We start from the raw sequence: 115343 nt of genomic DNA, 5'->3' as shown, positions 1-115343 counted from the left end.
GCGCGTTGTGTATAAAAACCAAATCTAAATCCGATCCATACCCCAACTCATAGCCGCCCAATTTACCGTAACCGATAACGGCAAAGCCTTTGTCATTACCCTCAAGATGCGAAGGAACGCCAAAGCGCTGTCGCATTTGCATCCATGCTGCATGTAAAACGTGTTCTAAAATAACTTCCGCTAATACGGTAAGTTTATCGCTTACGTTATTAATAGGCAGGGATTCACTGATGTCACTGGCCGCGATACGAAGCTGCTGGCAAAGCTTGAACTGCCTCAGTCCATCCATCAACATTTCAACGTCATCTTGCTCAATACGCAGCATAGTCTCGCGCAGCTCGAGCTGATATTCCTGCTTACTGGTTTGAATGTCAGTGTTTTGCTGCCCTAGATAGAGTGGGGTGAGTAGCTCATCCAGTAAGAGAGGAAATCGTCTAATTTCTTGGGCAATCCAGTCACTTCTCTCGCAAAGTCTTACCAGCTGTTTGAGTACATCTGGGTTTTCTAACAATAAATCCAAATAGGTTGTGCGCCCCGTAATGGCTTCGATCACGCCGAGCAAACGGCTTAATACTTGCGCCGTGTGATTGGGGTTCTGATTAATTAGCACATACAAAATTTCAGGCAGCAACTTATTCAGCGTGTCCTCGCCTTTTTGACCTATACGATAATTTCGTTGTTTTTCTTTGAAAGCTACAAGGATTGAGAAGATGTCATTAATGTCCTTGGATGATAGGTAAGCGCTGAAGGTTTCAGTAAATTCATCTTCTTGCAGCGAAAGACGCCATGCATCCTGACAAGCAATAAACAACTGATCTTCTTCCGAGTGGGTGTCATGAGACTCTTCAACTAGCTCATTAAAGTGACTGTGAATACGCGCCATTATGCCGTCTAAATGGGTTAAAAAGTCGCTATAGCTAGCAAAACCCATCACATCAATCAGCGCATTTTGTTGCCACGGCTCGTCGGGCAGTGTTTGAGTTTGGCGGTCTTGGCTTTGTTGTAACGTGTGCTCTACTTTTCGCAAGAACAAATAGTCTTGCTTAAGCTGCTTTGTTACGTCGCTTTCTACAATATCCAATTCGCTCAAAGCATCTAAAGTGCGAAGTAAAGACTTACTTTGTAATGCGGGCTCACGACCGCCGTGGATTAGTTGAAAACTCTGGGCAAAAAACTCGACTTCTCGAATACCGCCAGCACCCAGTTTGATATTGTTGCTTAAGCGTCGCCTGCGAATTTCGGTAGCTATGAGCTTTTTCATATTGCGCAGCGCATCAAGAGTAGTGAAATCTAGGTAACGTCTAAACGTGAATGGCTGCAAAATACTGTTCAGCCATTTTACATCGTCTGATTGGTCATCATTGATAACCCGCGCTTTGATCATGGCAAAGCGTTCCCAGTGCCTGCCTTGGTCTTGGTAATAGTCCTCTAAGGCTGCGAAATGCATTACAAGGGGGCCGGAATCTCCAAACGGACGTAAGCGCATATCAACGCGATATACTTGCCCATCGTTAGTAACTTTATTTAGTGCTTGAATAAGCTTTTGAGCCAGTTTGGTAAAAAACTGTTGATGCTCCAAGGCCTTCTTGCCGCCGCTAGTTTCGCCTTTTTCTGGGTAAGCGAATATCAAGTCAATGTCTGACGAAAAGTTGAGTTCTCGCCCACCCAGCTTGCCCATACCAAGAATGTACATGTGCATATCTTGGCTGTTGCTTTTTGGCGTTCCATATCGGTGAGCTAAGTGCTGATAAATCCAATGGTAAGCGCTAGTTATCAGCGCATCCGCCAATGCCGAGACTTGTGCAAGCGAAGTTTCTATATTCCGTTTGTTGAGCACATCTAAGAAGGTAATACGCGCCATTTCTTGATTGCGGTATTCGCGAAGTTCCTTCAATAACTCGTCTTCGCTTTTTAGTGATTCGAGCTTTGCTTTTAAAGCAGTGCTGAAGTGAGTAACAGCTGAGTCAGAATCAGTTAAATTAAACAAAGGCTCAACAACTCTGGAGATAAACGCAGGCTTTTGTACCAGTGTTTCAGCGAGGAAAGCGGAGCGAGCAAAAGCGCCTAAAAGCACTTCGCGATGGTTCTCTGCAATGACTTGATCGGTTTCGGTTAGCGCCGGTGAATCTAGCAACTGCTGCCATAATTTTTCGGCTTGCTCTAGGTTTGTCATGCTATTTTCGTTGTCTATTGGCATAATGCTCGCGTCTTAAGAGAAATCGATCGTGTAAAATAATGAATACTCTCATTTTTATTAAGGGTATTCATAGCCTGCTGAGTTTCATCGTTTTGGACAACGACGGTGACTGCTTCGGGCATTTATTAAAATAAATCTGAACAAGTTCGCTGTCATCCTTGTAACAATTTAGCAAGGATGGATGCTGCTGCCCTAATTGTTATTACTACGACAACAATGATTACAGAAGGGCAATCAGCAAGGAACTTTGTATGTTCAAGGAGCAAAGATAACGTGGAAGCCTTATTAAAACTAGTACCTCTAACGCAGGAACTATTGATTTACCTTGCCATGGATGTGGCAATAGCGTTAGCGCTACTGATGATTATGAAATGGCTGACTGGCGCATTTAGAAAGTACTCAGTAACTGAAGAACTTGGTGTTAAAGATAACTTTGCGTTTGGGATTAGCATTGCTGGAGGCATGTTGTCTCTGTGTATTGTATTAAGTTCAGTCGTTGGCCGGCATATAGGCGTAGGCTACCAAGAAGCAGCCATTGGTATGGTTACCTTTGGCATAGTGGGTATTATTTTAGTGAAATTTGGGCGCTTTGCTCACGACAAGCTAGTGCTTAATAAACTAGACACCCACACAATGATAGCCGAACGAAGTGTGAGTGTGGCACTTGTTGATGCTGCGAGCTTGGTCGCTAGTGCAATAGTGCTGCGCAATATTATGATATGGGTTGATGGTAGCGACATGAATGCGCTTATTGCCATAGTCACGGGCTTTACCGTAGTTCTGACTATGCTACTAGTGATGACACGAATTTTAGAGTTTAGGTATGCGCGTGATAATCAAAATGACTCATTTCAAGGAGCGCTTGAGAAAGGGCAGTTAGCGCTCGCTATCGAGCATAGTGGCAACCTGCTTGGTACTGCTATGATTGTTTCAGCGGCAAAGAACTTACTTATCTACAATCCATCCGGCTATGTGAGTAACGTAACGGGGTGGTTGATTGTGAGTGTGTGTTTGGCTATCGCCCTTCATTTATTGGTTCTAGCGAATAAAAAAATCATTCTTTTTGGTATGAATTTTCGACAAGAAGTGGACCATCAACACAATGTAGGTGTAGCTGCTTTAGGTTTTACGTTAAGCATCGGTAATGCGATGATCATTAATGGAGTTCTAGGTGGCTAATTAAGCAACTTGTGTGTTTTTCACAAACCTGGCTTTCACAATGTTAAATCTCTAGCGCTCTAATTAGATGGAGTTTGGCGACAATTCTGTAGCCAAACTCTCATTCTTCAAACGCTGATTTAATACACAACAAATCATTGAGCTGCTTTTGTTGAATGATGCCGTTTTTTTGAGGGCGGCTCATTTGTTTAACCGCATGTTCGAGTTTTGCTGCCTGAGCTTTGTCGGCAACTTCAAATACAGCCCTTAAGATTAACGGAGACTTACCTTTAAGCGCCTTTGCGCCGCCTTTTAGTAGCCCCCTGTGCTGAGCTATTCGACGTTTAGGGTCGGTAGTAATACCCGTATAAATCTGTCCGAGTTTGTTCTCCACCATATAAAGATACCAAGGGGGATTTACGTTTGGTTGGTGGGTATTGCCTGTCTTGGCTGTTATACTCTGTGCCAATGTACTCAATGTCTAAAAAGTTACTCTTAGCATGATATTACCAGATTTTAGTAAAGCAAAAGTGCTTATTGTTGGCGACCTAATGTTAGACCGTTATTGGAGCGGTGGTACAGGGCGTATATCACCCGAGGCGCCCGTGCCAGTGGTGAACGTTAATAGTTCTGAAGACCGAGCTGGTGGCGCCGCCAACGTTGCTGTAAACGTAGCAACTCTCGGGGCTGAGGTAACTTTGCTGGGAATGTGCGGTAAAGACGAAAATGCCAACATATTAAAAGAGCGATTGGAAACTCACGGCATTCGCTGTGAGTTCTTTGAAGTGGATGGCTTCGATACTATTACAAAGCTTCGAGTAATGAGCAGAAATCAGCAGCTTCTGCGCTTAGATTTTGAAAAGAGTTTTGAGGAGGCAGACAAATCGGCATTGGAATTAGCTTTCGATAGAGCGCTAGACAATGCTGACGTTGTTATTCTAAGCGACTACGCAAAAGGTTGTTTAAGCAACCCACAAGCTCTTATAGAAAAAGCACGCAGCAAGAATAAGCGTGTGGTAGTAGATCCCAAGGGCAGTGATTTTGGTAAATACGCTGGTGCCACATTAGTTACACCTAATATGGATGAGCTTCGCGGTATTGTGGGCGAGATAGATAGTGAACAAGTGCTGGTAGAAAAAGCGCTGTCATTAAAAGCATCGCTGAATCTAAGTGCTCTTCTTGTTACGCGTTCAGAAGACGGCATGACATTGTTTGACGGCGACAACACCGAATTTCATTTGCCAGCAAAAGCGAAAGAGGTGTATGACGTAACCGGGGCAGGGGATACGGTAGTATCAACTTTAGCGGTTTCTGTAGCCTGTAACTTGCCACTTCAAGCTGCTTGCGTGCTTGCAAATTTAGCGGCCAGCGTTGTTGTAGGTAAATTAGGTACGTCTACGGTAACCAACACCGAGCTTGCATTGGCGTTAGGTGAACAGTCTGTTCATCTTGATGGCGGCGTCATGACGGAAGACCAGCTAGAAATAGCGCTTCAAGCTGCCAAAGCCCGAGGAGAGCGGATAGTTATGACCAATGGTTGTTTTGATATTTTGCACTCTGGTCACGTTGCTTATCTCGAAGAAGCGGCACAGCTGGGTGACCGTCTAATTGTTGCTGTTAACACAGATGCGTCTGTGACCAAACTAAAAGGACCAGGTCGCCCGGTAAACAACGTGAGCAGACGTATGGCGGTGCTGGCAGGCTTGAGCGCAGTTGATTGGGTTGTACCCTTTGAAGAAGATACGCCTCAGCGAGTTATTGCTCGGTTATTGCCAGATGTATTGGTAAAAGGCGGCGACTACAAAATTGAAGAGATTGCAGGTGGCACTGAAGTGCAGGCAAATGGTGGTGAGGTAAAAGTACTAACGTTTGAAGATGGTGTATCGACTACGGGTATCATTGAGCGCATTACTGAAAACAAACGGCGATAAGCCTTTAGTGGAAGCTATAAAGATAATACTTCGATAACGGCGCGTTGTTGGTTACCATATGGATTAAAAGCATAGGTAAAGCATAACGCGCTAGCCTTGACCAACTTTAAGCCTTGGTTTTGAACACACACTTCTAATGGAATAACGGCAAATAGTATGTACGAAAGTTACTATGGACTTAACTCGAAACCGTTTCAGTTAACCCCAGACCCTGAATTTTTCTTTGCAAGTAAATGGCACAAGCGCGCCATGTCGTATCTGCAATATGGCCTGTCTCAGGCCGAGGGGTTTATTGTTATTACCGGTGGAATTGGGACGGGTAAAACCACCGTAGCAAACAGTCTGCTGGAAGAAATTGAAGATGATATTGCGGCAGCGCAAATAGTTACGCCAAAGCTTTCGCCAGACGAACTAGTAAAAATGGTCGCGTCAAAATTTGATATCCCTACTGAGGGGCGTTCAAAAGCGGACATTCTTAAAGCGCTAGAAATTTTCTTGTACGACTTAAATAAAGCGGGGCGCCGTGCTTTATTACTTGTAGATGAAGCCCAAAATCTGCCGCTTGAGACTATAGAAGAGCTTAGAATGCTGAGCAATTTTCAGCTAAACGGCAAGCCGCTTATCCAAAGCTTTTTACTTGGTCAGGAAGAACTACAGCCTATCTTGCGTGCGCCTAATATGGAGCAGTTTAGGCAGCGTATTGTGGCGTCGTGTCATCTTGCACCACTTTCTTTAGAAGAGTGTAAAGAATATATTGAATACCGTTTGCATCACGCTGGTTGGAACGGGTCTGCACTATTTAGTGATGAAGCGTTAGAGCGAATTCATATGTTCTCTCGTGGCATACCTCGTAAAATTAATACCCTGATGGACAGGGTTATGCTTTATGGCTTTTTAGAAGAACTAGAGAGCTTCGATGCTGGTGCGGTAAACGAGGTTATTGAAGAAGTAAAAGCCGAAATGTTCGAGCCAGATAAAACGGGCGCGGAAGTGACTGAACATATGGGCTTTGCCGACCACCCCGAAAGCCAAACGATTATGACGCCGAAAGGCAATGTTATTCGCGACACCAAATATTATTTGGATATGCTGGCTGAATTAGTCGATGCCTTAGATGACGCCATTTCACAAAAAGTGAAAATGACGCAGTATGTCGATAAGCTTATGAAGAAGAAGTTTAAGACGTATGTGCGGCTTAAGAGTGATGATAAGAAAGAGTGATGTTTGTTGTAACAACCATCATTTGATAAACAAAAAAACGCCGATTTTACTAACGTAAAATCGGCGTTTTTTTAGAGCTTAGATTATTAGTACTGCCTGTAAACTGCGGCCAGTAGATTGCAAATATGCAGTGAATTATTCATAGGTGTAGGTAATAGAGGCGCTTAAGCGTCTGTCGGTATAGTTGTTACCAAACTGTCCTCCAGCGTTTAAATCTCCCTCTTGCTTAAGGTACCTTGCATTAATGCGTGCTTTTAACCAGCGACCGAACTCTCTTTCTAAACCAATGGAAGCATTCCAGTTGTCGCTTTCGCCTCTGAATACTCCTTCTGCACCCTGACCTGTAATGTTGGCGTAAGTTATACTGCTTGTTAGGTTTGTATAACTTCCAATTTTATAGGCTAGGTTGGTACCGAAAGAGTAAGTGCGTCTTAGTCTGTCTTCATCTAAATAATCATCTTCAGAATAACGCCAAGAAAAAGCGAGGGTAACGCGCGAAAAGTCGTAACCCGCCTGGAAGTTAGAGCTTTTTCTTAAAATGATATTGTCATCGAACTCTAAGTTTTGGGACGTAAGTTGAACTAGTTGCTCACCTGCATTGGGTGTATAGCTTAAACTGTTAGGTTGGAAGCAATCGGCGATGGATGTTATGGCCGTAGGGCAAACGAATACGCCTAAGTTCTCTGGGTTGGCAAGTAGTCGAGAGGTGTTTGTTACGTCCTCTGAATAGCCAAATGATGTTCGTAAATATTTTGAGTTGTAGCTGATATTTGCTGATGCCGATTCACCATAGAAACGACGTCCGTATGTGGCAGCTATACGAGTGCGTGTGCTTAATGCCCATTGCATGTCCAAGCCGATGAAGGTCTCGTTATCATCTTCCTCTAAGTCAGAATCACTGGTATTGGCCGTGACGGAAATGTAGCGGTTTTCAGCTTGGCGGTAAGTTAAACCTACTCCATAAGAATTAAACTCTCTCACCAAACTGTTCGTGTCATCTCTGTCTGAGATTTGGTTAGCTTCGTGCCTTGCTGTTAGACGAAATGCCCAGTCGCCATAAATTCGAGTATCTAGATAACCGTCACCAGTTCTCGATTCAAAGTCACCATTGTTTGCTGGACCTCGCTCAGTGTTCTGATAAGTCCCCGTAACTGACCAAATGAAGTATTTTGCTTCATCACCGTTGAGTAACGTACCTGAGAGTTGATAACTGTCATTATCAAGCGCATTACTGTTAGTTAATGAGCGCTCCGATGCTGTATCTGAGTATGAGGCTGTGCCTTGCCCCCTTATCCAGTCGCCTTGATCTAGTGTAAGCGTAGACGATAGTCGATTCGAGCGAGTTTTCGCCAAACTGTCAGAGTTTGCAATAAAGTCACTTACTAAAAAGTTTGCTGAGTTGGTGTTTTGGTAATTTAATGCCCCAGCCGCTTGAAAAGACAGTAGATTTTCAAAAGGTACCCACTGCGCTGAATAGCTGTACTCTGCGTAATCTTGTCGCTGGCTTGTATCGTCGTTATCGCGTTCAAGATGGGTATAGGTTCCAGACCATAGCCCTTGAAATGTTCTAGTTTGATAAGTTGCGTTTACTTGTGGAGTTATACTTAAAGTTGTAAGTGAACGATTGCCATTTTCCTCGGTAGCTACATTTTGGTAAATGGTATCAGCCGTGGCTAGAGCACTCACCTCAAGCTTTGCAAAAGCAGGTAGACTTGTTGCGACGGCTGCGGCAACAAGTGTCGGCTTTATTATTCTTTTTTTAGGCATTGTTTCGCGCCTACTCGCTGCGCTCTGAGTAATAATACCCATAATATCCGCTTCCATCGGTGTCGTTATGTACAGACTTGTTCACTACAAATCCTATGGCCATTTCTGGGTTCAGTCGCTCCACAGACATTTTAATATCGCCTATTTTTGCTTTGCCCTCTTCAACGACAACAACCGCTTGTCCTGCAAAATTAGCAAGAATAGCACTCTCATTTATACCAATGAGAGGAGGCGTATCAAAAATAACTATTCGATCTGGGTATCTGTTAGCAAATTCGTTAACAGTATCATGCATTTTTTGGCTTGCTAGCAGTTCGGTGGATAGATGGTGCGATTTTCCTGCTGGAATTATTTTCAGCTTATCAATATTAGTGGGGTATAAAACATCGGAAATATCGTCAACATCCCCCGTTAAGTATTCCATTAGTCCTTTTCGACGTTCTAAACCTAAGGTGTTTAGTACATTAGGCTTAAGTACGTCAGCATCCACAAGCAGCACAGTTTTATCCTGTTCAGACGCGATACTCATTGCCAAATTCGTCGCCGTAAAAGTTTTGCCTTCTGAAGGGCGGCTACTGGAAACCATAATTATATTTGGGTTGTGAAGCGTCTTTGCTAAAGACCCAAAAGCATTGGCCAAAAGTTTACGCTTTATTTCGCGGTACTCTTCGTTAATTTGCTTTCTTTCACCGTTGAGTGAGATATGCCCATTCTTATCAAGGCGTGCGAAATCGATAACAAATTCGTCTAGAGGAGATTTTGTATTGGTAAGTTCTTTTTCCTCAGCAACAATTGTTTCAGCAGGCGGCTCAAGTTCAGAAGGCGAAGGTTTCTCAATTGTGACCTTAGAGTCTTCAGATACATTCGACTGTACAGTGTCTTCCAATTTTTCTTCAACTATTTCACTTTGCTTTGTTGCTTTCGCTTCTTTTTGTTTTTGAAGTGCTTTCTCAATAGTATTTTTCATTAAAGAAGCCCCCCAAATAAATCTATATTCATAATTTCAGCCGCAACTAACGCGCCATACATTGCCAAAATAGTGCCGCTCGAGAGTAAAAACACGATAAGTCGAGTTCTATTAGTTTTGTTAATTTGCTCAATGTTTAAATGGGTAACTGTGCCCCAAATTGGATAATCTGACACATTGAGTAACTGCTTAGGTCGTATTAAAATTGGATTAAGTTGACTAATTAGAAATGCGATAGCAATTCCAGAGCCAAATCCTATTACTAGCACCGCGGTATAAAAAATAAGGCGATTAGGGCCTGATGGGCGTTTAGGCAATAACGGAGGCTCTATTATTCTAAATTGAAGGTCTTCTGCTGATACATCTGCTCTTCGAGATAAATCAGCTGATTCACGGCGAGAAAGCAACTCTTCGTATTTCTGTTTGGTAACACCGTATTCTCGGTTTAAAGAAGATGACTCTGCTTCAATTTGAGGAATTAAGTCTACCTTGCTTTCTAGTTCAGCAATCTTGCGCAATAAATCTGATTCTTTAACTTGAAACGAAGCTATTTGGCTCTCTAAGCGATTAGCTTCAAGTTTTATTTCACGATTTAACTCTGAAAGCGGTTGATTTTGATCCCCATCATCAGCACTAAGAAAGGCTGCAATTTCTTTATCTCTAGATTCTTCCAAGCTCTTTAACAGTGCTTTCGTTTCAACAACGTCTGGGTGCAGATCAGTAAATCGAAGGGTAAGTCTGTCGAGTTCTTCCTCTAGAGCACGAATCCGGTCATCGTAGCGAGTACGAAGCACCGGTTCGTCTTGGTTGGTTACGCCGAAGCTATCGTTGCGTTTTACGCCGCTAATTTGTTTGTTAAGCGTTTCTGCCTGCTGTTGCGTTTGCTTTATTTGAAGGCGTGTAGCTTCCAACTCATCATTTAAGCTTTGCAGGCTTGAATAATACGAACCCGCAAGTGGCAATATGTCATTGTATTGACGTTTAAAATTAGCTAAACGCTGTTCTGCTTCAGTAAGGCGAGATTCGTACTCTGCAATTTGCTCGTCTAAAAAGCGACCTGCGGTATCGGTATCTTTACGGTTATTACCCAAAGCACCCTCAACGAATAAGTCTAATGTTTCTTGAACGACTCTTTGCGCTACAGTGGGCTCTTTATTCGAAAACGAGATGTTATAGATATTATCCCGACCAGTTGAAGAGAGTCTTATTTCTTGCGTAAGCGATGTTACTAGAGATTCAAATTCATTTTCTGTTGTTGTAGTAATATCAAGGTCACTTTCCCTGGCTATTTTTTCGACGTTACTTCTACTTAGTAACGTTTTAGCCATCATCTGAATTTCTTGGTCGGGATTCGTTTGTATGGCAAGGCCTCGAAGCAGGGGCTGTAAGACCGAGCGAGTATCGACAAATACTTGTGCTTTAGATGAATAGACATCGGGAAGGCTGGCAACATACAAAAAGCCAACAGGGCAAATGAGCCATGAAAAAATAATCACGTAACGTTTTTTTATCCATACCCCTTTAACATAATCAAGGATTTGGATTAACGTTTGTTGTAAGTCCTGCATTTTATTATTTGTTCCGTTTACTACTTTACAACTAGAACCAAGCTTCTGGGATGATTACGATATCACCAGGCAACATATCGACATTTTTTGAGATATCGCCATCTCTAATCAAATCGTCAATATTTATTTCGAAGGTTTTTTGTTTCCCATTAACAACTCTGACTAATTTCGCATTATTTCCATCTGCGAATTCAGTAAGCCCGCCTACTGCTATCATCAAGTCAAGGAGTGTCATGTGCTCCGAATAACTCACTGCACTGGGATTTGTGGCTTCACCAATCACGCGAACTTGTTCGCTAAGAGGACCACTAAAGTTGTTTACACTTACCGTAACTCTAGGGTTATTTATATATGTGGAAAGTTGCTCTTCAATCTCTCTAGCAAGCATTGTTGGTGTTCTGCCTGCAACGTCGATATCTTCAACTAGTGATGTAGTAACTTTACCATCGGGACGAACGATAAAGTTACCTGAGACTTCAGGGTTACGCCAAACAAAGATTGTCAACGAATCGCCAGGACCGATAAGGTATTGGTAATCGTTCACATCGGTAGTTAGAGAAGGTCGAGTAGTTGCTTCAGGTAAAACCCCAGTGTTACTACAACCGTTGATACCTATGAATAAAAGTGGTGCACAGCATGTTAGTAGCGTTCTAAAGCGGTACATAAGAGATCATCCTACACTCATTATGGTTAATAGTTGGCTTTTGTCGTTTACCCTACGGGAAATGTCACTATAATGCCAATATCAATTCTAGTCTATTGGAATAAATCCCTTTATGATGGGAAAAACGCCGTAGTTTTAGGGGGCCAGGGGTGGCAGTAAACAAGCGCAATCAAAATAAACGCTCAAATATACTAGTAATAACAGAAGCGTTGCTAATTGCTTACATGGGCTATATTTCTCATTTTATCCTTACACAGATTGGCATGTCACCAAATGTAGCGGTGGAAAAGCTGATTATAAATGTGGGGATGCTTACCGTTTCAATTTTACTATGCTCGCTATCAGTTGGCTTATATGAAGCGAAATTACGAGAAACCTTTCGGGGTATAATCCGTCGTATATTTGTAAGTGTTGGCCTGAGCTATTTTTTAGTCGAAGTGTTAAGTCGTGCATTTTTTGACGACTTGGTCATGGATTCTTACTTTCTGCCAGCATCTGTTAGCTCAATAATAATTACCTTAGTTGTTTTCAGGTATTTTACAAACCGCCTGGGATTATTAGGTTTAGGGAAAGTGCGTATATTGGTTTTAGGAGCCGGAGAGAGAGCTTCAATTATTGAAAAGCGTATGCGTAGAGATGTTGACCGAATAGGGTTTGAATTAGTTGGTTTTATTCCTATTCCGGGTGACAACCGCGAAGACGGTATAAAGAAAGAAAAGATAATCCACTTAAAAGTGGATGAGAGCTTTCAGCAGTTTATTGCAGACAATGAAATTGAAGAGATAGTTATTGCCTGCGACCAACGTCGAGGAACACTTCCGGTAGAAGTGCTTTTCGACTGTAGGCTTAGAGGTATTGAAGTTACTGAACTTTTGGATTTCATGGAAAGGGAAACAGGGCAAATCGTAGTGAATCTCATGTACCCGAGCTGGGTCATCTATTCCAACGGTTTCCAAAGCCAAAACTACTTGCGAGATGCGCTGGATTATACGCTTAATGCTATATTAGCCTTTTTTATCTTTCTCTTCGTCTGGCCAATCATGCTTGTTACAGCGCTCATTATTTATTGCGATGATGGAAGGCGTACAGGTGTGTCCGTTTTTTATAAGCAAGAGAGAGTAGGTTTAAATGGAAAGCTTTTTAAAATAATCAAATTCCGAAGTATGCGACCTGACGCCGAAAAAGATGGAGCTAAATGGGCTAGCCAGAATGATGACCGCGTTACCCGCATTGGCCACTTCATTAGAAAGTACCGCGTAGACGAATTACCACAGCTTTTAAATGTATTTAAAGGCGAAATGGCATTTATCGGACCTCGCCCAGAGCGCCCGCAGTTTGTTGAACAACTTGTGCGCGAAGTACCGTATTACAACCAAAGACATAATGTTAAACCGGGTTTAGCAGGGTGGGCTCAGCTCAATTATCCCTACGGCGCTAGCGTAGAGGACTCTATGGAAAAATTGAAGTTCGACTTATATTACGTAAAGCACCAAAGTTTACTGTTAGATATTTTAATTTTAATTCGTACAGTTGAAATTGTGCTTTTTGGGAAAGGGCGATAACTATGAAGCTAGACAATCGCCTAAATGCGATGACAGTGGATGTTGAAGATTACTTTCAGGTTTCTGCTTTTGAAGGGGTTATTGATAGAAAGGATTGGGATAGCATAAGCCTGCGGGTGGGGGATAATACCCACAGATTACTCGATTTATTTGCTGAGAATGATGTAAAAGCCACCTTTTTTACCTTAGGTTGGGTGGCAAAGCGCTGTCCAGACGTCATAAAACGATTGGTTAATGAAGGCCATGAATTAGCCAGTCACGGCTTAGCGCATAAGCGCGCGACTACGATGTCTCGCGAGCAATTGTTTAGTGACGTTGCCGAAAGTAAAGCCATATTGGAAGATATTTCAGGCGTGAAAGTGATTGGTTATCGCGCGCCCAGCTTCTCAGTGAATGACACAAATACGTGGGTTTACGAAGTACTTAAAGAGCAGGGCTTTGTCTACTCATCGAGTACGTATCCCATAGAGCATGATTTATATGGCGTGCCTGAATGGCCCAGATTTAAATATGACAGGCCAGAGGGAATCGTTGAAATTCCAATTCCTACATTGCGCAAAAATAACGCTAATACCGGTATAGGAGGAGGTGGTTACTTTAGGTTATACCCTTATCGCTTATCCAAAAAGCGTATCCAGCGTTTTATGAATGAAGAGCCCCATCCTTATAACTTTTATTTCCATCCTTGGGAAATAGATCCAGAACAACCCGCAATAAAGTCAGCGCCTCTGCGTTCTAAATTTAGGCATTACGTCAATTTATCTCGCATGGAAGGTAAAGTAGTAAAATTACTCAATGACTATAAGTGGGGTACCATGAAAGAAGCTTATGGTATTTCTCAAGCGTAACGTGGCAAGCGCCAAATGATTATTGACGTGTTGGTTCAAGGATGTATTAGACTGTGAAAGATGATTCAAACAAAGACGCTTCACTGCCCTTATCCTCAAAACACGAAGAAGGCTTTAATAATAAGGCACTTATTCCTCTAGTATGGCAAAGTTGTCTTTTATTCTTGCTCTGGGGGATTTTTTGTTGGCAAGGTCTAGTTACTGTTGTCGATATTTGGTGGGGCAATGAGATATTCAATCACGGGTTCTTTATTGTTCCTGGTGCCTTTTATCTCATATATTTACAAAGAAAAAGGTTACTGAATACTCCCATTAAACCTTCTTTACTTTCCCTAACCTTAATATTACCGAGTCTGTTTCTGTATGTGGTTGGTGTAGCAGGTGATATTCGCCTTTTTATGCATCTAGCTACCTTTACACTTTTACCCTCACTTATTTGGTTCTTGTTGGGTACTCAAGCCACACGGGTTATTCTCTTCCCACTTTGCTTCATGCTATTTAGTGTACCTGTAGGAGAGCAGTTAATACCTTACTTACAGGAAATAGCCGCAGATGGCTCGGTAGCCTTATTAAATTTGACGGGTATTCCCTTATATAGAAGCGGGCTTTACATTGAAATTCCCCAGGGACGCTTCCTCGTAGCAGAGGCTTGCTCAGGTGTAAGTTTCTTTATTGCCAGTTTTGTCATTGGCAGCCTATATGCCTACCTTAATCTAAATTCGGCAAAAAGAAGAACTACCTTTGTACTTATTTCCCTTATTTTTCCTATTCTCGCTAATATCGTGCGCGTGTACGGCATTATTCTTATCGCTTATTGGACAGATATGGAGTACGCGGCAGGTGCTGACCATTTAATATATGGCTGGTTCTTCTTTGCCTTTGTGATTGTGTGCTTATTGGGGTTAGGTGAGTTGATGAGGAAGAAGCAGTCTTCAAGCACCCCAACACCGCATACGCTCATTGAGCTAGCGATAGAATGGAAAAAAGTGAGTGGTGTAGCACTTTTACTAGTCGCAAGTATAACCTGGGTTTTTTGGGTCATTAAGAATACCGCGTCAATTGGTGGCGTGGACCAGCCTATTTTTAATCAACTGCCAAAAAACTGGTATTGTGATAAATACGATCCATGGAAACCGTTATTGCAACAGCCTACCCGTTTAACCTCTCAAGGTATAAAAGTATCAGGTACATGCTCTACAGTTGTTCACGCTTGGTTCAATGACGTGGACGGCGAACTCGTTAGCTCGTTACATCGCTTGTTTTCCCCCAATGACTGGTCGAGAGTCGAGGCTATTTCTGTGGCTATCCCTGAAGGAGAAGTAGAGATGGTATCGGGTGTTAAGATTGCTAACCCCACAGGGTCTACTCGCTATGTTTCCTCATGGTATCTTATTAACGGGAAGGTATTTAACAACGAGGTCAAAGCAAAACTGTACCAAGTTTATTTATCGTTGCAAGGAAAGCCAACATCAGGTGGATTAGTTATTGTATCGAGCCCCTCAATGGCGTCGCTTTCCTTCACAGTAAACGTACTGATGAAGTCGTTTTCAGCGCCTGGCGCTCCGATACGCGATTAGTATCTGTGTTTGTTTCGTTTAAAATTCTAATGCGCAGTGAATTGATATGAAAAAAGTCTTAAAAAAACTGTTTGATGGGATGATAATGGGCTTAGGGTTCAGTTTATTTTGTCTTGTTATTGCCGCTATAGTTTTCTTTTTCTTTATCGACTTTAATACAAAAGCGAGCATCGTTTCTAAGTTGCAAGAGAAAGGGCTTGTCGAAGAGGTTGTACAAGGACCTGATAAATCAGCATCAATAGTTAAGCGGGTTTATCTTTCTCCTCCCCTTCCTACACCGGCAGGTTATAAGGAAGTTTGGGTAAGCAATGACAGCGAGTTTCTTCAAGCGATGAAGCAAGCCAATAGGACAGGCTACACTGCCATCGTGCTTGAAGATGGCATCTATAATATCAACAATACTATTTATATCACCGCCGAGCATATTATGGTGAAGTCTGCCACTGGCAACCCTTATGATGTTGTACTTAAGGGGACAGGAATGGTAAAAAGCGGTCGCGTAAAAGGCATTTTTCGCGTTAACGCAAATTACTTTACGTTGGACGGCGTTACCCTTACCGATGTACCCAACCATTTAGTTCAAGTCGCTGGCGAAATTAATGCCAGTTACCCGCATTTTCGTCATGTGATTTTTCAGGATGCATACGAGCAGTTGTTAAAGGTGTCCTACAATTATAAAACTCAGAAGTCCCAAGATAACAAGTCTTTAGGAGGCATTGTTGATGGGTGTATTTTTCAATATACACGAGGTATTGGCCCCAATTTTTATATCGGTGGTGTCGATGCGTTAGGCGCGGAGAACTGGGTAGTAAAAGACAGTATTTTTAGAGATATTGCTAGTCCTAGTGACCGTATAGCCCAATATGCTGTGCACTTTTGGGATAATGCTGACAATAATATCGTTACAGACAATATTTTTATTGATAATGATCGTGCTATAGGGTTTGGTATGAGGCTTCCAAACAGAGGTATACGTTACGCACACAAAGGGGGGGTTGCAAAGAATAATGTTATTTATCATACCAATAATGGCGACCCTTTTGCTGATGTCGGTATCATGGCGGAGGGGAATATAGGTTTGACTGTCGCCGACAACATAATATTTCAGATGCATCCCTATGAAAATGCTATTGAGTATCGCTGGGACAACTCTGACGGGATTGATATTAGCGGTAACATGGTAAATAAACGCATACAAGGGCGGGATGGCGCTGTTGCTAGTTTGAATTCAAATATGGAGATGTTGACGCTAGAGCAATTTCTTATTGAATTCCACAAAAAATCCGACTTACTCAACGTTATTGATTACAAACATCCTGTTGAAGGACGACAATAAATAAAATGAAAAACGTGCTGCTTTTAACAGAAAACTTCCCACCTATTGAAGGGGGGAGCGGGCGCTGGTTTTGGGAACTGTATTCAAGGCTTCCTAAAGACAACGTGACCATTGTTACGCATGACCTCGAAGGAGGGTGTGAATTTGATAAATCTCACGATCTCCACGTAATACGCACACCGCTAGCCAATCCTGAATGGGGGATTAAAAGTATTTCGGGGTTGCGGTTTTATTTCGCCAACGTGAGAAAATTGGTGAAGTTAGTCAAGCAGCATAGTATCGATGAAATTCATTGCGGCAGAGTTATTCACGAAGGGATAACCGCGTGGATTGTTAAACTGCTGACAGGAACGCCATACCGTTGCTTCGTACACGGTGAAGATGTTGAAACTGCGGCAACCAGTAGAGAGCAATCACTGCTTGTAAAGCAAGTCTGTAAACACGCTACCTCTTTAATTTGCAATAGCTACAATTCCCAACGTCTTGTGGCCTCTTTAGGTTTTTCTGATACCGATAAATGTGACGTACTCCACCCAGGTGTGGATACAAGTACGTTTAAACCTGCTCCCGCGAATAATGAAATAAGGCAAAGATTCGGCTGGGCTAAGGAATCGCTTGTATTGTTAACGGTAGGCCGCTTGCAAAAAAGAAAAGGGCAAGATTTTCTCATAGAAGCGATGCCTAGACTTCTCGAAAAAGTACCTCAGCTTCAGTATGTTATTGTCGGCAGAGGCGATGAACTCGAAAATTTGCGACATCTTGTAGAAAAGCACAAGCTACAAGAGAGTGTATTCATTCATACTAACTTTGACGATACCGATTTAATTAACGCTTACCAACAGTGCAATGTGTTTATTTTGCCTAATCGAACGATTCAAAATGATATTGAGGGCTTTGGCATGGTTTTAGTTGAGGCTCAAGCGTGCGGAAAGCCAGTGATCGCGGGAGACTCTGGAGGGACGTCTGAAACACTCCAAGCGGGTGAAACAGGGTTTATTATTGATTGTTCATCACCACAAGCTATAGAGACGGCGTTACCAATTGCATTAAAAAATTGCGCATTATTGCAGAACAACAATATCAGCACACACACACAGCATATGTTTAGTTGGGAAACGCATAAAGAAAAATTTGTTTCCTTATTAGCTTCGCCAGAGTGACAGGTAAAAAATATTGTAAAGGCCATTGCAAATAAAAATTGAGTGCGCTTTTTTAGTGGTTAAATTAAAACTAGTGGGTCTACTTTCTATTAAACGGGAGCTTTTTGGTGAAAAAGACGCTTTTGATGCATGTTCATGCGACCAGTCAAAATAAAGGGGATCATGCACTACTAATATCTCTTTTGAAATTGCTAAAAAGTAATGTGGAAGTTATAGATGTTTGTACTCAATCAGAGTCTCATGAAAATGTCGTAGAGTATTTAAATATCAAAAACATGGGCAGCGCTTCTAATTTTTTTGCTTTTTTACTGGCATTGAGAAAATCAGACGCGCTCATCCTTGGCGGGGGAGATGTCATTACCGCTTCAAATAACTTGTTATTACTTGCGATGGCTAGGATAACCCACACGCCTACTTTTTTTGTTGGTGCTGGGGTAAATTTGAAACATGTAAGCAAGTTGGGAATGCTATTCCTTAAATACAGCCTTCCTAATGTAGCACTCGCATTTATTCGAGATTCGAATAGCGCAAAAAAATTAATTGAGTTAGGTCTTAATCAGTCGCAACTTACCGAAGTATCCGATTTAACATTTGCCCATGGCGCAAAATTACTAACTCCTCAATATCGAAATTGTACACTGGATTTGCCAGATAAATTCATCGCTATGTCGATTAGATCGCCTGAATTTAATTCAAGCAAATGGGGAACAAAAGAATATAAAAATATCGCGGTAACTCTTGACAGAATAATCTCTACGTACGGAATGAATGTAGTATTTGTATCGATGGCAGACGAATACAATACGGTGTCTAAGGTTGGAAATAGTCCTGATGAAATTGCAGATACTTACATTTGCGAAATTATACAATCTCATATGACGAACAAAAATAGCACGCAAATCATCACCAGTGCAGTTTCTTTAGATGAGGTTATGTCAATTTTCGATAAAGCTCACATGGCGATTTGTTGTAGGTTACATGCCATGATATTTTCTACCCTTGTCGCTACTCCGTTCATCGGTCTGACATACAACTTGAAATCTGAGTCATATCTTAGTGATGCGGGCATAAGTGATTGTGGTCTCCCTTTACAAGAATTGACCGCTGAGGGACTCTATTCGAAATTCGACAAAATAATGGGTAATTATGATCTCGCCGTTGAACAAACTCAAAAGGCTTGTGATTTCTTTAAAGATAAGGCGACAAGCTATGGGCGGCTCAGTGAACTTATCGTACAACGAAAGCCGCGGTCTCGATGGAGACTTTTACATCCTAAACTCTGGATTCTGTATACCATTAACTTTCTGTATGAAATTTATACTAAATTGACTCGGTGATATTGCATAATTTTTAATGTGCGCTTCTTTGTTCAAACAAATTTTAGTTAATTAACTACTTGAAGCAACAAGCACTCTAGCCTCCAATGCGAAGGAATAGTTAACTTATGATGAAACTCATGTTTCTTGTGCCAGATGCAGACATCCAATCCGGTGGGCATCTCGCCCAAATTCGGTTTTACGACTTATGTAAAAACTTCACTGAAGCTGAGATAATCACATACCGAACTCCGGATGAACGGTACAGGAATTTAGATGACATCTTTACTTCAGATAACACGCTTTCTAGTTGTATTTTTGTTATTCATTGGGGGCCTCATGTAACCGACCTAGCAAAAAGACTTCGTTCTAGAGGCCTAAAAGTCGTTTATTTTGCTCATAGTACCGGCTGGGATTTAGAACTTGATGATGGCGTGCCCATTGTTTGCGTGAGCAAGAATACTCAAGCTATTCGTGGACGACTGAATCCAAGAAACCCTATTTTCACCGTACCCAATGTGCTTGATTCAGAGTTTTACGCTGATGATACGGAAAAAGATATTGATGTATTTATTCAAAAACGAAAGTCTTCTGATTATCTAATAAATACATTAGCGCCGGAACTCAGTAAGCACTGCAATGTCGTTGTGTTGGATGAATGGGTAGAGTCGCTATCTCCATATTTTCGTCGTTCGAAAGTTTACCTGTATGATTCGGTAGGTCATTGGGTTCGCATGAAGACGACTGAGGGGTTTGGCTTACCCCCCCTTGAAGCATTAGCTTGCGGGTGTATTGTTTACTCCAGTATCAACGATGCATTGTCTGATTATCTTGATCCAGGTTTTAACTCTGGGCAGGTTGGTGTTTATTCTGTTGCATATGATGTAAAGCAAATTCTCAATTCGCTTGAAACAGGTACACCAATTCCTAGTGATTATTCATTTTTAGACATATATCGCGAGCGTAGTGTTGAAGTTCGACTTAATGAGGTATTCAAAAAAATAGAAGATTTCTTTTCTTTAACAGACGGGAGTGAAGCGGATGTACCTCACATTGATTTGATGACAGAAGAGCATTCTTTATTAGGGCGTTTAATAAGAATTATCATGCCCAATGCCGTCAAATCAAAAATCAAGAAAATACTTAAAGAATACAAGGGTAATTAGACATACCTTAAAAAATCGCCTATCTGGATTGGGGGCTATGACGTCTATGTGGCTTTGTGGGGAGGGAAACTTCCTCCTAAACTGAGACGGTCTCATCTGCTTCCAGACCTGGCTAGTGACTACAGGACGTTAAACAGTTTGCCATTTGTACTTTTCGCCATTAAATTTAACCCAATCTTCTATCGAATTTCCTTTCAAAAGTAAAAACGTGCAAAATTTCAGATGAGTTAAGGAGTGGTGAGCTCGACCTAGCGGCTTCTTGCGTGTCACAACCCTTACCAGCTCAATCATGATTTGTTTAACTAAGTATTTCCAAGCTGCTTGAATACCGGCGTGCTTGAGCTGTAGATATGTCTGGCTGCTCAACCATACTCTCGTGTAGAGAATGTTTTTCTCACGTTGACTAGTTCTCCAAGTTACCCCAGCGTCGTGCGTTATTCCTGAATTTTGTGCAACAGAAGTAGATAAGTTTAACTTTCTGACTCTTAAGCATAGGTCGGTGTCTTCACCCCAAAGGAAAAAATTTTCATCCCAACCTGACAAGCCTTCAAACACACTTCGTCTAAATACGTAAAGACAGCCAATGACTTTGTCTGAAGTATTTTGAATCGTTACATTTGAAGCCTTTCCGAGGCTATTGGAAGTATCAATCGACAATAATCCAATTGACTCATTACGTTTCGTTATGTCAACCAACTCTTTAATTTGAGCAAAGGTTGAATGAATGTCTGGGTTGCAGAAAACTAAGATGTCAGTGTTTGCATTTTTTGCTCCCAAGTTACATGCGCGGGCGTATCCACAGTTTGTATCTGGATACAACACTCGGCAGTAGCGGAGTATTGCAGGAGAAGTTATCACTCCGCTGTTGGATACGACAATGACTTCGAAATTGTCGGTATGTTTCTCTATACAGAGTAAACTGAGCAAGTTTTCTATTTGTTTTTCTGAGTAATAATTAACTACAATCATTGAGAACAGCACTTCTATATACTCCTTCTTAGCTTATTGCATATTTCGTTACGCAGAAACGACGGGCTACTATCTTTGATGTTAAACAAAGATATCAGATAGGAGTGTTTACTCGCGAGCATTTTACGCGATAGGAATTCATTTATTGGTAAAATTAGAGTATTCATAAAGGTATCTTATTTTCGACTGGCGATTTTATTTCGGATAGAAATTGTGAAAGTCATTTTCTTTCTGATTTGAAAGCTAGTGCTTCTTGCTCATTAAATCACTGACAGAAAAATATAACTTTTTATCCTTGAATGATTTTTTGACTAAGGCTGCGTGGATCAGTTGCCTTGTATATTGATAGATAAACTTAGTGGAATTTTTGAGTGTTCTTTTTAGTTTACCTGTATCCAGATTGTAGTCTGGCCAGTACTTACTAGTATAAGCGCTCCCAGAGACATTCTGGCTAGTGTTAATTACCCAGTATACGGCGAAAAAAGGCACTTTTTCTATTTTTACATTACTCCCGACATATCGCCAAAACCACTCCATATGATCACCAAAAAAGAGTGCTACAGTATCTTTACCGAAGGCGTTGATTATATCTTCTTTAGTTTTCATTGAGTCTAAACATTCTAATTCGTGAGCGAACTCTTTTTTTAAAAATTCAGTGCTGTAAGCAACAGTGCTTCCACAAAATCGAAATAGACCATGACAGGGCTTTAATTTTTTGTTGCGGTAATCAATTATGTATCCTTTGTCTACATAACAAATGTCACTGGTATTGTTCTCGTAATAGAGAATCAGGTTTTCATTTATCCAATCATCACAATCTACGAAGAAAGTGAAATGAAGATTGTCTGGCAATGAGGAGGTAAACCCACTTATGAGCCTGCACCCTTTATCTGTCATAAATATATTATAATTGTGACTAGTTCTATGGCCCGCTTGCTCCCCCTTTCGCAAAGGCGGTAAAAAGTCTACTTCAATTAAAGCATATTTATCATTGTTTAAGTGCTTATTTAAAATGGCTTTTACTTTTGGATGGTGGTTCGAAACACAGTAATACTTAAAGTTTCCTTTTAAATTGGCGATAGACTTTACTTGAAGTTCGAACATCGTCAAAACGACATCAAAATCTTTATAGGCCAGAGGGTTGCCGATAGCCGTTATTATTGCAACACTATTTTTACTCATATATTTTTAGCTTTTTTTATTTTTTACGCTAAGCGTTATCGGTCTCTTTAATAAAACGATAAAACTGAATACGAGAAGCAATATAGGAATTATCCATTTTAAAGGGTAAGCCAGTTTTTCAAAGTAGTACTTTTTAGTAATAAAATGCTTGCTTCCATTCCATCGGGTAACGCCTTTCTCGGCAATATTGGTGGCAATCAATTTCTCACCATCGTTTGTGCGACCTAATTGTGACCGAAATGCTCTAACCATCTCATCTGGATGTTTGCGATAATAGTCAATCCCACGTTCTAGAAATACGCCAAAATCTCCATCGAGTAAATAAAAATGGCCGTCTATCTGCGCTTCTACCATGACATGGCCAGGCGTAGTAAGGATTTCGTTTTGAATTCCCTGCTCATTTAGAAGTGATGAAATTGTCATAGATGCGTCACCACATATGCCTATGCCTCGTTCAATACTTTTACGTGGATTACTAAAGTGATACCTCTCGAATTCGGGGATATTACTGACGTGACCCATCGCAAAAAGAATGAAGTTCTCCCATAGGGGAACCCGTTGATTAAACTTATCTGGTTCGTAGCGTTCCCAATCAACGTGGGCGACACCATCTGCGTATACATGGGTTAGGCGTCTAGCGTATTCTAGTTTACTTTCGTTTTTTCGACGCTCGATTTGCTCAAGTAGTTGGTTACTATCTAGTGTAACGTCGTATTCTCCAAACCGCAAAACGTCTGGAGACAGTCCTTGAGGTCTCAAACTTTGTGTCAGCCCATATAGGTTTACGCCTAGCAGAAAAAAGGCCATGGCAAATGAAAAATACGCAAGAATTCTGATTTTAGCGTTGTAGTGCATTTTACTCGTTTACCCCAAATTTTTTGACGATATAGGGAGTGGAAAGCATGATTGATTTTAGTCTCATTATGGCATTTCTTTTGAGCTTACGTGCAAACGAGCCATTTACTTGGCGACTAATATTCTCTCCATTATCCCTAACATACATAACTAATCGTTTTTGGGGCACAACAAAAGCGATGCCTGATTTATCCAAGTAGTCTCTCATGTTCACGTGACCTATATGTTTAAACAGAAAGCGTCCGTTTTGTTCGCGTTCTTGTTCTAGCAGTTGCCGGGATAAAATAGCGCTTGAGCCACAGTAAGTACTAAAGGATGTTGTTTTGTTAACTAGCCTACTGGAAAGGTAATAAAAATAGCCGTTCTCGATGATATAGTTTGGTTGATTAAGTGCTCCGAGGGTTCTTACGAAGTCCTTGTGAAGTAAGTCGTCGGCGTCAAGTGGAAACAAATGGGTAACGTCGTCATACTTATCTAAAAGATATGCATACCCCCTTTGAATTTTTGCGCATCTATCTTTTTCAAATTTTTCTTGGTTCTTTGAGGAATTATTACAAAGTATTGGTGGCGCAATTTCATCAAAGTTAACGAAATCAATATTTTCAAATAACTTCGTATTATTTGTTAAATAGTGAGGGCTGTCATGGCCTACTACGCAAGCATAATAGTGTGAATCTGTTTGTTGCCTGATGGATTCAAGTGTTTTGAAAAGGCTGTCTTCGACGATTTTCCAATTACCTGCAACTTTCTTGGCCTTTAACGGTATTACGATAGCGATTTTCAATTTATTGCTCCTTATTGAGAGCTAACTTTCTTAGAACTGGCAGGCATGCGCGATTGATGAGGTTATAGATATATGCCCATTCCCGATTAGTGCCTTTAAGCATAAAAAGAAATACTGCCATATTCGTCAAAAATGTGCCCACGAAAACCGTTCCACTTATTAGTAGAGCCAATAATGAATTCTCAAATGAGGGGACTTTGCTACAGATAAATACTGAGAAAAAGCAGGAAAAGATAACAGGTAAATGTATTACAAGCATGCGAAACGTACTGCCCATACCATTATACTTTGTACTTACGTAGATGAGGTAAGTAATGCTGGCTATTGCCTCAACCCACACCTTGGCTTTTGCAAATTGGATAACACTGTCAAACTTAACTGTTACTAAAATGGCAATTAGGAAGGTCATGGACAACAACTCATACACTGCAGCGATTTTCGTTTGACCGTAAACATAAACGGCTCTATTGCTATGATGAAAAATTAAATAGGAAGGGATGATTAAGCTGAGAACGCCGAGTAGGGGGGAAAAAGACGACCAATTTTCCCCTAGTAATACATCTACTACGATTACACTGTAGTAAAAAAGGAATACAGTTATGGGTAGGGCTAAACTCATTACTAACAATAATGTTACGTTAAATTGCGTAGCAAAATGACTTGGGTTGTTTTTTATTTTAGAAAGCTCAACTAGAAGCGGGCGCGTGGCAGGCTCAAGTACATGAGAGCAAGGGATGTAGGCGAGATACTTCATCGTGTGGTAACTGCCTAAAGCGGACTGGGAAAACAATGAGCTCACAAATAGCGTATCAAATTGTGTCCTTATGTACCCTAATAATGATTGAGGCATTACCCACATTGAAAATCGCCATTGTCGTTTTGCATTGACGAGAACGAGTTTAGGTCTAAAGGTATGAATATAGTAAGAGACGGCGAGGAAAAATATTGCGCTCGTTAATTGTGCAAGTAATATTGCCCAATAATTTTGCAATACAATGGCCATAGTAATAGAAACGGCAACCGAAAGGCATTTCGCGATAAGCCCCCATTTAACAATTTTTCCATATTGTTGTTCGCGTTTAAGTAACCATAGTCCAGGGTTGCGTAAACAGTTTAATACGGTTAAACCAGCCAGTACGTATATGATGTTGAATAGGCGGGGGTCTTCATAATAATCGACGATAAATGGCGCTAGAAGTACGACGAGAGCCGAAAAAGTTACTCGAAAAATCAAATTTATAGTGAAGCTGGTGTTGACGACATCGTTGTCGACATGTTCTGCACTTAGTATATATTGCTGACTTCCTGTGTCGGATAATACTTCAGCCAGGTAGATGCAAAGCGTTGCCATGGCAATTATGCCAAAGTCTTCTGGCACGAGAAAACGGGCTAGAACAAGAGTACTTGCTAAACCGATAAGCTTCTGTATAAAAGATTCAGAAACCAGTAAAAAACTAGCAATAGCACTTTTTTTCGCGTTACTCATTTCTTCTTATGCTCTTTTGACTAGCTTGTTCAAGCGCTTCTTGACTAAAAGTGTTTTAAACCAAGACAGGTTAACCGTATGGAACTTGATGTTTTCTGCTATTTTTTGATTTATTTCACCCATGTCGCTAGGCCACTCGTTGACGGACACCGCATCTAGATAGGTTTCCTGAAGTTTTCCTAGCTCATATCGAGCAATTCGATTGAAGTAAAGCTTTATATCACTTTGACGGAACGGTGATAAACTCTCGAAGTAATACCCCACATCGTCAATATAGGTGGTTCTGTTCGGAAGATTATAATTAAAAAATTGTAGATCAGTATTTACGGCTTTTGTTAAAAACGAATCGATCCAATTTAGCCCCTTGGGTAAATAAAAATTATCTTCTTTTATACGATTGATAAAGCTACCTTTCATGCCATAAAGGTTACCAAAAAAACATGCCCTTTCTTTAACTAAACTTCGGTAGAACTGTAAATTTCGTCCAGATTGCGGCATGCCCGCAATGACGACTGTTTGTTCATCTTTCGCCATGAGGTGATCAAACATAAGCGGGAAACTATTCGAAGTAAAGTTTACATCGGCGTCTACGAAAAAATGCGCATCAGTTTCATTTTCGATATTATGCATGTACATATTCCATGCATTGCACTTGTCTCCTTCCTCGATCTCAATGATACTCAGATTATCGAATTGAAGATTCTTCTTTGTTTTTTCGGCAATGGGAATCGTAGCGTCACTGCAGCCATTAGCAAGAATATAGAAGGTATGAAGCCGACTATCTACATTATGGTAAACACTGGTTATTGAGGCTTCAATGTTGCTTTGTTCGTTATAGGCAAACATGATGATATTGTATTTGTTATTCACCCACTTTCTCCGTTTCTGCCTCTGTCGCCAATATATAGTTGGCGCTTATCAATGCGAGTAAAAAATAAAAGGGCTCAAATATAATGAGATCCAAAAATATAGCACCTACAAAAAAACCGAGTAACGCTGCTGCACAACTGCGATTAATGTAGTGAAAAGTCGAGCCAAATTCGGTGGAATCTCTTACTTTTTTGTATTGTCTAAATGAGGCGAAAAAGAATGAAATGAAGACCAAGCCTGTCAATAACCCCGTATTGGCAGAAAAGTTGAAAAACGTATTATGTGCAACGTGAGGTGACTCGCCGGGGAAATGGGTAGCAGATGCTATTTGAAACCGTTGTGGACCTGCGCCGAAAATGGGGTATTTGCCGATCAGTTTTGCCCCAATTTTCCAAGAAACAAGCCTAGGATTCAACGGCTCTTCAGAATTAGTTTGTGCTGCCGAGACAGTGTTTTTAGTGCGATCTAATAGTGCCCCGCCTTGAGCGATGATAATGGTTAAGAAGCCTAAAACCAACGCTTTGTTTAGTACTTTTGACTTCATTAACGAAGCGGCAAATAAGGTGAGTACGCCAGCACTGAGCAAGGCGCCGCGAGAAGCAAAAAGAATAAGTGCGTGCCACATTAGTGGTAAGCTAAGTATCATTAATACTTGAAGCCATTTCTGTTTAAAGTGTTGGATACCAAATAATACAAAAGGCATGCAAACAATTAAAACGATGGATAACGCATTACCATCCCCATATGGACTACCACGAGGACCATTTAGGCGCCCATTTTTAAATTGTGACCAGTTATTCGATAAATAATGGTCGTTTGCCCAATAGGTGTAGTAGATGCCCACCAGAACAAGAACGTATGCGAACCATTTGAGCGACTTTTCATTGTTAATCAGCCCAAGAACAATAAAGTACATGATGACAATCGTATTCATGGTACCTAATACAATTTCAGCACCGATACCAGCATAGTAGTAACTGAATGGAGAAAAGAAATTAGATAAGTGCATCCATGCCCAAATGAGTACTATGCCTTTAAATTGCCAAGTTTTATACACCTGCCAGTTTATGTTGCCTCTGCTTAGCTCGATACCCCATGCGAGTATTGCCAAGGCTGCAGTGATTTTAAATATTGGTATAGATTCAAAGCTCCAGAACCACACATATTGAGGCTGTAAAATTGAAACAAGCGTGTAGGCTACCGCGGAGGCCCAAGGTGCGCTAGAAAGCAAAAATAAACTTACCAACAACCCTAATATAGTGAGGAGTCTAATCATTGTTTAAGCTCAAATATGCGTCTTGATAATGTGTGTTCATTATTTGTTCGGAAAAATGCGCTTCAAATCGTCTTTTTGCGTTAAGTGATAGCGTCGAATAGCCATTTGAGAGAAGATTATTTATGCCTTGAGCAAAACTGTTCGCGTCATCATTTGGCGTTACTACACCGGTTTCACCATTTAGCACAATTTCTGCGTTCCCACCTGCATCAGTTACCACGCAAGGCTTGCTCAACGACATGGCCTCTAGAAGCGTCATCGATGTTCCCTCGCTTAGTGATGATAAAAGAAAAATATCCATAAGTGCGAGAAAGTGTGTCGGTGAACTTTGATAGCCCGTGAGAATGATATTGTTACCTATATTTAATTCGCGAATGACCTTTTCGATATTATCTCTTTCTTCTCCATCACCAACCATAATCAAGGTGGTATTCGGGTGAGACACTAGTACGACTGAAAAAGCCTCAAGCATCATTTGGTGATTTTTTATAGGATCAAATCGTGCAATGGTGCCTAATATCTTGTTTTCTCTCGGTATCCCTAACGTGTCTCTTAGCGTAAGCACTTGTTGGTGATCACGTTCTAATGGATGAATGCCATTGTATATTGTTTGAATTTTTGATGCCGGGATTGATTCAAATTCAGTTAGCGCTCGCTTTGTGGCGTTGGAAATTGATGTAATTTTGTCCGTTAGAGACACTAATAAAGGGTTTACCAATTTTCGTTTCCAGCTTGCCGAGTCAGGGTAGAAACGACCGTGCTCAGTAAATATAACTTTGGTTTTTGTAAAGCATGTTGCTAATGCGCCGTAGACCCAAGGCGTGTACTGATGGCAATGAACAATATCGATGTTATTCTCTCTCACATATTGCCGTATATTCTTTATTAGTGAGATATCAAACCCTGGCGAGCGCTGTGTGCTGGTAATGGGTATGCCTTTTTGTTGAAGTTCATTTCCCCAAGGGCCTAAGGGAGATTCAATACAGAATACTGACATTTCAAAAAACGAGTCTCGCATGCCTTCTATAATATTGCGAATGACCATTTCCGTTCCGCCAATTCTCATATCAAACGTAATATGCACAATTTTAAGCATTATTTGGTTAGCCCTTCAGTCTTGGGGAACAGTGGTTCTATGTTCATTCTAGGCTTTGACAACGAGAAATACTTCCTCGCATTCATAAAAGGTGTTTCAATTAAACGATACAGTACTTCAGCGCCAACTAGCGTTATAAGAAGGGCGATTGAATAATAAACAATGAAGTTTACATTTTCGCTGAAGAAGCGCTGGGTGATGACCAGCGCATCTACGTGTAACAGGTACATGGCATATGAGCGAGTTGAAATGTGTATAACAAGCTTGCTCGTCGCTTCGTTAAACTTAAGTTGATTAGAGTCTGACCATATTATCCAAATGCCAAACAACGCGGCGAGGAACAATTTACTGGGTTCCGGCACATTCCATTGCTTGTTGTACCATGCAACAAAGAAAAAGAAGTACGTAGCCAATGCAAGTGGGAAACCCCATTTACTGCCTGTACTGAATGTCAGCCAAAGGCGTTTGTAACTGTGTTTTAGGTAAGCGAGGAAAATGCCCATTGCACAGCAATCTAAACGGACGTGAGTTTGGTTTAATGATTGATAGAGGTCAAAATAACGGAACAGTGAAGGGGCGAATAAAAGAGCGCAAAGAATCGTACCTTGCACCATTCTAGAAAAACGAAATGTGAAAACCAAAAGTGGTGCAATCAACAAATAAAACTGTTCTTCCAGTGCCAGCGACCAGCTGATGTAAAAAAACTGCAGATCGACTTGGTAGTTTTGGAGAAATACGAGATGTAACCAAGGAAAATTGAAGTTCTCTTTCGTTAAATACTGTTGAAAGAGGGTGAGGAACAAGACCGCGTAGTAAGCTGGCATTGTCCGCATCCAACGTCTCACCCAAAAACGCCATACCTGAATATTGCCAAATGTGGATTGTTCTTTAAAAAGTTGTGTGCCTATTAACCATCCGGAGAGCACAAAAAAAAGGTCGACGCCAGTACCACCAAATTGAAGAGGGTAAAGATATGCTGGAGAACCAAAACTATTGACGGTATGACCCGTAAACACCAGCATAATAGCCAGCGCTCTAAGGCAGTCTAAAGCAAAATTACGCTGCATATTTTTCATACCACATTTGATACATCAACATGCTCCACAGTACTATGCCATGATCAGCTTTGCTTGTTTGATGCTCTTCCCAAAGTTTGTTTATAACACCGCGTTCAAATATGTCGCAAAGCCCGCGCTGTGAACCAATAATTTGAGATTCAGACAGTGATTTCAGCTCACCTCTAAACCACTCATCCAACGGCGTGCTAAACCCCATTTTCTTTCTATACAGCAGCGAATCAGGAATAAAGGGCTTAAACACTTTTTTAAGTAAATACTTCTTCTCACCGTCTCTATATTTTTGTGAAGAGGGCAGGGTAGCGGCAAACTCTGCAACTTGGTAGTCGAGAATAGGCGCCCTTACTTCAAGCGAGTTTGCCATGCTCATGCGGTCAACCTTTACTAAGATATCGCCTGTCATGTAGGTCTTAATATCAGTGTAAAGAATTTTGCTTAAATGGTCTGGACCGTCGGCTTTGTTATACATGTCTAGGGTATATTGACTGGGATGGTAACCAGCCAGTTCTTTTGCTAGATCGGCTTTGACTAGGCTTTGCCACATTTCGTCAGTCATCATACTGTTAGTGATATAAAAGCCCATAGCCGGTTCATGAGACAAGCTCGTAAGCAACGATTTGGCTTTTTTCCCGACCGTACCTGGCACTTTCCCAGCTAACTTGGCTAAATGTGGAAAAACGGATTTTCTTACCGCTTCGGGGAATTTGCTTCTTAGCTTGTTCTCAACATCATCTATTGTGTACTTTTCGTAGCCAGCAAACATCTCATCGCCCCCGTCTCCTGCAAGGGCGACCGTCACTGCCTTTCTTGCCAATTCTGAAACGAAGAAAGTTGGCACAAGTGAAGGGTCAGCAAAAGGCTCATCAAAAAAGCTCACGATATGTTCTAGTCTGTCGCTGACGTTTTGGTGAACGGTAAATTCATGGTGCTCTGTTTCGTATTTTTCAGCTATTTCACGGGCGAAATCTGCTTCGTTAAAGTCTTTATTATCAAACCCGATGGTACAGGTCTTCACAGGTGTTTCGCTAGCCTCGGCCATCATTGCGACAACACCCGAGCTATCTACACCGCCGCTTAAGAAAGCCCCAAGCGGAACATCACTTACCATTCTTTGCTTAGTTACTTTTTCAAGTAAGGTCTTTAACTGAACTTTATTGGCATCTTCACTGGCACTTGTCGTGTTTTTAAAGCTCAAATCCCAATATTCATGAATGCTGAAACCGTCTTTATTAAGCATTAAATAATGAGCAGGTGGTAACTTGTGAATGTGCTTAAAAATACTCTTTGGGTCGGGAACGTATTGATATGCAAAGAAGTCATATACAGCGTCTAAGCGAATTTCTCTTGGAATGTTCTCCAGCGCCAATATAGCTTTAATCTCAGAGCCAAACGCAAATCGACCATTATCATTAAAATAGTAAAGGGGTTTTTTACCCAATCGATCTCGTGCAATGAACAATTCTTGCTTGTTTTTGTCCCACAGAGCAAAGGCAAACATTCCGTTTAGTTTATCTAAACACTCGGTTCCTTCGCGTGCATATAGCTCTAAAATAACTTCGGTATCTGTATGGCTTTTAAATGTAACACCGTCGTTTTCAAGCTCGGCTCGCAATTCAAGGAAGTTGTAGATCTCGCCATTAAAAACAATAACCAAGTCACCCTCTTTCGAGTACATGGGCTGATTGCCTGCTTCTGAGAGATCAAGAATACTCAGCCGCCTATGACAAAGGCCGATATGATCATCAATATACATGCCGCTGGCATCCGGGCCTCTGTGATGAATAGCCTTGTGCATAGCCTCTAATAAAGTTTCACCGCCTTCGTTGAAATTAAAAAGGCTAAATCCTGCAATGCCACACATGAATGGTTATCCCTACAAACTGATATAAGGTCGAAGAATTGACCCAGTTACAATGGTAAATTTTAAGGGAAGTTCACGCCAAATATTTTCGGCTATTTCTCTTACCCTGCTTGAGCCTGACTTAGCGTCGCTTTTAGCGTCTATCAACTCATTGTTTTTATCAAAACTCTGCCAGTTAAGCAGTTGAGGTTCTGCGCCCCATTGTTTTTTAAATTTATATGTGCCTTCTTCAAAGGTTGAGCGGCCAAAGTCAAAAACTTTCACGCCATTGTCGGCGCAATGGGAAAGCAAAGACCAATACAACAACATATTAGGAGCAAGGCGATTGAAGTCACGAAGTGTTGAGGCCCATGGAATAGAAGCGTTGTCACCCGATTTTATGATAACGCCACCACCAATAGGCTGGCCATCGTGATAAACCACGCTAATTAAACTACTTTGGCCGTAACTTTTTATAATCGCCTTAAACCATTTTTCAGCGTGAACAGGAGAGCCAAGATCTCTCATGTTTTGAGCATATACGTTGTAGAAATCACTTACTAGTACGTTCGATGTGCCTAACTCAAAGGTAAGCCCATTTTTTTCCGCCTTCCTTATTTGGCTGCGTAATTTAGATTTGAAACTTGATAACAGTATTTCACTTGACTCAGGCAGTGGCAAAAGCATACGTACTTTTTTGTTCTCAAACTGGATTTTGTCTAAAGGTGATTGTTCTATACCTCTAATTTCCAATTTTTTTCCTGTTACGTTTCGCATCTGCGCAGCAAGAAGCGCATGCATGTCATTTAACACCTTGTCGTTGTCGGCTAAGCCATAGCCTACATCGCAATAAGGTAAAGAACATATTTGCTTGCCCAGCAAAGGTATATTCATTAAAACAGCAGGGAAAACACCAACAACTTGCCCCGTATTAGCACATGTGGCAATAACGCCAAGCATTGAATGATCGTAAGCGGCCTTTACCGCTTCAAGCCACGCAAACTTGTGATAAGCGGAAGCATTTTTGTGTTGTGATACATAGGCATCCCACAAAGGTTTGTCGCTGGCCGACGCTATTCGTAACTTTGTATTTTGTTGTGCCGTCATTAATTTTGCTCACCTTTAATAACACCGCTTGAAGCGCTGCGGTTACTTAAATGCACCTTGGCTTCTGAGATAGTGCAAAATTTAACATTGGCATTTTTCACTAAGTGTTGAGTAACAACCTCAATGCGCTGACATATTGTTTCAAATGCATTTGCCCCATCTAAAAGGCCCGTTGCTCCGTCGATTAAACTAGAGCTGTGTAAGTACATATGAATAACGGGTTGTTTTTTCTGAATGCTTTGGTCGACTAACGCAAGCATGTCTTCGATTTCGGTAAGCTCTGGACTCAAATAAATCTTTCTTAAAAGTTTACTGTGCCAAAGCAGACCGACAGATTTAACCCAATTAAAAGGCGGTTTAGATAGTCGATTATGAATGCGTTCACCAAGAGAGAAGTTTTGAATATTAAACCCTGCGGTAACAGGGATCTCAAGCAGTTGACGCTGCTCTCCAGGAGCCAGTGCGTTGTCAAACGAAGGCCAATAAGGCGATTCTGGTGCACCTAGGCAGCTAAAATAGTCGTTCCTGTAAAAAGGATAAACGCTTGAATCTACTACATAGCCTCTTGATGCAAGTAATCTAAGCATTTTGGCACTTACGCCCCATCGCCCGCTTCTAAAGGACTGTGGGCGAACGCCTATTTCGTCGTGTAAAAGGGCGTTTAGTGCATCGAGTTTTTGCTCTACTTGCTCTAAAGGAAGGTTTATTACGTGAGATCCCGCTTCGGTTGTCTTACCGAAATAGGGAGGGTTACACCAAGGGTGTAGATGTGCTCCAATCTCCGCGCTGTTAGACTTAGCAAAGGTTCGCAGAGTTTGACTACCAACATTATTGCTTGCAACGGCGTAATCAACAAAATACGTAGGACGGATACCAAGGCTTTCACAGAAAGTTTGAAATGCAGGAAGCTTTTCAACGTTTTCAACCGAACAGTTATGCTGCGGAAACTCTTCGTCCCACTGCCATTCTTCTTCAGTATCAATAGTTAAAACAAATAACACGTCCTGTTTATGCATTTACACTCTCTTTCAGGATTCCTTCGAATAATTCAAGGTATTCATCAGCCATTCTCTTAGCAGAGAAATTGGCTTCTACAAACGACTTTGAGTTTTGAGCTAGTGAGGTGGCGAGCGCTTTGTCATCTAGCAGTCTTTCCCAGTCTTTCTCAAGCTGCTTGCTGTTGTGAAGAGGAGCCAATAAACCAGACTCGTTGTGTGTTATTAGCTGGTCGATACCCGCAATGTCATAAGCAGACACCGGAATTTCCATGGCGCATGCTTCCATTAAGCAGCGAGGGATGCCTTCAAGCGTCGATGTCATTACGAACAAGTCAAAGTCGCGCAGCAGCTGTAGCCTGTCATTTCTAAAGCCTAAAAAATGAATGTCGCTGGCACTAGCCAGTGTTTTTGAATACGCCTCTAAGCTGGGGCGGTCTTCGCCGTCACCCAGCAGTACTAATTCAATATCTTGACGCTTTTTATATAAAGACTCGAAGCAGTCTAAAATGGCTTTTATATTTTTCCGGCTGATCATTTGGCCCACAAAGCCAATGGTCTTCTTTTCTTTTGGCTTGTCTGTTTTTGTTTGTCTAACGGCTTCTACTTCAGACAAGTCTACGCCATTTTGGATATACTCAAGCTTGTCAGGCGATATATTAAACTTCTCCACATCACTCATTAGTTGTTTAGAAAGTGGAACAACTTTGTCGGCAAAGCGCATCGACTGACATCCTAACCAAATAAAGAGACGGAGTTTCAAGTCGGCAGCATTTTCAAAGCCGTGGGGTGTTACAACACACGGAATACCTGCTTTTCTAGCCGCCACTACGCCCAAAATATCTGACTTATAGCCGTGAGTATGGATAATATCGATATCTTGTTCTTGAATTAAATCCGCCAATTTCGAAACGGCACGCAGGTCAAAACGACCCTGCATAGGAATGTGGTGAGTTTTTCCTATCGCTTTGAACTGTTTTACTAGCTCTAGCTCTTCTGTACCCGGCTCTAAGGTAACAACAAGTTCACTCGAAACACTATCTGGCAAATGCTTTGATAACGCTAACACCCATCTTTCTGCACCGTAGAAACCGGTTGAACAAATAAACTGTAAAACTTTCATTGTTATTTATGCGAGCTGGTACTAACAGCGCCGCGTACTCCTATTAATGTTCCAAGTGCTCTAGCCGGAAAATAAAGCAGATAAAAAAGTGAACAATGCCACCAAGTTACTTGCTGCTTAACAAGCCTTTTTAGTCGCCACGTGTAGGCTGTAAAAGGCAGTAAAGCGCCTACTAACATAACTATAGCGACAATAGGTTGCGAGAATATTATCGCGAGTAAAGCCAGTAAAAGACCACCTGTAAATGCAAAAGGAACAACAAAACTTGGCCATTCTCTTAGCGGAATGCGCCTTCCTTTTAAAGATGCAATATTGGACTGGCCGCGCCATATTTCTTTTTTATACATCGGTGCGTAAGCTTTGTCTTCGCCAATGTGAATATACTGGGTTTGTGAGGTATAAAACAACTCACCTAATTTACTAACCTTATCGGTAAAGAAATAATCTTCACAAGTATGAAGGTGTTCAGGGAACTTACCTGCTGCCTCGAACGTTTCCTTTAAAAGAAATAAGTTGCGGCCAGGTAGAAAACTGACAGGCACATCAAGTTCAGCATTGCTTAACGCCGTTCTTATTCTCTCTAGAGGCGGCGCGTTAGGGCTGTTCACCTGCATGGCGCTAACTAGAGCCGTATTGTCTCGTGTTTTGAGAGTATCAATCATCACGTCTAGCCAATTCGAAGCAAGTGCAACATCTGCGTCTAAAAATGCCAAGTATTCACCTGTCGCCAAGCCGGCACCCAGATTCCTAGAATGTGAGATCGTGTTATTTTCGTCGTTATATAAAACTCGCAAATTTACTGTTTTGATAAATGCGCTGAGCGTATTTGAAATTTCTTTATTCTGACTTACCAAAACAACTTCGTATTGCTCTTTAGGGGTTGTTAGGCCCGCAATACTTGTTAATGTTTCAATGAGCATGTCTTCACGCCCCTTATGAGGAATGATAAAAGACGTATTAATACTCATGGTTTACCTAACCATTTTTGAAGTTGTGGAAAACGTTTCACTAGCTGTTTTCTCTCTCTAGACGGAGATAAATCGATAAGGTAGGACAAAAGAAAACTCAATGAATTGGATTTTTCTGTTAATGCCTGACCTTTTTGTGTAGAAGTCGATGAAAGAGGGCGGGCAGCCTGCTTAAAACCGGAGTAATGACCGTTTTGCATCATTAAACAAAGTACGCGCGTGGTACTCGTTTCTGTACTCGTACTAAGGCGTTGAAAAATTGTATCTGCTAGTTGCTCGGCTTTTTGCTCAGCAAGTGTACGTTGGGCTTCAGTTAAATAGTTAGATGCAAAATGCAGTACGCATAGTTTTCTTAGGTCTTGCCCACTCCACGTTTGATTCGGAAACTCAAGAATGTCAGGCTTGTCCAGATAAGCATATTCGTTCACAGCCATCCAATTGGCATAGTGAGTAAGTGAGTCTACTGCGTATTGATAGCTCGAGTCATATTCACAGCGCTGTTCTTTAAGTGATATAAATCGGCAAACTGCTTGTAGGAATACAGTATAAAACCACGTTGCTTCGACATTATCCAATTGCAATTGGTCGAAGTCATCGGTGGGGGAGACCGTATTCGCTATAATATAGGACGCTGCTTCAATGTCACTATCACAACCTTGTAGTTCGTATCTATCTAGCCTTGCTTGCAGGTAGTTACCCGTACCTCTGTCTAGAGGATACTTTCCTGTTTTTACATTTTTAACACCAGGAATATCGCTATTTTTAAACGCAAGCAGGGCGCCTACAAACGTACCGTCGCCTTCATAATAATTGGTTACCCATTGCGTTATGGATAATGCGGCGTCTCGAGACGGTGTGTAGCCAGTAAGCAAATGATGCAAAGTGAGACCATTGGTATAACAATGTTGCCCACCCGGACCGCCGCCTCCAGCATGATCATCGTAAACACCAGACGGCTGGTGTTTAGAGTACGTTCTATGAGATGCGGTATATGCCTGAACATAATGGTCCGTATGCCAAAACAATCCGCCGCTATACTCGGGCTTATCGTCACTGGTGTGATACACATCAATATCTGCAACGTGCTTGGCAAGATCATCGGCTAGTTCAAACCAACGAGGATCGCCGCTTAACAACCACTGCATCAGCATTCCAAATATAGGGTCGTATTGATTGTTGTAATGTGACACGAAAAAGGGCTCGTCAGGTGCGAGTGCCTTTTCGTGATCCGCATAAAGCTCACCAAAATGTCGCCAGCCAAATTCGTCAATATCGAGCCGCTTTTGATAAAAAGAAGACGGACCTTCAATGCCACTTTTTATAAGAGAGTCAAACTCGCATGATTTAGAAGGGAGAAAAGGCAAAACAGATGCGTTTTTTAACCAAGCGCTATCAATGACTACTTGCAGTGATTGTATGCTAAAAGGTGCGATTGAAATGCGTCTTGTTTTTTGTTCACCAGGCTGGAGTTCAGTATTCTCACTATACCTAGAACCTAACAAGCTAACGCTCAAACTGTCTGCTGTTAAATGTGCTGAAGAAGGAAAATTTTGCCAAAACTTATCAACATGAATACTAAAAGTGCTACCGATGTTTGAAATCTTAATTTGCGGTTTTGCTTGGTCACCCGAAAGCAATAAGTGGTCTGGTTGGTAAAGTTTAAAACCGCGAAACGGAAGCGAGTTAACGTTGTCTTGATTTACATGAACTGGACTTTGCCAGTTTTCAAAACCACTGGAAGCCTGATGAAGTGTCAGCTCTTCATGTTCAGATGAACTAAAGTCATCTGAATTTAGCGTCAGCGTAGGCTCTAGCGATTTACCTTTGAACGAGATACAGCATTCTTTTAAATAAATACTGTTTGGGTCTCCCAAGTCCCACTTCCCATTTGGGTGTGACGCAGCGCTTGGGTTTCGCATTGTTAAATGAGCACAAACCGTTCCGGTACTAAGGAAGATTGACGCTTCTGTTTCAACAATCAGCTTTTTATCGCTGCCAAGCCTAATCTCGTATTTTTGTTCAACGGTTAATGCGCTGTATTCGTTGTTATTGCAATGAAGAGCATAAGAGAATGCAATAGGGGTTATCGATTGAGGATTAATATCAACAATATCGAAAGAGCTGGATAAGTGCTTGTCGGTTACAAACTGAAAAGGCTTGGCTTTGTTAATTGTGAATGTTTTGCCACTGCCCAGAGACAGTGAAAGCGCCTCATCGTTATTGTTTACAGGTGAGACAAGCTTGTTCAATGGTGAGTCGCTCACCACCGCTTCTAGCGTCAGAACTATTTCATCGCTTACCGAATGGCGCTGTAAATCAATCAAACCTTCACATAACAACCACTTTATTGAACCATCTGGCCATAGCTGCGAGGTTTTGATAAAAGCATCAGTTAGGAGTATTCCGTTTGCGGCAAGCCGAAATTGAGTGACGGCGAGCCACATTCCCTTAGGGCAGGGCAAACCTGTTTTAAAATGTCCGCACGTCTCTTTGGCTAAAGAGGCAATCTGGATAGTTCCAACCGTTTGTGTCATTACTGCTTTCTTTATTTCTTCCGTGAGCAATGTTCTTGATGAACATATGCATAATGGCTCTAGTATGCCAATGGAATTGCCACTTGTGTAGCCTTCATCACTAATTTGTTACTTTGACCTTATATTTGCTTCGAAGTAGTATGACTACAGGACAAGTAAAAATACTAAAGATAGCTTGGAAGGCGCTGATGTCGAAAGTTTGCGTGTTGTCGCAACGAGTACCGTATCCCCCAAATAAGGGCGAAAAACTTAGAACATATCATCAAATTGAATTTCTAAATCGCTTAGGGTACGAAGTCGAAGTTTTTTCTCTCATAGAAACTGCAGAAGATAAGAAAAATGCCGAAGCGTTAGCCAAGCAACTTGGAATTTCGGTCAACTCTTACCAGTTAGGTAGTAAATTCACGCGTTATGCTTCGGCTTTACTGCAAGGTTTGCCGATAAGTGTTGGGGCGTTTTACTCAAAAACACTTCAACATGTTATTGATGAAAAACTGAAAGAGGGTGAGGATGCGCTGCTGTTAACCGCGTCGAGTTTAAGCTATTACATCTTCAGCTCGCCTTATTACAACAATACCCATTGTCGCTTGTTTATGGACTTTATGGACGTTGATTCAGATAAGTGGGCGCAATACGCAGGTTCTTCTTCTTTCTTAATGCGCTACGTATACCAGCGTGAAAGCAAAGGTATAAAAAAGCTTGAGGCTAAAACAAACCAACGGTTTGATGAGTGCTTTTTGATTGCAAGCGAAGAGGCGCAGCTATTTAATTCTTCAGTAGACTCATCGAAAGCGATAACCGTGCTTGGAAACGGATTAGACTTCGATGCGTTTTATCCGGCGAAAACACAGCCTTGCGCGGCGACAATAAGCACTGGGCCGCATTTCTTGTTCACGGGCGTGATGGACTACAAACCTAATGTAGACGCGGTACTTTGGTTTGTTAAAAATTGCTGGCCACTCATTCGTGAAAAAGCGCCCAATGCAAAATTTACCGTGGGTGGAATGAACCCTGTTGAAGAAATAAAGGCGTTGTCAGACCGCAATGGCATAGATGTCACGGGCTTTGTCGATGATATATTGCCTTATTTTCACCAAGCTCATGCGTTTGTGGCGCCATTTAGGTTGGCAAGGGGCGTGCAGAACAAAGTGCTTCAAGCGGCAGCATGTAAATTACCGATAATAACCACGTCTATGGGAGCTGAAGGGATCTCGTTTGCCAACGCCGACAGCATGTGGATAGTAGATGATGTGGACAGCTTTGTAGCTGCATGCGTGGAAAGTATTGAGAACTTTGAGCTATCACAACATAAAGCTCAACGTAGCTATCAAGCAATAGTTAGCGAATATAGTTGGGAACAACAACTGAGCCCGTTGAAAGTGGCAATGGCACGAATATGAAATCAATAATTAAGAAGAGTTTTTTTGCCCTTTGTGCACTTGTAATGTTTCCTTTCACGCTTATGTATTTAATGCTGTCTATTGTGGTAAACAAAGACTCGCTGCTTTCCTCTTTTAGCCAGCTGCTATCGCTTATACCCGGTAAACTAGGGTGTTATTTACGTTCGGGCTTTTATCGGTTTGTCATGACCTCGTGTGCGCCAAACGTTCTCATCGGTTTCGCCACGTTGTTTTCACAACAAGATACTGAGATTGACGAGGGGGTGTACATAGGGCCGCAATGTAACATTGGTAAATGCGCAATTGGGAAAAATACCTTGTTGGGAAGCGGTGTGCACATTATGAGTGGCAAAGGACAACATAATTTTTCTGACCCAGAAAAGCCGATTAAAGATCAGGGCGGCGTTTTCACCAAAGTCATTATCGGAGAAAATTGCTGGTTAGGTAATGGCGCCTTAATTATGGCGAACGTGGGCAAGGGAAGTGTTGTAGCAGCAGGTTCCGTGGTAGTTGATGATGTGCCAGAAGGCGTAATTGTTGGAGGGAATCCGGCTAAGCTACTTAAAAGAGTTTCTGTTTGATGCGCTGAAGAGCAGAGGCTAACCGCCCCTCGATAGATCTGGTATATATAGTTAAATTGCTAAATATATACGTTTCTGTGGAGAGACTTTTTTTATATCGACTTTCTCCACCCAAGAAATCATACCAATAAAAACCCTTTTTTTGATAGTACTCCATCAAGGTGGAGTGCAAAGTGTAACCAGGTTTTATTTTATTGTTTTCATACTGATAATTTATTCCTGAACAATAAAAATAAACAGTATCGCCAAAAATCAAATTGTAAGAGTAGCCTAATAGACTTGTACCTGCTTTAATTTCGATAATGCTGACATTTTCAGGAAAATTCTCCAGCAAATACTTGTGGTGAGAGAGAAAAAGAGGGTTGTTAAAACCACTTCCCTCTGCACTTTCGCTCCACTTTTCTTTGTGCAGCGAGCCCAATTTTGTAAGGTAAGAATGCAACTGATCTTCCGAAGCTTCAATCACTGAAATAGCGCCGTAATCCTGCTCAAGTATTTTGGTAGAACGTCGAATTTGAGAGCGAGTATTTTTCGACAAATGTTTCTCTAGATCAGCAGTAATTAAGGATGTTCGATACCCGTTAACGTTTTCTGAATCAACACGGATAGAATTATCAACTAAATCTTTGCTTATCGCTATATTGTGCGACATTGATATATACAACTTACAAACATGATCTATTTTTGCCTTATTTAGCAGAGCATTCAGGCATGCTTGTTCATGCTTCTTTGAGCAAATTATAGTGTTGTATTCAACCCAAACCTGGTCTTTTTTGAGCTCGCCAGTTTGGTTCAAATACCAAGCATGTAAAGGCAGCAAAGACAGTGTATTCTTACTCACTATCCAGCAATAACCTATTATTTGATTTCCTAGTTTAAAAATGTACAGAGTAGGAAGTACTGTTAGACTGTATATCCAAGACTCCTGCCAAGCGAGTGATGTGAAAGGTGTAGGCACTTCAATGCACTCATGAACATTTCTTAGAAACGACTTAACTTCTTCAAACGAAGCTAAACTTTTGCGCTCTAACAATACTTCCATAAGCAAACTTTAAGTTTATATACTAGGGTTAAAAGCTTAATGGTAAAAGCAGTTTCAGTAAAATGAAAAAAGCCCTCTTACGAGGGCCTTTATATGACTTTATAATCGGTTTTAAGATTTTCTGCGTCTAACAGCAGCCAGACCTAGAAGGCCAAGGCCAGCAATTGCCAAAGTTCCAGGAGCTGAAACCAAAGAAACCCGAGCTGTTGATTTTTGCCCAATAGATACTTGGAAGTCGCCTGCACGTAAGCGGAAGAATTCACTTCTCGCAACACCACCATCTTCCGTAACACCTGTATTGCTTCCTGTGAAGTCATCGGCTTCACTTACAAGATTAACAATTTCCAAGTCGTCTTCATTAAGATATACCACAGTCCCATCATCTAGTTGACGCTGTACTCCTAACGCTCCTCCATTACCGGTTGAATCGTCCGAGCCAATACCAACTTGAAAAGAGGCTGAAGCTGTTGCATTAGCGACCTGGGTAGGATCTGACTCTATGTCTGCACTTTTAACTGTATCGACTATAAGCTTGTAGGCTAGGGTAAAAGCTAAATAAATTTCAGTAGGGCCGTTAAGTTCGAAATTTAGTACTGTAGTCAAAGAATCGGCTATGTCCGAATTGCCAGAAGCCACGCTATTGTTACTTCCAACTGAAGCGGCTGCGTAGGTCATACCTGATGCAGGGTTAGTTGGGTCAAAATTTAACGCGCTTCCACTTACAATAGCGTCTGCCATACCGTAGCTGTAGCCGTTATCCCTACTATCATTATGGAGATTTAAAGCAGTATTATAATTGCCAACAAGACTATTGTTCGAAACGCCTGTCAAACCACATGAAGGGCCTACACAATTAAAAACACCGTCAGCAATTCCGTCGTTTGTTGGTGCAAAAGCTGGTGTATTAGGTAGACCTGCACCATTGAAACCAGTGCTAGTGCTTGACGAGCGTTGACCTGAGCTGACAGTGATGAACTGTGCAAGCTGTTCATTAGAGACCTTATCCGTAAGGGCCGCATCGAAATAAGCTACGATACCAAAAGATTGCACGTCCAAGTAAGATGTTGCCACAACGCCAGCGTTTGCAGAAAGCGAAGCGCCTGCTAAAGCACACCCGGCTACTAAGCTCTTTGTGATTTTAGAAATTTTCATGTCTATTCCTCATGAATAAAGATTCGGTATTTCGCAACTACTGACTACATAACGTTAGTGGCGACTGTCTAATACTCTTAAGCAGGCAGTGTGCCAGCATTGCAAGTAATTGACTTAATGGGTTTTTATCGTTTTTAAAAAAAAGGAGAGATAGCAAGCTGTTAAATATTCCGACACTTTCTTATAACCCATAACGACCAGAAGCTATCACAGAATTTGGATCTAATGTGAGCTTTATCTCTCGGATACTCGTTATTAAAGTTGAGGAATAGAAGTCATCATAATCTCGATGTTGGAAACTATTGAATCTGTAGGTTAGATAGCCACTGTGTATAAACCGTTTGATTAAAGCTTCGTGACAGCGTTCTGCTTGACGATCTGAGTTTTCGGATTGTCTGTCGTACAGTAGTGAAATGACACATTCAATTGCTGTTGACGTGAGTACAGTCATTGATATTGCAGACTCAACATCAAATTCCTCTAGAACTTCAGAAACAATAGACACTAAGTTTTCAGCATTTTTACCCGTCGCAGGTGCAGTAGGCGCAAGCCATATAAGACCCACCTTGTTTCTTTCAAGTTTTGTGAAGTCTTTGTCTAGAGGAAGTTGGCTTAATTTATAATGCACACTCTTTAGAAAATCATTTGTAGGTTCACCGCGTTTGAGTTTCATTAGACTATTTAATTTGTCGAGAGTTTTGTCGACTTTTAAACCGCTTAATTGAGAAACTTTTGGGGCAATTCTATTTAACCATTTGAATTTTGCTTCACTAATAAACTGTACTTTAAATTCTCCATTCGCAAATGTGCGTTTAATTTTTTTCTTCCAAACTTCTACTTCTTCAACACTTCCGTAAAGTGCCCCTGATGCCGTCCATTCATTTAACATGTAAGCTTTTGTATGTCTCTTTCTATCTTCGTCTGATAGTGAAAACTTTGATAGGGGCCAGTCACTTTCATCAAGGGCTGCCTGGAGTGATTTATCGAGATTTGTTATGTGGACGCAGCTTTTTATAACTTGCCTTTCTCGTAAGTCACGAATTCTATCGACCAACACATTAATGTTTGTGTCTTTCTGCGTTGAAATAAAGAATGGAAGATAGCATTCAGGTGCAGCTATAAGTTTAAGTGTTGCCTCAGTTACAATCCCCAGCGTTGATTGAGAAAAAATCCCGTCGACGTAGGGGCCTACGCCCCACTTGTATATGCCTTCACTCGCAAATCGTTTTGATTCGTCAGAAAATTGTCTAAACCCAGTTGAGATAGCTTTTCCATTTCCTAAAACTACGTCTAGGTCACTAATGAACTCAAAGTGGTTTCCGGCGGGAGTATGACCAAAGCCTCTCTCCAAACTGTTGCCCAAAACACTGCAATCTACTGATGAGCCCGTTGCGTCCATCCAAAACTTAAGGCCTTTTTCCTTTAAAAAGTCATAAAGCTGCTTTTGGGTAACACCAGCCCCAATTCGTACCGTACCTAAAGTATCGTCATATTCTGTGATGTTATTAAGATTAACTAGATACAGTAAAAAAGCATTGTCACTTCCCGCTTCCGAGCATGTATAGCCCCAGTTTTTTCCACTGCTTATAGGGTGTAATTGGAACTTTTCATCGCTTTGGCTATTAACATCGTTAAACAATTTAACTATTTGGAAAACATCACTTTTTTTATTCGGTATAATTACTGCACAAGGGTGTGTTTGTTCCTTCATTGTACTTGTAGAAAACTCGTCAAACATTTCTCCATGTGTAAGAACATTCGATTTTCCAACGATAGCTTCTATTTTGTTTACCAATTCCAGTTTTTTAGACATCATCGAGCTGCTCTTTCATGTCTTTTCCAATGACCATCATCAACTTCTTAAAGCCAGGAGATAGCGTTTGGAATAACACTTTGGGGTCGATATGATAAGGTGCTCTTTTCCCATGATATTCGGTCACTTTTCCTATTTGAGTAAAAGGGATTCCTACAAACCTAAGGCTGCGCGCAAGTCTGGGTTCCATCATCACGAAAATATGATTGATGCCTTTTTGTTGTGTAACCGTCGCGGCCATAAAGTATAAACTTATAGCGATGAAGGGAAAACAACGCATTTCGTTTTGTGAGAAGTTATGTTCATCAATCACACCAGTTCCTGCGCCCTCATACTGATCAGTTTTCCGTTTTCGAAATTGCGCGGGAACAGCGAGGCGCGATATTTCACAAATCTCTTCACGCTTGTAATTTTTTGGATGAAGGACTTCATCTTCTAAAGCATGACTACAAAATTGCTCAATGGGGAGCAGTTGCTCAGAAGAATTCGACATAACCATGCGAACTGTGCCTGCAAAGTTTTTTGAACCTTTGTGCTGGACTAAACAATGGATTGAGTGCTGATCAAATTCATCTTTCTCCATGCCGTCTGATTTTTCCGGCTCGAACGCTAGCTCAGTACAGTAAACATCATGTCTTATCCTGAATGACAGTTCCTTAGTGGCTTGGTCATTTGCTATGGTGGTATTAAAAAACTGTTTAAAGTGAATAGCTATTTTACTTACTTCTCGGTTTGCAAGCTTGGTCTGGAGTGATTTAGACACATTCTTAAGCAGTGGGTTGCTATCCATTTTTTTAAACAATTGCTTTAGCATTGTCATTCTCTTATTGGCAACGGTATTACTATTAGATAAGCATAGCCCAGATAGGCTGTCTAGACCTACTTTGGGCTACAATTGTTTATGGAAACCATGAAGGTTAAGTTAATTTTTTATTAATTCCAGTGTATCTTCGTAATTAGGATCATTTGGTTTTAATTCTAACGCTTTTTCAATTAGTGTTAATGCATTCTGTTTATTACCAAGCTCGTTCTCGATCCAGGCTAAGTTATTCATTACAACATGGTTATTTTGCGTAGCTTCCAGCAGGAATATGTAATAACTACGAGCTTTTAGCATATCTCTCTCAACTAAAGCGTCTGCCAATAAGCGCATATTGATAATATCTGACGGTAAATACGAAACATGCTTTTCTAAGAATGAAATTGCTTCGCTAATTTTTCTTTGGTTCATCAGTGCGCTGAACATCATGGAAGCGACTCGCGGGCTAGGTGCTTTTTCATATGCTTCCGAGAGTCTTTCTTCGGCTAAAGCAAAATTTTTACTTGTCAATGCAAAGCTTGCCGATATTCCTCTGCCTAGAGGAGTATTTTGAGTTGCTTTCGGTATTTGAGCGAACTTCTGTTTAGCTAACTCTAACGAACTTGTTAACAACAAAAAGTTGACTTGAAGTAACTGTAATCTCGGATCATCAAATTTCTTGAGAGCTTGCTCTGTTGTTTCTAGTGCTTTATTCGCGTTTCCTAACGTCTCAAGATAATTTATTTTAGCAATATAAGCATCCGGAACGTCGGGGGTGTTTTTTATCCAATCATCCAACGCTATCAAAACCTCTTCAGGTTCTGCGGCCATTACTTTATTTTTTAATAGTAACTTCCAATATGAAGGATTTAGTTGTTTAGCATTTGTTTTGTAGCGAGAAAGAGAGCTTAAGGATTCTTTATTTTTGCTCTCAAGTAGTAAAAATTTGGCTTTCAAAAGCTCAAATTCAAAAGATTTTTCAATAAGTGAGTCGGTTATCTTATAGACGTAACTCTGGCTATAGTTATTTTCCAAATTCACGATAAAAAGTTGATTAAGCAATAGTAGGTCAGGTTTTTCATTTGATATTGCTTCCTCTAGATATTCACTTGCTTTCTTAGCATTTTGAGTCGCTAAGAGTGACTCAACTATTAGCGTATGTTTTAGAGGGCTAACAACTTTATTTTTCTGAAGACTATTAAGAGCTATGTTGTAATCGCCTTCCAGATAGCTTGCGACGCTGCTCGCAAATATTGCTGCCTCTTTGTTTTTGCTTTGCCATGTTTCAGCTATCTGTTTTAACTTTTCTACTTGATTGTACTGATAAAGTGTTCCAATCATTACCTGCGCTAGAGCACCATTCTCGGGTGCTACTAAAGGAATGAAATCAAAATTTATTCCCTCTGAATTTGTTTTAAATTTATTTAATTGAGAAAACTTGTGAAATTCAGACGATAAAGAGGAGGTTTCGATCGAAGCAATACTTTGGATAAGTTGATTTCTTGTATTGATATCGCCTTCTGCTTGAGCAGCGTTGGCGGCAATAGCAAATAGCGAAAGATTAGCTTCGTCGCTATCAACTAAGCTATTTTTAAATACCTCGATCCCTCTCTCGTAATTACCAAGTTTTATCTCGGTTATAGCGAGTACTTTTCTGGCAGGGTGTCCTTTTGGAAATACTGAGTTCGCCCCTTTTAGCTGTTGAAATGCCTTCTCGTAATATCCCTGTTGGAGGTATAGCGTTCCAAGGTAAGTTTTAAGGGCGCTGTCATTGGGATAAAAATCCGTAGCTTTAAGTAGATATTGTTCAGCTTCATCAAGAGAGCCGTTAAGAAAATTGATCGTTCCTTTCAACCTGTTCGCCAATGGTTGCTCGGGAAATCGAGACAAAACTTCATCGGAGTACAACAGCGCTTTGTCATATTCTTTAATATTGTAATGGCACTGCGCCAACCGTAGGGTAGAGTAGGGGTGAGTAAAAAGCTGCTCATTCACTTTTTCAAAGGTATCAATACACTTTGTAGCCTCACCGCTAGCTAGATAATAGTGCCCTAACATGGGTAAGAAAAGACCATCGCTTTTGGTTTCGATAGCAGTGGTTTCCTGTTGAGATAGCTTCAGTTTTTGGTTTGAAACATTACTCTCTAATGCGATAAGAGCCTGGTCTAATAAATCTTGGGTTTTGGCGCTTTTTTTCTCGGAATTTCCTAAGAGGATCAAGAATCTATCGTTAAGTTTTTTGATTTTTGAGTTCTTTTGTAAGTCTGGAAAAGTAGTTGCGAAAGATTCGATATCTTCGAATTCCTGATTAAAAAAACTCAGTAAAAAGTAGTTTTCTACCGCCGAAAAGGCTTTGTCAGCATTCTCTTCGTTAATACTTTCGAGTATGCGAGTGTATTCCCTCTTTGCATTTAATATTTGACCAGTCTTCAAATATGCGTCCGCTAACAGAAGTCTAGCATCCAAAAACGTTTCATTTTCCTGAACTAAGCTTTTCAACTGAATAATTGATTTTTCGTAGGCGCTAGCTTCAAAGTCCTTCTCGGCTAGTAAAAATTTATCTTGCTCAGTTTCTTGTGTACACCCGAGTGACAGAAGTCCAGTTAAGCCTAAAAGTAATATTTGTTTTTTATTCATGGTTGAATCCATTTCCTTTGTTTCGCTAACATTACGCACTTATTTTCTGCTTTTCAAAGCAATTTAACTAAACAAGAAATACTTTACGCGAGCTCCATATTCGTATAGCGCTATCTCCACTCTGCGCATAGCGCTTACAGATGGTATCTTGAGGTAGGGAGCTAGGCTTCCCGAGCTGTGGAAATCAACTGGGAAAATATTAATCTCATTACAATGTTCGGAGAGGAGTAGCGAAGCTCTTTTCATATGTGTAGCTGACGTAACGAGAATAACATTTTTTTTAGTTATATAGCTTTTTATCGACTCTACTTCACTCGCAGTGTCGACACCTTTAGCTACCAAAATTAGATTTTTACGCGGAACGCCAAGGTCAAAAAGCAAGTCAAACGCTTTTTGGGAATAGTTTGCATTAGGGTCATGTAAAAAATTTCCCCCCGTCACCAAAATTGGTTTATCTAGTTCCTTTGAAAGCTTACTTGCTTGAACTAGTCTTTGTAGGGAGCAATGACTCCATCTTGATATTTCTGACACCTTGCCGACTGTAGAGTAATAACAAGCGGGAGTGACGATAAAGTCTGTTCCTTCGAATTCCACTAATGCTTCTGAGTACGCTATTTCATGTTCCAAAGGATATAAAAGCAGATCTGCAAAGTAAGGCTGTGTTGTTAGCAACGCTAGTGATATAACACTGTACAAGCATGCTTTGCATAATCGTTTGAAATTAAACTGCCTCAGAATTAAGGCAATAGCTAAAATCAAGCAAATTAAGCTTAATGGTGAAGAAATAATGAAAAACAGCTCTCTTAAAAGATGCACAGTTAGCAACGTCCTAGTGTTAGCTCGATTGTTAAAGATAATAGATAGCTTAAATAAGCTAATGGGGTTTTGTACTATATTCTGGTTGAGCACATCAACTCATTTGCGCGCAGAACAACAATTTGTTGATGTAGTTGAGAGCGTTACAGAGAGTACCGTTGCGATAGCGTTGGATGCTCCTTATAAGTATGCATCTCCTAGGGTCTTAGGAACAGGTTTCATAGTTGATGATGGGTCTTATGCTATTACTAACTATCACGTGGTATCTGAACAGCTAGATCCGAAGTATGTTGAAAATTACGTAGTGCTTAGTGGTGAAGGTACGATTGTTAAAAAAGTAAAAGCAGAGATTATTAAAATAGATCTTAAGCACGACTTAGCTTTGTTAAAGCTAGATAGTATTTTGACTCCTGTAGCACTATCTTCTAAAAACATGCTGAGACCAGGCACTGACATAGCGTTTACTGGCTTTCCCATTGGAGCGATACTGGGGATTTACCCTGCGACTCACCGTGGCTACATATCAGCAATAACACCAGACGCTATACCAGCAATGAATTCGCAACAATTAAACTTAAAGATGATGCAGAGGTTAGATAGCGTTAGTCTGATATATCAACTGGATGCTATTGCTTACCCCGGAAATAGTGGAAGCCCTATGTACGACCCTAAATCGGGAGAGGTGGTTGGCGTTATCAATAAAGTTTTAGTAAAGGACACAAAGGAAAGTGCTTTGTCTTCGCCAACAGGTATTTCTTATGCGATTCCTGTTAAGTTTGTGATTAAGCTATTAAAGAGTCATTCCGGTAAGGATTGATGGAATAGATATTTAATTGTGGTTGAGCAATCGCCGGTGTCTCTATGTTTCTACAAAGATAGTGTTTTTTGTAAAGTCCATTAAGCAGGATAGCTTAGGCTTGAGTATCTTTATGTCTGTGTGTTTTTTAGACGAGTGAAATGAAGGTTGCTTATCAGGTAACCTTTAATAATTCAGAAGGTGAGTTCTCAAAATTTTCTTGCTATCATTTGATGAGAAAAGCCCTGCAATCTCAGTCTATACGGTTAGTTTATGTTGAAAGGTTGTACGATTTTTTTACAGTTTTTTTAGAGAATAAAATAAAAAGCTTTATACAACAAAGAACTAAGTTTCGGTATGAAACTTGTATGTCACAATGCGAATTGATTTTTCTAGGATGTTGTTGGAATGGAAAGTATGGATAACAATGAAAAAACCAGAATAAGCTCTCGCCGTAAGTTTTTAAAGAGAACCACTGCAGGCGCCATTTTAGCGTCATTACCAGCTGCATCAGTTTGGGGGCAAGACTCTCTTATAGCGGGCTCTATTGTGGCATCCGGTACAGGCTCTGATTTCGCTGGCGGTTCATCAATCGCACTTCTTTCTCCTGGCTACTGGAAGAACCATACTCAAGAATGGGGAATTGTTCCAACTACAGCCAGTTATTACTCATATACCAATAAAAAGCCATTCGGTTATGGGACCTGGGGAACGTTGATGAAAGACTCTAATGGTGACGTGCTTTCAGATACGGACATGCAAAACCTAACCCTTCTTAAAATACTGCAAAACCCGGGCGGCGGTAACGGCGAAGGTAATATTAAAGGGAAGTTTGCAGGCCCTGGTAACATTAATTGTTACATCGCTGAAATGATCTTGAATGCGGCCAATCATGGAAGAACCGTTAGTGGCCAATTGATTAATTTCCCGGTTTTGTTTGATTCAGCGAATGTAGGGTTTGGCAGCAGTAATGGCACATCACATAGAGGACTATTTCCAAGTTTAAATGCGTTTGCCAACTATCTTCACACCAGCGCTATTGGAAAAGAAACTGCCATGGCGCAAGAATTGGAAGCGTTGCTCAACGGAAACCATGCCTAAGAAGCTTGGTAAATATATTGAAGAAGGCGTGATTTATCACGCCTTTTCTGATCAAAGCGGTGTAACGTTTTATTCGACTGTAAGTAACGAAGTTTTTGTGGCAGCCGTGTCGGAAAATAATTTGCATGCAGCTTTTCACCTGAAAAACGAGTTCACAGTGGATGTATCAAATGTTGTGAGTGCACTGGTCAACCAGGGATTTGTAAAAACGGAATGGCATTAAGCAGCTTTGTGCTAAACACTCACCCATTTTCTTTTCGAGTGTCGACAGATATTGAGCAAATAGTTGAAAGTGTCAAGCTTCTTTACTGCGATGCTGTAGAATGGGACTCTCGAATTTCCCTTCCTTCTTACGAAATTGAAATCAAGCACGCAAGCCTTGCTAGAAAGCTGTTTAAGCCACAAAGTCAGTTTTTCTGTGATCAGCGTGAACCCTTTCTTCCAATGCCAATCGATAAGTGTCTGGCCATGTTCGAATGGGGCCTCAATTGGGTGGTGAGTGCTCATGAATTCAGGCATGTGATTCTTCACTCGGCGGTATTAGCTAAGGGTGACAAGGCGGTATTGTTTCCTGCGCCTCCTGGCTCAGGAAAAAGCACGTTGACAAGTTGGTTGAGTCATAATGGTTGGCGACTATTGTCTGACGAAATGGCTTTAATGACCCCAAATACTACACAAGTTACCCCTTTCGTTAGGCCTATTTGCCTGAAAAATAACGCAATTGCTTTAGCGAAAGAGTGGTTCCCTGATGGACGATTTTCACATATTTCTCCTAACACTCATAAAGGTGATGTAATACACCTCTCACCACCTCAAGTGTCGTGGCATGAGCGATTTAACACAGCAGAGGTAGTTGCAATTGTTTATCCTCAATATTCTACAGGCACATTCTGCGATATTTACGAGCTTACTAAGGCTGAAGCGTTTTCTACGCTTACTGCAAACGCATTCAATTATGGCGTTCTAGGTGGAACGGGGTTTACAACACTGACGAATTTAGTTGAGAAATGTCAAACTTTTGAAGTTAAGTATAATAATTTAGAAGAACTACAGAGCTTCTTGGAAAATGATGTCCTCTAATTCTTTACCTATAACCGAAGAAGCAATTGTTCGAGCGCTTCAAGACCCCAAGAGCTGCATAGGTAAAAGTGACGCGTGGTGGTTTAGTTTTATAAAAATTTTGCGTTTCGAGCGCTTACTGTCACTCTTTGCTTTTAGATGTGAAGAGTTAGATTTACTTGTCAGTTTTCCATTGGTAGTGCAAGGGCATCTTAAAAATGCGTTGATCATGGCTCAGCGACAAGCCGATCATTTAAAGTATGAAGTTTCGCTTCTATCTGATTCAATCAAAACCGTAACGCCTCAATGCTTATACTTGAAAGGCGCAGCTTACTGCCTAGCTAACATGACAGTTTCTAAAGGCCGCTTGTTTTCAGATATTGATGTTTTAGTGCCGAAGGAATGTTTGGATAAAATTGAAAAGAGCCTTTTATTTAAAGGTTGGCTGAGTAAACCGATTAATGATTATGATGAACGGTACTATCGAGAGTGGGCACACGAGATTCCTCCTCTTGTGCAGTCTAGGCGGGGCACTGTTGTGGACATTCATCACAATCTGGTCCCTCCTATATCAGGGAAAGCTCCAGATATTGAAGCATTTTTATCTCAGACCATGCATGTTAATGGTGTAACGGTACTCAAACCTCACGCGATGCTGCTTCACTCATGTATTCATCTTATTTTTAATGAAACATTCAAGCAGGCACATCGCGATTTGTATGACATTTCTTCTATTATCAAAGACTATGGCAATTCAACATTTTGGGATGAAGCTATTCGTCTCGCGAAAGAAACAGGCTTTTATAAAGAACTATTTTTGGGGTGTCGCTACAGCAGTAAGAAGCTTGGTTACGAACTGCCGCCTAAACTCACTGTTGATGTGCCCTATACAAGCGCTAAATTAATGTTGTTGGACTTGGTAATGCTAAAAGCATTGTCGCCTCATCATCCACTATGTAAAGCACCCGGTAGAGGTGTCGCTAATTTTCTTGCTTGGGCGAGAGGGCATTGGTGTAAAATGCCCTTAATGTTGCTCATTTATCATCTTTCTATCAAATCTGGCAGGGCGCTTGCACAGTCTATTTGGGGTAAACATATTTTTGATGCTGAAGGGACACCTAAATAGTGGGTAATTATCTTATGGAGAAAAAGTTGAAAATCTTAGTCACCGGAGCAGCTGGTTTCATTGGTGCAGCTGTATCGCAATACCTTATCAATCGTGGTGACCAAGTTGTCGGGATTGACAACATTAACGATTATTACGATGTGAATTTAAAGCACGCTCGTCTAGACAAAATAAAATCATCAACTGCTGCTGATTTGTTTTCTTTCGTAGAAATGGGTGTTGAAGAGCGCGGTAAAATGGCTGCGCTTTTTGAAGAGCACAAATTTGATAGAGTGGTGCATCTGGCTGCTCAAGCTGGTGTGCGTTATTCACTTGAAAATCCTAACGCTTACGTCGATTCTAACATTGTTGGTTTTGTAAATATTCTTGAAGGGTGTCGCCATAATAAAGTCGAGCACTTGGTGTATGCGTCATCTAGCTCAGTTTATGGCGCTAATGAAACAATGCCGTTTTCAGAGCAGCACAATGTCGATCACCAAGTTAGCTTGTATGCCGCTTCTAAAAAAGCGAACGAGCTAATGGCGCACACTTATAGCCACCTGTATAACTTGCCTACAACAGGGCTGCGCTTTTTCACCGTTTACGGTCCTTGGGGTCGTCCAGATATGGCGCTGTTCAAGTTCACTAAAGCTATTTTGGAAGGTGAAACAATTCAGGTCTACAACTACGGTAACCACCGTCGTGATTTTACCTATATTGATGATATCGTTGAGGGCGTAATTCGCTCACTGGATAATGTGGCCAAGCCTAACGAAAGTTGGGACGGCGGCAATCCGGACCCTAGCACCAGTAAGGCGCCTTATAAGGTGTATAACATTGGTGCGCAAACGCCTGTTCACCTTTTGAAGTTCATTGAAACGCTGGAAAGTGCACTGGGTATCGAGGCTAAGAAAGAGCTGCTTCCTATGCAGCCGGGCGATGTGCCTGACACCTATGCTGATGTGTCGTCGCTGGTTGAAGATACTGGGTACCAACCGTCTACCGATGTCGAAACAGGCGTAAAAGCGTTTGTTGCTTGGTATCGTGACTTTTACAAGGTGTAAGACCTAGAGCGTTAAGCGTTATCTAAAAAGCAGTTAAAGTGCACTGCTTCTCATAAATCCTGCACACTTTTTGGGCAAGAACTCTTTCGTGGTTGCATAACCGAGCTCAAAGAGTGTGTTTTTAATTTCAGGTGTAAGCGAAAAATCTACTGCGGAAATCTCCCCGGTATTTACCACCACCGTATTGTGCCAATACTTCGCATTGACGTACTCCCTGGAAATTGCCGTCATAAACGTGCGAATAAGCATGCTGACATATTGCGGCAGTTGAAGTAAGTTCTTTTTAATGGCTTTGCGTTTTTGTTCGGTGCTTTGTAGCCTGAAACACACGGATGGCGTGCCATCGCCTCGCCAGTCTTCAAACAGTGCATCTTCAGACAATATCGCCCCATCTACTAGCAAGTGCTCTTTAAAGGGCTTAAACGAGAAGATAAGCGGAATCGACATAGAATATCGTACAGCTTCTGACACCTTCATATCTGGAGAGGTTTGTTTGTTGAACAAAACTGGTCCGCCGCCGTTTACGTCGGTAGCCAGAATATGCAAATCAAGAGGTAGGTCTGCAAACACTGCGCCTTCCAACTGTTTATCAATCCATCGTTGAAATACGTCGCCAGAAGAAAGACCGCCTTCCCGAAGCAACCTTACGAGTGAAAATTCAGTGAATTGCTTGAAATCAGTAACCAGTGCGAGCTCTCGCATTTGCTCCACAGTGTAACCTTTAGCATAAAGTGACGCGATAATAGAGCCGCCAGATACGCCAACCAAAGTATCGAAGCCTACGTTCATGTCCTGCAGCGCTTTAATGATGCCGATATGGGCGCTCAACCTTGTTCCTCCACCTGAAAAGATGGGCACAATTTGTGTCGTGTTCGCCTGTAAAAGGTTATTCGGTATTCCTGCCGAGGCTATCTGCATATGCATACTCCAAACTAGGGAGGCGTTGCGAACAAGGTTTTAAATGAGCGGTAAAACGAAACGCAGTGCCTCATAGTAAAAGCGTAGTTTAATGGCGCACTATCAGTAAAGTTTGAAAAGGAAGAAGAGCGATATCTTTAGTCTAAGGTGTTGCTATATCGCTACATTGAATGATGTTCTGTGTCCTTAACTGTAAGCTCAACTGGCCCTTCACACTTTGCAATTGTTTGAACAACGTGGAAACGACCCATAAAAAAGGCTCACTTCTGGGTTAACAGTGTGAGCCATGTTTATATGCATTTGTGTCACTAACGCGCTTTGTGACCTTGATTATAAACCTGAGATTCTAACCAACAAATACACGTCTGACATTAACTCGCCGCAAGCTTCGCTTTCATCTCACGTCGACGGGCGTGTAATAAAGGTTCAGTGTAACCGCTAGGTTGCTCTTTACCTTTGAAGATAAGGTCACTTGCGGCTAAGAAGCCAATTGAGCTGTCTAAATCAGGTGTCATTGGGATATATTCAGGGTCTCCCGCATTTTGCTCATCTACCAAGACAGCCATACGAGCCAAAGACTCCTTTACCTGATCTACACTTACAATGCCATGCTCCAGCCAGTTGGCGATATGCTGCGATGAAATACGCAAGGTCGCGCGGTCTTCCATCAAGCCTACATTGTTGATGTCCGGAACTTTCGAACAGCCTACGCCTTGGTGAACCCAGCGTACAACGTAGCCTAAAATGCCCTGAACGTTATTGTCGATTTCACGCTTAATACTTTCACGCGTCAAAGTAGAGGCATCTTCTAACAATGGAATGGTAAGTATGTCAGCAAGGCCACTAAAGTTTTCATCTAGGGACTTTTGAACGTCAAACACATTTACATCGTGGTAATGAAGCGCGTGCAATGTTGCTGCAGTAGGTGAGGGAACCCACGCCGTATTAGCCCCTGCTTTAGGATGACCAATTTTCGCGGTCATCATATTTTGCATTTCGTCAGGTATTGGCCACATGCCCTTACCAATTTGCGCTTTGCCAGAAAGGCCACAACGAAGGCCTACTGCAACGTTTGCAGTTTCATAAGCCTTGATCCACGCCATAGACTTGAGCGCAGCTTTTTCTGCGAAAGGGCCGGCAAGCATCGAGGTATGGATCTCATCACCGGTTCTGTCTAAGAAACCTGTGTTGATAAATACTACACGTGAAGTGGCTTCAGCAATACAAGCCTGAAGGTTGATACTAGTACGGCGCTCTTCATCCATTATACCCATTTTGAGGGTGTTAGCTGGAACATCGATAATCGTTTCTATAGCACCAAACAATGCGTTAGAAAATGCCACTTCCTCTGGACCGTGCATTTTTGGTTTAACAATATAAATACTGCCTTCGCGGCTGTTTTTAAATTTGCTGTTTCCTAAAAGATCATGCTTTGCGATAAGTGAAGTGACTAACCCGTCCATGATCCCCTCTGGCACTTCTTCGCCGTCAAAGAGCATGGCATTATTAGTCATAAGGTGGCCCACGTTTCTAACAAACATAAGGCTTCGACCAGAAAGTACTAGTTCGCCGTCTTTTAGCTTGTCTTGTGAAGCGTGTTTAGACGGCTGGTAGCTTCTATCGTCATGCATAGCGCGAACAAGCTGCTTTCCGCCCTTTGTCATTTCAATGCTTAGCGAGCCTTTCATTAAGCCTAACCAGTTGCTATACACCAAGGTTTTGTCTTCAGCGTCAACAGCAGCAACGGAATCTTCGCAGTCCATTATGGTGGTTAATGCAGCTTCAACCAGTACGTCTTTTACGTTTGCGGCATCGCTCTCGCCAATAGGATGAGTCGGGTCTAGTTGAATTTCAAAATGCAGACCGTTGTGCGCAAATAGCAGGCTTGACGGTGCGCTAATGTCACCTTGGTATCCTTGCCATTGCTCTGTGTTTGCTAAGGTGGTTTCATCGCCGTCGACAAGAGTGATCGCCAATTTACCCGATTCAACCTTATACTCAGTAACGTCAGCGTGGCTGCCTTTTGCTAGAGGTATCATGCCATCTAGATAGTCTTTCGCTTTCGCAACGACTTTGGCGCCGCGTACGGGGTTGTAGCTTTTTCCTGCTTCTGCTCCACCTTCATTGCTGATGACGTCAGTGCCGTATAGTGCGTCGTACAAACTTCCCCAACGGGCGTTTACCGCGTTAAGTGCATAGCGAGCGTTGTTTATTGGCACGACTAGCTGAGGGCCTGCCATTGTCGCTATTTCAGCATCCACGTTTTGTGTTTGTGCACTCACTTGAGATGGCTGCTCAACAAGGTAACCAATGCTTTTTAGGAAGTCGGTATATTCGGTTCCATTTACTGGGTTGCCAGCTTTATGATAATCGTCGATAGCGCGCTGAAGCTGTTCTCGCTTTTCTAATAGTGCGCGATTTTGAGGAATGAATTTTTCGAAGAGGGTTTCTGCACCTTGCCAAAAAGTGTCTTTATCTACGCCTGTGCCAGGAAGTGCCTGTTCATTAATAAAGTTATCGAGTTGTTCGGCAACCTGTAGTCGGCCTCTAGTAATATATCCTTGCATAACTACCTCTATACATTTGTCTGTTCACCCAGTGTAGTGTGTATAGAGATAGTTTTTTAATTTATGGTTTGTATTTCTGCCATATATTCTGTGAATGTTTAGCCCGCATTCATTTCGCTAGCTACATCGCTGATTAAGCGGCGCAACCAAATGTGACCTGCGTCATGGTGAAGTAGGGCACTCCACGCCATTTTTAGCGCAATAGGTGGTATGTCGAAAGGCGGCTCTTTAATTACGACATCTGGGTCGTGTTTGAATAAACGCGCCGCTTTGCTTGGTAGGGTAGCAATAAGTTTTTGCTTTTTCGCAATCTGAAGCGCTGCGTGGTAGTGGCGAGTAAATACGCGAATTGCACGCTGTTTACCAATTTTTGTTAGCTCAGCGTCTACCCAACCCAACTTTTGAACTTCATTCGGGTCAATACCTACGCCCACACCAAACCCAGTTTTACTCACCCAAATATGCTGGGCACTCAAGTAGCCTTCTAGGTTGCATTTTTCTACTAGCGGATGGTCGGAACTCATAACGCAGCTAAAGGTGTCATACCAGATAACTTTTTGGTGAAACGACAAAGGCAGTTCATCGAATCGGTTAATTGCCATATCCACTTTACCTTGTTCTACATCGTGGAACGTCACGTCACTCGGGGTAATAAGGTCAAGGGTTATATTGGGCGCTAAATCGGCCAGTCTTCCAACGAGTTCAAGTAACAAGGTACTTTCTGCATAGTCACTGGTCATAATGCGGAAGGTTCTGTCGCTGGTTAACGGGTCAAAATCAGTTTCGGGCTGAATAGAGCTCTCTAATCGGCTAAGAACATCGCGAATAATAGGTTGCAGCTCAAGGGCACGCTTGGTGGGAGTCATCCCATCGCTAGTGCGAACTAATAGGGGATCTTTAAACAGATCGCGAAGGCGCTTTAAGCCATTACTCATTGCTGGCTGAGTAATGCTTAGCTGGTTTGCAGCTTTGGTTACACTTCCTTCGCGCAACAGCACATCTAAATAAACCAATAAATTCAGGTCGACCTTCGCTATATTCATTATTCTAATGCTCTTTTTAAACCTAATTAAACATAGATATTATAAAGCTTTTTTATTTGATTGTCAGATAAGCGTTTAGTCTTAACTTAAGCACTTTTATAACAATAAGTGATTGAAAAATATGGTGTATATAATTTTTTTATGGGGTTTTGAAAAATATGGCTTCTTTTATTTTTCGTAGAAAATATAAATGAAATGAATAGCGTGCACAAAAAAGGGCACCCGAAGGTGCCCTGTAGGAAAGGTTGGGATACTTTCCGTTTAACTCATTGCCTGTTCGCGTTATACGTCGAACTGGTTCATGGTGTTATCTTCACCAGACGCTTTAAGTGCACCTTCACCTGAGAAGTACTCTTTGTGCGTATCACCTAGGTCAGAACCTGCCATCGCTTGGTGCTTAACGCACGCTAGACCTTGGCGAATTTCTTGACGCTGAACACCGCGTACATAAGCAAGCATACCTTCTTCACCGAAGTAACCTTTTGCAAGGTTGTCAGTAGACAGTGCTGCAGTGTGATAAGTCGGAAGCGTGATAAGGTGATGGAAGATACCCGCTTCACGCGCTGCGTCAGCCTGGAAGCTCTTAATCTTCTCGTCCGCCGCTGCTGCAAGTTCGCTGTCATCATAGTCAGCAGACATAAGTTTCGCGCGGTCATATCCAGAAACGTCTTTGCCTTCTTCTGTCCAGGCATCAAATACTTGCTGACGGAAGTTAAGCGTCCAGTTGAATGATGGAGAGTTGTTATAAACCAGCTTTGCGTTCGGTACTTGTTCGCGAATAGCGTTAACCATTTCAGCAATTTGGCCAACGTGTGGCTTTTCAGTTTCAATCCAAAGCAAGTCAGCGCCGTGCTTAAGTGAAGTCACACAGTCAAGTACTACGCGGTCAAAACCTGTACCTTCTTTGAAGCGGAATAGACCGTTTGGTAAACGCTCTGGTTTAACCAGTTTGCCGCCTTGCTTAAGTACTAGGTCACCTTCAGTTAGGTCTTCAACACCTGCAACTTCAGTCGTTTTAAGGAATGCGTTGTACTGGGCGGCTAAGTCACCTTCTGATGTAGATACTGGGATCTTTTGAGTAAGGCCTGCACCCAGTGAATCGGTACGTGCAACAATAACACCTTCATCTACGCCAAGTTCTAAGAACGCATAGCGAACTGCGTTGATTTTAGCTAGGAAGTCTTCGTGTGGAACCGTTACTTTACCGTCTTGGTGACCACATTGCTTCGCATCTGACACTTGGTTTTCGATTTGAATACAGCACGCGCCAGCTTCAATCATTTGCTTAGCTAGAAGGTAAGTCGCTTCTTCGTTACCAAAACCTGCATCGATATCAGCGATAATTGGTACTACGTGCGTTTCGTAGTTATCGATTTCAGCTTGAATTGCAGCTACATCGCCACCGTTTTTCTTCGCGTCGTCTAGTTTGTGGAAAAGGTCGCCTAATTCACGCGCATCTGCTTGACGAAGAAAAGTGTAAAGCTCTTCAATAAGTGCAGAAACTGATGTTTTCTCGTGCATTGATTGGTCAGGTAGAGGACCAAACTCAGAGCGAAGTGCTGCTACCATCCAGCCAGAAAGGTATAGGTAGCTTTTATTTGTTGTGCCTTGATGCTTTTTAACTGAAAGCATTTTCTGTTGGCCTACAAAGCCATGCCAGCAGCCTAGTGACTGTGTGTACTGAGACGAATCTGCGTCGTATTCAGCCATGTCTTTGCGCATAATGCTTGCAGTATAGCGAGCAATGTCTAAACCTGTTTTAAAACGGTTTTGAACCTTCATGCGTGCAGCGAATTCTGGGTTGATACCTTCCCAAGTTCCGTTTTGTGCTGCCTTTAATGTGGCGAAGTTATCAATGTCTTGTTGATATTGCGACATGAGCGTCTCTCCCGACTGTAATTAAAATACTTAACGTTGTTTATGTTTACGCTGTAGGGCGTTCCCGTTGATTCCATTTCATCCTAGTGCCGGATTTGGAATAATAGAAATATATATTTTGCATTGCGGTCATTTATTTTATGAATGTAGATTGTGTGGGAGTCAGTCGAGTTGTAGGGACAAACTTAAATTGCAAGCGCGCACTGAAATGTTCGCCTATATTTAAGAAATGATTTCGCTTAGCAAATAGTTTCGCTGAACTATGGCAGCGTAAGTGGTAGGGAAGCCTTCAAATAATGGGCATTGGTGAAAATACTAATTATGGTTGTTTGGTCGGATCTTTGTCTTCAGCCTGTTTGGTATGCGGTCGGTAAATTCCTAATAGTGTTGGTTTTTTCAAATGTCTATTAGCTAAATGGGTAATAGCTTTATACCTGTGGTCAGGGTAGCGTTAGCCTAAAGGGGCACAACAACGCGGTTTGATAGGCGAAAGGCGCTAAGTTGGCGCTAGGTTGTTGATTATTAATTGTAAAAGTAGGTGTTATGAGTAGCGGTGTATTGTCGTCAGTTGATCAAAGAACCAAGCTTGTAGGCGAGAACAGGCTTGAACTTTTGATGTTTCAACTGGGAACACGACACATATTTGCCATGAACGTCTTTAAAATTAAAGAAGTTATAAACGTACCTAAGCTCAATATAATGCCTGGTTCACATCACAATCTGAAAGGGGTGATGAACTACCGAGGAAGCTCCATTCCCATTATAGACTTGCGTCAGGCAATCAAAATGCGCGGTGCAGCCACACAGGCAACAGCCAAGAACGTTATCATCACTGAGTACAATAGAAGCGTGCAGGGCTTCATTATTGGTGAGGTAAAAAACATAGTGAATACATCCTGGGGTACCATTCAACCCCCCCCTAGCGGCATTGGAAAATCCAATTATTTAACCGCCATAACTCAGGTGAATGTTGAGGGTAAACAAGAGCTGGTAGAAATCATTGATGTTGAAAAAGTGCTCGCGGAAATCATCGATTACGACACATCTATCTCTGAAGAAGTGTTAGATAAAGAGATAGTTAACCACTTTTTAGGTAAGAAAGTGTTGATAGTGGACGACTCAAGCACGGCAAGAAAACAAATAAAGGATACGTTAGAGCAGCTTGGCATCACGATTATCGAACGAAAAAACGGCGCTGAAGCGTTAGCATTACTCAAAAAGTGGGCAGATGAAGGTAAAAATCCTACCGACGAAATTCTGCTTATGTTCACCGACGCAGAAATGCCAGAAATGGACGGCTATCGACTTACTTCAGAAGTGCGTAACGACCCGCGTATGAGCAACTTATTTATAGCACTCAACACATCATTAAGCGGAAGCTTCAACGACGCCATGGTAGAAAAAGTGGGGTGTGACAGGTTTATCTCCAAGTTCCAGCCCGACATGCTCGTTGACGTGGCACAACAGCGCATGCGCGAATACCTCTCATCACAAAATAAGTAGTCGCTTCCTTCTTAAAAGTTGCTAATTTGATGAGATGACCATCTGGTCATCTCATGCTTGCGTTATTTTGTCCAAAAGCTTTGAGCATCTTGCCAGCCTGCTTTACACTATTACATCTTATCGCTTTGCTAACACCTTTATGATCACCAAAGAATCATTCGCGATAGTTTCTTTATTGTTGTTGTATCTTCGGGTAACCAGGCCGGTAGATACCTTACTTACTCAGGGAAGTTTAAATGATTAAACAATTTGTTCGCACATCACTACTAAGTTGTGCGTCTATTGCTGTTCTTGCGGGTTGTGGTATCACAGAATCTATAACCGAATCAGCAAGTGCAACCGGTACGCAAACTAAAGGCGTGCCGAAAAATATCATTATGGTTGTTGCCGACGGTATGGGGCCTGCCTACACCACCGCTTATCGTAATTATGTAGATGATCCGTCAACTCCGGAAGTCGAGACAGTTGTATTTGACGAGATTTTGGTGGGTAACGCGTCGACTTACCCCGCTCGTGTATCGGGTTATGTTACCGATTCAGCAGCTGCCGCAACAGCGCTTGCTACTGGCGTTAAGTCATACAACGGTGCAATAGGTGTTGATGTAAACAAACAACCGGTAAATTCTGTTATGCACCATGCGAAGAGTAAAGGCATGCGTACTGGTTTGGCAGTAACCTCTCAAATTGTTCATGCGACACCCGCGTCATACATCGCACATAACGAGAGCCGCAAGAACTACAACGAAATAGCTGAAGATTTCTTTGATGTTCGCGTAGAGGGCAAGTTTGTCGCTGACGTGATGCTAGGTGGTGGAACGTCTTACTTTGAACGCGACGACAGAGATATCTTGGCGCAATTTATTGATGCTGGCTACGAATATGCCGACTCATATAACCGCTTGGCTTCAGTGCCTGCGGGAAGTAATGTTCTCGGTCTGTTTGCTCCGGTAGCACTGCCTGCGGTACTGGACGACAAGCGCAAAAATCGTCTTGAGTACCTAACTCAACATGCTATTAAACACTTAGAAAACGACAACGGGTTCTTTCTTCTTGTTGAAGCTAGCCAAGTAGATTGGGCGGGTCACGCAAACGATATCGCGTCTGCCATGGCTGAAATGCACGATCTTGCGTTAACTATGGAGTATTTGCGTGACTATGTGAAAGCCAACCCAGACACTCTTGTTATTTTGACGGCGGACCACAGCACAGGAGGCCTAACCATTGGCGCGAACGGCGACTACCGCTGGAGCCCTGAACATCTTAAGTCTATGTCAGCCTCGGTAATGACAATTGCTTTAGAGATGGCAAATGAAGATAACCCTGGCGAATTTGTGGCGCAGAAGCTTGGCTTGTCGTTGAGTGAAGAAGAGCTTGCCACGCTAGATAGCGTATCAAACCAAGATGATGAAACTCGCTTCATGGCAGTAAAAACCTTCTTGGACACAAAAACAAATACGGGGTGGACTACAGGTGGTCATACTGGGGTAGATGTTGAAGTGTTTGCTTTTGGCTCTGGCTACCAGTCGTTTACGGGGCAAATTGATAATACGGATATTGCAAAAACAATCTTCAGTTTTATCGATAAAAAACAGCCAGTAATAATCGATTCTGATTCAAATAAAGTATCAGAAAAGGTATCGACCAACATTGAGCTTACGTCAGACGAAGATGATGATGGCTTGTGTGACTTTAAGGAAGATTGGCGCTGTAACTAATCGCTACATTGTTTGTATAGAAATTAAAGCGCCAGCGTTTTTATAACAAGGCGCTTTATTTTTATCTGTGGTAAGCAGGAAAGGGGAGCTATGAAAAACGAAATGCTGGCACTACTTCAAGATATCTATGATGAAGTTGAGCCCATGTTGGGCATGGGAAAAGTTGCCGACTACATCCCTGCGTTGGCCACGGTTAATCCACGGCAATTTGGCATTTCAATTTGCGACACAAACGGTCAAATAACGTCGATAGGCGATGCGAGCGTTCCTTTTTCTATTCAAAGTATCTCAAAAGTCTTTAATCTTGTTTTAGCTATCAATCACTACGGTGAAACCATGTGGGAGCGAGTTGGATGCGAGCCATCCGGCCTGCCTTTTAACTCTCTTGTTCAGTTGGAATATGAAAACGGTATTCCCCGTAACCCCTTCATTAATGCCGGTGCGCTGGTGGTCAGTGATATGGTGCAATCTCGGTTCGCTTCGCCTCATATTGCCATGCGAGATTTCGTAAGACGCTTAAGCTGTAACGGCGATATTGTGGTAAATAAGGTGGTGGCGGAGTCTGAATACGAGCACCGCTCTCGCAATGCGGCAATGGCATATTTGATGAAGGCCTACGGAAATTTTGAAAATGAAGTGGAAGGTGTACTTCGTAATTACTTTCACAACTGTGCGTTAGAAATGAGCTGTGAAGACCTAGCTCGGTCTACCAGTTTTCTTGCTAACGCCGGCTTCTCAACCTGCGCAAATGAGCAGGTGTTAACGCCTTATCAAACTAAGCAGGTGAATGCGCTCTTGGCAACCAGCGGTATGTATGATGAAGCGGGGAGCTTCGCGTTCAAAGTGGGTCTGCCGGGTAAAAGTGGCGTAGGCGGAGGCATAGTGGCTGTTGTACCAGGACGCTTTTCAATATGCGTATTTTCGCCAGCGCTTAATAGCGTGGGTAATTCTCAGCTAGGTGTGGCGGCTTTGACATCGCTAAGTGAACGCATTAATTGGTCTATTTATTAGAGGCTTTTGCGGTTCGTTGTATATCGAAGGTCAACAGGCTTTAGTAGCCTGTCAATTCCATAAAGCCGCTCCCTGAATGGGAGCCTTTTATTTCCACTCGCCCTTCATAATAAGGAAATAAGCTGTTATTCCATTGGTTTTCCTTGAACGGGCTAATGGATACGTCGATATCTTTTATTGGTATTTGAATACGCCAAGCAGTGGGAACAGAGCGAGGTGACTCTCCCTCGTTGATTGTTTCATAGGCCGTTGGCGTAATTGATATGTTGGCTTGCTCGATGGTTTCTTTCGTGCCATTTTCCGCTATATAGCTAGCCGTTGTGAATATTTCGCTGTGTTTGCTTTTGCTATTTTTCATGTTTTCATTCATGGCGTGCATGCGAAACGCCATCAATTTACTTCCATCGTCTAAATGCAGCGAGAACCAATCCCACCCCATGGCTTCACTGTTGGCTAGGTGGCTCGTCCATTCGTGATCAAACCAGCCTTTACCCGTAACTTCTACGCTATTGCCCTCTATGTTTAACGTACCCTCCGCGTTAATGAATGGCTGGCTGTAATAGTAGGAGCGAAGGCGTTCGTCCTGTGTTTTTTTGCTGTAGCCATTGTCCCCCTGTTTGATGAAAGGCCCAGAGGTGTTTAGGTTAAGCGCGACTTTGACGGCGCTAACGCCAGGCGCATTATTTAATTCTGACAAGCTGTCCGCAGTGGGATCGGGGATTTTTCCACGTGTTTTAACCGAATGATGCGCGTTGCTTTGCTCGAAAGCGAAAGTTAAAACGGATGGGAACATAGCCTTGCTTTCTGCACCTGTTTGGACCTCCGCCTGTGCCGCTTTCCAAACCCAATCGTCAATCACTGCCGTAAAGGGTTGTTGATTCACATAGGCATTACCTACGCCGCCGCTTGCAAATCGTTCTTCGAAATAATGCTGTTCAGCGCTGTGTAGCGAAGCATGTCCCATCCACTGCTGGCCATCAGTCCAGTTTCTTGCGATATGGCTATTAGCGTTAGTATGGCGGTTATCTTCAGAACTATGATTAGCACTACTTTCGGCGCTACTATTGTAATTACTCTTGGCATTACTTTCGGCGCTACCTTCAGCACTATTTTTAGCATTAGCATTAGCCTTAGCGCTTGAAGGAGCATCTTGCTCAGTATTGAAACGAAAAAGCGTATATTGAAGGCCGAACTCTTGCCCGTCTTCAGCGCTTAACACAAACGTGAGGTACCACCACTCTAACTGAAAATCGGGATGACTCATGTGATCGCGCGGTAATTCAACAATATTGCCCCGCTTTACTGGCGTAAAGGCGTCGCTCGACTGCATGTTTCCAAAAAAGCCGTTTGGCGTGGAGGTTCCCAGAGTTTCGTTTTCATCTTTTGGGTTTTCAGTACATGCGCTCAACGTGAAACAAGCAGCTACAAGCACTAAAAAGGTGTTGGCTTTAAATCGCAAAAACGTGGTGTTGGCACTACCTAAATAGTTTTTCATAGCTGAACTTCCTGCCTTAAATCAATTTTCGGCTTAAGTTTTCCTAAAGGTAACAACAGCACCAGTGAAACGATAAACAGCGATAACCCTACGCTAGAGAGAATAACCTGTGCATTAAGTGAAAGTGGGTACACCCAGTTAAAAGCATGCCGGTTTACTTGTTGAATAAAGACATAGGCCAAATACACGCCAAAAGGAATGGCGAGCAAGGCCGAAATAAAACAAAGCAACAGATATTGCGCAAACAGAGAAGCTTTTACTTTAAGCTGACTAACGCCAAGGGCACGCAATACAGATAACTGCGCTGCGCTGCCTATGCTAAGTACCGTCAGCGAAACAGCGAAGGCGACGCCCGCCACCAATAGGGTGGTAATATTAAGGCCGTCAGTTAATACAAAGGTGCGATCAAAGGTCTGCATAGAGGTATCTAACAGCGCCTGTCGGGTATAAAGGGCAATTTCGCGGTGTTCCCCTAACTGTGATTTTAGCTGCTGTTCGAGGATGTCCTTTCCATAGGTGCTTTGTTTGTTGTCGCCTATCACGTTAGCCTCAATAGAAGGCTCTGGGTAAATAGCCATTACACCGGAAAAAAGTTGATCCCTGATAAGGACATCGTTTCGATTAAATGAGGGAAGAGGCACTAATATTTGCCCGTTCAGGTTACCGTAGTCGGGATAAATACCCAGTACTTTCCATTGAGGCGTCACTGCAAATACGTTCGAGTTCGACGAACTGCTTTGTGAGCCTTGTGTTGGGTCAGTAGTTTTATCTTGTGGCGAGCTATACGCCTCGTTAGATGTATTAATCGCCGAAGAACTTGAATTCGCAGTTTTACGAAGATGAATATTCTCTATATCTAACGTGTGTCCTAACTTTGCGTTAAGGGAAAACGCTAATTGCTGATTGATGAATACCCCTTTCCCTTCTGTAAACTCACGCCACACTGTGTTGAGGTCGTTGTTTATTACATCATCGAGGACAAGCGCCTTTTTACCGTTTTGGTGAACGGGGTAGCTACTGATAGAAACGTAAGTGGGCGAGCTGTTACTGTTTTCACATGTCTCTTTATGTGTCTCTTCTTGAGCATGTGAGCCAATAACAGCTCCCTCAGCCTTAAGTAAAGGAGTTAAAGCAAGCGGAGGTGACGATTTGGTAGATAACGTTTCGATACGACTAAGTGGCGCGTCGGTGTACAGATAGAAAGGCGCGTAAAGCCTTTGCGTTAACCATTGTTCAGTGGCGTCTCTAAAGCTGTCCGTCATGGTATTCATACCAATATTTGCGGTTAGCGCGATAAAGAATGCACAAACGGCGAGACGGGTTTTGCTAGACAGTAAGTGCATATTAGCAATGACGTAGTGGAACACGGGCCACTGTCTTGGTACAAATCTAGTCAGTAGCCTAGAGAAAATAGGTAACCAAAGAAGAATAAGCGCGCAGCTGGTAAGGAGTAACAGTGTAACAAAGAAAAGTGCTGAAGCTGTAGAAGATACGAACCCCTCAGCGATAAATAACAGTAGTAGGGCACATAATGAGATAAGGCCTACGGCAAATTGGCCTAACGCATTTTCTTTTTTGACAGGCGTTACGGTTAGGGCATTTGAAAGCTTAACTATAGAAACTAACGAAAAAACAACCAGCGATATAAAGGTCGTTGTTAATGCGAAGCCGAAGGTGAAAAGCAGATTAACGTCTGGGTTAACAAATACAGCGTTAAACAACGACGTAAATGTACCGTTTATCACAGGTGACAACCATGACGCCGCTTGAAAACCGATGAACATGCCAATTGGAATACTTATTACGCAGTAAACAAGCAACTCGGTGAATAGGGCACTGCCTAAAATTCGCTGAGATATGCCCAGCTGCCGTAAACGAATGATATTGGGTAGCCGCGTGCGGTACATCAAGTTTAGCGCGTTAAGTACTATAAAAAGCGCCACAACGCCCATCAGTCCACTCATCGCCCAAAGATTTAGTCTAAAACTATCTGGCAACGAACCGGTGTCATTGTCTGTATTGCTAGTGGTTTGCTTTACAGGTATTCCAAGTAGAGTTTCTATTTGGGTTAAATGCTGCTGTGATAGCGGTGAAAGTGCAATAAACCCGGAAAGTGGGACGTAAGCTTTCTGTTGTTTTACTTGTTGCTCTTGCGCGCGTTTAGCATTGTCATGAATAACAGGCTTAACAGATTCATCATTCTCAATCGTTACCCCGCCTCTGTAAAAATCATCAATAGAAATCAAAATTGTATTTTGTGGAGCAAAGCTGCTCACATACGCGCTTACCGTTGCAGGCCAATAGGGGCTTGGCGCGGATTTTCTATTGGTTTCATTGAGCGTGTCGTGACAGGCCAGTTTTGCGTTCGTTAAGGGGTGAATAAGCCCATTTACAGCGAAGTCGCCCCCAGAATTTGAGCGCAATTCGCGTCCCGCTGGCGTCTGCTGGTTTTCCATTTCACTAAATTTATTCGCATTTTGCGATAAATAGGAAAGCGAAAGAGCGCTATCGTTTTGAGCAGGCGCTTCAAAACCTCTCTTTCTAAATGCACTTCCTAAAAGAGGCTGAGTATCAACACCGAGTAATGTGAGAGTTGTTGAGGGCTTGCTGGCATTGCACGATAGGGTGATGTCTCGTTCAGCTATTGCAACAAGCTGGGTAAAACCCTGCTTGCGAAGCGTGGCATAATCACTTTGTGTAAAGCGAGTTCTGCTGTCTGCTGGGGTGATGATACTGCCCAAGGTAAGCCCTTGCTTTGACTGTAACAGTTCACCTTGTGTAGCGCCTTCGTTTATAAGCAAAACGGTAACCAAGCCAGCATTGGCCAGTATAATTGCGGCCATAATGAGCAATGGCTCCCACGGCCTGTGCCTTGCCATTGCAAGTAAGCTAGAAAGTGTTAACAGTAGAGTGCGCAGCACGTTATCTTCCTACTTTCTGTTTTCGGTGCGTTTTTCACAAGGCGCATATCGCTAACGTCTTTCACCTGTAATTAGCTTGCTGCTATTGGTGAAGACAAGGTTTGCTCTGTACTTTCACAATTCACTCTCTCTAATACCCCTTTGTGTAGTCGCAAAGCGGCGTCCGCTTTTACCGCGACGTCTTGGCTATGAGTAACCACAACAAGAGAAGTATTGGCCTCTTTACAGGTTTTAAAGAGTAAGTCAGACACAGTTTCGCTGGTGGTTTCATCTAAATTGCCGGTGGGTTCGTCGGCCAAGATAAGCGAGGGGCGATGTACAAGTGCTCTAGCAATGGCACAGCGCTGCTGTTCACCGCCAGATAACTGACTTAGCGGCTTTTGCGCTAGGGGTAATATCCCAAGCTGCTCCATTAACGCTAATTGGTAGTCGTTATCTACATTACCTTTTAGCCTTGCAGTAAAGGCAATGTTGTCCCACGCATTAAAGCAGTCGAATAGATTGAAGCTTTGAAACACAATACCTAAATGCTGTTTGCGAAAATTGTCGATATCCTTCGCTTTAAACGTATTATCGAGTTTGCTATTGCCTGCAATCGACAATCCATTTACCGAAATATCGCCTCCGTCGGGCGTCTCAAACCCAGCAATAAGCGACAGCAAGGTAGATTTGCCGCAGCCAGAAGCCCCCTGAATACTCACCGATTCACCTGTCTTTACAGTAAGGTTAAGGTTGTTGATGAGCGGAGCCCCTGTCTGTGAAAAAGATTTCTTTAAGTCTTTTATGGTCAGCATAATTCGCCGTTTTGTATTGAACCGTCTTAGTTTGAACATGAAGGAGCGAGAATGCATGCAATACGCAGTGCTGCTGGCGCACAGTTAGAGGCGCTATGAGCGCTTTAAAATAGCGCCAACATGTTCTAATAGAACGGGTTATTTTTATCATTGAGAGTATACGTAAAACTCATGCTTTTTGGTTAAAAGCGGTGTAGGAATTTGATGGGCCAATACCGTTGCGCGGCTCACGATATTGCTTTGGTAGCCCAAATTACTCGATATGTAATAGATTTCGTCGTAGGTCAGAGGGACTTCAAATGTAAAAAGGGGCGTTAAGCCCCTTATCGATTATCTTTTTACTGATTAATAAAGTTATCGAGTTCTTCGCCAGTAATTTTTTTGATTTGAGCAAACAAATACCAGAGCGCTGCAATAAGCAAAATCATGCTCGGGATCACAATAACTGGATAGCTAAGCGCAGTCATTCGGCCAAGCTCTTCAGTGTATGCCGTAGTGCCCGGCTCACTGACCAAAATCATTTTAGCTAAAATATAGTTAAGTGCAGAAGAGAGGAAAAACGAACTCGCTACGATGTAAGAGCTAACCGCGACTTTCTTTTTAAATTCTGGTTGCTTGCCTTTCGCATCAAGAACTTGGTTTAGGTGTGGCCAGTTTATGATTTGGTCGTTCAAAATAAGCATTTTGACCAAGGGTTTATTAGAGTATTGGGTTACCAGTACAGCAATACCAATAATGCCCGGAATAGCGGCTTCTTTTATCGCAATATACTCGGCAGGCAGTTTAAGTAAGCTAAACCCGCCGGTAAGCAGTACGCTGATAATGCCTAAAATGGAAAAGCCATTGACCTTTCCCGACTCTTTTAAATCCCAAAGGCCATAACCAATAGGAAAGCTGAGTGCCGCCACAATGCTCCACGCAGGGCCTAGGTAATCTTCTGAACTTGCATAGCTCATTAGCACCACAGGAATAACAATGTTAAACGCGAGGTTGCCGAAAAAGCCTTGGTTCTTTTGTGTAGGTTCTTGTACTGCTGACATATCTAACTAAAACGTCTTATCTTGAGGCTAATTATACGTAAACTAATTAGCGTGCCCAGTGCCATGCGGCAAATAAGCCACCAATAAAGCCAAACAGATGATATTCAAAGGAAATAAATTTGGATGTGGGAAGCACACCAACCAGCATTCCTCCGTACAGCGCTGCAACTACTAGTGAAATAAGTAAATACCGCACTTTGTTACTTCGAAAACCTGCTAATACAAGGAAACCAAAATAGCCATATACCATGCCGCTCGCGCCAATATGCGTAGCGCTTCTACCGAACAGCCACACGCCCAAACCACCTATAAGCAGTGCGCTTAGCGTAGCGATGAGAAATGTGCGTTTTCCCCACTGCATAGTAAGCCACATGAACAGCAAAAGAGGCACCAAGTTAGCCATCAAATGCGTGGGTGTACCGTGAAGGAAAGGAGCTGTGAATATATATGGCAAGGTTGAAAGTGTGCGAGGCACTACACCAAACTGATTAAGTGCATTGCCGGTAAGTAAGTTTGCTACTTCTATTACGATTAATAGTGCACCTAACGTCAGCAGAACGCGAATTTGAAAAGAAAGCGGCTTCATAAAAAGGCCCCCTTAAATAAATTACAAGATAATATGGGGAAGGTAGCGAGAGAGATCTTGGGTAATAGCAGATGAATCTTCTCTTACTGAAATACCTGCGGGCATGTCATCCACCAACCAGCTACCAATAAGTGTATGATTACCTTCAAAAACGGGCAATGGTTCAAAAGCTTGAACAATAAAACCTTCTTCACCATAAGGGCCATCACTCAAAACGTTCTCAACACCATCTTCGATAATTGATACGTTGGCTCCCTCTCGAGAAAAGAGGGGCTTTTTAATCCACTTTCCGGACAAACTATTTGCATTTTTTTCATCTGAAAAATAAGCAGGAAGCAGGTTAGGGTGGCCTTTAAATTTCTTCCATAGCTGAGGAAGCAAGGCTTTATTGGAGATTATCGATTTCCATGGGGGCTCTACCCAATTAACTTGGGCGTCTTCTAACACGTCGCCAAACTCTTCGCGCAGCATAAACTCCCAAGGATAAAGCTTGAAGCAGTCTGTAATGGGCGCGTCTTGAAGATCGGTAAAAACACCCGTGTCCGCCAACCCAATGTCTTCAATAAAAACGAAGTCAGCTAAAAGCCCGGCCTCTGTAGCGCAGTCTTGTAGGTACTGCACTGTTCCGCGGTCTTCTACGGTATCTTTACAACACGCCATGTGCAGTTGATTAATGTTGTAGTGCAATGCTATTTCGCGAAATCGATGAACTAGTTTTTCTTGCAAGCTATTGAACTGATCAGCGTGCAGGGCAAGTTTGCCGGCATCCACATTTTGCGAAAGCCACAGCCATTGCCAAAAACCGGATTCATACAGGCTGGTGGGCGTATCTGCATTGTTTTCAAGAAGCTTTGCCGGCCCTTTACCGCTGTAGACAAGGTCAAGGCGAGAGTACAGACTTGGGTCTCTTTCGTTCCAGCTATTACGCACTAAATCCCAGTGCTGTTCGGGGATGCAAAAGCGAGTAAGTAATTCCTCACTATTAACCACATCTTCGGTCACTGCCAAGCACATTTGATGTAGCTCGGCTGTGGGGTCTTCAATATCGTTTTCAATTTGCGCCAGCGTGAATTGGTAGTAGGCACTTTCATCCCAATACGGCTCGCCATACATGGTGTGGAAATGAAAACCAAACTCATTAGCCAACTGCTGCCAGCCCTTGCGAGGCTGGCAAGGCATTCTAAACATAGTTATCCGCCCCAGCCGCCTTTACGGCTGCTGCTACCCCAAGACGATTTTGCACGAACGCTGCTACCAAACCCGCCTCGTTTCATTGTGCGGTTCACGGTAGGCTTAGGCTTATAAACGTCTTTATTTACGCGATATTTTCTTTTGCGAATGTCGCCGTCGAACACATAGCCGTCTGCCGTTATCCAGCGTGAACGAAACGGTGAATTATATGAATAGGAAGTATATAAGGGCTGTGAGTAATAGCGATTTGGCGATAGCAGAGAGCTCACCATGTAGCCTGCCATGAACGGCATGAAAAAGCTGCCGCTACTATTATTCACATATTGGCACTGGTTAGGGCCAAATTCATGTTCGCAGTCGTACTCAGAGCTAAAGCGCGGACTGGTGCGCATGGCCTCGTCGACCGCTGTCTGGTAGGCAGCTTCACAACGCTCTACTGCATCAGGAAAATCCTGTTTACAGTCTTCTAGCGAGGTGTAAATGGTGGCGTCTTCTTTTTCCCCGCCACAACCACTTAAAATAACGCTGGCCACCCCCAATGCTAAAGGCTTCACGCTAAAACCTTTGCGCATGCGACTAAGGTCAATATGTTTGGTGCGTTTTAATGCGGGCTTCTCACCTTGCACGCTATCAACAACATCAAGCTGAGTGTTTCGTTTATCAGTCATCGCTGCCCCCTTAATAGGTCATGCAAGCGGCATTGAGTAAGCCTACGGCAATAGACATGCTGGCAAGCATAACACCCGCAGAAACTTCGTTATTGTTTATGCGCTCAGCGATTTTCGGCATAAAGCTGAAACGCAAAATGGCAAACGCTAGGGATTGTGCAATCACAGCAACAAGCGCCCAAATAGCAAAATCTACTACAGCAACCGAGTTTGAAGCTGCGCTGCCAAGGGCAATAGCAAAACCGATTATAGCGCCACCGAAGCCGATGGCAGCGGCAACGTTTTTCTCTTCTTTTACCAGCTTCCATTCATCGTGAGGTGTAACCAATGCGTACACCAATTTGAAGATAAACAAAAAGACAATCGACAAGCCGAAGTAAAGCGCAAAGTTATCCAGGCCAGCCAAAGATTGCATGATCGTATCCATAGTTATTCCCTTTTATTAACCGTTTATAGTGATATCTGCAGGTTCTACATCAAACCCCGTTGAAATCACCAAACATCTATCTAAATTATTACCTACTTGTTTCTCTTCACCCACAACAAGCAGTGTTTCGACTCTATCGTTACTGATGGGGCGTTCGTACAGCATCATAAACTGATCGGTGGTACTCACATCACCGTCTTCTTCATAGGTAGTTTCAGTGACGGCAACAGGCGGTGACTCATCGCCCACTGCCCCCCACACGCGGGTATAGACCTTGCCCTCAAGCTCGTAGGTGGGCTGGCTGATAACGTTTTTCAAGCATTCGTTCCACTGAGCAGTATTACCGATGGTCTTTGTTTCGTAAAAATGCCACAGCTTAACATCGGTAATGTGATTCTCAGACAAGCCGCCGTCGGTGACCACCTGTAAAAATCCATCGTCGTCGGTGTAAAAGCGAAGCAGAGTGCCACCTGTATCTAAGGGTGCTTCACCTACCGCTTGAATTAATTGAGAACGGGCTGCACCTTCAATAGTGAGTTCCGGTTCTAATAGCGAAAGTTTCAAGTTATCTAACTCGAAAGACCCACCTAAATAAAGCCCCATTATTTCTGGCGACTTAGGTTTTTTAGGTTCTGACTTTTTAAATAATTTACTAAACATGTTTACGCCTCTTAATCAGCGTCTAGAGAAGACCAGTTAATTGCGTTAATGCGGCGCTCAGCAATGTAAAACAAAGTGTCGCCCGGGTTTAACGTAACGCCCAACGGTGGGTTTACCACCATTTCTTTCACAAGACCATTTGGCGCATATCCAATAAAGATGGCATCGTGTTTACGTTTCAAATTAATAAATAACTTAGCAACAGAAATGGCGTGGCTACTTTCTGGGATTTTTACTGAAAATTGCGCCTGGCCTTCTTCAATACTCAGTAAGTCGTGATGAAGCATACTAGAACCAGGATCAAAAGCGGCTTTAACCAGCATTTCTATTGCCACGCTCGGTGTACACTCCACTTTAGGGCAGTGATCTTGAAGTAAGCTGACTAGGCTATCATCATCAAAATAAGCCACTTGATGTGCATCAGGGTTACGCTTAGTACAATACAGCGCGGTAGTCATGGTGACATCGTCTTGTGGGTTATCGATAAGAATAGTTCGGGCGGTGGACACGCAAGCGCGATCCATATCTTCGTCTTTGTTAAACGAATCTACCTTCACGAACTCAATTACGCCAGGCATGGGGTTAGTGATATCAGCCTTCACACACAGCACAATATCGGGGCGCTCTGGCATGGCATCGCGTTCTTGAAGTATTAAATCAAGCAGCAGCATAGTACGCTGCTCATTCCACCCAATTACTAAGATATGTTCATCTAGCATCAAGCTATTCATACCCAACAATCCTTTCTTCCACGTTAATGAAACCCAAGCTGCAATCCGGCCAATTACCATGGCGAAGATACTCAAACCAAGCGGTATGACGTAAAGCGCTACAACCAGTTTTCCCGCTGGCGTGACGGGAGATAAATCACCATAGCCCACTGTAGAGGCGGTGACCGCCAGCCAGTAAATAAAGTCGGCGTTGGTAATTAAATCGTGCTCGTCTGCAGCGTAAAGTAGCCAATAGCTTGTTACTGCGTAAAAGGCGGTGGCACCGACAATAGTGTACCAGCGTGATTCTGCAAAATATTGCAGCATGATTTTTCGCAGTTTTATCCATGGAGACATAAAAGAAACAGCCCTTGTTATGCGTGCCCTTACTCTGCCTTGAAGTGCTTGGTTTGTCTAGGTTAGCTCTTTGTTATCTAACAATTTTCGCAGAGATTTATGTAACAAGAATTAAAAATGGGAGCGCTTGGCTCCCATTCATTTACTTTACTTGCCTAGAATTCGCGCTAGCTCATCGTCTGCAGAAGTTTTCCCCCCTTTGATGCCTGCTTCCGCTAAGCGTTTTTCTAGATCGCTGCTCGATTCATTATTCGCTAGCTCTTCAGCTGCTTGTAGCTCAGCATTGCGCATCTTTTGCTTTTCCTGAATGCGAGACAGCGATTCAGTCGCGGTTTTCATTTTACTATTCGCGCCCATGTGGCGTGAAGAAACCGCTACTTGCGCCTTCTGAACGCTTTCAGTGGCTTTTACCATATCCACTTGCTGCTCTAAGCGACGTAAATTCGCTTTCGCCTGTTGGATATTTTGTGCCAGCTGCTTTTCTGACTGCTGGAACTGATCAAGATATGTTTGTTCTTGGTCTCGTTCTTCTTTAAGTTCAGACACCTTTTGAGCACAATCTAGCGCGAGTTGGCGGTCGCTATCGATGGCCTTGCGCGCGTGAGCTTCGTATTCCGCAATTGACGAATTGAAGCTATCCACTTTTTGCTGAGAAAGTTTGCACTTTGCCAAAATTTGGGTACGTGCATGGTCTGACTTGCGCAGTTCTTCTTTGGCTTCTCTAATTTCTTGTTCCAGAATTCGAATAGCCTGACTGTCTACGACAGATTGAGCAGCTTCGGTTGCACCACCTTTTACTGCAGTTACTAATTTTTTCCACACTGACATTCGCTTCTCCTTAGAAGTAAATTTTAGTTAAGGTGTGTTTCGTAGGCATCTAAGAAAGATGCAACATTCTGAAACAGGGTTTCCACTTCAATAACAATACTTTCAGCTTTTGACTGGGCACTTAACGCACCAAAGGCAGTGTAGTACTCTTCACCACCAATGTTTGAAATGCCTACCGTGGTTAAAGGGAACACCATATGAGTTGACAATATTTCATGATCTAGCGCTGGCTTATCTTTTACTTCCGACGCTGCAAACAAAAGACTCTCTACTAAAATCTGCTCTCCGCTGATAGCAAGCCAGGCATCTATGCCGTCTTGATTAGCAATAAGTAAGCAGTTTTCCTCACGTGTTACCACAAAGTCATCATGCTCTTTAAATAAGGCTTCGATGCTTTCCAGTTCCCAGCTCATACCTTTCTCCTTTAGTTATTAAAGCGATAATGTTGAAAACGAATGTCGTATATGTGGTGTCTTATAATGCATTGCTACGCTTAAATCCGTGTTGAAACACAAAACTTGAAACCAAGCATTACCAAAAGAACAACCGAAGTTACTGTAACGACTATTTTCATTTTCGCCAATATCTTGACTTGCAGTGTAGACCTGTTGTGCCATAATCGTCAACATTAAATACATGTCATAAGTGTAAAAAAGTGTGTTTTTGTAAAATATATATCACATTAGTGTGGTTTTTGGAGGCTGTGTGAACACTGGAAATACGCAAGGTGCTAAAAATGCGTGGCGGCAAACGGTAGCAAGAGTCGTGAAATCTGAGATGTCTGTGCGCGGCGTAAAATATCAAGCGTTAAGCCAAAGGCTGGAAGAGATTGGCGTGGAGCAAAGCGCAGATAACCTTAGAAATAAGGTAAACAAAGGTATTATGGGCGCCGATTTACTCCTGCAAATTTTGTACGTGTTGAAGGCGCGTCCATTAGATGCGGCGCTTTTAGAAGAAATCTTAACTGATCTTCAGCAATAAACAGCGTAAAATACCGCCGTTTATAAGATATCGATATTCAACTAACCTGTCGCGCAGAGGAATCGGAGCTTCGCAATAACGTTGCGATGAGTGAAGGCAGGCAGGGAAAACAAGCAGATAAAAAAATACCCAGCAAGTGCTGGGTACGAATGATAAGGAATGTTTATGGGAGAACATCATCACTATCTGTAGGTATCTTAACCGTTTAAGGTGTTGAGTGCTATTTAATAACTTGAATTGTGCGTATATTGTTCAATATAAAGTTATTTCACAATATACGTTATTTTTTAATTTATTGATAAGTAATGTTTTTTGTTTTTATTTTAACTCTGTCTTAAGCTGTAAATCTATTTTTATTAGCCTTAATTTGCAACTTAAATGGTACTTAATATTCTACTTTTGTCTAACTTTTATGCCGTAATTTAGTCGTATTTATGAAACTATCAGATTTTAGCTTTGAGCTACCCGAAAAACTTATCGCCAAATACCCAACTCAGCAACGTACAGCGAGTCGCTTGTTACATTTAGAGGGGAAGACTGGCAATGTAGCGCACACGATGTTCGCTGACATGCTGAAATTTGTAGAGCCAGGCGACCTCTTGGTGTTCAACAATACGCGGGTTATTCCTGCCCGATTACTTGGTAAAAAAGAAACTGGCGGACAAGTAGAAGTGCTTATTGAGCGTATTACGTCGGATAATACTGCGCTAGCACATGTTCGCGCGAGTAAGGCACCTAAACCTGGAACTAGGCTTATTCTTGAAGAAAAAGTGAATGTTACAGTGACAGGGCGAGACGATGCGCTATTTATTTTACAGTTTGACCACGATGAGACCGTATTAACGCTGCTAGAAGCCCATGGGCATATGCCGCTTCCTCCCTATATTGACCGCCCGGACGAAAACTCAGACAAAGAGCGCTATCAAACCGTTTACAATCAAAAGCCGGGCGCGGTTGCAGCGCCTACTGCAGGGCTTCACTTTGACGATGCAATACTGGCTGCGTTAAAAGAAAAAGGCGTGAATTTGGCCTTTGTAACTTTGCACGTCGGCGCGGGTACATTCCAGCCTGTGCGCGTTGATAATATTCAAGAGCACAAGATGCACGCAGAGTTCGCCGAAGTACCGCAAGACGTCGTTGACGCTGTTCTAGCCACAAAAGCCAACGGTAAACGCGTTATTGCAGTGGGTACAACCTCTGTACGCTCTTTGGAATCAGCGGCAAAAGCAAGCGCAGAGCGCGGTGACGAGGAAGTTATTGCGCCATTTAACGAAGATACTGAGATTTTTATCTACCCTGGTTTTGAGTTTAAAGTGGTAGACGCAATGTTCACCAATTTTCACCTTCCAGAGTCCACGCTAATGATGTTAATTAGCGCATTTGCAGGTAAAGACAACGTGATGAATGCCTATCAAGAAGCGATTGAGAAAGAATATCGATTCTTTAGCTACGGTGATTCTATGTTTATTGAGCGCGCCTAAGCACATTCGTCCACGATACAGGCCATGTAAATCGGTATTTTGCAGGCCTTTCCAGCTTAGTTACAGATAAACATAGATACGGGGCATGATCTCAGCCGAATTACTGGTATAATCGCCGCCAATTTATTTTTATACCCAGCGCAAAAGCGCACCAAAGTGGGAATGCTTTCACATGCAATTTGAGTTGTTAAAAACCGAAGGCCGAGCACGACGCGGTCGTTTGGTGTTTGAACGCGGTGTTGTTGAAACGCCAGCGTTCATGCCCGTAGGTACATACGGTACTGTTAAGGGAATGACCCCTGAAGAATTAAAAGACAGCGGTGCACACATCTGTCTTGGAAATACGTTTCACCTGATGCTTCGTCCTGGTACAGGCATTATTCGCCAGCACGGCGACCTGCATGATTTCATGAATTGGGACAAGCCAATCCTTACGGATTCTGGCGGCTTCCAAGTGTTTAGCTTGGGTGATTTGCGTAAAATTACCGAAGAAGGTGTAACATTCCGCTCTCCGATAAACGGCGAAAAGATCTTACTTACGCCTGAAAAATCGATGGAAGTTCAGCGCGATTTGGGCTCTGACATCGTGATGATTTTTGATGAGTGCACGCCGTACCCCGCTACTGAACAAGAAGCGCGCGTTTCAATGGAAATGTCGCTACGTTGGGCCAAACGTAGTAAAGAAGCCCATGGCGATAACCCAGCAGCACTGTTTGGTATCATTCAAGGCGGTATGTACGAAGGTCTGCGCGACGTTTCACTTGCTGGCCTTGAAGCGATTGGCTTCGACGGTTACGCCATTGGTGGTCTTTCAGTCGGTGAGCCGAAAGAAGATATGATCCGCATTATTGATCATACCGCGCCTAAAATACCGGAAGATAAACCTCGCTACTTAATGGGCGTGGGTAAACCTGAAGATTTGGTTGAGTCTGTGCGCCGCGGTATCGATATGTTTGACTGTGTAATGCCCACGCGCAACGCGCGAAATGGTCACTTGTTTGTGACTGAAGGCGTAGTGAAGATTCGCAATGCGAAACACAGAAACGACACCTCGCCATTAGATGAGAATTGTGATTGCTACACTTGTAAAAACTATTCTCGCTCTTATCTACATCATTTGGACAAGTGTAACGAAATCTTGGGTGCGCGCTTAAATACCATCCATAACCTTCGCTACTATCAGCGTGTGATGCAGGGTCTTCGCGATGCGATTGACGCAGGTACGCTTGATGAGTTTGTACAAGAATTTTATGAACAAAAAGGGTTGCCGGTTCCGGCACTATAACAACGATAATATTTGGGGAATTTTATGAGCCTATTTATCTCTAACGCTTACGCACAGTCTGCTGGTGCGCCGCAAGGTGGCGGCATGGAAATGATCATCATGCTAGCTGTATTCGGTTTAATCTTTTACTTCTTGCTTTACCGCCCACAGGCTAAGCGCGTAAAAGAGCATAAAAACCTAGTATCTTCACTAGGCAAAGGCGATGAAGTGTTAACACAAGGTGGTTTGGTTGGAAAAATCACTAAAGTGTCAGAAGAAAAAGACTTCATTGAAGTTGCACTTAACGATTCAAACAACATCGTTGTTCAGAAGTCTTCAGTAACTGCTGTGCTGCCTAAAGGCACAATGAAGTCACTGTAAGTAACAATCGCCGGGGCCGGGACGCTTCCCGGTACTGGCACGAAAGGATTATCCAGTGCTAAACAAAAACTCTATTTGGAAAGTACTGAGTGCACTCATTGTGGTTACAATGTGTGCACTTTATGCGCTTCCTAACATTTACGGTGAAGATCACGCCGTACAAATCTCAGCAGGCCGTGACGCTGTGGTAACTGACGCCACTGTGGAACAAGTAAAAGCCGCGCTAAGTGAAAAGAATATCTCTCCAAAACGTGTTGAGTTTGAGAACGAACAAATATTAGTTCGCGTTTCGGATTCTGACACCCAGCTTGTTACGCGTGAAACGCTTGAAAAGGCGCTTGGTGATGACTACTACGTGGCTATGAACCTTGCCCCTGACACGCCAGAATGGCTTGAAGGCCTAGGTGGCGCGCCAATGAAGCTAGGTCTTGACCTTCGCGGTGGTGTTCACTTCCTAATGGAAGTGGACATGACCGAGGTTATTACCAAGTCTCTTGAAGATGCAGAGGGTGGTTTTCGTACTTCATTACGCGAAGAAGGCATTCGCTATCGCGGTGTAAAGCAGGTTGACGATCATATCGACATTAGCTTCCGCGATGAAGATACACTAGACAAGGCAGAGTTCTTTTTGCGTAACCAAAGCCGCGACCTTACCTTTAACCAAGTGGACGACTTAACGCTTCGCGCTGTTTTTGCTGAAAGCAAGCTTCAAGAAATTCGCGACAACGCGGTTAAGCAAAACATTACCATTATTCGTAATCGTGTTAACCAACTTGGCGTAGCTGAGCCGCTTGTACAAAAGCAAGGTGCTGATCGCATCGTTGTGCAGCTTCCAGGTATTCAAGACACCGCCCGTGCGAAAGAGATTCTTAATGCCACAGCAACACTAGAATTTCGCATGCTAGACCAGAAGAACGACATCCGTGATGCATTGAACGGCCGCGTTCCTCCTGGCTCTCAAGTGATTGAAGATCAGCAAGGCATTCCTCAGCTGCTTGAAAAGCGCATTATGCTTACCGGTAGCCATATTATTGATGCGAATAGCGGTGTTGATGAATATGGGCTTCCGAACGTAAACATCTCGCTTGATTCTGAAGGCGGTAATAAGATGTCTCGCTCAACCCGTGGGAACATTGGTAAACCAATGGCTACGGTGTTTATCGAATACAAGTCGACCGGCGAACGTAACAAAGACGGCAAGCTAGTATTTGAAAAACACGAGCAAGTGATCTCGGTTGCGACTATTCGTGCGCAGCTGGGTAGCAAGTTCCAAATCACAGGTCTTGATTCACCGAAAGAAGCCCGTGACTTAGCGTTGCTACTTCGCGCAGGTGCACTGATTGCGCCAATTCAAATTGTTGAAGAGCGTACGGTTGGACCAAGCTTGGGTAAAGAAAACATTGAGCTGGGCATGCAGGCTATTATGTATGGTCTGGCAGCGGTACTTGTTTTCATGTTGATTTATTACAAAGCCTTTGGTGTGGTAGCGAACATCGCTCTGATTACAAACCTGGTTATGATAGTAGGCATTATGTCGATGATCCCTGGCGCAACGCTTACGCTACCAGGTATGGCAGGTATTGTACTGACCGTTGGTATGGCAGTAGATGCAAACGTTCTTATCTTTGAGCGTATTCGAGAAGAGATACGTGACGGCCGCAGCCCACAGCATGCCATTCATCAGGGTTACGACAGTGCTTTTTCTACCATTCTAGATGCTAACATTACCACTTTCATTGCAGGCTTAATTCTGTTTGCCGTGGGCACAGGCCCAATTAAAGGCTTCTCGATTACGCTGATGATTGGTATAGCAACGTCGATGTTTACTGCAATCCTAGTTACGCGCGTTATTGTTAACGCAGTATGGGGCGGTCGACGCGTAGAGAAATTGGCGATTTAAGGAAGTAACATGCAATTATTAAAACTATCCGATACCGTCAATTTTATGCGCCTTCGCATTCCTGCGATGGTGTTATCAACGGTACTCATTTTAGGTTCGTTCGTGTCGCTAGGCGTTAATAGCCTTAACTGGGGGCTAGACTTCACTGGCGGTACGCTAATTGAGGTTGGCTATGAAGATGCCGCTAATTTAGAAGCCATTCGCGTTCAGCTTAATGAATCGAATTTCGAAGATGCTATCGTGCAAAACTTCGGAAGTAGCCAAGACGTATTGATTCGTATAGCGCCTAGAGACGGTGTTAAAGCCGTGACTATTGGTGAGCAGGTACTAGAGGCACTGCGTGCTGACGGTACTGCGGTTGATATGCGTCGTATTGAATTCGTGGGTCCTAACGTAGGTGAAGAGCTTACCGAGCAGGGCGGCCTTGCGATGCTAGTCGCACTTTTGTGTATTCTCGTTTATGTCGCGATGCGATTTGAATGGCGATTCGCTTTGGGGTCAGTATCGGCGCTAATGCACGATGTTATCCTCACGCTGGGTCTATTCTCGGTACTTCAAATTGAGTTCGACCTAACGGTACTTGCAGCGGTACTAGCGGTAATTGGTTATTCACTTAACGATACCATCGTTGTATCTGACCGTATTCGTGAGAACTTCCGCAAAATTCGTAAAGGTGAGCCTGTTGAGATTATCAACATCTCGCTAACGCAAACCCTAAACCGTACAATCATCACCTCATTAACCACGGTGTTGGTATTGGTTGCGTTATTCTACAAGGGGGGGGCGCTTATTCACGGTTTCGCAACAGCATTGCTGTTTGGTGTAGTGGTAGGTACTTACTCATCGGTGTATATCGCAAGTTCAGTGGCACTTGCATTGGGTATTAGTAAAGAAGACCTAATGCCGCCACAAGTGGAAAAGGAAGGCGCAGATTTAGATCCTATGCCTTAAATAAAAAAATATACAAAGAGAAAACCGCACTATGTAGAGTGCGGTTTTTTTTAAGCTTTGAAAAAGTATGATAATACAACTTTATTTTATTAAAACTTTAATGTATTCCTAAGTTTTAATCGATGAATCATTCAACTCGAAGGAATATAAGGCATGGAGAGTTTAAAAGTTTTACTAATAACCATATTGTCTTTTCTTGCATGTATAGTGCTTGGCTTTGTATTAAGTAAAACGAAGAAATTTTCCTACCTTTCAGATAGAGATAATCGATTTGGAGCCATCGATGGCATACGGGGATACCTCGCATTATCTGTTTTGTACCACCATTACGTTGTTACCTATTATTGGAAATTAAACCAAGTGTGGCAGCGCCCACCTGAAAATTTTTTTCAAAATTTAGGAAAAGTAGGGGTGGCGATATTTTTTATGATCACGGGATTCCTTTTCTTCTCTCGTATAATAAGTCAAGACCGCACTATAAATTGGTTCTCTCTATATAAATCGAGAATATTTAGGATATACCCGCTGTATTTATTTTCACTATGCGTTATATCGTTATTCGTATTTTTAGCTTCAAACTTTGAAGTCAACGTGTCAGCTATAGATTTATTAAAAGAATATGTTAAGTGGATATTTTTTATAGGGGGGACTATAAACGACATTTCAGATACCAAGACAATTATTGCTGGTGTTGATTGGACGTTAAAATACGAATGGTTGTTTTATTTAATGCTGCCAGTTATTTTTTGTTTCAATCGTTTTGTAGGAAAGTTAGGACTTGCTTTTCTTGGGTTGATTGCAGTTTATACTTACATAAATCCAATTCGTGTAGGTAATGTTTCATCTGAATATTTAATATACTTTGCTATAGGATCTGTAGCCTATCCACTCTCTCTTTATATTAATGCTAACTCGAAATACAATCACGTATTGGTTTCAACCGTAAGCCTTTTGTTAGTAGCTATTCTGCTAACTTACCCCAATACGCTTGATTCCTTTCACGTGTTTTTAATGGCGATTTTATTCATATTAGTCGCCTCCGGTAACAGCATATTTGGAATACTATCCTTAAGAGCTTCAGTACTTCTCGGTGAAATCAGTTACAGTATCTATTTATTACATGGAGTAGTGTTGTACTTTATTTTCACTTATTGGTCACCAACTGAAATATCAAATTTAACCTTAAGTGAGTATGCTTTATTCCTTCCAATAGTTTCTCTTGTTGTTGTGGCAGTGTCTACAATCACATTTTTGATTATTGAAAGGCCCGCAATTAAAGCCGGAAAAAACTTCACGTTTAAAAATTTAAAAGGTAGGTTCTTGTTAAGAAAAGTCGTATAGCATATATTGGTAAAAGAGGCGTTAATTGAAAACAAACATAGCGCCTCTACTATTTAATTGCTCAAAAGCGATTTACTTAAGGTGCTTAACTAGGCCTTGAACAACCTTCACGCTACCAGCAACAATTTCGCCTTTGTGAAGTGGATCGTTACCGCCTTTAAAGTCAGTTACCAATCCACCAGCTTCACGAACAATAAGCTCACCTGCTGCGATATCCCAAGATTTAACGCCGCGCTCCCAGTAACCGTCGTGGCGGCCAGCTGCAACGTAAGCAAGGTCTAGCGCTGCACTACCTGCGCGGCGAATGTCGCCCACTTCGTGGAAAATTTTGTTAAGGCTTAGTGCATACTCGCCAAATTGAGACTTGTTCTTAAACGGTAAGCCAGTAGCAATAATGGTTTCAGAAAGGTCACGAGGCTTAGAAGCACGAATACGATAACCGTTAAGCTGCGCGCCTTGACCACGGCTCGCGGTGAATAGTTCGCTGCGAATTGGGTCAAAAACAACCGCTTGATCTAAGCGACCTTTGTGAAGAAGTGCAATTGAAACGGCAAAGTGAGGAATGCCTTTTACAAAGTTAGTGGTGCCATCTAGTGGATCGATGATCCACTGATAATCAGTTTCTGTGCCCAAAACTTCACCCGATTCTTCACCTAGGAAGCAATGGTTCGGGTAAGACTGCTGAATTTTGGCAATAATTGCTTGTTCTGCTTCTTTATCAACTTGAGTAACGAAGTCGTTTAAGCCTTTTGACTCTGTTGCTACTTCATTATGTTTTTCAAAACCACGAACAATAACTGTTCCAGCCGCACGCGCAGCGCGCACCGCAATATTCAGCATAGGATGCATAGATAAACCACCAATTGTAAAAGACCAATGAAACAAACTAACTGTACAAAAAATAGCTAGTTGTTTTCGAAAACGGGCGGAGTCTACCAGAATCTATGCGCGATGCAAATGAATTCCCAGCGCAATAGCGTGAATAGCCATCTATACTGCCACTGTGTTAAACTTAAAGCTATTAAGGTCTGTAAGATAGTACGCCAGATGCGCGTAATATCGAATTAAAGACGCTATCCAAATAAATACGTAGGTATTACACGCATGCTCGAGAATATTCGCATTATTTTAGTTAACACGTCTCACACGGGAAACATCGGCTCGACAGCAAGAGCTATGAAAACCATGGGGCTGAGCAGCTTATATCTTGTCGACCCAGTAAATGAGCCAGACGGCCAAGCCAGTGCATTGGCGGCGGGGGCGGGTGATGTCCTTGCTAACGCGAAAATTGTAAGCACGCTGGAAGAGGCTGTTAAAGACTGTGGCTTAGTAGTAGGGACGTCTGCACGCTCTCGCACTCATTCATGGCCGATGTTAGGCCCGCGCGACTGTGGCGAGAAGCTGGTCCAAGAAGTAGAAAAGTACCCAGTAGCCTTGGTGTTTGGTCGAGAGAATAGTGGTTTAACTAATGAAGAGCTGCAGCAGTGTCACTTCCATATGTGTATTCCAGCCAACCCAGAATACAGCTCACTTAATTTAGCAGCAGCAGTACAAACCCTTTGTTATGAGATTCGCATGGCCTATCTAAATCGCGAAACCTATCCAAGTGTTGAGGAAGAATATCCACTGAATGACGATTTAGAGCGTTTTTATACGCATTTGGAAACCACGCTGGAAGGCACGTCGTTCATTCGCAAAAGTCACCCGGGTGTGGTTATGACTAAGCTGCGCCGCTTGTTTAACCGAGCGCGCCCTGAGTCTCAAGAGCTTAATATATTACGCGGTATATTGGCGTCTATCGATAAATCGGTGAAGAATGCTAACTCAGGCGACGCAGACCCTGCACCAGCGATAGAAGAAAAAGAGTAAACACTATGTTCGCCCGTATAAAAGATGATATTCAAGGCGTATTTCATCGCGACCCAGCGGCCAGAAACACCTTTGAAGTGCTAACCAACTATCCTGGCCTTCATGCGGTGTGGCTGCATCGCATTAGTCACAAACTATGGAAGGCTGAGTGGAAATGGTTGGCGCGCAGTTTATCAACCTTTAGCCGTTGGCTTACGGGTATTGAGATTCATCCTGGTGCCACGTTGGGACGACGGGTATTTATCGACCACGGTATGGGTGTGGTCATTGGTGAAACTGCTGAAATAGGCGATGACGTCACCCTTTACCACGGCGTTACTCTTGGAGGCACTAGCTGGAGAGCAGGTAAGCGCCACCCAACCCTTAAAAAAGGCGCTGTAGTTGGGGCTGGTGCCAAAGTGTTAGGGCCTATTATTATAGGTGAAAACGCTAAAGTAGGGTCTAACTCTGTGGTCGTAAAAGATATTCCTGATGGCGCTACGGCGGTGGGGATCCCGGGTCGTATCATTATCTCGAAGCAAAAAGAGATGAATGCGTCGGTAAACCCTGAGCGAGATAAAATTGCCCAGAAATATGGTTTTGATGCCTATGCTGTCGCGCCAGATAACCCTGATCCTGTGGCCAATGCGATGGGCATAATGCTAGAGCATATGCACCAAATGGACACCAAAGTGGAAGAGATGTGCAAGGTCATTCAGTCGCTAGGTGGCGATGTGTGTACCGATAATTTACACAATATTAGCGCTGAAGATTTCGCAGAAACGGGTTTCGACCTAACGGAAACCCAAGAGCGAGAGAAGGCTCATTCTTCTTTCGACCCCGCTATTTAACTCTAATTCCGCATACTATTTTCGGGTGAAAAGGCAGAGAACCTTCACCCTTTTATAGTAAAAATTCACAAAGGCTTGTTTTTACAAAACATTAACAAGCACATTGACTCGTGCATAACGCCAACTTACATTGAGATGAGAGGTTGATCATCACTTTTCAGGGACGTTATGCAAGATACAGTGCAATTACTCGACGTACTAATTGTTGGAGCCGGAATTTCGGGTATCGGCTGCGCCTACCACATTCAAAAAAAATGTCCTGACCTTTCATATACTATTATAGAAGCCCGCGGTGATTTGGGCGGCACATGGGATTTATTTAAATACCCGGGAATACGCTCAGATTCTGATTTATTCACCTTCGGCTACGAATTTAAACCTTGGAAAGAGCAAAAGGCCATTGCTGATGGTCGTTCAATAAAGGCTTACGTCGAAGAAACCGCGGCTGAAAACGGTATTAAAGAGCGCATACGTTTTTTAACTCGTGTGGTAGATATAGATTGGCAAAGCGATAAAAACTATTGGCGGGTTACGTTAAAGTCAGAAGAGAGTGGGCAGCATGAGCACATTGCCGCCAGATGGATATTTAACGCTTCGGGTTATTATCGATACGATAAAGGTTATGCACCACATTTCAAAGGGCGATCACAATTTAACGGTCAGATTGTACATCCACAGCATTGGCCTGAAGATCTGGACTACGAAAACAAACGCGTAGTGGTAATCGGAAGCGGTGCAACGGCGGTAACGCTGGTTCCCGCACTAGCGAAAAGCGCATCGCACGTGACTATGCTGCAAAGAACGCCATCCTACGTATTACCTGTTCCCGTAGATGATCCAATCGCAAAACATTTACGCGCGTGGTTTAGCGAGGATACAGCGTTTAAAGCTGCGCGTTGGTTTAACATAGCGAAACAGCGTTGGGTGTACGCATTTAGTCAGCGCTTTCCACATCGTGCGCGCAAAATAATACGCAGTCTTAATGCAAAAATGTTACCCGAAGGGTATCCAGTAGATATACATTTTAACCCACCTTACAATCCTTGGGAGCAGCGACTGTGTGCAGTTCCGGGTGGAGATTTATTCGAGTCAATTTCGAAAGGTAAGGCGTCGGTTGCAACAGATACTATAGAAACGTTTACTGAAACCGGCATTAAACTTGATTCGGGCCAGCATATTGAAGCAGATATTATAGTAACAGCCACTGGATTAAACCTTCTGCCTCTAGGAGGGATAGTGCCAAAAATTGATGGTGAAGCTGTTTCGCTGCCAGAATGTGTTACGTATAAAGGTATGTTACTCAGTGGCGTGCCTAATTTTGCTATTGCGGTGGGCTATACAGCTTCATCGTGGACACTAAAAATTGGCCTTTTATGTGAACATTTCACGCGATTGCTCAATCATATGGAAGAGCACGGCTTTACACAGTGTACACCTGTAGCAGACCCAAATATGGAAACACAACCGTTACTAAACTTTGGCGCTGGCTACATCCAACGTTCTTTAGAACAATTGCCACGTCAAGGCATGCAGTTTCCTTGGTCTATGTCGTTCAATTATGCACAAGACGTGAAAATTTTTCGGAAAGGCCGTGTAGACGACCCAGCGCTTAAGTTTGAATAGAAATTTTAATAGACGCACACTTACTTTTATTAAATCACGAGAGCTTTAAATGAGTTTAGCCCAGCATCATGAGCAATACGTAACGCTTAAAAGCGGTGATAGGTTTTGCTATGCCGAGCATGGTGTCGGAAATACCGATACCATTGTACTTATTGTGGGTTTAGGTCTTCAGTTGGTTTATTGGCCAAACGCGCTTATTGAGCGTTTAGTTGCTAGTGGATTTCGCGTTATTTGCTTTGACAATCGTGATGCAGGAAGGTCAGTACGCAGCGACACACCGCATCCCAGCCTATTACAGCAGTTAAGAGGAAGGTCGCCGAAAGGTGCATATGGACTTGAACGGATGGCTGAAGATACTGCAGAGTTGTTAGAGGCGTTAAATATAACAAGCGCACATATCGCAGGAATGTCTATGGGAGGGATGATTGCGCAAACTCTCGCTAGCCTTCACCCAGAAAAAGTGACATCTATGACGTCTATTTTTTCTACCACTGGGAGTCGAAAAGTCGGTCAACCGTCGTATTCAACGTTATGGCGTTTAGCAAGAGCAAAAGCACCAACAAGTGAAAAAGACGCAGTTAAAAACTACCAAGCAATGATGACGCATATTGGCGATGTAGCTGCAAAGGGAGCCGTAAATCAATGGCATCAGTATGCGCGTTTGGCATGGCAGCGCAATGGTGGCAAAAGTGATGCAAAAGCGATGTTCCGGCAAATCGGTGCTATTATGAAATCCGGCGACCGAACGCCAATGCTTCAAAATGTCAAAGCCCCAACATTAGTGATACACGGAGATGTTGATCGCATGGTGCATCCCAGTGGCGGTGTAGCAACAGCCAGAGCTATATCAGGTGCTAAACATCAAGTACTGCGTGGGTTGCGCCATCAAATAGATACCGTCCAATCACATCGGATAGCAGACAGTATTCTTGCTCATATTCACTTAAATGCGAACAAATAGGCTTATAGTCGACGTTATCATTTATCTGCAGAATAAACGATTTCTAAGCATTTAGCGTAGACCACGCAAATTTGGCGTCTATTAGCGTCTATTAGTGCTTATTTGGATGGGGCTTAATTGAAACGAAAGCCTTGATATACAAAAGCGATTACTCGAATCAATAATACCTGACTAATTTACTGGGTCTTATACTTGACCATTTTAGTCGGGTATGTGAAAATTCTCGCACTATAAAACGGCGGGAGAATCCAATGAAACTCACTTCGAAAGGGCGCTATGCGGTTACCGCAATGCTTGATGTCGCTTTGCATTCAAAGCGTGGTCCAGTGCCTCTTGCCGACATTTCAGAACGACAAGAAATTTCTTTATCTTACCTTGAACAACTTTTTTCTCGATTGCGTAAAGAGCAATTGGTAGACAGCGTCCGCGGGCCTGGCGGTGGCTATTTATTAGGCCGTGAAGCAAGTAAAATTGCGATAGGCGAAGTCATTCGCGCCGTTGACGAGTCCATTGATGCGACACGTTGTCAAGGACAAGCAGACTGCCAAGGCGGCGATCGCTGTCTAACGCACAGCTTGTGGCAAGACCTAAGTGATCGCATTGCGGCGTTTTTAAATTCAATTACGCTGGGCGAATTAATGGCAAAGCGTGATGTGCAAGAGGTAGCCGACCGTCAAGACGGTAATGCCTCACTTCGTCATATCACCAAAGATATTGAAGTTAGTATCCAACTTTAAATTGGTATTGAGTAACGCATGGCTTTATCAACACCCATTTATTTAGATTACGCAGCAACAACACCGGTAGACCCAAGTGTGGCCGAGGCAATGGCAAAATGCCTAACGCTGGATGGCAACTTTGGTAACCCAGCTTCTCGTAGCTATCGCTTCGGCTGGATGGCAGAAGAGGCGGTTGATGTTGCTAGAAATCAAATCAGCGACGCGCTTAATTGCGACCCGAGAGAAATTGTTTTTACTTCGGGGGCCACTGAATCGAACAATCTTGCTATAAAAGGCGTCGCCCAAGGTTATGCCAATAAAGGCAAACATATTATTACCGTTAACACCGAACATAAAGCGGTGTTGGATACCTGTGAGTTCTTACAAAGCCAAGGCTTTGAAGTTACTTATCTTGAAGTATTGCCAAACGGTTTAATTGATTTAAATGATCTCGAAAACGCGTTGCGCGACGACACTATTCTGGTGTCGGTGATGCATGTGAACAATGAACTTGGGGTTATCCAAGACATTCAAGCTATTGGCCAGCTTTGTCGTGATAAAGGCGTTCTTTTTCATGTTGATGGTGCGCAAAGTGTGGGCAAAATTGCCATTGATTTAGCTGAGCTTCCTATCGATTTGCTGTCTATATCGGCGCACAAGATATACGGCCCGAAAGGTATGGGGGCACTATATGTGCGTCGCCGTCCTAAAATCAATCTGGTTGCACAAATTCATGGCGGGGGCCACGAGCGCGGTATGCGGTCGGGTACATTAGCCACCCACCAAATTGTTGGAATGGGTGAAGCCATCGCGCTAGCTTCTTCAAAAATAGAAGAGGATAGTGCGCGCATATTAGCGCTGCGTGAATCGCTGTGGCAAGGCCTTCAACAGCTCGACGATATCTATTTAAATGGGCACGCAACACAGCGTATCCCGAGTATTTTAAATGTGAGCTTTGCGGGTGTGGACGGTGAAAGCTTGATGATGGGCTTAAATGATATTGCCGTATCTTCTGGGTCGGCATGTACGTCAGCGAGTCTAGAGCCTTCGTATGTGCTGAAAGCGATTGGCCGCAGCAACGAATTGGCGCATGCAGGAATTAGATTCAGCGTGGGGCGTTTTACGACCCAAGAAGACATCGATTACGTAATACAAAAAGTAGTGGATGTAACCACAAGACTGCGCCAAGCGGTTTCAGCATAAACGCCTATACCGTCGTTGAGCGCGGGTTTTTGTAGTAGGCAAAGCGTAGTTAGTGTTAGCGCATTCTTTTTTATTTTAGTGAATGTGGAAGAAAATTAATGCGCGTTTAAAGGAAATTGACCTTCAAGCAGCGTTTAAAACGCGTAAGTGGCCATAAATTAATGGCTGAATATTTGAGTGAAATAGTCGGGTATTATATACTACGGCACCAAAATTTTAGGCTGTCCGCAATGTAACTGGCAGTTTTGGCAACTCTTTTGGGCGTAAACCCAAATAAATGACGTTGTTGAAGTTGAAAGTCTATATAAATTACCAAGACCGTGGGGTGATTTATTTGCCAGTTAAGTAGAAAGGTTAGTGGCAGCAAATGCAGGCAAACAAGTGAGATCCCAACATGAGTGAACAGATCGAACAGGCGTTAGAAAGAAAGTACGATGCGGGTTTCTATTCAGAAATCGAATCGGAAACGTTTGAAAGCGGCCTGGACGAGTCGGTTATCCGCCGCATATCAGCAATGAAAAACGAGCCTGAATGGATGCTTGAATGGCGTTTGAAGTCTTATCATGCATGGCTAGAAATGGAAGAGCCAGATTGGGCGCATGTCGACTATCCGAAAATCGATTATCAGGCCATTTCTTATTACTCGGCACCAAAGAGTATGAAAGATAAGCCTAAGTCGCTAGATGAAGTTGATCCTGAGCTACTTCGCACCTATGAAAAGCTGGGCATTCCTCTACACGAGCAGGAAATGCTGGCAGGTGTTGCGGTAGATGCGGTATTCGACTCGGTATCGGTTGTTACGACGTTCCGCGATAAGCTTGAAGAAGCGGGCGTGATCTTTTGCCCAATTTCTGAAGCGCTTCAGAAGTACCCAGACCTTGTAAAGAAATACATTGGTTCGGTAGTGCCGCGCACAGATAACTACTTTGCTGCGCTTAACAGCGCTGTATTTACTGACGGTTCATTTGTTTATATTCCAAAAGGCACACGTTGCCCAATGGAGCTTTCTACTTATTTCCGTATTAACGAAATGAACACCGGTCAGTTCGAGCGTACCTTGATTGTTGCTGATGAAGGCAGCTATGTAAGCTACCTTGAAGGTTGTACCGCTCCACAGCGCGATGAAAACCAGCTGCATGCGGCAGTGGTTGAGCTAGTGGCAATGGACGATGCGCAAATTAAATACTCAACGGTACAGAACTGGTACCCAGGTGACGAGAACGGTAAAGGCGGTATCTACAACTTCGTGACAAAACGTGGTGTAGCGCATACTAATGCCAAAATCTCGTGGACGCAGGTTGAAACGGGCTCTGCGGTTACGTGGAAGTACCCAAGCTGTGTACTTAAAGGCGACAATAGTGTAGGTGAATTCTACTCAGTAGCGCTAACTCGCGGTCGCCAGCAGGCTGATACCGGTACTAAGATGATCCACGTGGGTAAAAACACCAAGTCGACCATCATCTCTAAAGGTATCTCAGCGGGTCACAGCAATAACGCCTATCGCGGGCTGGTTCAAATGGGCTCTCGCGCAGACGGTGCACGTAACTTCACCGAGTGTGACTCGCTACTTATCGGTGACAAATGTGGCGCGCACACGTTCCCGTATATCGAAAGCCGCAACCCTTCTGCGATTGTTGAACACGAAGCAACAACATCGAAGGTGAGCGACGAACAATTATTCCTGTGTCAGCAGCGTGGCTTAGACACAGAGAAGGCCGTTTCTATGATTGTTAACGGTTTCTGTAAAGAAGTATTCAAAGAGCTGCCAATGGAATTTGCCGTAGAAGCCGGCAAGCTGCTCGAAATTAGTCTTGAAGGTTCAGTGGGGTAATCAATGCTTAGTATCAAGAATTTACATGCCAGCGTGGAAGAGAAGAACATCATTAAAGGTCTTAACCTTGAAGTTAAACCTGGTGAAGTACACGCTATCATGGGCCCCAACGGTGCCGGTAAAAGTACACTAGGCTACGTCCTATCTGGTCGTGACGGTTACGAAGTAAGCGAAGGCGAAGCAACGCTTAACGGTAAAGATCTACTAGAGCTTGAAGTAGAAGAGCGTGCCCGCGAAGGCCTTTTCCTTGCGTTCCAATACCCCGTTGAGATTCCTGGCGTAAGCAATATGGAATTCATGAAAGAGTCAGTTAACGCTATGCGCGAACAGCGCGGCGAAGCGCCATTAACTGCTGCTGAGTTTTTAAAGAAAGCAAAAGAAGCGTGTAAGCAAGTACAGCTTCCATTAGATTTCTTGAAACGCGGTGTGAACGAAGGTTTCTCTGGTGGTGAGAAGAAGCGTAACGAAATCATGCAAATGATTTTGCTAGAGCCAAAACTTTGTATTCTTGATGAATCAGACTCTGGCCTTGACGTTGACGCACTTCAGGTTGTTGCCGATGGCGTTAACAGCCAGCGCGACGGTGAGCGTAGCTTCATTGTTGTTACCCACTACCAGCGTCTTCTAGACTACATCAAGCCTGACTTTGTTCACATTCTTGCCGATGGCAAAATCGTGAAAAGCGGTGACGCGTCACTTGCGCTAGAAGTCGAGAAGAGCGGATACGCATTCCTAGGTAAAGCGTACGAGGAGGCTGAAGCATGAGTCAATGGCTAGAACAGGTCATTGATGCGGCGCAAATCTCCGATTACCTAGCGCCCGTGCGTCAGCAGGCCTTAGAAAAGTTAAAAGCCGATGGTTGGCCAGCCCGTAGAAACGAAAGCTGGCGTTTTACGCCGCTAACACCCGTTGAAAAGCGTGAAGCTAAGCAAGCGGTTCAGGCAGACAGTTTACCGGTACCTGCTATCGATAACCTAAATGCTATCGACCTTGTATTTGTAGACGGTGTCTTGGTCACGCAGGTTAACACGCTAAATGTGCCAGCGGGCATGAGCATCACGTCACTTAATAATGATGATACTGCCACGCAGCAAGCAATTAGCAGTGTATACGGTCAGGTTAAACCAACCCGTCATATGTTTGGCCTAGTTAACGATGCGCTGTGCCAACACGGTATATTTATTAATGTTGAAGCAGGCGTGAAAATCGACACGCCAGTGCGCATTGTGAACATGGCGTCGCAAAATGTTGATGCTCATACGCGTGTGGTGGTGAAGGTCGCTGAAGGCGCGAGCGCCACGGTTATCGAGCAAGGTTTTGGCGATGCGGAAAGCTTAACCACAGCGTTTGCTGAATATGACCTAGCTGATGATGCACATCTAGAACACTATCGTTTTGCTATGTTTACTGGCAAAGCTAAGCAATTAGGCGGCAGCCACTTTAAGCTTCATAACCGCACTACGCTTAACAGCACCATGGTGGGCTATGGAAGCGAGCTTTCCCGTTTAGATGTAGATATTCATCACGCCGGCGAATTTGCCGATGCGAAAATGAATGCCATTTATCTTCTGGCGGAAGGCGAGTTATTTGACCTTCACTCCACCATTGAGCACGCGATGCCTAATGGCACAACAGAAGAAAACGCGCGTGGGATTGTAGGCGATAAAGCACGTGCCGTGTTTAATGGTCGTATTCATATTCATCGTGACGCGCAAAAGACATTGGCTGAACTTAACAACCGCAACTTGTTGCTATCTCGCCGCGGCGTTATCAACACCAAGCCTGAGCTTGAAATTTATGCTGATGACGTAAAATGTGCTCACGGTGCAACGGTTGCTGAAATTGAAGAAGAAGCCTTGTATTACATGCTTACCCGCGGCGTTTCTCGTAGTAAAGCACTGGTAATGCTCAACTTTGGCTTCATTCAAGAGCTTATAAATGACGTGCCTAATGCGGCAGTCCGTGAATGGCTAGCACCAATTTTAAGTGAGCGCTTCGCCCAAATGGAGGTGAAATGAGCTTAGACGTTGCAGCACTTCGTGCCCAGTTTCCTATTTTATCTAAAACGGTAGACGGCAAGCCGCTGGTCTACCTAGATAATGCGGCAACAACACAAAAACCTCAGGCCGTTATCGACGCCTTAGTAGATTTTTACACGGGGACGAATGCAAACGTGCACCGCGGTGCGCACCATTTATCGGATGAAGCAACGCGCCGTTACGAAAATGCACGTACCAGCGTTGCAAAGTTCATTAACGCAAATGCCCGTGAAGAAGTTATTTGGACGTCGGGCACAACAGAAGCCATTAATATTGTGGCTAATGGCCTTGGTCAACTTCTTAGCGAAGGTGACGAAGTGATGGTGACTGAACTTGAGCACCACGCAAACTTGGTTACTTGGCAACAAGCGTGTCGCCGTTCTGGTGCAACGCTAAATGTTGTACCTATTTTCGACAGCGGAGAGTTAGACGTAGACGCTTTCGATAGACTGCTGTCTGAAAACACTAAGCTGGTGGCGTTTCCTCACGTATCGAATGCACTAGGTACGGTGAACCCAATTAAACTGCTTACTGAAAAAGCAAAAGCGGTAGGCGCATGGGTGCTGGTTGATGGCGCACAAGGCATTGCTCACGGCAGTGTTGACGTACAAGACATTGGCTGTGATTTTTACGCATTTTCGGGACACAAGCTATTCGGTCCAACAGGCATTGGCTGTCTGTGGGGCAAAAAAGAGGTGCTAGAAACCTGGCCTGTTTGGCAGGTAGGCGGCGAGATGATTAAAGACGTGACCTACCATGAAGCCACATGGGGGGCGTTGCCAAATCGCTTAGAAGCCGGCACGCCAAACATCGCAGGTGCCATTGGTATGGGGGCTGCAGTAGATTGGTTTAGTGCCCTTGATGTCAATGCTTTGCATGAACATGAACAAAAGCTGCTTGCCTATGCTACCGAGCAGGCCGAAGCGTTTGACGGTATGCGGATAATCGGTACGGCACCTAACAAGGTAGGCGTGCTGAGCTTTCTACTTGAAGGTGCGCACCCAGCGGACGTGGGCTTCATTCTCGATAGACAAGGCGTTGCGATCCGTACCGGTGATAACTGTGCACAGCCGCTAATGAAGCGCTTTGGTATTCCGGGTACTGCCCGTGCGTCGTTCTCAATTTACAATACGCTTGAAGAAGTAGACAGCCTATTTGCTGCGCTTAAAAAAGCAAAAATGATGTTGGCCTAAGGAGGCATTATGAGTGTTGAAACTTTCGTACCTAGTACAAAACTCATTTCGCTAACTGACAGTGCCGTTAAGCATTTCGAAAGTAAGCTTAAAGACAAGCCTGGTCAGTTAATTCGTTTATCGACAAAAGTAAGCGGCTGTACAGGTTACGCCTATGTGCTTGATTTCGCAGATAGTGCGCAAGCCGATGACGAAATTGTTGAAATTTCGCCAGTACTTAACGTAGCCGTGGCTGCAGATGCCACCGACCTACTGCGTAATACAGAAATTGATTACGTTACAGAAGGTGTGAACGGTGTCATTAAATACAACAACCCCAACGTGGTTGATGAATGCGGATGCGGTGAAAGCTTTAACGTAGGCTAAGTATCACGTAATAGGCCATCAGTGGTAGAACAAAGAGTACTAAGTAGTTTATGAAGCAAAAAATGGTGACCACCGAGCGCGATTGTAAAGCGCGCTTGGTTCCAGCGGGCAATCCTACCGTGATCCCTGAAGGCGAGTTTGTGAATATCACCCAAGAGCTCGGTGGTAACTATACGGTAACGTGGCGCGGCAACATGTACCGCATCGACGGTACTGATGCAGGTGCTATTGGCCGTAAGGCGATGACATTAAGCTTTGACGCGCCAGAAGATGGCAACATTAGTGAGCAGCAAGTGTGGGATGCGTTAGAAACTATCTTTGACCCTGAGATCCCTATCAACCTTGTATCCCTTGGTCTTATCTACAAAGTTGAAATTGACCAAGGCACAAGCAGCGTTAATATTGATATGACCCTGACCGCACCAGGCTGTGGTATGGGCCCAGTATTGGTTGGTGATGTTGAATACCGCGTTGCCATGGTTCCCCATGTTAAAAACGTTAACGTAGAGCTTGTATTCGACCCTGCATGGTCCCGTGATATGATGAGTGAAGAAGCACAGCTTGAAGCGGGTCTGTTCTTCTAATCATCCACGCAGTGAAATTTAATGACAAAACTTTTCAAACAAATTAAGCGGAAATAGCAATGCAACTACCTAGCAGTGACGAAATTATTGATGATTTAGCGTTCTTCGACGATTGGGAACAGCGTTATCAGTACATCATTGATTTAGGGAAATCTATTCCGGGCTTGCCTGAAGATGCTAAAACCCCCGAGCGTTTGGTCAAAGGGTGTCAGAGCAGCGTTTGGTTGGTGGAGTCTTATGACGGCAATAAAATCAACTTTGACGTGGACAGCGACGCCGTTATCGTTCAAGGCTTACTTGCGTTAGTACTTGCTGCTTATAATGACAAAACGCCAACAGATATTTTAGCATTTGATATCGACGGCTATTTTGAAGCACTAGACCTAGAGCGTCATATAACGCCAACTCGCGGTAATGGCTTACGCGCTATCGTGGGTAAAATTCAAGAATTAGCAAAAGCCAACGCTTAACTTTTTAAGCGTTGGTTTCTTTACGCCGTTTTAGGGTTTCATAGAAAGGCAGGGTGCAGATACATTTGCCGGTAACCACGTACTGCGCAAAATATTCTGTACGCTGTCATCATATTGTCATCGCTAACAGACTATCCTTTCCCTACATTTACGCATAAAAACAGTGCTTTATATCTGATTTGATAAAGGCTCTGGTCAAGCTGCTATTTATTGCCTATAATTCGCGGCCAAAATTTTAAAGATACACACACTATTTGTTTGGAGAGAGAACATGGCTCTTGAGCGTACTTTTTCGATTATCAAGCCTGATGCGGTAGCTAAAAACGTAATCGGTGCAATTTACAACCGTTTCGAATCTGCAGGTCTTCGCATCGTGGCATCTAAGATGATCCACATGAGCAAAGAGCAAGCAGAAGGCTTCTATGCAGAACACAAAGAGCGTCCTTTCTTCGGCGCACTTGTAGACTTCATGACGTCTGGTCCTGTTATGGTTCAAGTACTAGAAGGCGAAAACGCAGTTCTAGCTAACCGTGAAATCATGGGCGCAACTAACCCAGCTGATGCAGCTGCAGGTACACTACGTTCAGACTACGCTGCGTCAATCGACGAAAACGCAGTTCACGGTTCTGACGCACCTGAGTCAGCAGCACGTGAAATTGCTTACTTCTTCTCTGAAGAAGAAATCTGCCCACGTACTCGCTAAGATTACGTTGGTAGGTAAACGGGGCTATAAGCCCCGTTTTTTGTTTCTGAGCGTCTGAGCACGCTTTATGCTGCTTTGCTCGGCGCTCATTTAGGCGAGCTAAACCACGCTTCTCGCGCATTGCCTAAAGCGCGCTCAGATACTCAGAAGAAAGATACACGCTTTATGCTGCTTTGCTCGGCGCTCATTTAGGCAAGCTAAACCACGCTTCTCGCGCATTGCCTAAAGCGCGCTCGGTCACTCAGAAGAAAGATACACGCTTTATGCTGCTTTGCTCGGCGCTCATTTAGGCAAGCTAAACCACGCTTCTCGCGCATCGCCAAACTTAACGTTTCTCTGCGTTAAATCGGCTTTTTCTCAAATCTCATCTGTGGTAAAATCCGCGCAAATTTTAATCAGCGTTTTTCTTTTTCTTAAATGTCGCTCAAGACATAGTCGAATTGCTGGTTTTTACACCGTATTCAGTAGTAAGAGGGGCATCCCTCGAAGGTAAAAGGGTCATCTTATTCATGGCAAAAACTAACTTATTAAACTTAAATCGCGAAGGCTTGCGCAATTTCTTCAAAGAAATGGGCGAGAAACCGTTTCGTGCCGATCAGGTGATGAAATGGATTTACCAGCACGGTATCAGCGATTTCGAGGAAATGAGTAACCTCAATAAAAACCTTCGCGCGATGCTCATTGAAAATTGCGAAATTAAAGCGCCTGAAATTGCATACTTTCAAGAAGCGAGCGACGGCACGATTAAGTTTGCACTTACCCTTGAAGGTGGTCAGGAAGTTGAATCTGTTTGGATCCCAGAAACTGACCGTGCAACGCTTTGCGTGTCATCACAGGTAGGTTGCGCGCTAGAGTGTACTTTCTGTTCAACGGCGCAGCAGGGGTTCAATCGTAATCTAAGTGTAAGTGAAATTATTGGTCAGGTATGGCGTGTAGCTACTTTCCTTGGTCTTTCAAAAGACTCAAGCAAACGCCCTATCACTAACGTAGTAATGATGGGTATGGGTGAGCCACTGCTTAACCTTAAAAACGTTGTACCAGCAATGGATATTATGTTGGACGATTTTGGTTTCGGTCTGTCTAAGCGCCGCGTTACGCTAAGTACATCGGGCGTGGTTCCAGCGCTAGATATGTTGGGTGACCAAATAGACGTAGCGTTAGCTATTTCATTACACGCACCCACCGATGAGTTGCGCAACGAAATCGTGCCTATCAATAAGAAGTACAATATCGAAGCCTTCTTAGCAGGCGTACGTCGTTATCTGGCCAAATCTAAAGCGAACCAAGGCCGTGTGACGGTAGAATACGTTATGCTTTCAAACATCAATGACAGCACTGAACAAGCGCACCAGTTGGCAAAGGTATTGAAAGACACACCTAGTAAAATAAACTTAATACCATTTAACCCTTACCCGGGTTCGCCTTATACATGTTCAAGCAATTCGCGTATTGATAGATTCGCAAAAGTGCTTATGGAATATGGGTTTACAACCGTTGTGCGTAAAACGCGAGGTGATGATATCGACGCAGCATGCGGTCAATTAGTGGGTGATGTGGTAGACAGAACGAAAAGAATGTTAAAAAAACAGGTGAAGGGCGAAGCAATTTCAGTAAAAATGGCCCAATAATCATTAAGATATTAGGGTAAGACTATGGTTGCGGGATTGCGAACTTCACTTAAAATTGGTTTTTTAAGCGCGATTATTTTCACTTCTGGCTGTGTCAGTAATAGCCAATCAGGGTTGTATGGCGGTAACTTCGATCACGAAGAAGCCGCCAAAACACGTATGTCACTTGGTCTTACCTATCTACAAAATAACAATTACACCCAAGCTAAAAAGAACCTTGATAAGGCGCTTGCGTTCAACCCACGCTCTGCAGATGTACAGTACGCGATGGCGTATTATTATCAGCTGGTCGGAGATAACCTTCGAGCAGAAGAGTACTATGAAACTGCTATCGACCTTGCGCCTGACAATGGCGATATTGCCAATAGTTATGGCGCGTTTAAGTGCCAAAACGGCGAGTACGAAAAAGCCAAAGCCTACTTCTTTGATGCTATAAATAATCGTCTCTACGCAAACGCGGCACAAACATATGAAAACTTAGCGTTGTGCGCGCAAAGCCAAGGTAAGCTAGATGAAGCAATCGACTATTTTCAAGACGCATTAAAACATCAGCCTGCCAGGGGCAAGAGCCTGTTCTTACTCAGTGAACTTTACACGGTTTCAGAGCAATGGGAACTGGCTGAATCTACGTTACGAAAATACGAGCGTGTTGCCAAAGTTACGCCAGACTCTTTGTGGTTAGCGTATGAAATAGCGAAGGGCAAAGGTGATGTGGAAAAGGCGACGGGATATGGTGAAATGATGGTATCTCTGTTTCCCGAAAGCGAGCTGACAAAGCGCTATATAGCTAAGCGTGATAGCATGCAAAGCAGGGTGGTTAAAACGGTCAAATCCTCTTCCTCTGAGCAGACGTCGAAACAATCTATTAGTGAACAAAGCGAAGCATTATCAGCTCAGCAAGCATTGAGCAACGGGGAAGCTGAACCAACGACATCCGATAAAGGCATTACAGAAGAGCAGAGCGCAGCCTCTGACGACGAACAAACTACGACTGCGCAAGTGAGAGCTGATGATAAAAAGATAAATGCTGAATTATCTGCGCAAAGTGATAAATTCCATGTAGTAAAAGAAGGTGAAAACTTATATCGTATTTCTCTATTGTACAATATCAGAATGACGACACTGCAAGAGTGGAATAACCTAGAAAATACTGGCGCTATTATTGCTGGTCAAACGCTTTGGTTAGTACCACCGAGTATGCAGGAGGAATAAGGTTTAATGGTGTCAGAAGAAAACGCGAATCAAGAAGTTACTTCGCAACAACAAGAAAACACGCCAAGTCCAGGAGCAATGCTAAAAGCGCGCCGTGAAACGCTAGGTTTGTCTCAACAAGATATTGCCGATAAATTATTTTTAAAGGTTAAACAAATCAATGATTTAGAAAGTGACGTGATAGATGCTAACTCATCGGTTACTTTTACAAAAGGCTATGTGAGAAATTATGCTAAACAATTGGGTATGAATCCTCATGAGGTTATTGAAGCGTTTGAACGCTTCCATAATCAAACATCTGTACCTTCATCTGATAAGCTACAAAGTTTTTCAAAACGTGTTGCAAAACAGACACACGATGACCGTTGGATGATGGTTACTTACGTGATCTTACTTCTCATCATTGCTGGTGTAGTGGTGTGGTGGTACCAACAGCCAAGTGACGATGCTGTTTCTGACCTGCCATTAAATGAAGCCGTCAAGAGAGAAGCCGCTAACACACCTATCCCATCGGCGCGCACAGATACCGACAAAGTAACTACTGACGCTTCGTCGTCGCAGGGGGATACGGCTGGAAACAATCAGCTAGACACGGGTGCGAGCAATAGTTCAAACTCAGAAACCAGCGATGCGTTCAGCGACCAAGATAGCGGTTTTAACCAAGACGGTAGCTTGAATGATGGTGCAATCTCAGCACCCGATACAGAGGTAAATGATAGCAATAACCTAACCGCTCTGGTTAATTCTGCGAGTAGTAACGAACCCCAACCCAACCTTAATGTGAATAGTCAGTCTGACGCAGCGCCAATTGCTATGGTTTTCACTTTCGACGATGACTGTTGGGTGAATATTAAAGACGCGTCAGGTGAAGCGATTGCCTATGGGGTTAAACAAAAAGGGCGTGTGATGGAAATTCAGGGCGTTCCTCCTGTTGAAGTTACGCTCGGTGCACCGGATAATGTGCGCATATCAGTTAACGGTGACGCTGTTGATATCTCTTCATATCAAAATGGTAAAACAGCTCGCTTCGTACTTCCTTTATAGGTAATTAGATGTTTGCAGAAAGCCCTATTAAACGCAGAAAGTCTACGCGTATTAATGTAGGTAACGTTCCCATTGGTGATGGTGCGCCCATTGCCGTCCAGTCAATGACAAATACTCGCACTACAGATGTTGCGGCGACTGTCGACCAAATAAACCGTATTGTTGCAGTGGGTGGTGAGATCGTTCGAGTTTCTGTTCCCACAATGGAAGCGGCTGAAGCGTTTAAAGAAATTAAAAAGCAAGTGAGTGTGCCACTCGTTGCAGACATTCACTTTGACTACCGGATTGCACTGAAGGTCGCTGAATACGGCGTGGATTGCCTGCGTATTAATCCAGGTAATATAGGCAACATGGAGCGTGTACGCTCTGTAGTTGATTGTGCAAAAGATAAAAATATTCCAATCCGCATTGGTGTAAACGGTGGCTCGTTAGAAAAAGATTTACAAGAGAAGTACGGGGAACCAACGCCAGAAGCGCTGGTTGAATCCGCAATGCGTCATGTAGACATTCTCGACAAGCTTAATTTCGACCAGTTTAAAGTTAGTGTTAAAGCATCTGATGTTTTTCTTGCAGTTGGTGCATACCGCTTGCTTGCAAAAGAAATCGACCAGCCGCTTCACCTTGGTATTACTGAAGCAGGTGGCCAACGTGCTGGTGCTGTCAAAAGTGCAGTGGGTCTTGGTATGCTTCTGGCTGAAGGTATAGGCGATACGCTTCGTGTTTCACTAGCGGCCGACCCAGTAGAAGAAATTAAAGTAGGTTTTGATATCTTGAAGTCACTGCGTATTCGCTCGCGCGGTATAAACTTTATTGCTTGCCCGAGTTGTTCACGACAAGAATTCGATGTAATCGGCACGGTGAATGCTCTTGAGCAGCGATTGGAAGATATTCTTACGCCAATGGATGTCTCTATCATCGGTTGCGTGGTTAACGGCCCAGGCGAAGCAGAAGTGTCTGATTTGGGCCTCACTGGCGCACGTAACATGAGTGGCTTATACGAAGACGGTAAGCGCGTTAAAGAACGTCTTCCCAACGACGATCTAGTGGATAAGCTTGAAGCTAAGATTCGCGCCAAAGCATCGCGTATGAGTGAACAAAATAAAATTCAGGTCTCGGTTAAAGACTGAGACATTTTTTGTTCATTGTTGTTTATTCCCAAAGCCCCTATAATGCGGGGCTTTTCACTATTTAGCAGTATGAGAATTTCACGTGGCTAAGACTATTCAGGCAATTCGAGGCATGAATGACTGCCTACCGGAGGTTTCCGGTACATGGCAGAAGGTAGAATCTGTACTTCGTCAGGTTGTGGCGAGTTATGGTTACCAAGAAATACGTACTCCCATCGTTGAAAGCACCGACTTATTCAAACGCTCTATCGGAGAAGTGACCGATATCGTTGAAAAAGAAATGTATACCTTCGAAGATAGAAATGGCGACAGTCTAACGCTGCGCCCAGAAGGTACTGCAAGTTGCGTGCGCGCGGGTAACGAACACGGCTTATTATACAACCAGCAACAACGCCTGTGGTACATGGGGCCTATGTTCCGTCATGAACGTCCACAAAAAGGCCGTTACCGTCAATTCCACCAGTTTGGTGTAGAAACCTACGGTATGGACGGCCCTGACATCGACTTGGAAGTTATTCTTCTCAGTGCACGCTTTTGGAAAGCCTTTGGTATTCAGCAACACGTAAAACTTCAAATCAATACCTTAGGTTCAAACGAAGCTCGCGCTGCATATCGCGATACGCTCGTTGAATTTTTAAAACAGCGTGCAGACCAGCTAGATGAAGATTCATTGCGTCGACTTGAAACGAATCCACTTCGCGTACTCGATTCAAAGAACCCTGATGTTCAAGCTGCTATTGCTGATGCGCCAGCGCTAATCGATCATCTTGATGAAGAATCTAAAGTACATTTTGAAACCTTGTGTTCGCGCTTAACGCAAGCAGGCATCGAGTTTGAAATAAATCCTCGACTAGTGCGCGGATTAGATTACTACAACCGTACGGTGTTTGAGTGGGTGACAGATAGCCTGGGAGCTCAAGGTACAGTGTGTGCTGGAGGCCGTTACGATGGCTTGGTAGAGCAACTGGGCGGTAAAGCTACGCCTGCGGTTGGCTTCGCTATGGGCATTGAACGTTTGGTACTGTTGCTAACCACGTTAACCGAAGAAGGTCAGGACTCAAGTTTCGCAGACGTTTACGTAACGGCGATGGGCGAAGAGGCACAGTCATACGCTATTGAGGTAGCAGAGCATCTTCGAAATACGCTTTCTAATACACGCATAATGATGCACTGTGGCGGCGGCAACTTTAAAAAACAATTAAAGCGTGCTGATAAAACAGGCGCACGTTTAGCGCTGCTTTTAGGCAATGACGAAATGCAGTCTCGCGAAGTAGGTGTTAAACCACTGCGCGATGGTCAAGAACAAGTTACAGTCAGCTTCGATACCTTATCTGATAAGGTTGCAGAGATGCTGAGCGCAAAATAAAAAGAGGACATCATGGAACAGTTCGCAACAGAAGAACAACAAGTAGAAGCGATTAAACGTTTTTGGAAAGAGCACGGTACTGCAATTATTGTCGGTGCAGCGCTTGGTCTAGGTGGCCTGTGGGGCTGGAGAGCGTATTCCGAAGCGCAGATTGAAAATAAAGAAGCAGCATCGGTAGCGTACCAAAATGCTGTTGAAACATTTGGTACAGAAGATAGTGAAGCCAAGGTTAAGGCCTTCATAGAAGAGAATAAAGACAGCGGCTACGCAAGCATTGCCAGCCTTCTTGCTGCTAAGCAAGCGGTAGATGCCGGTGATTTAGATGCTGCAGCTTCTCACCTAAATAGCGTTGTAACTTTTGCCGAAAATGATGAATTGAAAGTGCTTGCGTCACTTCGTTTATCGCGTGTGCAAATTGAAATGAACCAGCTGGACGCGGCGTTGTCTACGCTTAGCAATGTAACAAATGACGCATTTTCAGCAGAAGTTTCTGAATTAAAAGGCGATGTTTATCAAAAACAAGGCAAGTTTGATGATGCTCGCTTGGCTTATTCAAATGCGTTAGAAAAAAATGCCAACAATCCGCTTTTACAAATGAAGCTAGATAACCTGTCGGTATCTGCTGCGCAATAAGCGAAAGCCTTAGGGCTGGTATAAATAATAAAGAGGTACGCAATTTGTTTCACAACACGTGTGGCCGTAAAGGTCGATTCGCTCGCACGATAGGTATAGCACTGGCAGTGTCTATCACAATGTCTGGCTGCTCTACTATTTCAGACTGGTTTGCAGATGACGAGGAATTAGAAATTCGTCGTTTAAAGCCTATTGAGGCTAAGTTTACGCCTGAATTGGTATGGGACCGTGATATTGGTGATGGCGTTGACCGCTACTTCTCTCGCCTTCGTCCTGTGTATGCTTACAACAAGCTTTTCGCCGCCGACCGCCACGGTGTGGTTGTCGCGATGGAGCCGGAAACAGGAAAAGTATTGTGGGAAAAAGATTTCGCACAGTTTCGTTCAGAAGGCATGTTAAGTTCGGTAACTAAACTTTGGCGTAGTGGTGAAACCGCGCGTATTGGCGGTATTTCTGTTGCAGATAGACACGTATTTATTGGTACAGAAAACGGGTACGTTGCTGCAATGGACGCTGAAACCGGCGAGCTTGTGTGGGAAGCGACGGTACCGGGAGAAATTTTAGCTGCGCCGGCTGCAGATGAAGGTATTCTTGTTGTTAATACCGGTGCAGGCAGCTTGTTTGGTTTTAATACCCGTACCGGAGAGCAAATGTGGCGACACGAGGGTGACACGCCCCCGCTAACACTACGCGGCATCTCTGGCCCAATTGCGTCTAATGGTGGCGCTATCGTGGGTACCCCGACAGGTAAGATTCAAGTAAACCTTATCGAAACCGGCGTACTTGCATGGGAAACAGTAATTGCAACGCCTTCTGGTGCAACAGAGCTAGAACGTATTGTTGATATCGATACTACGCCGGTGCTTTATGGCGGTACGATTTATACAGTCTCATATAATGGCACCTTGGCAGCAGTAGAGCTTCGTTCAGGTCGCGTTATTTGGAAACGTGAATACGCATCGTTTCGCAATCTGAATATCGATGGAAACAAAATTTTTGTCGTAGACAACAACTCTAACATATATGCCCTTGATAGACGTAACGGCGTAGAATTGTGGTCTCAAGGTTTACTTAAAAAACGTTCGCTAACAGCTGCTACCCCGGTGGGAGAGTACGTTGTTGTGGGCGATAACTGGGGCTTTTTACACTGGATTGAGCAAGAATCTGGAAAAGTCGTTGCTCGGTTAGACGTAGGTGGCGATGATGAAGATGATGCTATTTTTGCAGCACCAGTTAACGTTGACGGTAATGTCATTGCAGTGACCAGAAGTGGCGAAATAGTGTCAGTACGTATACCGAATTAGTGGTATAGCGACATTTCAATTTCCAAAAGGCGTTACAAGTAGAATTTGTAACGCCTTTTTTATAACTTGTTTCACTTATCGCTGGGCATAACATCGCAACGAAGAGTGTTCATTCTTCGTCGAACTGAACTCATTGGTATTAGGTAGTGAACAAGGTATAATGCGCCTATTCTCAAGAGCCTCATAACTAATCACCTATCGTTAGAGAAAGAATATTCCAGACGTAATTTGTAGTACATGGTGTATGTGGCTTGTGCTTTTTTCGCTTTCATGACCCCTAGGATCTGATAAATGTTACCCGTTGTTGCTTTGGTTGGCCGCCCTAATGTTGGCAAATCAACCTTGTTTAATCGCCTTACCAATACCCGAGATGCACTAGTTGCAGACTACCCAGGGTTAACTCGCGACCGTAAATACGGCCAAGCGAAGTTTGAAAAGCGCCAGTTTATTGTTGTTGATACCGGCGGTATTACAGGTGATGAAGAGGGTATTGATGCTGAAATGGCACAGCAGTCTTTGTTGGCGATTGAAGAGGCTGATGTCGTTTTATTTCTGGTTGACGCTAGAGCAGGTATGTTGCCGGCTGATCAGGGAATTGCTGATCACTTAAGACGCATAAACAAAAAAGTATTTGTGGTTGCGAACAAAGTTGACGGCATTGATGGCGATAGCGAAAGCGCAGAATTCTACTCGTTAGGTTTAGGTGAAATAAAGCAAATTGCAGCGGCCCATGGTCGCGGCGTTAGTCAGTTGTTACAAGATGCCCTAAAACCGCTGGAAACTGACTTTCCTGACATGGAGATTGTCGACGAGGAACCTGAGGAAGAAGAGGATGCTGAAACACAGCGTCAGCGCTTACAAGCGCTGCCTATCAAACTTGCTATCGTAGGTAAACCCAATGTAGGTAAGTCGACACTAACGAACCGCATTCTTGGTGAAGAGCGCGTGGTGGTATTCGACATGCCTGGCACCACCCGAGACAGCGTGTACATTCCAATGGAAAGGGATGAGCGAGAATATATCCTAATTGATACCGCGGGTGTAAGAAAACGCAGAAAGATCAGTGAAGCGGTAGAGAAGTTTTCTATTGTTAAAACCCTTCAGGCCATTGAAGAAGCTAACGTAGTACTATTGGTTATTGATGCCAGAGAAGGCATTACCGATCAAGACTTGAGTTTACTCGGGTTTGTCCTCAATTCAGGGCGCTCTTTGGTTGTGGCCGTAAACAAATGGGATGGGTTGAGTACAGATGTTAAGGATGATATCAAGCGAGAGATGGACCGCCGTCTAGGCTTCATAGATTTCGCAAGAATTCACTTTATATCCGCGCTTCATGGCTCTGGTGTGGGCAACCTATTTGAGTCTGTGCAAGAAGCGTATATGAGTGCGACTAAGCGTATTAATACTGCTCTGCTCACGCAAATTATGGAAATGGCGCAGGATGACCATCAGCCGCCACTTGTACGCGGTCGTCGAGTGAAAATGAAATATGCCCACGCAGGCGGTTATAACCCACCGGTTATCGTTATTCACGGTAACCAAGTGGATGACTTACCAAGCTCGTACAAACGTTTCTTGATGAATTATTTCAGAAAAGCGCTAGAAATTATGGGTACGCCTATCAAAATAGAGTTCAGAGAAGGCAACAACCCGTTTGAAGGTAAAAAGGCTAATTTAACCTTAGCGCAGCAGCGCAAGCGTCGCCGTATGATGTCTTACTACAAAGATAAAAAGTAGCCTTTTTAAGGATAGGGCGCTATTTCTGACCAAGTGGCGATAGCGTCCATGCTTTTACACTACTCAATTTCCCCACTATTGTGGCATGATGAAATCCCCAATTAGACTCGCTGTAGCGTGAATTGCATTTTGCCAGTCGTATTCAACTCTACGGTTTTCTTGATTTAATCTGCTAGGTCATTATTACACTTAGGTTGTATTCTTTTCCTGCTATTCCCACTTTCTCTTAGTTCACATATTCAGTCATTTATAGGTACGTACCTTTGAATTCGGGAGGTTACCACGAATGTGAAATTTGGAGCTGTTTTTGCAGACACTAACTGTTTAGCAGGCAGCCAGCAGTGTTTTGGGAGATAAAGTGTCAGTAGAAAAATTGGTTAAAGTCGCCTCACCACTTCAAAAAAATCAAATGTATAACTGGTTTGATAGGTATAAACCAAAAGAGCAGCAAAAAGTATATATTCTCACCGCCAAAACAGAAGAAAAGCCAACGTTGAGTTTGCCGCTAGTTAAACGACGTTCTGCGAAAAAAGCTTAACGCGCTCTTTCCAAAAGCAGAGAGCGAACCTTTTTCATCATTTCAGACTCTTGCGGAACTTCTACGTTAACAATCAATTGATTGACAATGTTGTCTGAAAAGTCAGGAGGAAAAGTCGTAGACACTTTTACGATTTTATCTTGTAGCTTAAAGACATAGGTTGTCGCGTAAATTGTTGGTGATGTTTCAGATGTCGCGCTCAGCCCCAATCTCCATCCTCTTAATGCGCTGTTAACCTCGTAGCGTGAGGCTGGACTGATTTGAGACAAAGTTAACTGCTGTAAATCGGCTGTAGCACTAGCTCTTTGCAGATCACTTTCTAGTTGCTTAGGAAGTAGCTCGTTTTCATCTGAAGAAAGCTGATCTAAAAAGGGATATACGGTGACATCAACGAGCGCATCTTCAAACTCAGGGTGTATATAGCGAGTAATTGCGCCGTTAAACGGGTCTGGATATAACTGAGTATCTAATTTAGTGAAGTCGCCAATGGCGTTTGGTACCTGTAATCCACCCTTATAGTCGCTAGCTTCTAGCGCATCGAACAAAAACTGGCTGGTAAATAATCCAGAGTTTTTGGCATGTTGAATCCAGCGGGCAATCAACGATTGCGCTTCTTCCTCGGCTAAAGCGGTTTCCGTTTTCACATCTGTGTTTTCTAGAGCACTGGCATCAAATGAAGATGAGTCAATTTCTATCCCTCGCCATTGTAGAGTGAATTCTGCAAATTGTTTTGCGTGCTGTCGATGCATGCCAGGCGCTGCGCCAACGTTAGCAATCAATAGTTCGTAGTCGTTTCCTTCGCCATAAGGAAACAAATGACTGAATTCTCCTGATTCGCTTAGGAGTTTAATAAAGCTGTCGGGCGAAATAGCATCTTCAAAACACAAATTAGTGGATTGAGAAGAATTAGCTTCGCTTAATGCTCGCTGGGCTCCACAAGCCCTGAGTAACGTCTCGCTTGGGTAGGTTGAAAAAACAGAGACAGGTTGATTGACCATAGAAGCAAAGGTGAAGTCAGGCACTAGTAATAGTACAAAAACGCACAAAGGTGTCAAAATTTTTGATACAGCGAACCGCTGTGACTTTAGGCTCCAAAATGCACAGGCCCGCTGGTAAATACTGGAAAAGGAAAACGCGTTTACATGAACGGGCATAATACTTAAGGCTACCTATTGCCGTTGAATGTGTGTCACTGTACTGGTTATTTCTCCGTCAGTCACCCGAGATTTTATCTCATCACCTACATTTACTTTATTCACGCTATTAATGGCTGCTTTGTCGGACAAAGTAATGCTGTAACCACGGGCGAGCGTTGAAAGAGGACTTACGGATTGTAAGAGGCTAACCTTACCACCAAGTTCATTTTTTTTGCTTCTAATGAGTGTATTCATGCTTGATAAGAGCTTGGTGCTAGCGTAATTCAGTTTGTCTTTTGCACGCGCCACGTTTGCTGATGGCGATTGTTTGTTTAGCCTGTAATCAAGACCTTGTAATCGCTTCTCTGCTTTTGCCAAGTCGTTTTGCATCTTATGCGCTAAACGAAGTTGTAGTCTGTCTAACGTTTGCCACTGCGATTGGATGCGGCTTTGTGGATGCAACGCATTTAGCCGTTGTTTCTTTAAAACAAGCTGTTGTTTACTCGTTTGAAGGTACTGATGTATTGCCCTTGCTAAGCGCTGTTTTTGCTGACTTAGCGTTTGGTAAAGAGCGGCAGAATCCTGACTTAAGATTTCGGCAGCAGCAGATGGGGTAGGGGCGCGAACATCGGCGACGAAGTCACTAATGGTGAAGTCTACCTCATGGCCTACGGCGCTAACTATGGGAAGGGCACTTGCAGCGACTTCTCTTGCCAAGCTTTCATCATTAAAACACCACAAGTCTTCTAATGAACCGCCGCCTCGCGTAAGTAACAGCACATCCACTTCTGCGCGGCGGTTAGCCGTTCTCAACGCATTAATTAACTGTAAAGGTGCGGTTTCACCCTGAACCATCGACGGATAAACAATGATTTCGGTTTGTGGGCTGCGTCGTTTTAATACACTTAATACATCGTGAAGCGCTGCACCGCTTGATGAAGTTATTACGCCGATGCGATTAATGCGTTCAGGTAGCGCTCGCTTGTTAGCAGTATCGAACAAGCCTTCATTGTTGAGTTTGAACTTTAGGGCTTCGAACGCTTGCTTAAGCGCACCTTCGCCATCGCTTTCCATGTGTTCGACAACCAGTTGATAGTCGCCGCGTGCTTCGTAAAGGCCAACCGACGCTCGCACTAAAATTTTGTCGCCTTCTTTAGGGCGAATGCGAACATTGCGGTTTGATCCCTTGAACATGGCCGCGCGAACTTGGGCTTTGTTGTCCTTCAGCGTGAAATACCAATGCCCTGATGCGGCTGCCACAAAGTTTGATATTTCAGCCGATAGCCAAATAAGGCCAATTTCGCCTTCCAGTACGGTTCTGGCTAAGCGATTTAGCTTGGTAACTGTTAAAATTTGTCGAGACGTAGATGGCGAATTTGTAAACATAAAAAAAATCACTGGGTTTAATACATTTAGAGTTTACCTGAAAACTAAAAAACACTACAATTGCGCCGCAATTAACCCTCAACTGAATAGGTGTTGTTGCATGCTACGTATCATCCAAGAAGCCCTGACGTTCGACGATGTGTTGCTGGTTCCCGGCCACTCGACCGTCCTCCCTCACACAGCCAACTTACAAACACGCCTTACGCGTGGTGTAACGTTAAATATTCCAATGGTGTCTGCTGCCATGGACACGGTTTCTGAAGCCCGTCTAGCTATTGCGCTAGCCCAAGAGGGTGGTATTGGTTTCATTCATAAAAACATGAAGCCCGAAGAGCAAGCCAAACACGTACGTGAAGTTAAGAAATACGAAAGTGGTGTGGTATCTGACCCGGTAACGGTTGAAGAGAATGCGACCATTGGTGAAGTTATCGCGCTTTCTAAGCGTCTTGGTTACTCTGGCTTCCCGGTGACTGACAAAGATAATAACCTAATTGGTATTGTGACAGGCCGCGATCTTCGCTTTGAAAAGCGTTTGAATTTGCCTATTAGAAACGTAATGACCGGTAAGGATGATCTGGTTACCGTAAAAGAAGGTGCAAGCTCTGATGTGGTGTTAGACCTTATGCACGAACACCGCATTGAAAAAATTCTTGTTGTCGACGACGCGTTTAAGCTTACAGGCCTTATTACTGTTAAAGACTTCCAGAAAGCAGAAAACAAGCCTAACGCATGTAAAGACTCGCTTGGTCGCCTACGTGTTGGTGCTGCGGTAAGCGTTGGCCCAGGTACTGACGAACGTATTGCACTACTTGTAGATGCAGGCGTTGACGTTCTACTTATCGATACCTCTCACGGTCACTCACAAGGCGTTATTGACCGTGTTAAGAAAGTACGTGCTGATTATCCCGATGTACAAATTATTGCGGGTAACGTTGCAACGGGCGATGGCGCGAAAGCACTTGCCGAAGCCGGCGTAGATGCTGTTAAAGTGGGTATTGGCCCTGGTTCAATTTGTACTACTCGTATCGTAACCGGATGCGGTGTGCCTCAAATTACTGCGGTATCAGATGCAGTAGAAGCGCTGAAAGATACTGACATTCCAGTTATCGCTGACGGCGGTATTCGTTTTTCGGGTGACATTGCTAAGGCGTTGGCTGCTGGCGCAAGCTGCGTAATGGTTGGCAGCATGCTAGCAGGTACTGAAGAAGCGCCAGGGGAAGTAGAACTTTTCCAAGGCCGTTATTACAAGTCATATCGCGGTATGGGTTCACTAGGCGCTATGGATCAAAGCCACGGTTCGTCAGACCGTTACTTCCAAGATTCTGATAACGCTGAGAAATTGGTACCAGAAGGTATTGAAGGCCGCGTAGCGTACAAAGGTCCAATTGCTAATATTATCCATCAGCAAATGGGCGGCTTGCGCTCAGCCATGGGCTTAACGGGCTGCGCCACCATTGAAGAGCTCAATACCAAGGCTCAATTTGTGCGCGTAACTTCAGCCGGAATGGGCGAGAGTCACGTACACGATGTAAGCATTACCAAAGAAGCGCCAAACTACCGTTTAGGTTAAGGCGACCGACGACTGCGAGGCTGGTACTACACCAGCCTTTGTTCTTTTATTTAACGGGTAAAAATAAAACATGACCACAAATATCCACGACCAACGCATACTTATTTTGGATTTTGGCTCGCAATACACGCAGTTGATAGCACGTCGTGTTCGCGAAATTGGCGTTTACTGTGAGCTTTGGGCTTGGGATGTAACTGAAGAGCAAATCCGCGAGTTTAATCCACAAGGGATTATTCTGTCAGGTGGCCCAGAGTCAGTAACTGAAGAAGGCTCACCACGTGCGCCAGAGTACGTATTTGAAGCCGGCGTGCCAGTGCTAGGCGTGTGTTATGGCATGCAAACCATGGCACAACAGCTAGGTGGTGGCGTACTGGGTTCTGACAAGCGTGAATTTGGTTATGCGCAAGTAGAAGTGATAAAGCCAAGCCCGCTGCTAGATAAAATTGAAGATGCCATAGGTGATAACGGCGCGGCGCTGCTTGACGTATGGATGAGCCACGGCGATAAAGTGGCTGCTATTCCTGAAGGTTTTGAAACCATCGCGCAAACTGCTTCATGCCCACATGCGGCAATGTATAACGCAGAGAAGCAATTCTATGGCGTGCAGTTCCACCCTGAAGTGACTCACACTCGCCAAGGCATGCGTCTATTGACGCACTTTGTCATGGATATCTGTAAGTGTGAAAAACTGTGGACAGCAGGCGCCATTATTGACGACGCCATTGAGCGTATAAAAGAGAAAGTGGGTGATGAAGAAGTCATCCTTGGCCTTTCAGGCGGCGTAGATTCTTCAGTAACAGCCATGCTGCTTCACCGTGCGATCGGCGACAAACTTACCTGTGTGTTTGTAGATAATGGCCTGCTTCGTTTAAATGAAGCTGATCAGGTTATGGAAATGTTTGGTGACCACTTCGGGCTTAACATTATCCGTGTAGACGCTGAAGAGCGTTTCCTTGATCGCCTAAAAGGTATAGAAGACCCTGAGCTGAAACGTAAAGCTATTGGTAATGAGTTTGTTCGTGTATTTGACGAAGAAGCGGGCAAGCGTCAAAACGCGAAGTGGTTAGCGCAAGGCACCATCTACCCAGACGTTATCGAGTCTGCAGGTTCTGCAACCGGTAAAGCGCACGTAATCAAATCGCACCACAACGTGGGCGGCCTTCCAGAAGATATGGAGCTAGGCCTTGTTGAGCCACTGCGTGAACTCTTTAAAGACGAAGTACGCAAAATCGGCCTTGAGCTAGGTTTACCGTACGACATGCTTTACCGTCACCCGTTCCCTGGTCCGGGTCTAGGTGTTCGTGTACTTGGTGAAATTAAGAAAGAATATTGCGACTTACTGCGTCGCGCTGACGCTATCTTCATTGAAGAGCTATATGCAGCTGATCTATACCAAAAAGTAAGCCAAGCGTTTACCGTATTCCTTCCAGTGCGCTCAGTAGGCGTAATGGGTGATGCGCGTAAATACGACTGGGTGGTAAGCCTTCGCGCAGTAGAGACTATCGACTTTATGACGGCTCACTGGGCTCACTTACCCTACGACTTCCTAGGTAAAGTGTCGAATCGCATTATCAATGAAATCGATGGCATTAGCCGTGTGGTTTACGACATTTCTGGTAAGCCACCTGCTACAATTGAGTGGGAATAAACGGGTGTAAATTTACCGAAATGAAAAGAGAGCCTTCGGGCTAATGCC

The 115343-nt window shown here is 43.3% G+C and carries 99 protein-coding genes (1 of these 99 running past the window's edge); 53 read left to right on the top strand and 46 right to left on the bottom strand.

What is annotated here, in order from left to right:
* Window positions 1-2197, bottom strand: the 5' portion of a protein-coding gene (gene glnE / locus RJ41_RS06165) for a bifunctional [glutamate--ammonia ligase]-adenylyl-L-tyrosine phosphorylase/[glutamate--ammonia-ligase] adenylyltransferase (protein WP_039218304.1). The gene continues 716 nt to the left of window position 1, outside the view; 2197 of the gene's 2913 nt are visible here — the first part of the coding sequence; its start codon is at window positions 2195-2197; its stop codon lies off the left edge, out of view.
* Between the two features lie 273 nt (window positions 2198-2470).
* On the opposite strand from glnE, the gene RJ41_RS06160 reads away from it, so the two are divergent.
* The gene (locus RJ41_RS06160) at window positions 2471-3376 is read left to right on the top strand and encodes a DUF350 domain-containing protein (protein WP_039218303.1); all 906 of its coding nucleotides are present in this window, start codon (window positions 2471-2473) and stop codon (window positions 3374-3376) included.
* A 100-nt stretch (window positions 3377-3476) separates the two neighbouring features.
* Here RJ41_RS06160 and RJ41_RS06155 read toward each other — a convergent pair whose 3' ends face one another.
* Complete coding sequence (locus RJ41_RS06155) at window positions 3477-3824, bottom strand: GIY-YIG nuclease family protein (protein WP_039218300.1); 348 nt, start codon at window positions 3822-3824, stop codon at window positions 3477-3479.
* Between the two features lie 31 nt (window positions 3825-3855).
* Between RJ41_RS06155 and hldE the strand changes: the two genes are divergently transcribed.
* Together hldE and RJ41_RS06145 are read left to right on the top strand one after the other, a co-directional pair.
* Window positions 3856-5286 carry a bifunctional D-glycero-beta-D-manno-heptose-7-phosphate kinase/D-glycero-beta-D-manno-heptose 1-phosphate adenylyltransferase HldE gene (hldE, locus tag RJ41_RS06150; protein WP_039218298.1) on the top strand — a complete coding sequence of 477 codons (1431 nt, stop codon included), beginning with the start codon at window positions 3856-3858 and terminating at the stop codon, window positions 5284-5286.
* Window positions 5287-5442: 156 nt separating this feature from the next.
* Window positions 5443-6507: an XrtA/PEP-CTERM system-associated ATPase gene (locus tag RJ41_RS06145; RefSeq protein ID WP_039218297.1), complete on the top strand. Its 1065-nt coding sequence runs from the start codon at window positions 5443-5445 to the stop codon at window positions 6505-6507.
* Between the two features lie 135 nt (window positions 6508-6642).
* On the opposite strand, the gene RJ41_RS06140 is transcribed toward RJ41_RS06145, so the two are convergent.
* From RJ41_RS06140 to RJ41_RS06125, 4 genes are read right to left on the bottom strand one after another with little or no spacing between them, the layout of a single operon-like run.
* Window positions 6643-8316, bottom strand: coding sequence for a porin family protein (locus tag RJ41_RS06140; protein ID WP_039219151.1), 1674 nt, complete (start codon window positions 8314-8316; stop codon window positions 6643-6645).
* The gene (locus tag RJ41_RS06135) at window positions 8285-9241 is read right to left on the bottom strand and encodes an XrtA-associated tyrosine autokinase (protein WP_039218295.1); all 957 of its coding nucleotides are present in this window, start codon (window positions 9239-9241) and stop codon (window positions 8285-8287) included. The genes RJ41_RS06140 and RJ41_RS06135 overlap by 32 nt, the downstream gene beginning before the upstream one ends.
* Entirely contained in the window at window positions 9241-10809 is a 1569-nt protein-coding gene (locus RJ41_RS06130; protein ID WP_039218293.1) for an XrtA system polysaccharide chain length determinant, read from the bottom strand. The genes RJ41_RS06135 and RJ41_RS06130 overlap by 1 nt, the downstream gene beginning before the upstream one ends.
* A gap of 31 nt (window positions 10810-10840) precedes the next feature.
* A complete protein-coding gene (locus tag RJ41_RS06125) occupies window positions 10841-11473 on the bottom strand; it encodes an XrtA/PEP-CTERM system exopolysaccharide export protein (protein WP_039218290.1) in 633 nt (210 codons plus the stop codon).
* A gap of 149 nt (window positions 11474-11622) precedes the next feature.
* Here RJ41_RS06125 and RJ41_RS06120 point away from each other — a divergent pair, with 149 nt between their 5' ends.
* The 7 genes from RJ41_RS06120 (at window position 11623) to RJ41_RS06090 (ending at window position 20438) form a co-directional block, all read left to right on the top strand.
* Entirely contained in the window at window positions 11623-13035 is a 1413-nt protein-coding gene (locus RJ41_RS06120) for a TIGR03013 family XrtA/PEP-CTERM system glycosyltransferase (protein WP_039218287.1), read from the top strand.
* Between the two features lie 2 nt (window positions 13036-13037).
* Window positions 13038-13883 carry an XrtA system polysaccharide deacetylase gene (locus RJ41_RS06115; protein ID WP_039218285.1) on the top strand — a complete coding sequence of 282 codons (846 nt, stop codon included), beginning with the start codon at window positions 13038-13040 and terminating at the stop codon, window positions 13881-13883.
* 53 nt (window positions 13884-13936) lie between these two features.
* On the top strand, window positions 13937-15460 hold the full coding sequence (gene xrtA / locus RJ41_RS06110; RefSeq protein WP_052235416.1) for an exosortase A: 1524 nt from the start codon (window positions 13937-13939) through the stop codon (window positions 15458-15460).
* Window positions 15461-15506: 46 nt separating this feature from the next.
* Window positions 15507-16796: a right-handed parallel beta-helix repeat-containing protein gene (locus tag RJ41_RS06105; RefSeq protein WP_052235415.1), complete on the top strand. Its 1290-nt coding sequence runs from the start codon at window positions 15507-15509 to the stop codon at window positions 16794-16796.
* A gap of 5 nt (window positions 16797-16801) precedes the next feature.
* Window positions 16802-17956, top strand: coding sequence for a glycosyltransferase family 4 protein (locus RJ41_RS06100; RefSeq protein WP_052235414.1), 1155 nt, complete (start codon window positions 16802-16804; stop codon window positions 17954-17956).
* A 107-nt stretch (window positions 17957-18063) separates the two neighbouring features.
* Window positions 18064-19293: a polysaccharide pyruvyl transferase family protein gene (locus RJ41_RS06095; RefSeq protein WP_156964763.1), complete on the top strand. Its 1230-nt coding sequence runs from the start codon at window positions 18064-18066 to the stop codon at window positions 19291-19293.
* Window positions 19294-19400: 107 nt separating this feature from the next.
* Window positions 19401-20438: a glycosyltransferase family protein gene (locus RJ41_RS06090; RefSeq protein ID WP_039218281.1), complete on the top strand. Its 1038-nt coding sequence runs from the start codon at window positions 19401-19403 to the stop codon at window positions 20436-20438.
* 129 nt (window positions 20439-20567) lie between these two features.
* Here the strand turns inward: RJ41_RS06090 and RJ41_RS06085 are convergent, their stop codons facing one another.
* The 15 genes from RJ41_RS06085 to RJ41_RS06015 form a co-directional block, all read right to left on the bottom strand.
* Window positions 20568-21419, bottom strand: coding sequence for a glycosyltransferase family 2 protein (locus tag RJ41_RS06085; protein WP_156964762.1), 852 nt, complete (start codon window positions 21417-21419; stop codon window positions 20568-20570).
* 231 nt (window positions 21420-21650) lie between these two features.
* A complete protein-coding gene (locus RJ41_RS06080) occupies window positions 21651-22589 on the bottom strand; it encodes a hypothetical protein (protein ID WP_039218276.1) in 939 nt (312 codons plus the stop codon).
* 6 nt (window positions 22590-22595) lie between these two features.
* Window positions 22596-23444 carry a transglutaminase-like domain-containing protein gene (locus RJ41_RS06075; RefSeq protein ID WP_039218272.1) on the bottom strand — a complete coding sequence of 283 codons (849 nt, stop codon included), beginning with the start codon at window positions 23442-23444 and terminating at the stop codon, window positions 22596-22598.
* Between the two features lies 1 nt (window position 23445).
* Entirely contained in the window at window positions 23446-24228 is a 783-nt protein-coding gene (locus tag RJ41_RS06070; RefSeq protein WP_039218269.1) for a hypothetical protein, read from the bottom strand.
* A 1-nt stretch (window position 24229) separates the two neighbouring features.
* Entirely contained in the window at window positions 24230-25714 is a 1485-nt protein-coding gene (locus tag RJ41_RS06065; RefSeq protein WP_052235413.1) for an oligosaccharide flippase family protein, read from the bottom strand.
* Between the two features lie 6 nt (window positions 25715-25720).
* Complete coding sequence (locus tag RJ41_RS06060; RefSeq protein WP_039218267.1) at window positions 25721-26584, bottom strand: glycosyltransferase family A protein; 864 nt, start codon at window positions 26582-26584, stop codon at window positions 25721-25723.
* The gene (locus RJ41_RS06055; protein ID WP_052235412.1) at window positions 26577-27860 is read right to left on the bottom strand and encodes an O-antigen ligase family protein; all 1284 of its coding nucleotides are present in this window, start codon (window positions 27858-27860) and stop codon (window positions 26577-26579) included. The genes RJ41_RS06060 and RJ41_RS06055 overlap by 8 nt, the downstream gene beginning before the upstream one ends.
* Window positions 27853-28956, bottom strand: a complete 1104-nt coding sequence (locus RJ41_RS06050; RefSeq protein ID WP_039218264.1) for a glycosyltransferase — start codon at window positions 28954-28956, stop codon at window positions 27853-27855. The genes RJ41_RS06055 and RJ41_RS06050 overlap by 8 nt, the downstream gene beginning before the upstream one ends.
* The gene (locus RJ41_RS06045) at window positions 28956-30032 is read right to left on the bottom strand and encodes an acyltransferase family protein (protein ID WP_052235411.1); all 1077 of its coding nucleotides are present in this window, start codon (window positions 30030-30032) and stop codon (window positions 28956-28958) included. Before RJ41_RS06045 ends, RJ41_RS06050 begins: the two co-directional genes overlap by 1 nt.
* On the bottom strand, window positions 30013-31893 hold the full coding sequence (gene asnB / locus RJ41_RS06040; protein ID WP_039218260.1) for an asparagine synthase (glutamine-hydrolyzing): 1881 nt from the start codon (window positions 31891-31893) through the stop codon (window positions 30013-30015). The genes RJ41_RS06045 and asnB overlap by 20 nt, the downstream gene beginning before the upstream one ends.
* A 12-nt stretch (window positions 31894-31905) precedes the next feature.
* Window positions 31906-32979, bottom strand: a complete 1074-nt coding sequence (locus RJ41_RS06035; RefSeq protein WP_039218258.1) for a GNAT family N-acetyltransferase — start codon at window positions 32977-32979, stop codon at window positions 31906-31908.
* Entirely contained in the window at window positions 32979-33995 is a 1017-nt protein-coding gene (locus tag RJ41_RS06030) for a polysaccharide deacetylase family protein (RefSeq protein WP_039218255.1), read from the bottom strand. The genes RJ41_RS06035 and RJ41_RS06030 overlap by 1 nt, the downstream gene beginning before the upstream one ends.
* Window positions 33988-35097, bottom strand: a complete 1110-nt coding sequence (locus tag RJ41_RS06025) for a glycosyltransferase (RefSeq protein WP_039218252.1) — start codon at window positions 35095-35097, stop codon at window positions 33988-33990. Before RJ41_RS06025 ends, RJ41_RS06030 begins: the two co-directional genes overlap by 8 nt.
* Window positions 35098-35099: 2 nt before the next feature.
* Window positions 35100-36065: a glycosyltransferase family 2 protein gene (locus RJ41_RS06020; RefSeq protein WP_084081781.1), complete on the bottom strand. Its 966-nt coding sequence runs from the start codon at window positions 36063-36065 to the stop codon at window positions 35100-35102.
* Window positions 36062-38599, bottom strand: a complete 2538-nt coding sequence (locus RJ41_RS06015) for a hypothetical protein (RefSeq protein WP_039218250.1) — start codon at window positions 38597-38599, stop codon at window positions 36062-36064. Before RJ41_RS06015 ends, RJ41_RS06020 begins: the two co-directional genes overlap by 4 nt.
* Window positions 38600-38787: 188 nt before the next feature.
* On the opposite strand from RJ41_RS06015, the gene RJ41_RS06010 reads away from it, so the two are divergent.
* Both RJ41_RS06010 and RJ41_RS06005 read left to right on the top strand, forming a co-directional pair.
* Complete coding sequence (locus RJ41_RS06010; RefSeq protein ID WP_039218248.1) at window positions 38788-39999, top strand: TIGR03087 family PEP-CTERM/XrtA system glycosyltransferase; 1212 nt, start codon at window positions 38788-38790, stop codon at window positions 39997-39999.
* Window positions 39996-40580 (top strand): LbetaH domain-containing protein, encoded by a 585-nt coding sequence (locus tag RJ41_RS06005; protein WP_039218245.1) that lies wholly within the window; start codon window positions 39996-39998, stop codon window positions 40578-40580. The genes RJ41_RS06010 and RJ41_RS06005 overlap by 4 nt, the downstream gene beginning before the upstream one ends.
* On the opposite strand, the gene RJ41_RS06000 is transcribed toward RJ41_RS06005, so the two are convergent.
* From RJ41_RS06000 to RJ41_RS05975, 6 genes are all read right to left on the bottom strand, one after another.
* Window positions 40561-41622: a GNAT family N-acetyltransferase gene (locus RJ41_RS06000; RefSeq protein ID WP_039218243.1), complete on the bottom strand. Its 1062-nt coding sequence runs from the start codon at window positions 41620-41622 to the stop codon at window positions 40561-40563. The two genes, RJ41_RS06005 and RJ41_RS06000, sit on opposite strands and share 20 nt — an antisense overlap.
* A 111-nt stretch (window positions 41623-41733) precedes the next feature.
* On the bottom strand, window positions 41734-42774 hold the full coding sequence (locus RJ41_RS05995; protein ID WP_039218241.1) for an EDSAP-1 family PEP-CTERM protein: 1041 nt from the start codon (window positions 42772-42774) through the stop codon (window positions 41734-41736).
* Between the two features lie 181 nt (window positions 42775-42955).
* The gene (locus RJ41_RS05990) at window positions 42956-44590 is read right to left on the bottom strand and encodes an FAD-binding oxidoreductase (protein ID WP_039218238.1); all 1635 of its coding nucleotides are present in this window, start codon (window positions 44588-44590) and stop codon (window positions 42956-42958) included.
* Window positions 44580-45401, bottom strand: a complete 822-nt coding sequence (locus RJ41_RS05985) for a PEP-CTERM/exosortase system-associated acyltransferase (RefSeq protein WP_039218235.1) — start codon at window positions 45399-45401, stop codon at window positions 44580-44582. The genes RJ41_RS05990 and RJ41_RS05985 overlap by 11 nt, the downstream gene beginning before the upstream one ends.
* 108 nt (window positions 45402-45509) lie before the next feature.
* On the bottom strand, window positions 45510-48023 hold the full coding sequence (locus RJ41_RS05980) for a tetratricopeptide repeat protein (protein WP_039218233.1): 2514 nt from the start codon (window positions 48021-48023) through the stop codon (window positions 45510-45512).
* A gap of 63 nt (window positions 48024-48086) precedes the next feature.
* Window positions 48087-48839: a YdcF family protein gene (locus RJ41_RS05975; protein ID WP_167334065.1), complete on the bottom strand. Its 753-nt coding sequence runs from the start codon at window positions 48837-48839 to the stop codon at window positions 48087-48089.
* Here RJ41_RS05975 and RJ41_RS05970 point away from each other — a divergent pair.
* The 6 genes from RJ41_RS05970 (at window position 48811) to RJ41_RS05945 (ending at window position 53964) form a co-directional block, all read left to right on the top strand.
* A complete protein-coding gene (locus RJ41_RS05970; RefSeq protein WP_240485736.1) occupies window positions 48811-49656 on the top strand; it encodes a S1C family serine protease in 846 nt (281 codons plus the stop codon). The genes RJ41_RS05975 and RJ41_RS05970 overlap by 29 nt on opposite strands.
* A 396-nt stretch (window positions 49657-50052) precedes the next feature.
* A complete protein-coding gene (locus RJ41_RS05965; protein ID WP_167334064.1) occupies window positions 50053-50736 on the top strand; it encodes a twin-arginine translocation signal domain-containing protein in 684 nt (227 codons plus the stop codon).
* Window positions 50729-50959 carry a hypothetical protein gene (locus RJ41_RS05960; RefSeq protein ID WP_039218225.1) on the top strand — a complete coding sequence of 77 codons (231 nt, stop codon included), beginning with the start codon at window positions 50729-50731 and terminating at the stop codon, window positions 50957-50959. The genes RJ41_RS05965 and RJ41_RS05960 overlap by 8 nt, the downstream gene beginning before the upstream one ends.
* Window positions 50950-51816, top strand: coding sequence for an HprK-related kinase A (locus RJ41_RS05955; RefSeq protein ID WP_039218222.1), 867 nt, complete (start codon window positions 50950-50952; stop codon window positions 51814-51816). The genes RJ41_RS05960 and RJ41_RS05955 overlap by 10 nt, the downstream gene beginning before the upstream one ends.
* Entirely contained in the window at window positions 51803-52921 is a 1119-nt protein-coding gene (locus tag RJ41_RS05950) for a nucleotidyltransferase family protein (RefSeq protein ID WP_052235409.1), read from the top strand. The genes RJ41_RS05955 and RJ41_RS05950 overlap by 14 nt, the downstream gene beginning before the upstream one ends.
* A gap of 26 nt (window positions 52922-52947) precedes the next feature.
* The gene (locus tag RJ41_RS05945) at window positions 52948-53964 is read left to right on the top strand and encodes an NAD-dependent epimerase (RefSeq protein WP_039219125.1); all 1017 of its coding nucleotides are present in this window, start codon (window positions 52948-52950) and stop codon (window positions 53962-53964) included.
* A 33-nt stretch (window positions 53965-53997) separates the two neighbouring features.
* Here the strand turns inward: RJ41_RS05945 and RJ41_RS05940 are convergent, their stop codons facing one another.
* The 4 genes from RJ41_RS05940 to RJ41_RS05925 all read right to left on the bottom strand — a co-directional run bounded on the left by RJ41_RS05940 (window position 53998) and on the right by RJ41_RS05925 (window position 60370).
* Window positions 53998-54882 carry a patatin-like phospholipase family protein gene (locus tag RJ41_RS05940; protein ID WP_052235408.1) on the bottom strand — a complete coding sequence of 295 codons (885 nt, stop codon included), beginning with the start codon at window positions 54880-54882 and terminating at the stop codon, window positions 53998-54000.
* Window positions 54883-55253: 371 nt separating this feature from the next.
* Window positions 55254-57449, bottom strand: coding sequence for a malate synthase G (locus RJ41_RS05935; protein WP_039218220.1), 2196 nt, complete (start codon window positions 57447-57449; stop codon window positions 55254-55256).
* Between the two features lie 98 nt (window positions 57450-57547).
* Window positions 57548-58492, bottom strand: a complete 945-nt coding sequence (locus RJ41_RS05930; RefSeq protein ID WP_014950208.1) for a LysR family transcriptional regulator — start codon at window positions 58490-58492, stop codon at window positions 57548-57550.
* A 282-nt stretch (window positions 58493-58774) separates the two neighbouring features.
* Entirely contained in the window at window positions 58775-60370 is a 1596-nt protein-coding gene (locus RJ41_RS05925) for an isocitrate lyase (RefSeq protein ID WP_039218215.1), read from the bottom strand.
* 543 nt (window positions 60371-60913) lie between these two features.
* Between RJ41_RS05925 and RJ41_RS05920 the strand changes: the two genes are divergently transcribed.
* From RJ41_RS05920 to glsB, 3 genes are all read left to right on the top strand, one after another.
* Entirely contained in the window at window positions 60914-61873 is a 960-nt protein-coding gene (locus tag RJ41_RS05920) for a chemotaxis protein CheV (RefSeq protein ID WP_039218214.1), read from the top strand.
* Between the two features lie 236 nt (window positions 61874-62109).
* Window positions 62110-63588, top strand: a complete 1479-nt coding sequence (locus tag RJ41_RS05915) for an alkaline phosphatase (protein WP_039218212.1) — start codon at window positions 62110-62112, stop codon at window positions 63586-63588.
* A 102-nt stretch (window positions 63589-63690) separates the two neighbouring features.
* Window positions 63691-64599 carry a glutaminase B gene (glsB, locus tag RJ41_RS05910; RefSeq protein WP_039219122.1) on the top strand — a complete coding sequence of 303 codons (909 nt, stop codon included), beginning with the start codon at window positions 63691-63693 and terminating at the stop codon, window positions 64597-64599.
* Between the two features lie 40 nt (window positions 64600-64639).
* Here glsB and RJ41_RS05905 read toward each other — a convergent pair whose 3' ends face one another.
* The 12 genes from RJ41_RS05905 to RJ41_RS05850 all read right to left on the bottom strand — a co-directional run bounded on the left by RJ41_RS05905 (window position 64640) and on the right by RJ41_RS05850 (window position 76689).
* Window positions 64640-66094 (bottom strand): lipocalin-like domain-containing protein, encoded by a 1455-nt coding sequence (locus RJ41_RS05905; protein WP_039218210.1) that lies wholly within the window; start codon window positions 66092-66094, stop codon window positions 64640-64642.
* Window positions 66091-69015 (bottom strand): ABC transporter permease, encoded by a 2925-nt coding sequence (locus RJ41_RS05900; RefSeq protein WP_039218207.1) that lies wholly within the window; start codon window positions 69013-69015, stop codon window positions 66091-66093. The genes RJ41_RS05905 and RJ41_RS05900 overlap by 4 nt, the downstream gene beginning before the upstream one ends.
* A 71-nt stretch (window positions 69016-69086) precedes the next feature.
* Window positions 69087-69809, bottom strand: coding sequence for an ABC transporter ATP-binding protein (locus RJ41_RS05895; protein ID WP_039218205.1), 723 nt, complete (start codon window positions 69807-69809; stop codon window positions 69087-69089).
* A gap of 338 nt (window positions 69810-70147) precedes the next feature.
* Complete coding sequence (locus tag RJ41_RS05890; protein WP_039218203.1) at window positions 70148-70849, bottom strand: VC0807 family protein; 702 nt, start codon at window positions 70847-70849, stop codon at window positions 70148-70150.
* A 46-nt stretch (window positions 70850-70895) separates the two neighbouring features.
* Window positions 70896-71435 (bottom strand): rhomboid family intramembrane serine protease, encoded by a 540-nt coding sequence (locus RJ41_RS05885; protein WP_014950199.1) that lies wholly within the window; start codon window positions 71433-71435, stop codon window positions 70896-70898.
* Between the two features lie 21 nt (window positions 71436-71456).
* Window positions 71457-72623, bottom strand: a complete 1167-nt coding sequence (locus RJ41_RS05880; RefSeq protein WP_039218199.1) for a glutathionylspermidine synthase family protein — start codon at window positions 72621-72623, stop codon at window positions 71457-71459.
* A 2-nt stretch (window positions 72624-72625) separates the two neighbouring features.
* Window positions 72626-73294: a DUF1190 family protein gene (locus RJ41_RS05875; RefSeq protein ID WP_084081774.1), complete on the bottom strand. Its 669-nt coding sequence runs from the start codon at window positions 73292-73294 to the stop codon at window positions 72626-72628.
* 10 nt (window positions 73295-73304) lie between these two features.
* Entirely contained in the window at window positions 73305-73721 is a 417-nt protein-coding gene (locus RJ41_RS05870; protein ID WP_014950196.1) for a DUF350 domain-containing protein, read from the bottom strand.
* 15 nt (window positions 73722-73736) lie between these two features.
* Window positions 73737-74381 (bottom strand): YjfK family protein, encoded by a 645-nt coding sequence (locus RJ41_RS05865; RefSeq protein ID WP_039218197.1) that lies wholly within the window; start codon window positions 74379-74381, stop codon window positions 73737-73739.
* A gap of 11 nt (window positions 74382-74392) precedes the next feature.
* Window positions 74393-75448, bottom strand: a complete 1056-nt coding sequence (locus tag RJ41_RS05860; protein ID WP_205622704.1) for a potassium channel family protein — start codon at window positions 75446-75448, stop codon at window positions 74393-74395.
* A gap of 147 nt (window positions 75449-75595) precedes the next feature.
* Window positions 75596-76276, bottom strand: coding sequence for a PspA/IM30 family protein (locus RJ41_RS05855; protein WP_039218195.1), 681 nt, complete (start codon window positions 76274-76276; stop codon window positions 75596-75598).
* A gap of 23 nt (window positions 76277-76299) precedes the next feature.
* Complete coding sequence (locus RJ41_RS05850; protein WP_014950192.1) at window positions 76300-76689, bottom strand: DUF2170 family protein; 390 nt, start codon at window positions 76687-76689, stop codon at window positions 76300-76302.
* A gap of 292 nt (window positions 76690-76981) precedes the next feature.
* On the opposite strand from RJ41_RS05850, the gene RJ41_RS05845 reads away from it, so the two are divergent.
* The 7 genes from RJ41_RS05845 to RJ41_RS05815 all read left to right on the top strand — a co-directional run bounded on the left by RJ41_RS05845 (window position 76982) and on the right by RJ41_RS05815 (window position 84575).
* A complete protein-coding gene (locus tag RJ41_RS05845) occupies window positions 76982-77257 on the top strand; it encodes a DUF6471 domain-containing protein (RefSeq protein ID WP_014950191.1) in 276 nt (91 codons plus the stop codon).
* Between the two features lie 434 nt (window positions 77258-77691).
* Entirely contained in the window at window positions 77692-78738 is a 1047-nt protein-coding gene (gene queA, locus RJ41_RS05840) for a tRNA preQ1(34) S-adenosylmethionine ribosyltransferase-isomerase QueA (RefSeq protein WP_039218191.1), read from the top strand.
* 172 nt (window positions 78739-78910) lie between these two features.
* Window positions 78911-80023, top strand: coding sequence for a tRNA guanosine(34) transglycosylase Tgt (gene tgt / locus RJ41_RS05835; protein ID WP_014950189.1), 1113 nt, complete (start codon window positions 78911-78913; stop codon window positions 80021-80023).
* Window positions 80024-80047: 24 nt separating this feature from the next.
* Window positions 80048-80383: a preprotein translocase subunit YajC gene (yajC, locus tag RJ41_RS05830; RefSeq protein WP_025255932.1), complete on the top strand. Its 336-nt coding sequence runs from the start codon at window positions 80048-80050 to the stop codon at window positions 80381-80383.
* A gap of 55 nt (window positions 80384-80438) precedes the next feature.
* Complete coding sequence (gene secD, locus RJ41_RS05825) at window positions 80439-82283, top strand: protein translocase subunit SecD (RefSeq protein WP_039218178.1); 1845 nt, start codon at window positions 80439-80441, stop codon at window positions 82281-82283.
* A gap of 9 nt (window positions 82284-82292) precedes the next feature.
* Window positions 82293-83234: a protein translocase subunit SecF gene (gene secF, locus RJ41_RS05820; protein WP_039218176.1), complete on the top strand. Its 942-nt coding sequence runs from the start codon at window positions 82293-82295 to the stop codon at window positions 83232-83234.
* Between the two features lie 153 nt (window positions 83235-83387).
* Complete coding sequence (locus RJ41_RS05815; protein WP_039218174.1) at window positions 83388-84575, top strand: acyltransferase family protein; 1188 nt, start codon at window positions 83388-83390, stop codon at window positions 84573-84575.
* A 72-nt stretch (window positions 84576-84647) separates the two neighbouring features.
* On the opposite strand, the gene suhB is transcribed toward RJ41_RS05815, so the two are convergent.
* A complete protein-coding gene (gene suhB / locus RJ41_RS05810) occupies window positions 84648-85424 on the bottom strand; it encodes an inositol-1-monophosphatase (RefSeq protein WP_039218171.1) in 777 nt (258 codons plus the stop codon).
* 255 nt (window positions 85425-85679) lie between these two features.
* Here suhB and trmJ point away from each other — a divergent pair, with 255 nt between their 5' ends.
* The 23 genes from trmJ to RJ41_RS05695 all read left to right on the top strand — a co-directional run bounded on the left by trmJ (window position 85680) and on the right by RJ41_RS05695 (window position 109555).
* A complete protein-coding gene (gene trmJ / locus RJ41_RS05805) occupies window positions 85680-86444 on the top strand; it encodes a tRNA (cytosine(32)/uridine(32)-2'-O)-methyltransferase TrmJ (protein ID WP_014950182.1) in 765 nt (254 codons plus the stop codon).
* A 5-nt stretch (window positions 86445-86449) separates the two neighbouring features.
* Complete coding sequence (gene cysE, locus RJ41_RS05800; protein WP_014950181.1) at window positions 86450-87274, top strand: serine O-acetyltransferase; 825 nt, start codon at window positions 86450-86452, stop codon at window positions 87272-87274.
* Window positions 87275-87442: 168 nt separating this feature from the next.
* Window positions 87443-88897 (top strand): flavin-containing monooxygenase, encoded by a 1455-nt coding sequence (locus RJ41_RS05795; RefSeq protein WP_039218166.1) that lies wholly within the window; start codon window positions 87443-87445, stop codon window positions 88895-88897.
* Between the two features lie 49 nt (window positions 88898-88946).
* Window positions 88947-89858, top strand: a complete 912-nt coding sequence (locus tag RJ41_RS05790) for an alpha/beta fold hydrolase (protein ID WP_039218162.1) — start codon at window positions 88947-88949, stop codon at window positions 89856-89858.
* 251 nt (window positions 89859-90109) lie between these two features.
* Window positions 90110-90595, top strand: coding sequence for a Fe-S cluster assembly transcriptional regulator IscR (gene iscR / locus RJ41_RS05785; protein WP_014950178.1), 486 nt, complete (start codon window positions 90110-90112; stop codon window positions 90593-90595).
* A gap of 18 nt (window positions 90596-90613) precedes the next feature.
* Window positions 90614-91780, top strand: coding sequence for an IscS subfamily cysteine desulfurase (locus RJ41_RS05780; RefSeq protein ID WP_039218158.1), 1167 nt, complete (start codon window positions 90614-90616; stop codon window positions 91778-91780).
* A gap of 394 nt (window positions 91781-92174) precedes the next feature.
* The gene (gene sufB / locus RJ41_RS05775) at window positions 92175-93611 is read left to right on the top strand and encodes a Fe-S cluster assembly protein SufB (RefSeq protein WP_039218155.1); all 1437 of its coding nucleotides are present in this window, start codon (window positions 92175-92177) and stop codon (window positions 93609-93611) included.
* 3 nt (window positions 93612-93614) lie between these two features.
* A complete protein-coding gene (gene sufC / locus RJ41_RS05770) occupies window positions 93615-94376 on the top strand; it encodes a Fe-S cluster assembly ATPase SufC (protein ID WP_014979831.1) in 762 nt (253 codons plus the stop codon).
* The gene (gene sufD / locus RJ41_RS05765) at window positions 94373-95629 is read left to right on the top strand and encodes a Fe-S cluster assembly protein SufD (protein ID WP_039218152.1); all 1257 of its coding nucleotides are present in this window, start codon (window positions 94373-94375) and stop codon (window positions 95627-95629) included. Before sufC ends, sufD begins: the two co-directional genes overlap by 4 nt.
* Window positions 95626-96843, top strand: a complete 1218-nt coding sequence (locus RJ41_RS05760; RefSeq protein ID WP_039218149.1) for an aminotransferase class V-fold PLP-dependent enzyme — start codon at window positions 95626-95628, stop codon at window positions 96841-96843. The genes sufD and RJ41_RS05760 overlap by 4 nt, the downstream gene beginning before the upstream one ends.
* 9 nt (window positions 96844-96852) lie before the next feature.
* Window positions 96853-97209, top strand: coding sequence for a HesB/IscA family protein (locus tag RJ41_RS05755; RefSeq protein ID WP_014979828.1), 357 nt, complete (start codon window positions 96853-96855; stop codon window positions 97207-97209).
* Between the two features lie 50 nt (window positions 97210-97259).
* Window positions 97260-97793, top strand: a complete 534-nt coding sequence (gene sufT / locus RJ41_RS05750; RefSeq protein ID WP_039218147.1) for a putative Fe-S cluster assembly protein SufT — start codon at window positions 97260-97262, stop codon at window positions 97791-97793.
* 59 nt (window positions 97794-97852) lie between these two features.
* Window positions 97853-98263 (top strand): SufE family protein, encoded by a 411-nt coding sequence (locus tag RJ41_RS05745; RefSeq protein WP_014950170.1) that lies wholly within the window; start codon window positions 97853-97855, stop codon window positions 98261-98263.
* Window positions 98264-98534: 271 nt separating this feature from the next.
* The gene (ndk, locus tag RJ41_RS05740; RefSeq protein ID WP_012519000.1) at window positions 98535-98966 is read left to right on the top strand and encodes a nucleoside-diphosphate kinase; all 432 of its coding nucleotides are present in this window, start codon (window positions 98535-98537) and stop codon (window positions 98964-98966) included.
* 509 nt (window positions 98967-99475) lie between these two features.
* Window positions 99476-100594 carry a dual-specificity RNA methyltransferase RlmN gene (rlmN, locus tag RJ41_RS05735; RefSeq protein WP_014977032.1) on the top strand — a complete coding sequence of 373 codons (1119 nt, stop codon included), beginning with the start codon at window positions 99476-99478 and terminating at the stop codon, window positions 100592-100594.
* Between the two features lie 24 nt (window positions 100595-100618).
* On the top strand, window positions 100619-101806 hold the full coding sequence (gene pilW / locus RJ41_RS05730; protein ID WP_039218139.1) for a type IV pilus biogenesis/stability protein PilW: 1188 nt from the start codon (window positions 100619-100621) through the stop codon (window positions 101804-101806).
* A 6-nt stretch (window positions 101807-101812) separates the two neighbouring features.
* Window positions 101813-102850, top strand: a complete 1038-nt coding sequence (locus tag RJ41_RS05725; RefSeq protein ID WP_039218136.1) for a RodZ domain-containing protein — start codon at window positions 101813-101815, stop codon at window positions 102848-102850.
* Window positions 102851-102858: 8 nt separating this feature from the next.
* Window positions 102859-103977 carry a flavodoxin-dependent (E)-4-hydroxy-3-methylbut-2-enyl-diphosphate synthase gene (ispG, locus tag RJ41_RS05720; protein WP_039218134.1) on the top strand — a complete coding sequence of 373 codons (1119 nt, stop codon included), beginning with the start codon at window positions 102859-102861 and terminating at the stop codon, window positions 103975-103977.
* An 82-nt stretch (window positions 103978-104059) separates the two neighbouring features.
* Window positions 104060-105343, top strand: a complete 1284-nt coding sequence (hisS, locus tag RJ41_RS05715) for a histidine--tRNA ligase (RefSeq protein WP_084081772.1) — start codon at window positions 104060-104062, stop codon at window positions 105341-105343.
* Between the two features lie 12 nt (window positions 105344-105355).
* Complete coding sequence (locus RJ41_RS05710; protein WP_039218128.1) at window positions 105356-105976, top strand: YfgM family protein; 621 nt, start codon at window positions 105356-105358, stop codon at window positions 105974-105976.
* Between the two features lie 44 nt (window positions 105977-106020).
* A complete protein-coding gene (bamB, locus tag RJ41_RS05705; protein WP_084081770.1) occupies window positions 106021-107280 on the top strand; it encodes an outer membrane protein assembly factor BamB in 1260 nt (419 codons plus the stop codon).
* A 291-nt stretch (window positions 107281-107571) separates the two neighbouring features.
* Window positions 107572-109017 (top strand): ribosome biogenesis GTPase Der, encoded by a 1446-nt coding sequence (der, locus tag RJ41_RS05700; protein WP_039218126.1) that lies wholly within the window; start codon window positions 107572-107574, stop codon window positions 109015-109017.
* A 358-nt stretch (window positions 109018-109375) separates the two neighbouring features.
* Window positions 109376-109555 (top strand): hypothetical protein, encoded by a 180-nt coding sequence (locus RJ41_RS05695; protein ID WP_039218122.1) that lies wholly within the window; start codon window positions 109376-109378, stop codon window positions 109553-109555.
* On the opposite strand, the gene RJ41_RS05690 is transcribed toward RJ41_RS05695, so the two are convergent.
* Both RJ41_RS05690 and xseA read right to left on the bottom strand, forming a co-directional pair.
* Complete coding sequence (locus tag RJ41_RS05690) at window positions 109552-110577, bottom strand: hypothetical protein (RefSeq protein WP_240485735.1); 1026 nt, start codon at window positions 110575-110577, stop codon at window positions 109552-109554. The two genes, RJ41_RS05695 and RJ41_RS05690, sit on opposite strands and share 4 nt — an antisense overlap.
* A 147-nt stretch (window positions 110578-110724) precedes the next feature.
* Window positions 110725-112077: an exodeoxyribonuclease VII large subunit gene (gene xseA, locus RJ41_RS05685; protein ID WP_039218116.1), complete on the bottom strand. Its 1353-nt coding sequence runs from the start codon at window positions 112075-112077 to the stop codon at window positions 110725-110727.
* Window positions 112078-112177: 100 nt separating this feature from the next.
* Between xseA and guaB the strand changes: the two genes are divergently transcribed.
* Together guaB and guaA are read left to right on the top strand one after the other, a co-directional pair.
* A complete protein-coding gene (gene guaB, locus RJ41_RS05680; RefSeq protein ID WP_039218114.1) occupies window positions 112178-113647 on the top strand; it encodes an IMP dehydrogenase in 1470 nt (489 codons plus the stop codon).
* Window positions 113648-113717: 70 nt separating this feature from the next.
* Entirely contained in the window at window positions 113718-115295 is a 1578-nt protein-coding gene (gene guaA, locus RJ41_RS05675) for a glutamine-hydrolyzing GMP synthase (protein WP_039218111.1), read from the top strand.
* Window positions 115296-115343 lie beyond the last annotated feature (48 nt).

This window comes from Alteromonas marina (genome assembly GCF_000808575.1).
Lineage (GTDB): Bacteria > Pseudomonadota > Gammaproteobacteria > Enterobacterales > Alteromonadaceae > Alteromonas > Alteromonas marina_A.
The sequence above is the reverse complement of the archived record's forward strand: the minus strand, read 5'-3'. Positions and strand labels throughout refer to the sequence as shown.

What these genes read in the sequence shown, in the direction of transcription:
- guaB (WP_039218114.1), top strand. Translation starts at nt 112,178, where the DNA reads ATGCTACGTATCATCCAAGAAGCCCTGACGTTCGACGATGTGTTGCTG.
- RJ41_RS05725 (WP_039218136.1), top strand. Translation starts at nt 101,813, where the DNA reads ATGGTGTCAGAAGAAAACGCGAATCAAGAAGTTACTTCGCAACAACAA.
- RJ41_RS05925 (WP_039218215.1), bottom strand. Translation starts at nt 60,370, where the DNA reads ATGTCGCAATATCAACAAGACATTGATAACTTCGCCACATTAAAGGCA.
- sufD (WP_039218152.1), top strand. Translation starts at nt 94,373, where the DNA reads ATGAGTCAATGGCTAGAACAGGTCATTGATGCGGCGCAAATCTCCGAT.
- RJ41_RS05885 (WP_014950199.1), bottom strand. Translation starts at nt 71,435, where the DNA reads ATGAAGCCGCTTTCTTTTCAAATTCGCGTTCTGCTGACGTTAGGTGCA.
- RJ41_RS05895 (WP_039218205.1), bottom strand. Translation starts at nt 69,809, where the DNA reads ATGCTGACCATAAAAGACTTAAAGAAATCTTTTTCACAGACAGGGGCT.
- queA (WP_039218191.1), top strand. Translation starts at nt 77,692, where the DNA reads ATGAAACTATCAGATTTTAGCTTTGAGCTACCCGAAAAACTTATCGCC.
- RJ41_RS05915 (WP_039218212.1), top strand. Translation starts at nt 62,110, where the DNA reads ATGATTAAACAATTTGTTCGCACATCACTACTAAGTTGTGCGTCTATT.
- RJ41_RS06105 (WP_052235415.1), top strand. Translation starts at nt 15,507, where the DNA reads ATGAAAAAAGTCTTAAAAAAACTGTTTGATGGGATGATAATGGGCTTA.
- RJ41_RS05790 (WP_039218162.1), top strand. Translation starts at nt 88,947, where the DNA reads ATGAGTTTAGCCCAGCATCATGAGCAATACGTAACGCTTAAAAGCGGT.
- RJ41_RS05860 (WP_205622704.1), bottom strand. Translation starts at nt 75,448, where the DNA reads ATGTCTCCATGGATAAAACTGCGAAAAATCATGCTGCAATATTTTGCA.
- asnB (WP_039218260.1), bottom strand. Translation starts at nt 31,893, where the DNA reads ATGTGTGGCATTGCAGGATTTAGCCTTTTTAATTTCAACGAAGGCGGT.
- RJ41_RS06025 (WP_039218252.1), bottom strand. Translation starts at nt 35,097, where the DNA reads ATGAAAGTTTTACAGTTTATTTGTTCAACCGGTTTCTACGGTGCAGAA.
- trmJ (WP_014950182.1), top strand. Translation starts at nt 85,680, where the DNA reads ATGCTCGAGAATATTCGCATTATTTTAGTTAACACGTCTCACACGGGA.
- RJ41_RS05960 (WP_039218225.1), top strand. Translation starts at nt 50,729, where the DNA reads ATGCCTAAGAAGCTTGGTAAATATATTGAAGAAGGCGTGATTTATCAC.
- RJ41_RS06065 (WP_052235413.1), bottom strand. Translation starts at nt 25,714, where the DNA reads ATGAGTAACGCGAAAAAAAGTGCTATTGCTAGTTTTTTACTGGTTTCT.
- RJ41_RS05950 (WP_052235409.1), top strand. Translation starts at nt 51,803, where the DNA reads ATGATGTCCTCTAATTCTTTACCTATAACCGAAGAAGCAATTGTTCGA.
- ndk (WP_012519000.1), top strand. Translation starts at nt 98,535, where the DNA reads ATGGCTCTTGAGCGTACTTTTTCGATTATCAAGCCTGATGCGGTAGCT.
- RJ41_RS05870 (WP_014950196.1), bottom strand. Translation starts at nt 73,721, where the DNA reads ATGGATACGATCATGCAATCTTTGGCTGGCCTGGATAACTTTGCGCTT.
- RJ41_RS06090 (WP_039218281.1), top strand. Translation starts at nt 19,401, where the DNA reads ATGATGAAACTCATGTTTCTTGTGCCAGATGCAGACATCCAATCCGGT.
- guaA (WP_039218111.1), top strand. Translation starts at nt 113,718, where the DNA reads ATGACCACAAATATCCACGACCAACGCATACTTATTTTGGATTTTGGC.
- RJ41_RS05755 (WP_014979828.1), top strand. Translation starts at nt 96,853, where the DNA reads ATGAGTGTTGAAACTTTCGTACCTAGTACAAAACTCATTTCGCTAACT.
- sufT (WP_039218147.1), top strand. Translation starts at nt 97,260, where the DNA reads ATGAAGCAAAAAATGGTGACCACCGAGCGCGATTGTAAAGCGCGCTTG.
- RJ41_RS06115 (WP_039218285.1), top strand. Translation starts at nt 13,038, where the DNA reads ATGAAGCTAGACAATCGCCTAAATGCGATGACAGTGGATGTTGAAGAT.
- RJ41_RS06125 (WP_039218290.1), bottom strand. Translation starts at nt 11,473, where the DNA reads ATGTACCGCTTTAGAACGCTACTAACATGCTGTGCACCACTTTTATTC.
- RJ41_RS06100 (WP_052235414.1), top strand. Translation starts at nt 16,802, where the DNA reads ATGAAAAACGTGCTGCTTTTAACAGAAAACTTCCCACCTATTGAAGGG.
- RJ41_RS06130 (WP_039218293.1), bottom strand. Translation starts at nt 10,809, where the DNA reads ATGCAGGACTTACAACAAACGTTAATCCAAATCCTTGATTATGTTAAA.
- RJ41_RS05995 (WP_039218241.1), bottom strand. Translation starts at nt 42,774, where the DNA reads ATGAAAATTTCTAAAATCACAAAGAGCTTAGTAGCCGGGTGTGCTTTA.
- iscR (WP_014950178.1), top strand. Translation starts at nt 90,110, where the DNA reads ATGAAACTCACTTCGAAAGGGCGCTATGCGGTTACCGCAATGCTTGAT.
- RJ41_RS05880 (WP_039218199.1), bottom strand. Translation starts at nt 72,623, where the DNA reads ATGTTTAGAATGCCTTGCCAGCCTCGCAAGGGCTGGCAGCAGTTGGCT.
- RJ41_RS05855 (WP_039218195.1), bottom strand. Translation starts at nt 76,276, where the DNA reads ATGTCAGTGTGGAAAAAATTAGTAACTGCAGTAAAAGGTGGTGCAACC.
- RJ41_RS05930 (WP_014950208.1), bottom strand. Translation starts at nt 58,492, where the DNA reads ATGAATATAGCGAAGGTCGACCTGAATTTATTGGTTTATTTAGATGTG.
- ispG (WP_039218134.1), top strand. Translation starts at nt 102,859, where the DNA reads ATGTTTGCAGAAAGCCCTATTAAACGCAGAAAGTCTACGCGTATTAAT.
- RJ41_RS05780 (WP_039218158.1), top strand. Translation starts at nt 90,614, where the DNA reads ATGGCTTTATCAACACCCATTTATTTAGATTACGCAGCAACAACACCG.
- pilW (WP_039218139.1), top strand. Translation starts at nt 100,619, where the DNA reads ATGGTTGCGGGATTGCGAACTTCACTTAAAATTGGTTTTTTAAGCGCG.
- RJ41_RS06045 (WP_052235411.1), bottom strand. Translation starts at nt 30,032, where the DNA reads ATGAAAAATATGCAGCGTAATTTTGCTTTAGACTGCCTTAGAGCGCTG.
- RJ41_RS05875 (WP_084081774.1), bottom strand. Translation starts at nt 73,294, where the DNA reads ATGACTGATAAACGAAACACTCAGCTTGATGTTGTTGATAGCGTGCAA.
- yajC (WP_025255932.1), top strand. Translation starts at nt 80,048, where the DNA reads ATGAGCCTATTTATCTCTAACGCTTACGCACAGTCTGCTGGTGCGCCG.
- RJ41_RS05935 (WP_039218220.1), bottom strand. Translation starts at nt 57,449, where the DNA reads ATGCAAGGATATATTACTAGAGGCCGACTACAGGTTGCCGAACAACTC.
- RJ41_RS05985 (WP_039218235.1), bottom strand. Translation starts at nt 45,401, where the DNA reads ATGCTAAAGCAATTGTTTAAAAAAATGGATAGCAACCCACTGCTTAAG.
- secF (WP_039218176.1), top strand. Translation starts at nt 82,293, where the DNA reads ATGCAATTATTAAAACTATCCGATACCGTCAATTTTATGCGCCTTCGC.
- RJ41_RS05760 (WP_039218149.1), top strand. Translation starts at nt 95,626, where the DNA reads ATGAGCTTAGACGTTGCAGCACTTCGTGCCCAGTTTCCTATTTTATCT.
- RJ41_RS06030 (WP_039218255.1), bottom strand. Translation starts at nt 33,995, where the DNA reads ATGCATAAACAGGACGTGTTATTTGTTTTAACTATTGATACTGAAGAA.
- sufB (WP_039218155.1), top strand. Translation starts at nt 92,175, where the DNA reads ATGAGTGAACAGATCGAACAGGCGTTAGAAAGAAAGTACGATGCGGGT.
- RJ41_RS05865 (WP_039218197.1), bottom strand. Translation starts at nt 74,381, where the DNA reads ATGTTTAGTAAATTATTTAAAAAGTCAGAACCTAAAAAACCTAAGTCG.
- RJ41_RS06075 (WP_039218272.1), bottom strand. Translation starts at nt 23,444, where the DNA reads ATGCACTACAACGCTAAAATCAGAATTCTTGCGTATTTTTCATTTGCC.
- xseA (WP_039218116.1), bottom strand. Translation starts at nt 112,077, where the DNA reads ATGTTTACAAATTCGCCATCTACGTCTCGACAAATTTTAACAGTTACC.
- RJ41_RS06010 (WP_039218248.1), top strand. Translation starts at nt 38,788, where the DNA reads ATGTCGAAAGTTTGCGTGTTGTCGCAACGAGTACCGTATCCCCCAAAT.
- RJ41_RS05980 (WP_039218233.1), bottom strand. Translation starts at nt 48,023, where the DNA reads ATGAATAAAAAACAAATATTACTTTTAGGCTTAACTGGACTTCTGTCA.
- rlmN (WP_014977032.1), top strand. Translation starts at nt 99,476, where the DNA reads ATGGCAAAAACTAACTTATTAAACTTAAATCGCGAAGGCTTGCGCAAT.
- RJ41_RS05795 (WP_039218166.1), top strand. Translation starts at nt 87,443, where the DNA reads ATGCAAGATACAGTGCAATTACTCGACGTACTAATTGTTGGAGCCGGA.
- RJ41_RS05970 (WP_240485736.1), top strand. Translation starts at nt 48,811, where the DNA reads ATGAAAAACAGCTCTCTTAAAAGATGCACAGTTAGCAACGTCCTAGTG.
- RJ41_RS06005 (WP_039218245.1), top strand. Translation starts at nt 39,996, where the DNA reads ATGAAATCAATAATTAAGAAGAGTTTTTTTGCCCTTTGTGCACTTGTA.
- RJ41_RS05905 (WP_039218210.1), bottom strand. Translation starts at nt 66,094, where the DNA reads ATGAAAAACTATTTAGGTAGTGCCAACACCACGTTTTTGCGATTTAAA.
- RJ41_RS05990 (WP_039218238.1), bottom strand. Translation starts at nt 44,590, where the DNA reads ATGATGTCTAAAAAACTGGAATTGGTAAACAAAATAGAAGCTATCGTT.
- RJ41_RS05965 (WP_167334064.1), top strand. Translation starts at nt 50,053, where the DNA reads ATGGATAACAATGAAAAAACCAGAATAAGCTCTCGCCGTAAGTTTTTA.
- glsB (WP_039219122.1), top strand. Translation starts at nt 63,691, where the DNA reads ATGCTGGCACTACTTCAAGATATCTATGATGAAGTTGAGCCCATGTTG.
- RJ41_RS05890 (WP_039218203.1), bottom strand. Translation starts at nt 70,849, where the DNA reads ATGTCAGCAGTACAAGAACCTACACAAAAGAACCAAGGCTTTTTCGGC.
- RJ41_RS06080 (WP_039218276.1), bottom strand. Translation starts at nt 22,589, where the DNA reads ATGAGTAAAAATAGTGTTGCAATAATAACGGCTATCGGCAACCCTCTG.
- RJ41_RS06015 (WP_039218250.1), bottom strand. Translation starts at nt 38,599, where the DNA reads ATGACACAAACGGTTGGAACTATCCAGATTGCCTCTTTAGCCAAAGAG.
- hldE (WP_039218298.1), top strand. Translation starts at nt 3,856, where the DNA reads ATGATATTACCAGATTTTAGTAAAGCAAAAGTGCTTATTGTTGGCGAC.
- cysE (WP_014950181.1), top strand. Translation starts at nt 86,450, where the DNA reads ATGTTCGCCCGTATAAAAGATGATATTCAAGGCGTATTTCATCGCGAC.
- RJ41_RS06145 (WP_039218297.1), top strand. Translation starts at nt 5,443, where the DNA reads ATGTACGAAAGTTACTATGGACTTAACTCGAAACCGTTTCAGTTAACC.
- RJ41_RS06020 (WP_084081781.1), bottom strand. Translation starts at nt 36,065, where the DNA reads ATGAGTATTAATACGTCTTTTATCATTCCTCATAAGGGGCGTGAAGAC.
- der (WP_039218126.1), top strand. Translation starts at nt 107,572, where the DNA reads ATGTTACCCGTTGTTGCTTTGGTTGGCCGCCCTAATGTTGGCAAATCA.
- tgt (WP_014950189.1), top strand. Translation starts at nt 78,911, where the DNA reads ATGCAATTTGAGTTGTTAAAAACCGAAGGCCGAGCACGACGCGGTCGT.
- suhB (WP_039218171.1), bottom strand. Translation starts at nt 85,424, where the DNA reads ATGCATCCTATGCTGAATATTGCGGTGCGCGCTGCGCGTGCGGCTGGA.
- RJ41_RS06000 (WP_039218243.1), bottom strand. Translation starts at nt 41,622, where the DNA reads ATGGAAGTATTGTTAGAGCGCAAAAGTTTAGCTTCGTTTGAAGAAGTT.
- RJ41_RS05815 (WP_039218174.1), top strand. Translation starts at nt 83,388, where the DNA reads ATGGAGAGTTTAAAAGTTTTACTAATAACCATATTGTCTTTTCTTGCA.
- RJ41_RS06140 (WP_039219151.1), bottom strand. Translation starts at nt 8,316, where the DNA reads ATGGGTATTATTACTCAGAGCGCAGCGAGTAGGCGCGAAACAATGCCT.
- RJ41_RS06035 (WP_039218258.1), bottom strand. Translation starts at nt 32,979, where the DNA reads ATGACGGCACAACAAAATACAAAGTTACGAATAGCGTCGGCCAGCGAC.
- RJ41_RS05920 (WP_039218214.1), top strand. Translation starts at nt 60,914, where the DNA reads ATGAGTAGCGGTGTATTGTCGTCAGTTGATCAAAGAACCAAGCTTGTA.
- RJ41_RS05710 (WP_039218128.1), top strand. Translation starts at nt 105,356, where the DNA reads ATGGAACAGTTCGCAACAGAAGAACAACAAGTAGAAGCGATTAAACGT.
- RJ41_RS06135 (WP_039218295.1), bottom strand. Translation starts at nt 9,241, where the DNA reads ATGAAAAATACTATTGAGAAAGCACTTCAAAAACAAAAAGAAGCGAAA.
- RJ41_RS05940 (WP_052235408.1), bottom strand. Translation starts at nt 54,882, where the DNA reads ATGCAGATAGCCTCGGCAGGAATACCGAATAACCTTTTACAGGCGAAC.
- RJ41_RS05955 (WP_039218222.1), top strand. Translation starts at nt 50,950, where the DNA reads ATGGCATTAAGCAGCTTTGTGCTAAACACTCACCCATTTTCTTTTCGA.
- RJ41_RS05745 (WP_014950170.1), top strand. Translation starts at nt 97,853, where the DNA reads ATGCAACTACCTAGCAGTGACGAAATTATTGATGATTTAGCGTTCTTC.
- RJ41_RS05850 (WP_014950192.1), bottom strand. Translation starts at nt 76,689, where the DNA reads ATGAGCTGGGAACTGGAAAGCATCGAAGCCTTATTTAAAGAGCATGAT.
- sufC (WP_014979831.1), top strand. Translation starts at nt 93,615, where the DNA reads ATGCTTAGTATCAAGAATTTACATGCCAGCGTGGAAGAGAAGAACATC.
- RJ41_RS06055 (WP_052235412.1), bottom strand. Translation starts at nt 27,860, where the DNA reads ATGATTAGACTCCTCACTATATTAGGGTTGTTGGTAAGTTTATTTTTG.
- RJ41_RS06050 (WP_039218264.1), bottom strand. Translation starts at nt 28,956, where the DNA reads ATGCTTAAAATTGTGCATATTACGTTTGATATGAGAATTGGCGGAACG.